This window comes from Mycobacterium sp. SM3041, from assembly GCF_039668335.1.
GTDB lineage: Bacteria > Actinomycetota > Actinomycetes > Mycobacteriales > Mycobacteriaceae > Mycobacterium.
Genome location: NZ_JAYXBQ010000055.1, coordinates 1 through 112,400, shown reverse-complemented (window position 1 = coordinate 112,400; position 112,400 = coordinate 1). Strand labels below are relative to the sequence as shown.

The following is a 112,400-nucleotide window of genomic DNA, read 5'->3' as shown; positions in this document are numbered from 1 at the left end:
CGACAGCGACTCGGTGAGCATCTCGGACAGCTCGACCGACGAGACCGTGACGTCCAGTTCGTCCTTTGGCTCCACTCCGAGCAGCCGCAGCGTGCTGTTGGCGCACCAGTTGTAGAAGATCACGAACGGCCGGGCGATGCTCATGTAGACCAGATACGGCGGGATCAGCAGCATCGCGGCCTTCTCGGGCCCGGCGATGGCGATGTTCTTGGGCACCATCTCGCCCAGCAGTACGTGCACTGTCACCACGATCGCCAGGGAGACGCCGAACGACACCGTGTGCAGCACCGTGTCGGGCACGCCGACCGCGTCGAAGGGCCCCTCGAGCAGGTGCGCGACGGCCGGTTCACCGACGCGGCCCAGCAGGATCGAGCAGATCGTGATGCCGAGCTGAGCGCCGGCCAGCATCATCGACAGTCGCTCACCGGCCCGGAGCACGGTGACCGCGCTGCGCTTGCCCTGTTCGGCCAGCGCCTGCAACCGGTCGCGCCGCGCCGAGATGAGCGCGAACTCGGCGCCCACGAAGAACGCGTTGGCGCCCAACAGCACCATGGTCAGCAGGATGCCGAGGACGTCATTCATGGTCGGCTCCCGACTCGTCGGCGCCCAGCTCGGTCAGTTCGAGCTGGTCGATGCGCCGGCCGTCCATCCGGATCACGGTGGCCTTCCAGTGCACCGGGTCCAGTTCGGGGTTGTCCGGGTCGAATTCGGTCAGGACGACGGTGTCGCCGACGTCCGGGATGTGGCCGAGCTCCTTGAGCACCAGGCCGCCGATGGTCTCGTAGTCGCCTTCGGGCGCGCGGAACGGGGTCTCGGTGTCGACCTCGTCGATGCGCATCAGACCGGACACCAGCCAGCCGTCGCGCACCTCGACGACGTCGGGGGTGGCGTCGTCGTGTTCGTCGCGGACGTCGCCGACGATCTCCTCGATGAGGTCCTCGACGGTGACCATGCCGGCGGTGCCGCCGTATTCGTCGACCACCAGCGCGGTCTGGACGCCGTTGGCCCGGATCTGGGTCATGACCGCATCACCGTCGAGGGTCGACGGCACCGTCGGGACGGGCCGGGCCAGCTGCGCCAGCCGGGTGCCGGCCCGCAGCTCGACGGGTATCGCGAAGACCTGTTTGACGTGCACGATGCCGACGGTCTCGTCGAGGTCGCCGGCGACGATCGGGAAGCGCGAGAACCCGGTGCGAATGGCCGTCTCGATCAGGTCGGCGACGGTGTCGGTGACCTCCAGCGACTCGATCATGGACCGGGGCGTCATCAGTTCCTCGGCGGTGCGGCCGCCGAATTGCAGTGAGCGGTCGATCAATTCGGCCGTCTGCGGGTCCAGTGATCCGCTCTCGGCGGAGTTGCGCACGAGTGCCAGCAGTTCCTGCGCGGAGCGCGCCGAGCGGAGTTCCTCGGCGGGCTCGACCCCGAGGCGGCGCAGCACCCAGTTGGCGGTGCCGTTGGTCAGCTTGATCACGGGGGAGAAGACGAGGGAGAAGAACCACTGCAGCGGCACGGTGGCGCGTGCGGTCGGTACCGGCCGGGCCACGGCGAGGTTCTTGGGCACCAGTTCGCCGAACACCATCGACACCGACGTGGCGATCAGCAACGCGAGCGTCAGGGCCACCGCGTCGGTGAACTTCTCGGGCAGTCCGACGGCGCGCAGCGGACCGTGCAGCAGCCGGGCCACCACGGGCTCGGCGAGATAACCGGTGATCAGCGTCGTGATCGAGATGCCGATCTGGGCACCCGACAATTGGAAGGACAGGTTGCGGTGCGCGGTGCGGACGATGCCGTCGCGGCGACCGCCGTCGCGGGCGTTGGCCTCGACGGTGCTGCGCTCCAGCGCGGTCAGGGAGAACTCGGCGGCGACGAAGATCGCCGTCCCGAGGGTCAGCAGGATGAACGCGGCGAGGCTCGCGATGGTCAGCGCGGTGGTCACCGTGCACCACCGCTCGGGGCGCCGGGCTGACGGCCCGGCCGGCTACTGGGAGGTTCGGAGTCGATGGACTCGGGACCCGGCTCGGGGAGTGCCTGATCGGCCTGGCACGCTCCCGCCTGGCTCGGGACGGTCAACGCCCCAACGGGTGCCTGCGGCACGTGCTCCCTTTCGCTGAATCGGTATCGACGGCCGACCGACGCCTGCTGCGTTCGGCGGCCGTACGGCAATGGTAGCTGGTCGGCCCTTTCGGACCTGCTCACCAACCCGTCGGCAGCGGGTGCCCTTCGGCGAATCCCGCGGCCGACTGCACCCCGAGCACCACCTTCTCGTGCAGTTCGGCCAGGTTTGCCGCGCCGACGTAGGTACACGTGCTGCGGACGCCGGAGGTGATGTGGTCGAGCAGGTCCTCGACGCCGCCGCGGACCGGGTCCAGCGCCATCTTGGACGACGAGATGCCCTCTTCGAACAGGGCCTTGCGGGCGCGGTCGAACGCACCGTCACCGGCCGTGCGCGCTGCCACCGCGCGCTTGGAGGCCATGCCGAAGCTCTCCTTGTAGACGCGGCCCTCGCGGTCCATCAACAGGTCGCCGGGCGACTCGTACGTGCCGGCGAACCACGAGCCGATCATGACATTAGAGGCACCTGCGGCCAGCGCCAGTGCCACGTCGCGCGGGTGCCGGACGCCGCCGTCGGCCCACACATGGCCGCCGAGTTCCTTTGCCGCCGCGGCACATTCGACGACGGCGGAGAACTGCGGACGGCCCACGCCGGTCATCATGCGGGTGGTGCACATGGCACCCGGGCCGACGCCCACCTTGACGATGGACGCGCCCGCGTTGATCAGGTCGCGGGTGCCGGCTGCCGACACCACGTTGCCGGCCGCCAGCGGCAGGCCGAGATCCAGCGCGGCCACCGCCGACAGGGCGTCGAGCATCTTGGCCTGGTGCCCGTGCGCGGTGTCGACGACCAGGACGTCCACACCGGCTTCGGCCAGCGCCCGCGCCTTGGCGGCGACGTCACCGTTGATGCCGACGGCCGCCGCGATCCGGAGCCGGCCCTGGGCGTCGACGGCGGGGGTGTAGATACCGGTGCGGATGGCCCCCGTGCGGGTGAGTACACCGGCCAGCGAACCGTCGGCGTTGGTGAGCACCGCGACACCGGTCTGCGAGTGCTCCAGCAGGTCGAACACCTTGCGTGGTTCAGTGCCCGCCGGCGCGGACACGAAATCGGTGCTCGCCACGTCGCGGACCCGCGCGAACCGGTCCACTCCGGCGCAGCCCGCCTCGGTGACCAGGCCGAGCGGCCGGCCGCCGTCGAGGACCACCGCCGCGCCGTGCGCCCGCTTGTGGATCAGGGCCAGCGCATCCGAGACCGCGTCGTCGGGGGCGAGCACGACCGGGGTGTCGACCACCAGGTCGCGGCTCTTGACGAAGTCGACGGTGCCCCGGACCGCATCGATGGGCAAGTCCTGCGGCAGCACGACGATGCCGCCGCGGCGGGCCACGGTCTCGGCCATCCGGCGACCGGCGACCGCCGTCATGTTGGCGACGACGATCGGGATGGTGGTGCCCGTACCGTCGGTGGTGGCGAGGTCGACGTCGAAGCGGGACGTCAGTTCCGAGCGCCCAGGGACCACGAAGACGTCGTTGTAGGTCAGGTCATACGGGGGCCGGTGGCCGTCGAGAAACTGCACACCTCCAGCCTAGGCCTCGACCTCGGTACGGTCGCCGCTCCACAGGGTGTGGAACTTCTTGCCCTGGGGCGCGTCGGTGCGGCCGTAGGTGTGGGCGCCGAAGAAGTCGCGCAGGCCCTGTGTCAGCGCGGCGGGCAGCCGTTCGGTGCGCAGCGCGTCGTAGTACGACAGCGACGACGCGAAGCCCGGGACCGGGATGCCCAGCTCGGTGGCGGTCACGACGACGCGGCGCCAGCTGTCGATGCCCGACTCGACCGCGCTGCGGAAGTACGGCGCGGCCAGCAGGGTGGCGAGTTCCGGTTCGGCGTCGAACGCGTCCTTGATGCGGTTCAGGAACTTGGCGCGGATGATGCAGCCGCCACGCCAGATGGTGGCGAGGTCGCCGGGCTTGACGTTCCAGCCGTATTCGGCGCTGCCGGCCTCGATCTGGTTGAAGCCCTGCGCATACGCGACGATCTTGGAGGCGTACAGCGCCTGCCGCACGTCCTCGATGAATTTCGTGGCGTCGCTGGGCTTTTCGCCGAGGTGGCCCGAGGCCAGGCCGACCGTCGCGCGCCGCTGCGGCACCGAGCCCGACAGGGCGCGGGCGAACACGGCCTCGGCGATGCCGGTGATGGGGATGCCGAGGTCCAGCGCGGACTTGACGGTCCAGCGGCCGGTGCCCTTCTGCTCGGCCTCGTCGACGATCACGTCGACGAGCGGCTTGCCGGTCTTGGCGTCGACCTGCTTGAGCACCTCGGCGGTGATCTCGATCAGGTAGCTGTCCAGGTCGCCCTTGTTCCACTCGCCGAACACGTCGGCGATCTCGCCGGCCGCCATGCCGAGGCCGTCGCGCAGCAGCTGGTAGGCCTCGCCGATGAGCTGCATGTCGGAGTACTCGATGCCGTTGTGGACCATCTTGACGAAGTGGCCGGCGCCGTCGGGACCGATGTGCGTGCAGCACGGGACGCCGTCGACGTGCGCGGAGATCTCCTCGAGCAGCGGCCCGAGCGAGACGTACGACTCGGCGGGCCCGCCCGGCATGATCGACGGGCCGTTGAGTGCGCCCTCCTCGCCACCGGAGATGCCGGCGCCGACGAAGTGCAGGCCGCGCTCGCGGATGGCCTTTTCGCGGCGGATGGTGTCGGTGTACAGCGCATTGCCACCGTCGATGATGATGTCGCCGGGCTCCATGGCGTCGGCGAGCTCGTTGATGACGGCGTCGGTCGGATCGCCGGCCTTGACCATGATGATCACGCGGCGCGGCTTCTCCAGCGCGTCCAGGAACTCGGCGATGGTCTCGCTGCGGACGAACTTGCCCTCCGCGCCGTGCTCGGCCAGCAGCGCGTCGGTCTTGGCGACGGAGCGGTTGTGCAGCGCGACGGTGTAGCCGTGGCGGGCGAAGTTACGGGCGAGATTGGAGCCCATGACGGCCAGGCCGGTGACCCCGATCTGGGCAGTAGCGGTGGTTGATTCCGGGTTTCCCGACGAGCTCACGGCTGGCCCTTTCGTTGTTTGGTTGTGGCGCACAGCATTTCGGACCGGCCGGGGCCGGCGCGGCGTCATCCGCCACCGAAGGGAGATGCTGCCAGTCGCAAAGTCTACGAGAAGAACAACCGGTGCAATTCAGTGAGCCAGGGCACTGCCACGGCGACGGTCGGTACGACGAGGACGGCGGCGGCCGCCAGGTACGCGGCGGCGGCCACCCACGAGCTGTTGGGTTCGCCGGCCAGGCGCTGCACCCGCAGGACGGTGGTCGGCCCGCCGGCGGCGAGGGCGCCCTTGGGCGCCCGCCCGGACGCGCAGGCCACGAGGGCACGGGCCAGCGGCGTGGGGCCGGTGGCCCGGACGGCGGCGTCGTCGGCGAGCAGTTCGATGAGGAAGCGGACCGCGTCGAGGGCGCTGGCGCTTCGGACGAAGCGGGGGAAGGCGGCGTGCACGGCGATGAACATCTCGAGCACCAGGTCGTGCCGGGCACGCAGGTGTGCGTGTTCGTGGCTGAGGATGGCGGCGATCTCGCTGTCATCGAGGTGCTTGAGCGCACCTTCACTGAGCACGACCCGGCTGCGAACGCCGGGCAGGCAGTAGGCGAGGGGCTGCTGGACGTCGAGGATGCGCAGGCCGTGGCCGATCAGATGCCGGGCCTGGGGTGCGGGTGCGGTGTCCCGCGAACAGTCGAGGAGGTCGACGATCATCCGGTGGTGGGCGCGTCGCCGCCGCGTCGCGATGGCGACCTGGACGAAGGCGATGGCCAGGCGCGCGCCGACGACGAGGGTCAGCGCGAAGACTGCGACGTGCGTGATCCACAGCGGCCAGCCCATGACGCTGATCTCGCTGGTCGCGGTGGTTGTCGGCTTGCCGTCAGGGCCGGGCGCGAAAAGCCTGCTGGCGACGGCGATACCGGCGCTGAAGGCGGAGAGCACGGCGGCGATGGCGACGGACTGCCACAACACGATCGCGGCCCGGGGGGCCCGCTGTGGCCACGATGCGCGCGCCAGCAGGGCGGGTACCGGCCCGACCAGCAGTAGCGCGACGATGGTGAAGGCCAGGGCGGACACGCGCTTAGTGTCTCTCAGTCGGTGCCGGAATTGCCAGTCGCCGGTGGGATTCGGTGCTTGGCTTCCAGCTCATCGAGGGCGCGCCGGAGCGCATCGGCCTCGTCGACGCCGACGCGTTCGACGAAATGCACCAGCGCCGCGACGCGGCTGCCGGAGTCCGCGGCCTGGTCGAGGGCGTCGACCATCAGGCCCGCGACCAGCTCGTCGCGGCCGTGGGTCGGTGCATAGCGGTGCGCGCGGTCGTCACGATGCTGGACGACCAGGTTCTTCTTCGCCAGGCGCTGCAGCACCGTCATGATCGTGGTGTAGGCCAGGTCCCGGCGCGTCGCGAGTGCTTCATGCACCTGACGCACGGTTTGCGGCTCGCGGGAGGACCACAGGTGGTCCATCACCTCGCGCTCCAGCTCGCCCAGTCGCGTCAATTTCGCCATGTCCTATTTCACTCTTTCGGCAGTGTTCTCAGGGTACTACGCATTTACTACCGTGCGTCGTATCCATTTCGGATGTTCTCCCCAACGCCCCGGTGGCGCGTCGTGGTTCCCGGTCAGGGCTGTTTTTCGATCGCTTGTGAGTCCCGTCACAGCGGTTTACATCTCGCGGGTCGTCACTATAGTAAGGCTAACCTAACTTAAGGATGTGTTCATGCCCTCCGCTGTGACTGACCCGTTGATCGCCACGATGGACATCCGCCGGATGCTGCCGCTGCACGAGTCGAGTCGTCGTCTGCGCGAGTTGTGCCCCAGTGATCCCCGGGTCTATGGCGTCGCGGTGATGGACGACATCTCCCGACGTCGATGGTGGCCGCTCGCCGAAGCGGTGACGGGCGACCGAATGCAGATGATGTTCGACACGGCGACCGGCGACACCGGCAGCGAGGCGGTGGCCGCACAGCAGGTGGCCGCGATGCTGGCGCACGTCGTGGTCGGCCGGGTCGTGCCGCTGCTGGTGCTCGAGGGCCGCGCCTGGGACCCCGGCTTGGAGAACCTGTGGGTCCACGTCGACTCGGAGGGCGGCATCGACTGGGTCGGCGTCGCCGACCCGACATTGCGGGTGCTGCCCGGGGATCCGGTGTTCGGAGGGCTGGGAGTGCCGGCGACCCGCCGGATCGGGGAGGGTGTCGTCGCGTTCCCGGGTGAGGAAGCGCTCGCGACCTGGCTCGCCCATCGTTGCCACCGCGCGCTGAACCCGCTGTTCGCGAAGCTCTTCGACGTCAGCGGCGGCATCCTCGCGGTGTCGGCGATGTGGCACATCGTCGGTGCGTCCGTGGTCAGCACGGCGACCCAGGTGCCGCTGCTGGCCGGGGTGGGCGAGGCCGACGGTATGCGCCGTGCGCAGGCGGTGCTGGACACCCTTGTCGGGTTCGGTGCGCCGGTGCGTGGCCGCGACCGGATGCAACTGGCAAGGGCTTGCTAATTAGGCAAGCCTTGCCTACTATTCAGGAGTCGAAAGACCAACGGACCGCGCCGGAATCCTGAGGGCTGCAGTGATTCCCGGTCCATTCGAAGAGCAGGCCCCGCACCATCGGTGCGGGGCCTGCTCGCTTTGGTGGCGCGTGGGTGCCGAACTCGCCGCCACCGGCGCTCGTGTAGACAGCTATTCGTGACGACATCTGTGCCCGAGGGCCTCGGCAAGGGCTTCGACAACGAAATCGGACTGACCTATCTCGAGGTCACCCCGGACGGCGGCCGCGCCCAGCTGACCATCACCGACAAGATCCTGCAGCCGTGGGGCATCGTGCACGGTGGCGTCTACTGCGCCATCGTCGAGGGTCTGGCGAGCGTGTCCGGCCACGTCTGGCTCGCCGAGCACGGCGGCGGCACCGTCGTCGGCGTCAACAACAACACCGACTTCCTCCGCGCGCTCAAGGCCGGCACCGTCACCGCCACCTCGACGCCGATCCACCGGGGCCGGCGGCAGCAGCTGTGGCTGGTCACCATCACCGACGAGAACGATCGCCCGGTGGCGCGGGGCCAGGTGCGGCTGCAGAACCTCGAGGGCTGAGCGCCCGCCTGTGGTGAGGGGCTGAAAACCACCGCCCGACATGCCATTCCCGGCGTGCCGTGGCAATATCGCCCCTTATGCGTTTGACGCCGCATGAGCAAGAACGCCTGCTGATTTCGTACGCCGCCGAACTGGCGCGCCGACGGCAGGCCCGAGGGTTGCGCCTCAATCATCCCGAGGCGGTCGCGGTGATCACCGATCACCTGATGGAAGGCGCCCGCGACGGGCGGACCGTCGCGGAGCTCATGGTCAGCGGCCGCGAGGTGCTCAGCCGCGACGACGTCATGGAGGGGGTCCCGGAGATGCTGTCCGACGTCCAGGTCGAGGCCACCTTCCCGGATGGCACTAAACTCGTCACCGTCCACTATCCGATCGCCTGAGGCCCGACGATGACCGAGCGCGCGACCGTCGAGGGGGCGGGGCTGATTCCGGGCGAAATCCTCTACGGCGACGGCGATATCGCCATCAACGCCGGTGCCGAGCGGCTGACCCTCGACGTGGTCAACGCCGGTGACCGGCCGGTGCAGGTCGGCAGCCACGTGCATTTCCCGCAGGCCAATTCCGCGTTGGAGTTCGACCGCGCCGCCGCACACGGGTACCGGCTCGACGTGCCGGCGGGCACCGCGATCAGGTTCGAACCCGGTGTCGCGCAGCGGGTTGCCCTCGTTCCGTTGGGCGGAACCCGCGAGGTGTACGGGCTGTCGCTGAATCCGCCCGGAAAGCTGGATGGCTGATGAGCGCTCGCGCGAAGAACGGACGGCACGAATGAGTTCCCTTTCCCGCTCCCGGTACGCGGCGCTCTTCGGCCCGACGACGGGTGACCGCATCCGCCTGGCGGACACCGATCTGCTGATCGAGATCACCGAGGACCTCAGCGGCGGCCCGGGCCTGTCGGGCGACGAGGCGGTCTTCGGCGGCGGCAAGGTGCTGCGTGAGTCGATGGGGCAGGCGCGTACGACCCGGGCCGACGGTGCGCCGGACACCGTGATCACCGGGGCGATCATCATCGACTACTGGGGAATCATCAAGGCCGACATCGGGATTCGGGACGGCCGCATCGTCGCCATCGGCAAGGCCGGCAACCCCGACATCATGTCCGGGGTGCACCCCGATCTCGTGGTGGGACCGTCCACCGAGATCATCGCCGGCAACGGGCGCATCCTCACCGCCGGCGGCATCGACTGTCACGTGCACTTCATCTGTCCCCAGCTGCTGGAGGAGGCGATCGGCGGCGGCATCACCACCATGATCGGTGGCGGCACCGGACCGGCCGAGGGCAGCAAGGCCACCACTGTCACGCCCGGCGCCTGGCATCTCGGGCGCATGCTGCAGGCGCTCGACGGCTGGCCGATGAACATCCTGCTGCTCGGCAAGGGCAACACCATCAACCCCGACTCGATGTGGGAGCAGTTGCGCGGCGGCGCTGCCGGTTTCAAATTGCACGAGGACTGGGGCACGACCCCGGCCACCATCGACGCGTGTCTGCGGGTGGCCGAGGAGGCCGACGTCCAGGTGGCCCTGCACTCGGACACGCTCAACGAGATGGGGTTCGTCGAGGACACGCTGGCGGCCATCGCCGGCCGGGCCATCCACGCGTACCACACCGAGGGCGCCGGCGGCGGTCATGCGCCCGACATCATCACGGTCGCCAGCCACCCGAACGTGATGCCCAGTTCGACCAACCCGACGCGCCCGCACACCGTCAACACCCTCGACGAACACCTCGACATGCTGATGGTGTGCCACCACCTCAACGCTGCCGTGCCCGAGGATTTGGCGTTCGCGGAGAGCCGGATTCGGCCGTCCACCATCGCCGCAGAGGACCTGCTGCACGACATCGGCGCCATCTCGATGATCGGCAGTGACAGCCAGGCCATGGGCCGCATCGGCGAGGTGGTGATGCGGACGTGGCAGACGGCGCACGTGATGAAGAAGCGCCGCGGGCCGCTCGAAGGTGACCCCGGCGGCTCGAAAGGCAACGACAACAACCGGGTCCGCCGCTACGTGGCGAAGTACACCATCTGCCCGGCGGTGACGCACGGTATCGACCACGAGCTGGGCTCGGTGGAAGTCGGCAAGCTGGCCGACCTGGTGCTCTGGGAGCCCGCGTTCTTCGGCGTCCGTCCGCACCTGGTGCTCAAAGGCGGCGCGATCGCCTGGGCGGCGATGGGCGACGCCAATGCCTCGATCCCGACGCCGCAACCCGTCCTGCCGCGGCCGATGTTCGGCGCCCACCCGACGGTGGCGGCCGGCCTGGCGGTGCATTTCGTCTCGCCCACCGCCATCGAGGACGACCTCGCGGCGCGACTCGGCTTGCGGCGCAGGCTCGTTCCGGTCAAGAACGTCCGTGGCCGGGGCAAGGCCGACCTGCCGCTCAACGACGCCATGCCCGACATCCGGGTCGATCCCGACACGTTCACGGTCCGCATCGACGGCGAGGTCTGGCAGGAACAACCCGCCGCCGAGCTGCCGATGGCACAGAGATACTTCCTGTTCTGATGGACAGCGGCTGTTCTGATGGATAGTGGCCTGGCCACCCTGCTGGCACTGGCGGATTCGCGGCTGCCGACCGGCGGGCACGTGCACTCCGGCGGTGTCGAGGAGGCGGTCACCAGCGGTCTGGTGACCAACGTGGTGACGCTGCGGGCATACCTGCGCCGGCGCATCCGGACCCAGGGGCTCGTCACCGCCTCCATCGCCGCGGCGGTCCACAGCGGGCTCGACCCGGTGGCAGCCGACCGCGAAACCGACGCGCGCACAACGGCTCCCGCGGCCCGGCAGGCCTCCCGGGCGCAGGGCCGTGGGCTGGTGCGGCTGGCGCGCCGGGTCTGGCCCGAAACCGACTGGAGCATCGTGGGCACCCGGCCACACCTGGCGGTGGCCTCGGGTGTGGTGGGTCGCGTCAGCGGCCTCGACCCCGAACAGACCTGCGCCACAGTCGTTTACACCACCATGACCGGCTCGGCGACGGCGGCGCAACGTCTGCTCGCGCTCGATCCGGCCGACGTCGCCGCGCTGACCTTCGAGCTGTCGGACCTGTGCGACGCCACCGCGGCCGAAGCGGCGAAAGGCATCGCGGACCTGTCCGATCCACTGCTCGACGTCCTGGCGCAACGACACGCCGGCCGCGACCGCCCCCTGTTCGCCTCCTGAACCGAAAGATCCTACATGCCACCACATTTCATCGACGGCCAGCCGCACCATCACCATGACCGGCCCAAGCGGGAGCGGCAGCCGGGTGAGCCGCTGCGCATCGGCGTCGGCGGCCCCGTCGGCTCCGGTAAGACGGCGCTCGTCGCGGCGCTGTGCCGGCAGCTGCGCGACGAGCTGTCCCTGGCCGTGCTGACCAACGACATCTACACCACCGAGGACGCCGACTTCCTGCGCCGGCACGCCGTGCTGCCCGACGAGCGCATCGCCGCGGTGCAGACCGGCGGCTGCCCGCACACCGCGATCCGCGACGACATCACCGCGAACCTGGACGCCATCGACGATCTCATCGAGACCAACGACAAGCTCGACCTCATCCTGGTGGAGTCCGGGGGAGACAACCTGACCGCGACGTTCTCGTCGGGTCTGGTGGATGTCCAGATCTTCGTCGTCGACGTGGCCGGTGGTGACAAGGTGCCACGCAAGGGCGGGCCCGGCGTCACGTATTCGGACCTGCTGGTCGTCAACAAGACCGATCTCGCGCCCATGGTCGGCGCCGACCTCGACGTCATGCGGCGCGACGCCGGCCAAGTGCGCGGTGACCGCCCGACGGTGCTGATCTCGCTCACCGAGGATCCGGCCGCGTCGCTGGTGCAGGCCTGGGTGCGCGAACAGCTCGCCGGCGCCGGGGTGACGAACGCCTGAGTGATGCACACCCAGGTTCTGATCGTCGCGACCCCCGGCCGGGGCCCGCGCATCGAATGCGTCGGCGGTGTGGCCGCGCGCCGCACTGCCCCCGACGCCGTCCACCTGGTGTCCACGGCCGCAACACCATTGGGCGGTGACACCATCGACGTGCGCGTCATCGTCGAGGCCGGTGCCCGGCTGCGGGTGCGCAGCGTCGCCGCCATGGTGGTGCTGCCCGGTGCGATGACGGCGCAGTCACGCTCGGCCTGGGATCTCGAGGTGGCCGGGGAACTCGACCTGGATCCGGAGCCGACCGTCGTCGCGGGCGGCAGCAGCCACCGGGCCGCGACGCGACTGCAGATCGCCGAGACGGGTCGGGTGCGGCTGCGCGAACGGGTACAGGTCGGACGGACCGGCGAGCAGCACGGCTTCTGGGAGGGCACACTGCACGTCGACCACGAGGCGCTGCCGGTGGTACGGCACCGCGTCGAACTCGGCGCCGGCGCCGTCAGTGACGACGAGATCGCCGCCCCGCGCGCCTACGTCAGCGAATTCTGTTATCCCGAAAGCGATCTCGGCGTGATCCGTACCGCCGATGGGTACGAATCACGCCGAGATCAGGTGGTCATGGCCCTGGCCGACGGGGGTTGCCTGTCGGCGTGGCAGGGCCCGAGGCTCTAGCTCAGGAAGCCACCGGGTCGGGTGTGGCTTGAACAGACGATGCGATCTCCTCGAGTTCGCCGATGCGGGTGCGGGCGTAGGCCTGCTGCTCGGTGATGGTCAGCTGACCGCGCTGGCGGCTCATGAACGTCACCGTCCACGACAGCAGCGTGGCGATCTTCGTCTTGAAGCCCACCAGGTAGATCAGGTGCAGCCCCAGCCACGCCAGCCAGGCGATGAAGCCGCCGAATTCCAGCTTGGCCTTCTCACCGAGCGGAATCTGGGCGACGGCGTTCCACTTGGAGACCGTGGCCATCGAGCCCTTGTCGAAGTACGAGAACGGTTCGCGCGGCTTGGGTTTGGTGCCGTGCGCGCGGGCCTTGGCCTCGTTCTTCAGGATCGCGGCGACGTGCTTGCCGCCCTGGATCGCGCCCTGCGCCATGCCCGGGACGCCGTCGACGAAGGCCATGTCACCGACGACGAAAACGTTCGGGTGGCCCGGGATCGACAGGTCCGGATTCACCTTGACGCGGCCGGCCCGGTCGATCTCGGTGTCCGACTGGTTGGCCAGGTCGCGACCGAGCGGGCTGGCCTGCACACCGGCGGACCACACCTTGCAGGCCGACTCGATGCGCCGGATGGTGCCGTCCTTGTCCTTGACGGTGATGCCGTTGCGGTCGACGTCGGTGACCATCGCGTTGAGCTGAATCTCGACGCCCATCTTCTCGAGCCGGTTCTTGGCCTTCAGACCCAGCTTCTCGCCCATGGGCGGCAGCACCGCGGGGGCGGCGTCGAGCAGGATGACCTTGGCCTCGGTCGGGTCGATGTGCCGGAAACTGCCCTTGAGGGTCTGGTCCGACAGCTCCTGGATCTGCCCGGCCATCTCCACACCGGTCGGGCCGGCGCCGACGACCACGAAGGTCAGCAGCTTCTTGCGGCGCTCGGGGTCGCTGGACCGCTCGGCCTGCTCGAACGCACCGAGGATGCGGCCGCGCAGTTCGAGCGCGTCGTCGATGGTCTTCATGCCCGGCGCCCACTCGGCGAAGTGGTCGTTGCCGAAGTAGGACTGACCGGCACCGGCGGCGATGATCAGGCTGTCGTACGGCGTGCTGTAGGTGTGCCCCAGCAGGATCGAGTCGACGGTCTGGTTCTCCAGGTCGATGTGCGTCACGTCGCCGAGCAGCACCTGGGCGTTCTTCTGCTTGCGCAGGATCAGCCGGGTGGGCGGGGCGATCTCACCTTCGGAGATGATGCCCGTGGCCACCTGGTACAGCAGCGGCTGGAACAGGTGGTGCGTGGTACGGGCGATCAGCTTGATGTCGACATCAGCGTGCTTGAGGGCTTTCGCACTGGACAGGCCACCGAAGCCCGAACCGATGATGACGACCTTGTGGCGATCCGTTGCCGTAGCTCCGGGGTGGACCATGTTGAGGGGCTCCTCGACGTACTACTACAAGACTGTTTACACACACAGGCTAGTCGCAGCTGAATCGATCAATGCAGTGAGATGCCCCACCGGGCCCGGCTAGGCGCCGATCACCGAATGCAGGGCAGCTCCGAGTGCGGCGATGACGCCGGGTACGTAGCCCGTGACCTGCGTCGGGATGTTGATGATGACGCCGTCGACGCCGACGTCGAACACCTTGGCCTTCAATTGTTCGGCGACGCTTTCGGCGCTGCCGGCGACCATGTTCTGGCGGTTGGCCTCGGGGACCGCGTCGGGAGTCGCCCGATCGTCGACGAGCGCGGTGAGCAGCATGCTGGTTTCGAGGGTGGCCGGGTCGCGGTCGATCTTCTCGCACGCGTCGCGGACGACGCCCAGCTTGTGGGGCAGCTCTTCGAAGCCGCCGATGATGTTCAGGTGGTCGAAGTGCCGTGCCGCCAGCGGGATGGTCTTCTTCTCGCCGCGGCCGCCGATCAGCAGGGGGATGTGGTCGCGGTAGCGGGGGTTGGCCATGGCTTCGACGGTGCGGTAGTACTGGCCGCTGAAGGTCGGGCGCTCGCCCTTGAGCATCGGCAGCACGATCTGCAGTGACTCGTTCAGGCGGTTGAACCGGTCGGTGAAGGTGCCGAAGTCGAATCCGAGCTGCTCGTGCTCGAGCTCGAACCAGCCGGTGCCGATGCCGAGGATCGCACGGCCCTGGCTCATGACGTCGAGTGTGGTGATGGCCTTGGCCAGCAGCGTCGGATTGCGGTAGGTGTTGCCGGTGACCATGGTGCCCAGCTGCACCTTCTGGGTCGCGGCCGCGAGGCCGCCGAGCGCGGTGTACGCCTCGAGCATCGGCTGATCGGGGGTGCCGATCATCGGCAGCTGATAAAAGTGGTCCATCACGAAGACGGAGTCGAAGCCGGCCGCCTCGGCCTCCCGCGCCTGGGCGACGACGGTCGGGTACAGCTCGCTGACACCGGTGCCGTAGGAGAAGTTGGGAATCTGGAGAGCGAATCGAATCGTCACGATTCGACCCTAGTCACCAACCACCTTGTCGCGTCCTGCGTTTCGCCGGGCGCGAAGCCCGGGCGAAACGGGAATAAATCCGGATCAGGCGAAGGTGGCGAGCGCACCGGCGCTCACGTGCAGCGTCTCGCCGGTGATGTGGCGGGCTGCGGGCGTGGTCAGGAAGAGCGCGAGCTTGGTCAGCTCGGACCCGACGGTCGCACCGCCGGTCTCGACGCCGTCGTAGCCCGCTTCCCAGCCGCGGCCGGCGGCGACCACGTTGATCGTGATGCCGCGGACGCCGAAGTGCTCGGCCTGGCCGGCGGTCCAGTTCGACACGGCCGCCTTGATCGCGGCGTCGGCGGTGCCGTCCTTGGGGCACTCCGGCACGACGGTCACGATGGCACCGCCCGAACGCATCTGGTCGCCGAGGATCTGGACGGTCAGGACGGCCGACAGCAGCGAGGAGTCGAGCGTGTTGCGCCATACGGCGGCGCGCTCGGCCAGGGTGTAGGTGCGCGGGTCGCCGGCGGACCAGGCGGGAGCCGGGACGTTCACGATGGTGTCGAGGTGCTGCGGCAGCTTGTCGCGCATCTGCTCCAGCGCGGCGCCGTCGGTGTTGTCCAGCACGATCGACTCGACTTCGAGTTCCTTGGCGGCTACTTCGAGCTCGTCGCGGCGGGCGCCGGCGATGGTGACGTTGTGCCCGGCGTCGCGGAATCCCGCGGCGATGACGCGGCCGAGATCGGTATCGCCTCCGGTGACCAGAACGTCCATGAACAGGGCCTCCTCGTGTGCAACGCTGAACGCGGTTGCCGCCATGTTACTGGACAGTAGCTAGCTGACGAAACTCGCCACGCGGAGGAATGACCCCTAGGGTTTTGCGCATGTGGCTCATGCGCAAGTTGATGCGCGCTGTGGCGGTATCGGTCCTGCTCGGCGGAGTCGGAGCGTTGTCCGGATGCGGTTCGGAGCACAAGACGTCGGGCCCCGTCGTCAACGTGTACGCGGCGGCGTCCCTGAAGCAGGCATTCACCGCGCTCGCCGACCGCTACAAGAAGGAGAACCCGGGCGCGGACGTGCAGTTCAACTTCGCGGGCTCGTCGTCGTTGGTCGAACAGCTGACGCAGGGCGCGAAGGCCGATGTGTTCGCCTCGGCCGACGCCAACAACATGACCAAGGCGGCCAAGGCCGGGTTGCTCGCGGGCACACCGGTGAACTTCGCCGCCAACACGCTCGTCATCGTGACCCCGCCGGGAAACCCCAAGCATGTGGACAACTTCGGTGATCTGGCCCGGCCCGGGCTGAACGTCGTGGTGTGTGCCCGTCAGGTGCCGTGCGGCACGGCGACGCGGAAGGTCGAGAAGATCGTCGGCGTCGAACTCAAGCCGGTCAGTGAAGAGACGTCGGTGACCGACGTGCTGAACAAGGTCACCAGCGGCCAGGCCGACGCCGGGCTCGTTTATCAGACCGACGCCAAGTCGGCGGGCGACAAGGTGGCCAAGGTCGAGTTCCCGCAGGCGGTGTCGGCGGTGAACATCTACCCGATCGGGGTGCTGAAGTCGGCGGCCGACGCCTCGGCTGCCCAGCGGTTCGTCGACCTGGTCACGAGTGACACGGGCCGCCAGACCCTGGCGCAGTTCGGGTTCGCACAGCCTTGAACCCCGGGCTGCCGCGCTGGATCTACGTCCCGGCGGCTCTGGGTGCGTTGTTCGTCGTCCTCCCGCTGATCGCGGTCGCGGCGAAGGTCGACTGGTCGCGATTCCTGGAGCTCATCAGCAGCGACTCGTCGGTGACCGCGCTGGTCCTGAGCCTCAAGACCGCCGCGGCCAGCACCGTGCTCTGCGTGGTGCTGGGTGTGCCGATGGCGCTGGTCCTGGCACGCAGCGGCTCCCGGGTGGTGCGCTGGACCCGCCCACTGATCCTGCTGCCGTTGGTGTTGCCGCCGGTCGTCGGCGGTATCGCGCTGTTGTACGCCTTCGGCCGGCTGGGGCTGATCGGCAGGTACCTGGACGCGGCGGGTGTGCACATCGCCTTCTCGACGACGGCGGTCGTGCTGGCGCAGACGTTCGTCTCCCTACCGTTTCTCGTGATCGCGCTGGAAGGCGCGGCCCGTACGGCCGGGTCACAGTACGAGGCGGTCGCCGCCACGCTGGGCGCCCGACCGACCACGGTGTGGCGCCGGGTCACGCTGCCGATGCTGGCCCCGGGTCTGGTGTCGGGCTCGGTCCTGGCGTTCGCGCGGTCGCTGGGCGAGTTCGGCGCCACGCTGACGTTCGCCGGTTCCCGCGAGGGCGTGACGCGGACGCTGCCGCTGGAGATCTATCTGCAGCGCGAGGCCGACGCCGACGCCGCGGTGGCACTGTCGCTGGTGCTGGTGGTGGTTGCGGCCGTCGTGGTGCTCGTGACGGGCGGTGCGCGGTTCGGTCGCGGGCCGTTCGAGGCGGAGGCCCGGCCGTGACGGGCGGTCTCGCGGTACGCGCGGTCGTCGAAGACCGGGGCATCGACGTGGAGTTCGATGTCGCGGCCGGCGAGGTGCTGGCCGTCGTCGGGCCCAATGGCGCGGGGAAATCCAGTGTGCTGCACGTGATCGCGGGCCTGCTGCGGCCCGACGCGGGGTCCGTCACAGTGGGCGGGCGCCGACTGACGGACACGGCGGCCGGCCGGCATGTCGCGGTGCACAACCGGCGGGTCGGCCTGCTGCTGCAGGACCCGGCGCTGTTTCCCCATCTGACGGTCGCGGGCAACGTGGCCTTCGGGCCCCGGGCCCGTCAGCACCGTCGTCGAGGTGTACATGCCGAGGCGCGGCGGACGGCCGGACGCTGGCTCGGTGAGGTGGGTGCCACCGAACTGGCCGATCGCCGGCCGGGACAACTGTCGGGTGGTCAGGCGCAACGGGTCGCGCTGGCGCGGGCGCTGGCCGCGGAACCCGACGTGCTGCTGCTCGACGAACCGCTGTCCGGCCTCGACGTCGCGGCGGCATCGGCGATGCGCCGGCTGCTGCGCGGTGTCCTGGCGACGGACGGACGCAGCTCGGTCCTGGTCAGCCACGACGTGCTGGACGTCGTCACGTTGGCGGACCGGGTGGCGGTCATCGAGGGCGGCCGCATCGTCGAATCGGGCGCCGTCGCCGACGTGCTGACCGCGCCGCGGACGGCCTTCGGGGCGCGGTTCGCGGGCGTGAATCTGGTCAGCGGACACGCGGGCGCGGACGGCGGTTCCCTGCTGGCCGCGGGGCAGACGTGGCGCGGTGTATGGGGGCCAGAGGTGACGCCGGGCGATCCGGCGATCGCGGTGTTCGCTCCGGCGGCGGTATCGGTGTCCCGTGAACTGCCGGCGGCCGACGTCAACGTCGTCGCGGTCGGCGTCGCGGAACTGGATCACCGCGGCCCCGTCATCCGCGTCCGGGCCGAGGCGACGGACGACGGCGGTGGAGGTCTGGCGGCCGATATCAGTGCGGAGGCGGCGGCAGGTCTCCGGCTGATTCCGGGGGAGCAGGTGTACTTCGGCGTCGATCCGCGGGACGTGGCGATTCGGCCCGCCTGACGGCACGCCCGGCCCGTCCTGGGCCGCATCGGGGCAGCGCGACGCCTCAGCAACGGACCGATATCGCCGTGGTCTGTCCGGATGCCGGAAGCGAGCTAACCGACTCGCCGGAGAATTAGCCGCAACTCGCACTTGCGTCACGCCGGTAACACTGTATTTTCGTCCCCATGCGACACCCGGATGCGCGGACAAGTGCCCGCAAACGCCTTCCGAAATCCCTGACTGCTGCTGTGGCAGGCGCGGCGGCCGCGGCCATTGCGCTGCCGAGCGCGATCTCGTATGCCGACCCGGTGCCGCCAGCTCCTGCGCCCGCCCCGGCTCCAGCTCCGGCACCCGCCCCGGCTGGGGAACCGGCGCCTGCGGTCGACGCGCCGGCACCGCCGCCGTGGGCCCCGCCGCCGCCCGCGCCGGACCCGGCCGCACCTCCGGCTGATCCCAACGCCGCCCCACCACCAGCGGCCGCACCGGGTGCGCCGGCGGCTCCCGCCGCACCGGGAGCCGCGCCCGCCGCACCTGCGGCAGCTCCGGCGCCCGCGCCCGAGCCCGGACGCGTCAACAACGACGCCGGTGGCTTCAGTTACGTTGTGCCGCAAGGCTGGAAGATCGCCGATGCCACGCAGCTGTCCTACGGCCAGGCGCTGCTGACCAAGGCCCCGGCCGCGGGTTCGGAGCAGGCCCCGAGTGACACCAGCGTGCTGCTGGGTCGTCTGGACCTGAAGCTGTTCGCCGGTGCCGAATCCGACAACGGCAAGGCCGCCAACCGGTTGGCCTCGGACATGGGCGAGTTCTTCATGCCCTTCCCGGGTACCCGCGTCGGCCAGGAGACCACGGCGCTCACCGCCGGGACGCTGCCGGGCGCGGCGTCGTTCTACGAGGTCAAGTTTACCGATACGGGCAAGCCCAACGGTCAGATCTGGGCGGGCGTCGTCGGCAACCCGCCGCCGGACGCCACCATTCGCAGCCAGCGCAACCCGCAGCGGTGGTTCGTCGTGTGGCTGGGTTCGGGCAACCACCCGGTCGACAAGGCCGCAGCGGTGACGCTGGCCCAGTCGATCCGCCCGTGGAACCCGCCGCCGCCACCTCCGGTCGACCCGAACGCCCCGCCCAAGCCCGCCGATCCGGCCCACCCGATGGTCGGCGTGCCGGTGCCGGTGACGAACGCGCCGCCGGAGATGGCCCCCGCCGGATAGTCGCTCAAAAGAATGAGGACCGTGCCCAACCGGGCGCGGTCCTCATTCTTTGTGTCGAGTTCTACGTAGAACTCTTCGACTTCACGAAGCGGTAGAGCAGGACGAGGATCACCGCACCGACCAGTGCACCCCAGAACGAGTGCTCGATCGGCGGGCGGAAATCGAGCTTGTGCGGTGCGTAGACGACACTGCTCAGCGTGCCGCCGACATAACCACCTGCGATACCCAGCACGCACGTGAGGATCCACCCCATGTCGTCCTTACCGGGTACGACGAACCGGGCGATGGCTCCGACGACGAGGCCGAGAAGAATCAACCAGACGATGTGCATCATTGTCATGACCTTTCGATTGACTGATACATCTCGAGGCTAGCCCGGTTCGGCGCACGACAAACACGTCTGAAACGCAGCAATCTGGTGACGGTTCGGGGGCCACTCGCGGGGCGGGGAGGCCTAGCTGAAGTGCCAGACCGCGGCCGCGGCGAGTGCGCCCATGCCGTTGAGCGACCAGTGCAGCGCGATCGGCGCGAGCAGGCTTCCGGACCGGCGCCGCAGCCAGGTGAAGACGAATCCCGCGGCTGCGGTGGCGACGACGGCCATGGCGACGCCGGCGATCATGCCGGCCACCCCGCCGCCGAGCACGCGGGTGAACCCGACGTTGCTGCTGGTCAGGCCCAACGAGGTGGCGATGTGCCAGAGGCCGAACAGCAGTGAGCCGGCGGCGGCGACGCCGCGGAATCCCCAGGCCCGGTCGAGCGTGCCGTGCAGTACGCCGCGGAAGGCCAGTTCCTCGGGGATGACGGTCTGCAGCGGGATGACGATCATCGACGCGAGCAGGGCGCCGGAGATGGTCGCGTAGTGGTTGTTGAGGAACATCGGGCGGGTCCAGGGCAGCAGGACGCCGACGGCGATCACCGACCCGACAAGCAGAATGGCGCCGAGCGCGTAGCGCATGCCAGTCCGCCAGTGCGCGCGGCCGAGTCCCAGCTCGGTCCACCCGAGGCCCCGTTTACGGACCAGGGCCACCAGCCCGAGCGCCGCGAGGGGCACGACGACGATGTTCGCCCAGGGGGTCGTGAAGTGGGCCAGCAGGTTGGTCGCGACCAGAACCGCCACCACCACGGCCACGTCGATGTAGACGCGCGGGTGCCGCACGGCTGGTGAGCCGGTCGGTAGGCATGGTGCAGCGGCGGCTGCCGAGGCGTCGATCATCTTTGGCGAGTGTACCGACGGGCGCCAAGGACCCAGGTCACATCGGTTGGCGGCGACCACTGCCGGATCGATGTGTCACGCGAGGATCAATGACGGTCCTTCCACCGCCGGTACATCTCGGGGAGGCACACCGCGCAGGGGCGGTATCCGGCAGCGACGGCGGCGGTCTCGTCGGCGAAGAACACCCGATGGGTCACGTAGCCGCCCTTGGCAATGGCCCGCAGCGCCGACGGGCAGTCCAGCCTGCCGTAGAGCTTGTTGCGCCGATGGCCGCCCAGGCGCCCCGGCGTCGCGCTGACGTAGGTGCGGCCCTGCGCATCGATGAGCGTGTACATGCTCAGGCGGCGTCGTGGAAGATCAGGCCGAGGGTCATCCGGCTTCCCGAGCGCAGCGTCGAAACACCATGGCGCACAGGGCCGACGGCCCACCCGCGTTTCGATGCCACCGGCCGTTCGCGCGTGGTGATGACCAGTCCGTGTCCGAACGGGATGGAGATCGCCGAGCCACGCGACTGCGCGCGGGGCCGCTGCTCGTACAGCAGGAATTCGCCGCCGGTGTAGTCGACCTCCGGCCGGGTCAGATTGATGACGACCTGCAGCGGAAAGACCAAGTCCCCGTACAGATCCTGGTGCAGGGCGCACCAGCCGCCGGCGCCGTACTTGAGCAACAGCGCGGTGGTGCGCGTCTGCCCGGCCCGGTGGCAGGTGTCCAGCCAGTCGTCGAAACTGTCTGGCCACGGCGGGTCGCGGCGCAGCCGCGTCCACCAGTCGCGGGCGATCGGCAGCAGCCGCGGGTACAGCGCGTACTTGAGCTCGGTGACGATCTCCGGGTAGGGCCGGTGGAAGTAGCGGTACTGGCCTTCGCCGAACCGGTAGCGGGCCATGTCGATGGTCGAGCGGAATCGGCTCGCGTCGGGGTAGATCGCCGCCAGCTCGGCGGCCTCGGCCGGCGTGACGAGAGGTCCGGTCAGCGCGCCGCCGACGGTCTCGAGCTCGGTACGGACGGCTCCCCAGTCGGTGGCGGCGACACGCTGCTGCCAGACGCTCATGCCGCGGCCTCCAGGTCCAGTAGGAGGCGCTTGGCTTCCGGACCACCGAGGTAGCCGCCCATCGCACCGTCGCTGCGGACCACGCGGTGGCACGGAACCACAACGGGCAGTGGGTTTTTCGCGCAGGCGGTCCCGACGGCGCGGACCGCCCTGGGGCTGCCGGCCAGCGCGGCGACAGCGGCATAGCTGGCCGTCTGCCCGTAGCCGATCTCCGGAAGGTGGTGCAGCACGGCGGCACGGAATCCGGCGGCCAGCCGCCAATCCAGCGGTACGTCGAAGGTTCGACGGGTCCGGGTGAAGTACTCGTCGAGTTCACGGGCGACCGTGTCGAGCCGGGCCGGTGCTCGCAGGATGCGCGGGCTCACCTTGTCGGCAAGCTGCTGCAGGACGGTGTCATGGTCTTCGATGGCGTAGGCGACACGGATGAGGCCCTGGTCGGTCGCCGCCAGCAGCAGCGGACCGACGGGACTGTCGACGACGCGGTAGGCGACGTCGAGGACGCCGTCGCGCCGGGCGGCGGCGGCCAGCCGGTCGTGCAATTCGGTCAACCGGTCCGGGCCGATGTCGGTCATGCGTGCCAGGTCGCCGGAGATGATTTCGCCGTTATTCATGGGTGTCTCTTTTCCCGGGCGCCGTCACTCCGATGAGTTCGGCGCGGTAAGTGCGTCGTAGCGTGGCGATGCCGTCGCTGGCGGCGCGGCGTGCGGCCGCGGCGGTGCCGCCGAGAATCTCGGCGACCTCGTTGTAGGGCAGTCCCGCGAGGTAGTGGTACGCGACGGCGTGCTTCTGTTTGGGTGGGAGTGCATCGACGGCGACCGCGAGATCGACTTCGATGGCCGCACTGTCGCGGACTTCGCCGGGACGTGCCGGCTCGGGTACGACGTCAGTGGGAATCGGCTGGCGTGTCCGGCTTCTGGTGATGTCGATGGCCTTGTGGTGCGCGATGGTCACCAGCCAGGCCTCGAGATTCGCATCCGCCGGCAGCTCGGGGTAGGCCTTGAGGGCCGCCAGGAACGTCTCTGACCAGGCGTCGTCGGCGTCGTGTGCGCCGACGATGGCGGCACAGACCCGGAAGACCGTAAGACCATGGTTGCGCACCACGGCCTCGAATGGCGGTTTGGCTTTCACACCCAGTAGACGCTCCGTCGCCGGTATTTGTGAGGTCGCGTTCCTCACCGATTTACCGATGCTAGGTGGCGCGGGTGGCGCGTCTAGTTGGTCGACGGTGTGGGTGGTGGTTCGAAGGGTTGGTACCACCACCATTGGGCGTGCTCCCCGGTCGGGCCGGGGCAGGGCGGCACAGCAGGGCGAGCTGAGGTGGGTGTCCGCGCAAGGGATCCGCCGTCGAGTTGTCGACCCGCGGCATCGGTGACGACCAGCCGATCGGCCGGCCCGGTGATCGTGATGACCCGCTCGTGATGCAGCCGGTGGTGCTACGGGCACACCAGCACCAGGTTATGCAGCTCGGTCTCCCCGCCGTTCTCCCAATGAATGATGTGATGGGCATGCAAACCCCGGGTCGCCCCGCACCCCGGTACCCGGCAGCACCGGTCCCGGTGTTCCAGCGCACGGCGCAGCCGCCGACTGATGGTGCGGGTACTGCGCCCGGCGCCAATCGGCTGACCATGGCGCTCCAGCCACACCTCGCACGTCGCATCGCACAACAGCAGTTGGCGTTCCTCCTCGGTGAGCACCGAACCCAGATGCAAGGCAGCCGTACGCTGTTCGAGGTCCGCATGCACGACGACGGTGGTGCGCTGCCCATGCGGCCGCCGTTCCACATCGCTGTCCCAGCCGGCCTCGACCACGCTCATGAACGCATCCACCTGGTTCGGGAACGGCGGTGCCTGCTCCGACACTTGCCCTTCGGTGTCCTCGTGGTCGCGCTTCCAGTCCGCCACCAGCGCATCCTGATGCGACGCCAGCGCCGCATCGAACTTCGCCGCCTCCAGCTTCGGTAGCCGGATCTTGTACGTCGTGGATCCGTCGTCATGGGTGGTCCTGGAGATCGACCGCTCCGGTTCCGGCTTCGGCTCAGGCTCCGGCCGCGGTTCCAGTTTCACCGCAGTGCGCAACTGCGTGACCGTGGCGCTCTCGGCGAACTGCGCGTAGTGCTCATCAGAACCGTCGGCCGCGTGTTCGGCGACCACCCCAACCTGATCCAGCGACAACCGCCCCGCACGCATCGCTTCGGCGCAGCGCGGGAACTCCTCGAGCCGGTGCGCCACCGCCACCATCACTTCCGCATTGCGCGGTGAGACACCGGTTTTCCATGCCATCAACGACGCCATCGACCGGGCGCCGGTGGCACCCCAGAGCCCGTCCCGGTCGATCTCGGCGGCAATCTGCACCAGTCGCGCGTCGATGGCGTTGCGCTGACCTGTCAGCTCACCGATCTCCGCGAGGTACGCATCCATGCGCTCGCACGGCGACGACTCAACATCGAAAGCCGTTGCGGCGCTGGACATAACATCATCAAACCAGAGGGGTCCGACAAAAACGGCGACGTGCTAACCGGCCAACGTCGACAACGAAACAGACGGATCGGCGAGTGCCCCGACATCCACCGGCCGCCGCGAGCGGATGAGCTTCTTGATGTCGTCGAGCCCTTCCCAGATGTTGACGTTCATGCCGGCCAGCACGCGGTGTCCACCGTCGAGCCAGAACATGGTGAACTCACGCGTGCCGAGATCACCGCGCGTGATGGCCATCTGGTACTGCGGCGCGTATCCGACGTACTCCATGCCGAGATCGAACTGGTCGGTGAAGAAGTAGGGCAGTTCGTCGTAAGTGGTTGCCGTGCCGAGCATTCCGTCGACGGCGACGGCCGGCTGCTTGAGGGCGTTGGCCCAGTGCTCGGTCCGGATCGGCACGCCGAACAGCGGATGCTCGGCGGCCGCGATGTCGCCGACTGCGTAGATATCGTCGTCGCTGGTCTTGAGGGACTCGTCGACGGCGACGCCGCCGTCGGCGATGACCAGTCCGGAGCGTTCCGCGAACTCGACATTCGGCTTGGCGCCGACCGCGACCAGTACCGCATCCGCCTCGACGGTGGAGCCGTCGCCGAGTCGCAGCCCCGTCGCCTTGTGATCAGCGGTGGTGATCTCGTCGACCGTGGTGCCCAACCGCAGATCGACGCCGTGGTCCCGGTGCAGCCCGACGAACACCTCGCCGGCTTCCTTGCCCAGGGAGGCCTGCAGCGGCAGCGCGGCGGTCTCCACCACCGTGACGTCGGCGCCCAGCCCCCGGGCACTGGCCGCCACTTCGAGCCCGATCCAGCCGCCTCCGACTATCGCGAGCCGCCGGCCTTCGGTGAGTTGGGCCAGCAGTGCGGTGGCGTCGTCGATGGTGCGCAGGTAGTACACGCCGTCGGCGTCGGATCCTGGGATCGGAGGCTTGCGGGGGCGGGATCCCGTGGCCAGCAACAACTTGTCGTAGTGCTCGTGATCGCCGTCGTTGAACGCCACCATGTGCGCGGTGCGATCGAGCGTGGTGACCTCGGTGCCGAGTTTCAAGTCGACGTCGTGCTCGGCGTACCAGCTCTTGGGCTGCACCGTGAATTCTTCGATGGTCTTCTTACCGGCCATGAATTCCTTCGACAGCGGGGGACGTTCGTAGGGCAGCCGGTCCTCGGCGCCGAACAGCACCACCTGCCCGTCAAAATCCTTGCTGCGCAAGGCCTCCGCGGCTTTGGCGCCCGCCAGCCCGCCGCCGATGATCACAAAAGTGGGTGAGCCGGCCATTCGGGAATCCCTTCATCGATCTGAGTTGGTCTACGCTTCGATGCGTTCGCGGACGGTGTCGTCGAGCGACGCCCGCACGAGTGCGGCAGCCAGCCGCGCGTTCCGGTTCGGGGCCAGGCTGCTGAGCTTGCCGGCGTCCGTCGGCAGGCCCAGATCTTTCGCCGCGGCGAGTGCCCGATCGTCGAAATACGGTTGCACCCAGGTCCAGACGTCCTGGATCTCACGCAGGAAGATGTCGGCGCCCGTGCGGCCGATACCGTCGAACCCCTGCAGGGCCTTGGCTGCGGCTTTCACGTCGTGGTGCGCCCTGATCCGCAGGTTGCGCAGATCGCCGCCGTACTCGTCGTTGACCCGGGTCGCGATGTGGGTCATGCGGGTCGCCGAGCTCTCGTCGTATCTGGCGTAGCCGGCGCGTCCGAATGCCCTTATCATCTGGCTGCGGTCGGCATCGAGTACCGCGGTGGGCGTGCGCAACCCGGCGCGGAACAGTTCTCGCGCCGCGGCGACCGCGGTTTCCGCGGCGATGGGCTTGCTCGCGAGCATGCACAGCGACAGCAGTTTGAACAGTGGCATCGGCTTGTCGCGGAGCGTTATCCCGGCTTCCTCGGCATACGTCGTACCGGCTGCGTCGAGCAGCCGCGCGACGATCTGTCGATCCCGTGCCATAACCCCCGGCATACCCAATGGCGCGGTGCGCAAACGCTACTTGGGTGGCAGCGTGCCCGCGTAGCCGACGCCCCGGTCGACCCAGGTCTGCAGTTGGCGTTTGGTTTTCAGGCCGTCGGCCGCCACCCGCAGCCAGCCCCGCATCTCGCGGCCGCCCATCACCATCAGTTCGCAGTGCGCACGTCCCAGCAACTTCTCTGTCTCATCGGGCGCAACCCGCACCAACAGGCCACCGTCGTGACTCGCGGCCACGGACATGTGGCCGTTCAGCAGGAACGCCAGCCCGCCGAACATTCGCTTTTCCTCGATGCCGCCGATCGGGCCGAGCAGCTCACGGATCCGGTTGGCCAGATCCTCGTCATAGGCCATGTGGTCAGTCTGCCCCAATCAGCCCTCGGCTTTGGCTATCTTGCCGCTGCGCAGTCAGCGAACACGTTAGATTCCACACGTGCTGATCGCGGCGTTACGTGACCTGCAGTGGCGGCGCCGCCGATTTCTCATCGCGGTCGTCGGCACTTCATTCGTGTTCGCCATGACGCTGGTGCTCACGGGACTGGCCAACGGATTCCGGGTGGAGGCCAGTAACACCGTCAATTCGCTTGGCATCGACTACTTCATGATCCAGAACGGGGCGGCCGGACCGTTCCTGGGTTCGTCGCCGTTCGCGCAGACCGAAGTCGAACGCGCGCAACGGCTTCCGGGCGTGCAGGCCGCTGCCGCAGTGGTCTATGCGGGCACGACGGCACTGGACAACGGGACACCGCGGACCATGAACCTGTTCGGCGCCCCGACCGCCGGGCCCGGTATGCCGGCGATGTCGCAAGGTCGGCCGCCCGCCACGCCCGACGAGATCGCGGTGTCGTCGACGCTGGGCCGCAAGATCGGCGACCAGATGCACATTGCCTCGCACACGTTGCAGGTCGTGGGGATCGTCGACAACTCCACCGTGCTGGCCCAGCAGCCCAATCTGTTCCTCACGACGGTGGGTGCGCAGCGCCTGGTGTATGGCGGGCAGCCCGTCATCGCGTCGGTCGGTATCCGGGGCAACCCGACCAGGGCGCTCGACGGCTACCGGCTGGTGGACCGTCGCGGTGCCATCGACGACATGATGCGGCCGTTGAAAGTCGCCGTCGATGCCATCAGCATCATGGCCGTCCTGCTGTGGGTGGTGGCCGCGACGATCATCGGCATGTTCATCTACATGTCCGCCATGGAGCGCACCCGCGACTTCGCGGTGTTCAAAGCCGTTGGGGTCAAGACGAAATCGATGATGGGTGGGCTGGCGTTGCAGGCCGTGTTCATCGCCGTGTGCTCGGCGGCGATCGGCGTGCTGCTGGCGATGGTGCTCGGGCCGATGTTCCCCATGCGGGTGGATGTCCCGGCCGGGGCGTACCTGTTGCTGCCGGTGGTGGCCATCACTATCGGGCTGATCGCGAGCCTGGCGGGCATGCGTAGAGCGGTGACGATAGATCCAGCGATGGCATTCGGGGGGCCATAGACCATGAGCGGCTTACAGATTCGCGACCTCGTGGTGGAATACGGCAAGGGCGCCGACAAGGTCAGGCCCATCGACAATTTCCAGTTGGAGCTGTCGGCGGGATCGCTCGCGATCCTGTTGGGTCCCAGTGGTTGTGGGAAGACGACGCTGTTGTCGTGTATGGGTGGAATCCTCAAGCCGACGTCGGGCCAGATCCTGTTCGACGGCATCGACGTCACCACGCTCGGGCCCAAGGCGCTGACCGACTACCGCCGCAATACCGTCGGCATCGTGTTCCAGGCGTTCAACCTGGTGCCCAGCCTCACGGCCGCCGAGAACGTCATGGTGCCGATGCGGGCCGCGGGCATGAGCCGCGGCGCGGCCCGGCAGCGTGCCGCGGAACTGCTCGACCGGGTCGGTCTGGCCCACCGGATGACACACCGCCCCGGTGACATGTCGGGCGGACAGCAGCAGCGCGTCGCAGTGGCACGGGCCATCGCGCTGGACCCGCCGTTGATCCTGGCCGACGAGCCCACGGCGCACCTGGACTTCATCCAGGTCGAGGAGGTGCTGCGGCTCATCCGGGAGCTCGCCGACGACCGCGTGGTGGTGGTCGCCACTCATGACAGCCGCATGCTGCCGCTGGCGGACCGGGTGATCGAGCTGGTCCCCACCGTCTCCAGCACCGAGCGGGAGCCCGAGGTCTTCGAACTCGACGCCGGGGATCTGGTGTTCGAGCAGACGACGATCGGCGACCTGATCTACGTCGTGCGGGAGGGCCGGTTCGAGATCACCCGCGAGATGCCCGACGGCGAGACGATGCTGCTGTTCACCGCGGGCCCTGGCGAGTACTTCGGCGAGATCGGGCCGCTGTTCGGGATTCCGCGCACCGCGACAGTGCGTGCCCTCACCGACGGGGTCGTCGTCGGCTACACCGTCAAGGATTTCCGGGCCCGGCTCGGGCCCGACCGCATCCACGAGCTCATCGAGCACCGCGCCATCCACCTGGCCGACGAACCGCCGTCGGCCGACATCGCCTGAGGGTTCTGTTCTATCCGCGAGCAGACACAAAACTGTCGAATCTCGGTCGAACATGACAGTTTTGCGTCTGCTCGCGGTATTCGGTTGTCAGGCGGCGTTGGTCACGGCCTCCGCCGCCGGCTCCAATGCCTGGGCGATAATGTCGGCGACGTCGGTCATGGGCCGCACGTCGAGTGCGTCCAGGACCTCGGCCGGGACGTCGTCCAGATCCGGTTCGTTGCGCGACGGGATGAAAACCGTTGTCAGCCCGGCACGTTGGGCCGCCATCAGCTTCTGCTTGACCCCGCCGATGGGCAGCACCCGCCCGTTCAGCGTGACCTCGCCCGTCATCCCGACGTCGGAACGCACCTGCCGCCCGGTGGCCATGGAGACCAGCGCGGTCACCATCGTCACACCCGCGGACGGACCGTCCTTGGGCACCGCACCCGCGGGCACGTGCACGTGGATGCGACGGTCCAGAGCCTTCGGATCGACACCCAGCTCCGCGGCGTGCGACCGCACGTAGGACAGCGCGATCTGCGCCGACTCCTTCATCACGTCGCCCAGCTGACCGGTCAACTGCAGACCCGGGTCGCCGTCGTTCGATCCGGCCTCGATGTAGAGCACATCGCCGCCCATGCCCGTGACGGCCAGGCCGGTCGCCACGCCCGGGACCGCGGTGCGCTCCGCCGACTCCGGCATGAAGCGCGGACGGCCCAGGTACTCGACCAGATCCGGTTCATCCACCGTGACCGCGTCGGCACCCGACGCCAGCCGCGTGGTCACCTTCCGCAGCGCCTTGGCCAGCAGCCGCTCGAACTGCCGCACGCCCGGCTCACGGGTGTAGTCCGCGGCGATCTTGCGCAGCGCCGCGTCCGTCACCGTCACCTCGTCGGTGGTCAGCGCCGCCCGTTCGGCCTGCCGGGGCAGCAGGTAGTCGCGGGCGATGGCGACCTTGTCGTCCTCGGTGTAGCCGTCGATCTGCACCAACTCCATGCGGTCCAGGAGCGCCGACGGGATGTTCTCGATGACGTTGGCCGTCGCCAGGAACACCACATCGGACAGGTCCAGATCCAGGTCCAGGTAGTGGTCGCGGAACGTGTGGTTCTGCGCGGGGTCCAGCACCTCCAGCAGCGCCGCCGCGGGATCGCCGCGGTAGTCCGAGCCCACCTTGTCGATCTCGTCCAGCAGCACAACGGGATTCATGGAACCGGCCTCGCCGATGGCCCGCACGATGCGGCCCGGCAGCGCACCGACGTAGGTGCGCCGGTGCCCGCGGATCTCGGCCTCGTCGCGCACGCCGCCCAGGGCGACGCGGACGAACTTGCGGCCCAGCGCGCGTGCCACCGACTCGCCCAGCGACGTCTTGCCGACGCCGGGAGGCCCGGCCAGCACCATGACGGCGCCCGAGCCGCGGCCGCCGACGACGGCCATGCCGCGCTGGGCGCGGCGGGCCCGCACCGCCAGGTACTCGACGATGCGATCTTTCACGTCGTCCAAACCGTGGTGGTCGGCGTCCAGGATCTCCCTGGCGGCCTTCAGATCCGTCGAATCCTCGGTGCGCTCGTTCCACGGGAGCTCGAGCACGGTGTCCAGCCAGGTCCGGATCCAGCCGCCCTCGGGGGTCTGCTCGCTGGACCGTTCCAGCTTGCCGACCTCGCGCAGCGCCGCCTCCCGCACCTTCTCGGGCAGATCGGCCGCCTCGATGCGGGTCCGGTAGTCCGCGGGCTCCTCGGCCCCGGCGCTACCGTCCAGCTCGCCCAGCTCCTTGCGGATGGCATCCAGTTGCTGGCGCAGCAGGAATTCCTTCTGCCGCTTGTCCATGCCGGCGCGGACGTCCTCGGCGATCTTGTCGTTCACCTCGACCTCGGCCAGGTGCTCACCGGTCCACTCGATCAGCAGGTGGAGGCGACGACTCACATCTGAGGTCTCCAGCAGCTCGCGCTTCTGCACGTCCGTCAGGTACGACGCGTAGCCCGCGGTGTCGGCCAGTGCCGACGGCTGGCTGATCTGATTGACGGCATCGACGATCTGCCACGCCTCGCGGCGCTGCAGGATGGCCAGCAACAGCTTCTTGTACTCGGCTGCCAGGGTGCGGGTTTCCTCGGTCGCCTCGGTCTCGGCGATCTCGTCGACCAGAACCCACAGCGCACTGCCCGGGCCGGATGTGCCGGACCCGATGTGTGCGCGCCGTTCACCGCGGACAACGGCGGCGGTTCCGCCACTGGGCACGCGGCCGACCTGGACGATCGACGCCAGGACGCCGTGGGTGGGGTAGCGGTCGTCGAGGCGGGGAGCGATGAGCAGCTTCCCGGCCTCGCCGGCGGCTGCGGCGGCCTGGGCCGCGTCGACCGCGGCGCGTGCGGCCTCATCGAGTTCGATGGGCACGACCATGCCCGGCAGGACGATCGGCTCGGTGACAAACAGGACGGGAACAGCGATGGGCGCTGTTGTGGCGTCAGACATCCGTACCTCCAAAGTTGAATCTCCTGCGCTCAACCTTTGGGGGTGTCGATTTGTTCCAGGGTCATCGGCTCGCCCTGTTGGCGTTCTTCCCAGCGGTTCGCGGCCCGTTTGCCGACCACGAACGTCGCAGTCATCAGCAAGCCGGTGGTGACGAGCGACAACGCCGAGGTCAGGGCGTTGGCGACGTCCACCGGGGTGGAGAAGATGACCGCCAGATGCAGTGCGGTGCCGACGAGCAGACCGACGCCCCACATCGCTGAGAGCAGAATGTGCACGCGCCGCCGGTAAGCGACCGCGGCCGGGCCGGTGTCGTGTTCTCCGGTCTGAACTCGTTCCGACACGACCTGGGTGAGCGGTGTGCCGACCACGCAGCTGCCGAGGAAGACCAGGCCGCCGAGGCCGCCCACCAACGTGTTGCCCGCCAGCAGCATTCGCGGATCCGACGTGCTGACCCCGACGGCCAGGCTCAGGCCGAAATTGAGCATGAGGTAACCCGCGAACGGGTCCAGACGGCGCGCGCTGATCGCGTCGTAGGCGACCTTGCCGCCGGCCAGCACCGTGGCGGTGAGCAGCGCCACATATTCGGACACGCCGGCGGCCCGCAGTCCGTAGTACGCGATCAGTGGCGGAGCGATGTCGAGCAGGACGCCGCGGACGATCGGTCGCATGGACTGTGCCTGGCTCACGGCGACGACAGTATGCGGCGATCCTGAGTGGTAGCCAAAAGCGGGAGCCTGCCGTCTCGGGGGTAACGGCAGGCTCCCGTACTGAATAGTGAAGCACCCGGGACGTCCGGTTCCTCGTGTCGATGCCGAAGAGTGACGTCGCAGTTGGCTAACGGTTGGGACTCGGAACAGGGCTCACGGCCGGAAGCAGGCCGCGTACAGCTCCTTCATGGTGTCGGCGAATTCATCGACGGGGCCGTCGACGGGCACGCCGGGCGCCACGGCCGAAATGGGCAGCGCCGCAACGGGGGAGGGTGCCACGCCCCATTCGCCGAGCCAGCCGCCGAGTTGCGCCGACGACGTGGCGTAGACGATGCGGCCCAGCCCCACCCAGGCGTGCGCGGCCGAACACATGGGGCAATGCTCACCGGAGGTGTAGGTCACCGCGGCGGCGCGCTGCGCGGGATCGAGATTGGTTGCCGCCCAACGGGCGATGGCGAATTCGGGGTGCTGGGTCTGGTCTCCGCCGGAAACCCGGTTGCGGTCCTCGAAGACGACGACGCCGTCGGCATCCACCAGCAGCGAGCCGAAAGGTTGGTCGCCGTCCTCCAGCGCCTCACGGGCCAGCTCGACGCAGCGGTTCAGGTGGCGCAGATCATCGGCGGTGACGGTCATGGCGTGGAGTTTACGGAGTCACAGATCGTCGATACTGATGATCCGATCCTGGATGGCGCGTGCCACCAGCGCGGCTTTCGTGCCGGCCGGGCGGCCGGCGGCGATGTATTTGGCCCGGATGCGCTGCAGGTGGGTGCGCACGGTACTGGGCGCCAGGAACAGTTGCTGCGCGACGAGTTCCTTGCTGTCCGTCCGGAACCACGCCAGGAGCACCTCCTGCTCGCGTGGCGCCAGGATCGGGCGCAGACAGAAATCCCGGTCGTCGAGAGCGGCGGCCACGTTCGGCCCGACATAGGGGAACGGGGTCACGGCTGCCCGGATGGCCTTGAGCAGGTGCTCCCGGCCTTCGGTCTGGATGAGGTAGGTCCGGGCGCCCGAATCGATCGCGGTGCGGATGACGTCGCGGTCGGTGAGATGCGAATACACCACGACGTGGTAACCGCGGTTGTCGAGATCACGCACGGCGGCGAGACTGTTGGCTTCGTCCGCCTTGAGTCCCAGGACGACCACCTGGGCGTCGTCTTCGGGCACGGGCCGTCGCCGCAGGAACTCCTCGGTGTCGGCGAAGTAGGACGTGGCCGTCGCGCAGAGTGCGTGGTCGTCACGGAGCCAGGCCGCGATGCCGGCATGGACGACTTCGTACGAGTCGACGACGGTCACGCGTGAGACCTGACATCCAGCGAACGGATCGATCCGCATCGGCCTGAACTCCTTCACAACCGGATCCCGCCGGCTCGCCGGCAGTATCCGGGATCGCATTGCCGTGTTGTCCGTCGAAGTTTGCTGCGTGCACGCCGGCGGCACCTGTGCCGAACTCTAGTGCGCGGGTGTGACGATGTACAGCATTCCGGACAAAGGTGCGAATGTTTGGCAATTGCGCGGCACATCGACGTGGCGATGTGCTACCACGGCGCGTGATGGGCGCGGGATCGCGGAACGACGGTCTCGGTAAATCGGCTTTCCGGCATCCTGTATCGCATTTGCTGCATCCATGTTTCATGGTTGCTACGGCCAGTGCGATCCGCGGCGGTGGTTCGCCTGCCGATAGTCGCCGTGGCCACGGCGAAAACTGTTGGCGCGCAGGCAGTGGGACCCCACCCTCGACAGCCTGATTAGAACGTGTTCTAGTTCAAGGGTGCTCGAGGACACCATGCAGAAGCTGAGCGCCGACGAGGTGGCGCGGATGCGAGCCGTCTACGAACCGCTCACGCAGTCCGTACGCGAGCTCATCGATGCCACCATCCGGACAGAGGTCGGAGCCGCGGCCATCGCCGCCGTGCAGGCCGAGATCGACGCCGCCACCGCCCAGCTCCGCGCGCAGCAGCTCGAGGGTTCGTTCGGCATCAGGTTCGGCGCGCAGGGCAGTGAAATGCCCTGGGGCAATGCGGTGATCGGGGTTCGAAACCCGATCGCGCCGCCCGTCGTCCTCATCCGGGCTGCCGACGGCAGCGTGTCGGCCGACTTCCATCTGGGCGCCGCCTACGAGGGCCCGCCGGGCCACGTTCATGGCGGGGTGTCGGCGATGGTCCTCGACCACGTCCTCGGCGAGGGGGCGAGCCTGCCGGGACAGCCGCGGCTCACCGGCACCCTCACCATGCGCTACCGGCGCATGACGCGGCTCGGCGATCTGCACGCCGAGGCCCGCATCGTGCGGACCGAGGGCATCAAGACCTACGCCGTCGGGCACATCGCCGATGCCGAGGGCATCACGGTGGAGGCCGAGGGCGTGTTCATCACGCCGCGCTGGGCGCGGGACTGACGGGGAGATTCGATGGAGAAGGTCATGGTCACGCTGCGGCGTGACACCGCCGACGACGCCTGGTGCGAGCGGCTGCGCACCGAGGTTGCCGGGGAATTGCTGGCGCTGGGGTTGCCCGGATTGGCGGTCAACGTCAAAGACGGCGCCGTCCGGGACTCGCTGATGCTGCTGACGACGCTCGACCCGCCGGTGGTCGCGGTGATCAGCATCTGGACGCAGCAGTACTACGGCGCGCAGATGACGGCCGCGCTGGAGCGACTGCGGGCCGAATGCACCGAACTGGCCGCATATCTGGTCACCGAGTCGGTCCCGCTGGCCGGCCCGGCAATCGTCCTCGGGGAGCGCACCACCGGCCTGGCGAACATCGCGCTGCTGCGCCGTCCCGAAGACATCGACGAGCGAGAGTGGTTCCGCCGCTGGCACATCGACCACACCCAGATCGCGATCGACACCCAGTCCACGTTCGGCTACACGCAGAACGCCGTGGTCCGTTCGCTGACGCCCGACGCCCCGGAGCTCGGCGCGATCGTCGAGGAGCTGTTCCCCATCGAGGCGACGACGAGTCTGCACGCCTTCTTCGGCGCCGCCGACGATGCCGATCTGGCCGACCGCGCCGGAAAGATGGCCGCGAGTACGTCGGCCTTCGGCGCCAACGTCAACATCGACACCGTGCCCACCAGCCGCTACATCATGCGCAACCCGTTTGGAGACAACCTGTGACCGACCCCGCCGCGCTCGTTCAGATCGACGACACCAACCGGGTCCGGACCCTGACCCTCAACCGGCCCGACGCACTCAACGCGTTCAGCGAAGCGCTCTACGACGCCACGACGATCGCGCTGAAGGAGGCCGCGGCCGATCCGGAGGTCTCGGTCGTCCTGCTCACCGGCGCCGGCCGGGCCTTCAGCGCCGGCAACGATCTGGTCGAGATGCAGGAGATGGTCAACAATCCCGAATATCAGATGGGGGAGTACGGCTTCCCGGGCCTGATCGAGGCGCTGACGGCGTTTCCGAAGCCGCTGATCTGTGCGGTGAACGGCGTCGGCCTGGGTATCGGAACCACCATCCTCGGCTATGCCGATCTGGCGTTCATGTCGACGACGGCGCGGCTCAAATGCCCGTTCACCAGCCTGGGCGTGGCGTCGGAGGCGGCATCGTCGTATCTGCTGCCGCGGTTGATGGGCCGGCAGAACGCGGCCTGGCTGCTGTTGTCATCGGAATGGGTGAGCGCCGAGGAAGCGCTGCGCATGGGCCTGGTGTGGCGGGTGTGTGAGCCCGACGATCTGCTGCCGGAGGCCCGTCGTCATGCGGAAATCATTGCCTCGCGTCCGCTTTCGAGTCTCATGGCCGTCAAGCACGCGATGGTCGAGCCGACGCGCGACGCGATCGTCGCGGCAACGCAGCGCGAGTCCGGTCAGTTCGCCGAGTTGCTCGGTGGGGCCGCCAATGCCGATGCGCTGAGCGCATTCGTGGGGCGCAAGGGGTAGCGCTAACCCGCTTTGTGCACCGGACAGTCGGTGCGGGCCGCTTCGATGATGGCCCGCACGGTACGGCGGCAGCGGCCGCAGTCCAGGCCGGCGCCGCATTTCTCGGCGATCTGCTTCGACGTGGTCGCGCCACCCTCGACGAGTTCGGTGACGACCTGGCTCGTCACTCCGGTACACAGGCAGACGAACATCAGCCGGCCGCCTCGATCGACGTGATGTGCGCCAGGGTCCCGACGAAAACCGTTGGATAGACGCCGAATCCGGCGGCCGACATCCATTCGGCGGCGGCATCGGGGTGATCGATCCAGCGCCGGGCGGCAGTCTCGTTCACGATCTGCTGCAGGATCAGCACCTCGTGGCCGTCGTCGAAGGCCCGGTACACCCAGACCTTGCACACGCCGGCGTCGCGGAACCGGGCGGCGGCGTCGTGCACCTTGTCCATGAGGGCGGGGACGTCCTCGACCGCGGTCACGACGCCGACGACGACGGACGCGACGGCATGCTGGCCCGGCGGGGGCTCGGCGATATCGACCTTCTCGACCACTTCACCGGCGAAGATCGCGGGGATGTCGTCCACGCCCGAGGCATCGAAGAATTCGAATATCGCCGGCGAACGCAGAACTTCGCGGACGGAATTTGCATTACGAATTCCGACGGTGGCCAATACCCGGCCCGGTTCCCACAGTGATGAATAGACGACGACGTGGTGTGCGGAAAGCTCGGTGAGAATCGACCGATGCGATTTCACCCGCTCCCACATGGATTCCACATCGTCGACACGAAAATCAGCGGCAAGAATGAGCGAGTGCAACGGTTGCTCGCTCATCGGCTCCTGCCATTCCGGGTCGCTCGGGTCCGCGGACGGGCGCCGCGGGGGTTAGTGCAGTCTAACCTTACTTAGGGCAGCCAGTCCATAGCTGCTGGCCAGCAGTGGAGTCGTGGATCTGGATACCGGGGATTCGGGATCGAATCGGGGGGCGAAACACCCGCCGAACCGGTCGCCGACAAAGGGTCACTCGACTAGGTTTGGAACAGGCACGTTGTTGTTCCGCGCCAGTGACACTTGACCCAGCCCGATGGTGTTTTAAAGGAGCCGAAATGCAAGGCGACCCCGAGATCCTCAAACTGCTCAACGAGCAATTGACGAGTGAACTCACTGCGATCAATCAATACTTCTTGCATTCGAAGATGCAGGACAACTGGGGCTTCACGGAATTGGCGAAGCACACGCGTGAAGAATCGTTCGAGGAAATGCGCCATGCGGAAACCCTCACCGATCGCATCCTGTTGCTGGACGGCCTCCCCAATTACCAGCGGCTGTTCTCGCTGCGGATCGGGCAGACCTTGCGCGAGCAGTTCGAGGCCGACCTGGCCATCGAGTACGAGGTGGTCACCCGCCTGAAGCCGGGCATCATCATGTGCCGCGAGAAGGGTGATGCCACGAGCGCGAACATCTTCGAGGCCATCCTCGCCGACGAGGAAGGTCACATCGACTATCTGGAGACGCAGCTGGAGCTCATGGACAAGCTCGGCGAGCAGCTCTACGCGGCACAGTGCGTGTCGCGCCCGCCGTCATAGGCGGTCCCGGTCGAACACGGCCTCGCCCTTCGGGGCGGGGCCGTTGTCGTTCGCCGGGAATTTGTCCGCCGAAAAACTAGAACTTGTTTCAGTTTTGGCGTAGCGTGCGAAAAGTGAGCCGAATCGGAGATTTCACCGACGAAGACGTAACCGCCTGGGTGGTCAAGTCGCCCGACATCGGCACGGCCATGGCCGGTTTCACCAACGCCGTCTACACCAAGGGCCGCCTGCCGCTGCGTGTGCGCGAACTGGCCCGCGTGGTGATCGCCCTAGATAACGAGTGCGTGGTGTGCCAGAACACCCGCGATTCGGCGGCCGAGGCGGAGGGCGTCGACGAAGACCTCTACAACCACGCCGGCGTGTGGCAGACCTGGCCCGGCTACTCCGAACAGGAGCGCATCGCCGCCGAGTTCGCCCACCGTTTCGCTTCCGACCACACCGGGCTGCGCGACGACGAGGACTTCTGGGCCCGTGCCGCAGAGCATTTCAGCGACGAGCTGATGACCGACCTGGCGCTCTCGTGCGCCATGTGGCTCGGCATGGGCCGCATGCTGCGGACCCTCGACATCGGTCAGGCCTGCAAGATCACCCTCTGAGAGGGGTCTAGACCAGACCGGTCGCGTCGAAGATCCACGACATGTCAGCGGTCGCGAAATTCTCCAGCCAGGACGGCGGCGCGAAGTTCGACAGCGCACCCATGTCCCAGTAGTCCTTCCACAGCGTCACCTTGCCGTTCTCGACGCGGTGCACGGTGACGAACTTGAGGATCGCGGATTCGCCGGTCTCCCAATGCCATTCCTCGTGATGCTCGTACATGGCGTCGGCGCCGTTGGTCAGCAGCAGGCCGTCGAAGTTCTCGTACGAGGCCAGCGGCTCCAGGCCGATCTTGAGCCGCTTGACGATGTCTTCGGGCCCGCGTGCGGCCGCGGCCGGGCCGACCGGCATGTCCAGGTAGATGCAGTCGTCGGACACGAAATCCTTCAGTCGCTCCCAGTCCCGCGCCGACAGCGCCTGCCACAATCCGTGGACCGTATCCTCAACCGACACTGGCGAACTCACCTTCCTTGGCGACGGGCAGGGCGGGGGTCTGACGGGCGAACCGCAGGAAGCGGCCGGTGCGGGTGGTGCCGACCAGGTCGGTCGGCACCCCGTCGCGGACGACCTGCTGGCCACCGACGAACACCGCGGCGACGGTGGCGTCGTTGCGGTTGACCATGCGGGACAGTCCGCCGTACTGCGCGACGGGCTCCTCGGCGTAGGCATCGAGCGAATCGTCCAGCCGCTCCGGGTCGATGACGACGAGGTCGGCGCGGTCACCGACGCGCAGATGTCCGGCGTCCAGGCGGTACCAGTCGGCGAGTTCGCCGGTCAGCCGGTGCACTGCCTGCTCGACGGTCAGGAAGGGCGTACCGGCGCGCTCGGCGTCGCGCACGTGCCGCAGCAGGCGCAGGCCCATGTTGTAGAAAGCCATGTTCCGCAGGTGCGCACCGGCGTCGGAGAAACCGAGCTGGATGCCGGGGTCGCGCGCGAGCTTCTTGAGCACCTCGGGACGGTGGTTGGAAATCGTTGTGCGCCAACGGACATCGCGGCCGTATTCGAGTACCAGGTCGAGGAAGGCGTCCACTGGATGCAGCCCGCGGTCGACGCCGACCTGACCGAAGGTCTTGCCGATGAGGGACTCGTCGGGGCAGCCGACGATCTCGGCGTCGAAGAAGTCGCGGTGCCACACCCGTACGCCGAACTTGTTCTCGTAGTCCTTGCGGAACTGGCGGCGGTACTCGTCATCGCGTATGAGGTCGTTGCGCTCGACCTCGTCGCGCAGGTGCAGAGCCGCTGCGCCCGAACCGAATTCCTCGAACACCACGAGGTCGATACCGTCGGCGTACACCTCGAACGGTACGGGCAGGTGCTGCCACCGGAAGTTGCCGCCGAGCTTGTTCACCAGCCTCGCGACCGGCCCCATGATGGTGATGGCGTACGGGTTGGCCTTGATGTCGGCGGCCGACAGCAGGCTCGTCTTGAGGTTCTCGCGGAACAGGCCGAGCGACTGGGCCAACTGCGACACCAGGTTCAGCGGGTTCTGCAGGTCCGGGCCTGACTGCAGGATGCGGCCCGAGCGGCGCAGCTGCGTCTTGAGCCGGCGGAGCTCGCGGGCCTTGGCGTAGGTGGACGGCAGCGTGCGTGACCGGCAGGTGTCGCCGTCGATCTTGTCGAAAAGCAGTTGCTGAGAAGACATTCCGACGAACCCGGCCTGCAGCGCAGCCGCGAGCATCTGTTCCATCTCGGCCTGCTCGCCTCGGGTCGGCCGGACGTCCTTGCGGGTGGCGCGGTCCAGGCCCATGACGGCGGTGCGCATGTCGGAGTGGCCGATGAACGCGGCCACGTTCGGCCCCAGCGGCCGGTCCTCGAGTGCGTTGATGTAACCCTCTGCGGTGTCCCAGGTCTTGTTGTCGTCGACGGCGGTGATGACGTGGTCGCGCGGGATGGCCTCCACCCGGCCGAACAGGTCACCGGCGTCTTCACCGCCGACATGCACCGTGGACAGCGAGCAGGAGCCGAGCATCACGGTGGTCACGCCGTGCCGCAGCGACTCGGCCAGGCCGGGGCCGGCCAGTACCTCGACGTCGTAGTGCGTGTGGATGTCCAGCAGGCCCGGCGTCACCCATTTGCCGGTGGCATCGACGACGTTCGGGCATCCGGTGTCGTCGAGGTCCACGCCGATCGCCACGACGTGTCCAGCGCGGATTCCGATGTCCCGGACCGCGGAAGGCGCGCCGGTTCCGTCGAACCAACGGCCATTGCGGATGATCGTGTCGAACGTCGTTGCAGAGGTCACCTAACTATAGAAGCGTGCCGGTCAGGCCCATGTCAATGAAAAAGTGAACACTTTCTAGAAAATGTCTACTCGTCCTGGGGAAACCTTGTGACGTCGCTCAGGATCAGGGCGGATACTGGCTCGGGTGACCCCCTTTCAGCGGTACATCGCCGAGGAAATCGCCACCGACCACGTCGACGGATTGCTGTCCCGTCGAGAGGCGCTGCGCAGGCTCGCGCTGCTGGGCGTGGGTACTGCGGCCGCCGGTGCGCTGATCGCGGCATGCGGTGAGAATCGGGGCACCACTGCGGCCACCACGTCGAGCCCGACGTCGGGCAAGCCGTCGACCGAGCCCGGCCCACCGCCCGGTATGGAGAACGCCATTCAGCCCGCGCCCATCACCTGGGCCGACGGCAAGCTGCAGGGATCGTGGGCCGCGGCCGCCCAGCCACGCGGCGGCGTCCTGGTGATCCACGAGAACAAAGGCCTGAACGATTGGGTGCGGTCGGTCGTCGGCCGCCTCGGCGGTATCGGGTACTCGGCGCTGGGCATCGACCTGTTGTCGGCGCAGGGCGGCACCGCGGCCTTCGCCGATCCGGCCGAGGCCACCGCGGCGCTGGGCAAGATTCCGCCCGACCAGTTCGTCGCCGACCTGCGGTCCGGGCTCGACGAACTGCAGCGGCGGACGCCCGGCGGGAAACTCGCGGTGCTCGGATTCTGCTTCGGCGGTGGGCTCACGTGGCAGCTCCTGGCCGCCGGCGAGCCGAGGCTCTCGGCGGCGTTGCCGTTCTACGGTCCGCTGCCCGACCCGCACGACTTCGCCGGCTCGAAACAGGCTGCGGTGCTGGCCTTTTACGGCGCCAAGGACGCGCGCGTGACGGCGAGCAAGGACGCGGCGGCAGCCGCGCTCGAGCAGGCCGGCATGGTTCATCAGATCGTCGTGGAGCCCGACGCCGATCATGCGTTCTTCAACGACTCGGGCCAGCGGTACAACCCCACCGCGGCCGCCGACGCCTGGGCGCAGACGCAGTCCTGGCTGCAGAGGTACCTGGCATGACGACGAGACGCGTCCCGGCGGCGCTCGTGGCGGCCGCTGCACTCGCCACCGCGGTGACCGCCGCGTGTTCGGCTCCGGCCCCGGCGCCGAACAGCACGCCGACGACCAGCGCGGTGCCGGTGACCGGCCCGGTGCAGGGGCCGGCCATCACGATCACCGCGCTCAACTTCGGCGACCCGCTCACCGTGCCTCCCGGCGCAAAGATCACCGTCGTCAACAGTGACGACGTCGCGCATACCGTGACGTCAAAGGTCAAGGGGCAGTTCGACGTCAAGGTCGGCGGCAACGCGCAGGCGACGTTCACCGCACCCACCACGCCGGGCCGCTACCCGTACTTCTGCGTGTACCACCCGGGGATGGTCGGTGTCCTGATCGTCCAGTAACCGGTCAGCGCGGGGGCGTCCAGCTGACCGGCAGGCGCTTGATGCCGTGGATGAACTGCGACCACAACCGGTCGGGCTCGTCGGTGGCCGTCAGATCGGGGACGCGGCGGTGAATCTCCTCGAACGCCACGGCGATCTCGCGACGGGCGAGATTCGCGCCCAGGCAGAAGTGTGCGCCACCGCCGCCGAAGCCCAGGTGCGGATTGGGGTTGCGGTGTACGTCGAACAGCCACGGGCGGTCGAATTTCGCCTCGTCCCGGTTGGCCGAGCCGTACCACAGCGTAACCTTCTGCCCGGCTTGCATTTTCACGCCGCTCAGCTCGAAGTCCTGCGTCAGGGTCCGGCGCATGTACACGACGGGGGAGGCCCAGCGGATGATCTCCTCGACCGCCGTGGGTGCCACCGCGTCGTAATCGGACCACCACTGGTCCCGCTGCTCGGGGAACCGGCTGAGCGTCAGTACCCCGTGGCTGATCGCATTGCGTGTGGTCTCGTTCCCCGCGACCACCAGCAGGATGAAGAACGACGCCACCTCGCTCGAGGTGAGTCGTTCTCCGTCGACCTCGGCCTGCACCAGGGCGGTGGTGAGGTCGTCGTGGGGGTTGACGCGCCGGTCATCGGCCAAGGCGGTGGCATAGCCGCCGATGTCCATCGCGCAGCGGAAGAACTCCTCGTAATCGGTGGTCAGATCGGGATCGCCGAAGCCGAGAATGATGTTGGTCCAGTGGAAGATCCGTTCGTGATCCGGCTCCGGGATGCCCATCATGTCGCAGATGATCTGCAGCGGCAGGGGACCGGCCAGGTCGGCCACGATGTCGCCGTGGCCGTCGGGATGGCGCTCGATCATCGACTCGACCAGGCTCCGCGCCCGGTTGCGCACCGAGGCCTCCATCCGCGCCACCACTTTCGGGGTGAACGCGCTGCGCACGATGTTGCGCAGCCGCGTGTGCCGCGGGTCGTCCATCACGATCATCGAGCCGAAATACTCGGCCAGTTCCGGCGTCTGCTCGGGGATCGTGATGCCGTCGGCGGAGCTGAAGATGTGTGGGTGGCGACTGGCGAAGTACACGTCGTCGTAGCGCGTGAGGGCCCAGTGGCCGGGGCCCGTTTCAAATCCCTCCTGGGCCAGTTCGCCGTGGAAGGCGATGGGTGCCTCGCGCCGCAGCGTGGCGAACGCACCGTCCCGGAACCCGTCGTTCCGGCCCCAGAACCGGACCGAACCGAGGTCGATGTCGGACAGTGCGAGGTCCGCCGGCGGTGCGCCGTTGTCGAGTAACGCGATGGCCATCTTCGGAGCGTAAAGCCCGGTCGTACCGCACCGCGGGAGAATCGGCTGCGAACTGTCCACCGGACGTGATAGTTCCTTGTGGTGCGCAACCCACATGCAGGACAACCGTTTACGACCTCCGATGAGGACATCGCCCGCGCTCTGCTGGACGTCAGCATCCCCACGCTGATGCTGTCGCTGGTGCACATGTCCGGTGATCCGGAGCTGATCCGCGGTGCCCTGCGCCCTGCCGGGCTGTTCCTCAACGAGGTCCAGGGCTACATGTCCGAGGACGACAAAGCGGCGGTGCGCACCCTGGCGCTGAAGGTGATCACCGACTACCGCGACCGCGGCTGCCCCGAGCCGGCACCGATCGGCGCCGAGCTGGTCAAGGAGATGATGGAGTGGCTGGTCTGCGAACCGGTCCCCGACGAATACGTGCCGATGGTGCTGGAGGAGATGGAGCTCGACGGTACGGACGTCCGCGCCGGCGCCGCAGGACGTGACGCCGAATCGGCCGCGGACTTTCCGGTCGTCGTCATCGGCTGCGGCGAATCGGGACTGCTCGCCGGTATCCGCTTGAAAGAGGCCGGAATTCCGTTCACCATCATCGAACGCGCCGCCGGTGTCGGTGGCACCTGGTGGCACAACAGCTATCCCGGCGCCCGTGTCGATGTCGGAAACCACTTCTACTGCTACAGCTTCGAACCCAGCGACCACTGGACGCAGTTCTTCGCCGAACAGCCCGAACTGCAGGCGTATTTCGAACGCATCCTGGACAAGTACGGCATCCGCCCGCACGTCCGGTTCGAAACCGAGGTCACCGGCGCACGATGTGATGAGGCGACCGCGCTGTGGCAGGTCACCGTCCGCAACGCGGACGGCACGTCGGACACGGTCTCGGCGCGCGCCGTGATCAGCGCCGTCGGGCAACTCAATCGGCCTTATCTGCCGCCCATCTCGGGGCGCGCCGACTTCGCGGGCCCGTCATTCCATTCGGCGCAGTGGGATCACGACGTCGACCTCACCGGCAAGCATGTCGCGATGGTCGGCGCCGGTGCCAGCGGCTTTCAGATAGCGCCGTCGATCGCCGGAAAAGTGGCTTCGCTCAATATCTTTCAGCGAACCGCGCAATGGATGTTCCCCAACCCCAACTACCACGCCATGGTCGGCGACGGCGTCAAGTGGGCACTGAAGCACCTGCCGTTCTACGGACGCTGGTACCGCTTCCTGCTGTTCTGGCCCGGCTGCGACAAGGGCCTGGCCGCGGCCCGCGTCGACCCGGACTACCCGGACCAGGGGCGCGCGGTCAGTGAGATCAACGACGTCACCCGAATCATGTTCACCGAGTGGATCAAAGGCCAGATCGGTGACGATCCGGACCTGCTGGCGAAGGTCATCCCGGACTATCCGGCGACCGGTAAGCGGACATTGCAGGACAACGGCAGCTGGCTCCAGACGCTGACTCAGGACCACGTCGAACTCATCCGCACGCCCATCGCGCGCATCGAGCACGACGCCGTCGTGACGGCCGACGGGCAGCGACATCCCGCCGATGTGATCGTGTACGCCACCGGATTTCACGCCGGAAAGGTGCTGTGGCCCATGACCATCGTCGGCCGCGACGGCCGGGTCCTGGCCGAGCAGTGGGGTGAACGGCCCACGGCATATCTCGGCATCACGGTCCCGGGCTTCCCGAACTTCTTCTGCATGTACGGTCCCGGCACCAACCTCGCCAGTGGCGGCAGCCTGATCTTCCATTCGGAATGCCAGATGCGTTACATCTCAGAGTGTTTGGACCTACTGCTGGCCGGTCACGGTCGGTGGATGGAACCGCGGCCCGAGAAGCTCGACGACTGGGTGCAGCGCAGCCAGGCCGAGATGCGCACCATGGTGTGGTCGCAGCCGTCCATCAAGCACTCGTTCTACAAGAACGCCGACGGCGACGTCTACACGCTCAGCCCGTGGCGGCTGGTCGACTACTGGACCTGGACGCGGAACGCCGACCCGGAGGACTACACCTTCGGGTGAGCGGCCCGCGCGGTCAGGTGTTGACGGCCTCGTCGTCCGGCAGATCGTGCCGGACGACCCGCACCCGCCCGTGGGGCAGGCACGCGGCGTAGCCGTGGTGCTTGCCGTAGAGCTCCCACGAGGTGTGCTCCTGGTCGGTGGGCACGTCGATGCGGTGTCCGTCGGCGAACGCCAGATGCAGGCTGCCGTTGTCGTCCCACTCGGCGTGCGTGCACTTCTGGCCGGCGAAATCGAACAACGGCCGCTCTTGCTTGCGCACGTCGGCCGGGTTGATCGCGACGACTTCCTGCGGGTCGGTCTCGGTGGCAGGCAGGGTCAGGGCCAGCGGTGCCGAGATGACGAGCTCGTTGTAGTCCTCCAGGTCCAGCACCAGTCCGTCGCGGAAGGAGATCCGCTGCACTGCGCATCCTTTAATCCACTGTTCGGTCATAATCCACTGTGTTACGACCTGGCCCGGTGCGCAACATCGTGCGGTGAACTCGTCCGGTACGGGGTACGTGTACCTGATACCGGTCGGCTGAACTGGAGGTACTGACCATGGTCACCATCGCATCGCCGTCGACATACCGACTGCCGCACACCGCGGTCTGGCGCCTGGCCGTCACGATCGTCGCGGCGCTCATGTTGCTGGTCCTGACGAGCGTGAGCGTCCCGAAAGCCCGCGCCGACGACCGGCTGCAATTCACCGGCGCCCTGCTCAGCGGTGGGACGTTCAACGGCGCGAGCCTGGCCGGGCGTCCGGCGGTGCTGTGGTTCTGGACGCCGTGGTGCCCGTTCTGCAACGCCGAGGCCCCCGGCGTGCATGCGGTGGCAGCGGCCAATCCGAACGTCGCGTTCGTCGGGATCGCGGCGCACGCCGACCCGGGCGCGATGAGCGCCTTCGCCGGCAAGTACGGACTGAACTTCCCGACCATCAACGACGCCGACGGGTCCATCTGGGCGCGCTACCAGGTGCCCTGGCAGCCGGCCTATGTCTTCTACCGGGCCGACGGCACCTCGACGTTCGTCAACAATCCGACGTCGGCGATGCCGGAATCGGAACTGGCCGAACGGGTTTCGGCATTGACCAGGTGAACGGGCTGTCGCTGGCCTTCGTGGCGGGCGTCGTCGCCGCGCTGAACCCGTGCGGTTTCGCGATGCTGCCCGGCTATCTGGCGCTGGTCACGCAGGGCGGCCGCACCGGCCCCGCGCCGGCGCTGATCCGTGCGGTCACCGCCACCATCGTGATGGCGCTCGGTTTCGCGACGGTCTTCGCCGCGTTCGGGGTGCTGGCCGTGTCGGTCGCCGACCTGGTGCAGCGATACCTGCCGGTGGCGACGCTGCTGATCGGCGTCGTCCTGGTGATAGTCGGGGTGGGTCAGGTGCTGGGCCGGCCCCTGTTGTCGTTGCGGTTGGCGGGGGCGGCGGCGGCCGGCGCACCCGACGCCCGGCTCGGGTCGATGTTCGGTTACGGCATCGCGTACGCGCTGGTATCGGTGTCCTGCACCATCGCCCCGTTTCTGGCGGTGACCGGGATCGGCTTGCGGGACAAGAACATCGGTGCGTCGGCCGGCTATCTGGGCGCCTACGTCGCCGGCTTCGCGGCCCTCGTCGGGGTGCTGGCGGTGACCGCGGCGGTGTCCGGGTCGGCGGTTGCGGACCGGTTGCGGGGCTGGACGCGCTGGGCACCGATGATCGGCGGTGTCCTGCTGGTGATTTCGGGTCTCTACGTCGCCTACTACGGCGGCTACGAGTTGAGATTGCGGGGGAGTGTCGGGACCGATCCGGTGATCGCGGTCGCCGGCCGGATCCAGCAGCAACTCGCCGGCTGGGCGTACCGCCTGCCGTGGCCACTGGCCGCCGCGGCAGTTATCGCAGCCGGCGTGGCCGTCATCCTGGGTATCCGGAACCGGCGACGACGCAACGTCGCCCGCGGCCGCGACAGCTGAGCGCTACCGGTTGACGAGCGGGAAGGCCAGCGCGCAGCCGGATTCGATGGAGTGTGCCCAGGCGTCTTGCTCGGCAGAGGCCCGCAGGTGCCGGGGTCGTGCGGTCCAGCCGCAGGTGCAGGTGGCGTAGGAGCAGCCGAGGCCGCGGACATGAACGCCCACCTCGCCGTGGGACACCGAAGTCGGTGTGGTGAGTGGCGGTGCCGTCATGATGCTGACCTCCTGGCTGGTCTTGTCGACGATTCTCCCGCCGCCCCATCACGGGAAGCAGTAGCGACAGGTCACAACTAGGCCACTGCATACCTCCGCCGGCCGGCCTTCAACGTGCGGCGCACAATCGGGCCACGCCGTGCAGCATCGGCGAAGATGGCAAATACTGATAACGGTTTGAACACAGCGCCGTGGCCAACTGGCAAATCACCGCAGGTCGGTGGCTTATGGACGGGTGCATTGTGGCGCAGGTTACGGGTAAAGTCACCGGTCAAAGGGTGGCTTGTCTCACCGCGATTCCGGATAGTTCCCGCACGCCGAAGCGCGCGTCATCGCCGGTCGTGCGCCGCCGTTATGCGTTTTTCTGAAGGGGTTGTTTGCGTGGACGCGGTGCTCGGGTTGGCCATGACTCCGTCGTCCATCGGCCTGGTCCTGGTCGAGGGCAATGACGTGGACGGTTTCACCATGGACCACGACGCCGTGGAGATCATGAACTCCGACGACGCCACCGCGGCCGTGCTGCGCAGCGAGGCCCTGGCGGCGACGCGGGGGCTGCGGCTCAAGTCGATCGGGCTGACGTGGAGCGACGACGCCGACGCCGAAGCCTCGATGCTCATGCAGTCGCTGTCGGAGTCCGGTTTCGACAATGTGGTGCCGGTGCGCTTCCCGGAGGCGAACGAGGCGGTGGTCCGCGGAATCGCCGACGCGCTGGGCTGTGGCACCACCGCCGTGTGCACGATCGAGCCGGAATTTGCGATCACCATGATCGTGCACGCGGCCAGCGGCGCCGTCCACACGGCCGTGAACCACTCCATCGGCTCGCGAGCGGGGCTCACCAGCTGGCTCAGCGCGGTGTTCGCCCGCGCGGACTGGCAGCCGGAGGCCCTGGTGGTGATCGGCTCCGCCGGTAACTTCGAGGCCATCCTGCCGGGGCTGCAGGACGCGCTGTCGGTGCCGGTGTTCACGCCGGAGGAAGCTGATCTGGCCCTCGCCCGTGGTGCGGCGCTGGTGTCGGTGCGGTCGGGCGACTCGGACCTGTCGGAGCCGTACTACTTCGGCGACGTGCCGCGTCCCGACGAATGGGCCGGACAGGATTTCGGCTGGGACCCGACGTTCGATGCTTTCGAGGAGGAGTTCGAGCGACCCGCGTTCGCGCCCGCCGGTCGGCACCGGTCGAGCGGTTCGTCGCGGTGGGAGAAGGTGCCGAGCTCGCCCGCGCTGCCCCTGACCATGCTGGCCGTCGGGTCGACGGCGTTCGTGGCATCGGTGTCGATGGCTGTCACGCTGCAGTTCCTGCCCTCGCGCGGCGCTCCGTCGACGTCGGTCACCAAGAGCCCGCGGCCCGCGGCCGCCGAGCAGGCCGTCGCGCCGGTCGAGCCGCCGACGGTGCACGTGGCGCCCGCCGCCGAGCCGTCGGCCGAGCTGTCGGCACCCGTCGAAGCGCCACTGTCCGATGCGCCGGTGGTCGAGCCGCAAGCGGCTCCCGTCGTCGAACCCGAACCGGCAGCGCACCCCGACGGCCTGCCGCCTGCCGAGGTGCCACCTTCCGCCACGGACATCCCGCCGGTGGAGATGCCGTCCAACGCGGTCGCGGTCGCCGTACCGGCGGACGGCCCGGCACCGGCCGTTCCGGCGCCTGCCGATGCCGCGGCGCCGGCCGAGCCCGCCGCCCCGCCGCAGTAAATCCTCAGGTCGTTCCACATTCGCCGGGCCGGGCGCGTGCGGCTGACCGAAGTAACGTCCGGAGCCGAACTACGATATGTAGTGAACGTATCCCGGACCGGAGGATGGACCCCTTGCCCAAAACTGTGCGTTATGCGCTGGCCGTCGCCGCATCTGCGGTGATGATGCTGAGCGGCTCCGTGGGTGCTGCTGTCGCGGCGTTGCCCGAGTCCCTTCCGGTCGCCACGATCAGCCCGAGTGGCGGCCCCGCCGTCGGTGTCGGGATGCCCGTCACGGTGACGTTCAGCCGGCCGGTCGCAGACCGGGGACGCGCCGAGCGGACCATCGAGTTCTCGTCGCCGAAGATGACGAAGGCGCCCGCCGGGACGTTCTCGTGGCCCGCGGACAACAAGATGCAGTTCACGCCCAGCACGTACTGGCCGGCGCACTCGTCCATCATGGTGTCGGTCGGCGGGGTCAAGCAGTCGTTCGAGACCGCCACGGCCACCCTCGGTGTCGCGAGCATCAGCGGGCACACCTTCACGGTGAGCATCGACGGGCAGGTCGTGAAGACGATGCCGGCGTCCATGGGCAAGCCCAAGCATCCGACACCGGTGGGGTCGTTCACCGCGATGTCGAAGGAGAATCCTGTCGTCATGGATTCGCGGACCATCGGCATCCCGCTCAACGACCCCGAGGGCTACAAGCTGACGGTCTACTACGCCGTGCGGGTGACCTCGGGCGGCGTCTACGTGCACGCGGCGCCGTGGTCCGTTGCGCAGCAAGGCAGTTCGAACGTGAGTCACGGCTGCATCAACCTGAGCACCGACAACGCGCAGTGGTACTACAACCAGGTCAACATCGGCGACCCGATCATCATCAACTCCTGAGCGCCTGCGCCGTCACCTCGTCGGCGGGCAGGAACGCTTCGATGCTCAACTCCACCGCCGTGAGGTCCAGCGCGGTGCCGAAAGTGGTGACGGTGCTGATGAAGGTCAGTACCCGGCCGTCCGGGCCGTCGACCTCCAGCGGCACCGCGACCCCGCCGAGATCGGACGAGTCGACGTCGCCACCGGGGTAGGCCTCGATCTCGGTCAGCAGGTCGTGGAGCTCCTCCGACGCGCTGGCGGAAACCTCGCGGCGCAGCCTGCCGAGCACGTGGTGCCGCCACTGGCCGAGATTGCGAATCCGGGGCGCCAGGCCGTCTGGGTGCAGTGAGATGCGAAGCGCGTTGGGCGATTCGAGCAACCGCGGAGCGACGTCCTGGAGCAGTACGGCGATGCCGGCGTTGGCGGCGACGATGTTCCACAGGTGGTCGACGGCCAGGCACGGAAACGGTTCGTATGCGGCGAGGACGCGATCGATCCCGGTGCGTACCGCGCTCATCTCCGGATCGTCGAGTGACCGCTCGGCGAACACGGGCGCATGACCCGCCGCCAGCAGTAGCCGGTTCTGTTCTCGCGCAGGGACATCGAGCACGCTGCCGAGCTTGAGCACCATGGCGCGGCTCGGCGTCGATCGGCCGGTCTCGATGAAACTGAGATGGCGCGCCGAGACGTCGGCCTCGATCGCCAGGTCGAGCTGGCTGATGCGCCGCCGCTGGCGCCACTGCCGCATCAGCGTTCCGAAAGGTTGCGGCGATCGTGTCGGGGCAGCGCTGGCGGCGGTCACGATCCCAGTGTCGCGGTTGGCCGTCCCGGTGGCGACTACCTGTCAGGTAATTGCGGCAATTACCTGATGCGGACAGCCTCGAATCATGCGCACGAACCACACAACCCAACCACCGCCGCAGTCCCCGCCAGTGTGGCTGCGTGCCGTCATGGCGGCCGACCGAACCGGATCGGCGTGGTACGTCGGTACCGGATTCTTCTTCGCGCCGGTGTTGATGCTGGTGTCGCCCTGGCCCGTGCTGACGACCGTGCTGTGGGTGGTCATCGCCGTCACCGGCTTGTGGCTGGGCCTGCTCGGTGTCGCGATGGCGACGGGCCTCGCCATGGTGCTGCGCTCCGGCGAGGAGCTGTCCGACGACTACTGGCAGTCCCTGCTCGACTATCCGGGCGGGCCCAAGATCACTGCGCGACAGCTGGTTTCGCGTTAGCGCCGGTGTAGTCGACCTGCCAGTGCTTGATGCCGTTCAGCCAGCCGGACCGCAGCCGCTCCGGCTCGCTGAGCGGACGCAGGTCCGGCAGGTGGTCGGCGATCGCGTTGAACATCAGGTCGATCGTCATGCGGGCCAGGTTCGCCCCGATGCAGTAGTGGGCGCCGGTCCCGCCGAAGCCGACGTGCGGGTTCGGATCACGCATGATGTTGAACGTGTACGGGTCGTCGAACACCTCTTCATCGAAGTTGGCCGACCGGTAGAACATCACCACCCGCTGGCCCTTCTTGATCGGCACTCCGCTGAGTTCGGTGTCCTGCGTCGCGGTGCGCTGGAACGAGGTGACCGGCGTCGCCCAGCGGACGATCTCGTCGGCTGCCGTCGCCGGGCGTTCGCGCTTGAACAGTTCCCACTGGTCCGGGTGCTCGGCGAAGGCCATCATGCCCTGCGTGATGGTGTTGCGGGTCGTCTCATTGCCCGCCACCGCCAGCAGGATGACGAAGAATCCGAACTCGTCGTCCGAGAGCTTGTGTCCCTCGACGTCGGCCTGCACCAGCCGGGTCACCAGATCGTCGCGCGGGTTGGCGCCCCGGTCGGCGGCCATGGCCATGCCATACATGATCAGTTCGACCGACGCCGTGATGGCGTCATTGCCGGCGAATTCGGGGTCCATGTCGCCGACCATCTGATTGGACCAGTGGAACAGCTTCTTCCGGTCTTCCTGCGGCACGCCCATCAGTCCGGCGATGGCCTGCAGCGGCAGCTCACACGACACCTGCTCGACGAAATCGCCGTAGCCCTGCGTGGCTGCCTCCTGCACGATCTGTTGTGCGCGCCGGCTCAGTTCGTCGCGCAGTAGTTCGATGGCCCGCGGCGTGAACATGCGGGAGATGATCTTGCGCAGGTGGGTGTGGTGTGGCGCGTCCATGTTGAGCAGCACGAATTTGCCGCGCTCGATCTGCTCGGTGACAGTGCCGTCCTGGTACCGCGGGATGGCCGTCTTCACCTGGCTGGAGAACACGTCGCTGCGGCGCGACACCTCCTTGACGTCTTTGTGCCGCGTCACCACCCAGTAGCCACCGTCGTCGAAGCCACCCTTGCCCATGGGCTGTTCGTTCCACCAGATCGGCGCGACGTGGCGCAGTTCGGCCAGCTCCGTGACCGGCAGCCGCTGCGCGTAGATGTCGGGGTCGGTGAAGTCGAATCCCGCTGGGATGTTGGGTGCCGCCATGTGACGCTCCTCACTCTGCAACGTGTTCCAATTTAGTACCGCGTGCCGGTCGGAGCCGCAAGGTTATGCCGATAATTCGGCCCGGATTCTGGGCGAATGGCGATGCCCGCCGAACGTACGGGCACTATTCGTCGTAGCCGATCCGGCTGTTGCAGGTCCGCCGCGGCGCGGGACGCCAGCCGGGATTCGTACGGCCGCACCACATTGATCCGGCAAATTCCCAGCAATACCGCAGTCACCTGTAGCACCATTGGTTACCGGAGACGGACGGGAGGGCAACACATGAGAATCCTGGACAGCGTCAAATTCCGCGCCGTAGGTCTGGCCTGCGCAGCGTTGCTGCTGCCGGTCACGCCGGCCGCCGCCGCGTGGGCCGACGACACCGCGCCGGTCGACCTCTCGGCCGCGCCGATCGATCCGCCGCCGCCCGTGGATCCCAAGCCGGCTCCGGTCGGGAAGCCGGTCCCGGTGGCGAACGCCGCACCGGTGCCGCACCTGTCCAGTCCCGAGAATCTGCCGCCGTACACCACGACCACTGCGGAAGGTTCGCAGGACACCGACCAGCTGTCGTATCTGCGCGATGTGTGGCACGCCGTCCAGGAACGCGAGATCAGCCCGAAGCAGGCCCTCGTGCTGCTGGCGCAGCGCCCGATGGACGCCGACGCGGCACCGCCCGCGGGGATGCCCGCCGGTCCGCAGGCACCGGTCGCAGCTCCGGCGCCCGCGCCGGAGGACCCGGTCGGCTAGTTCGGCCGGCCCGCGTCGCGCACGGCCGTGAGTGCCTGGTCGACAATCCGATAGCACTCGCACGCGATCTGCCGGAGTCCGACGCGGTCGACGATCTCGATGTTGCCGCGCCGGTAGGTGATCAAACCCTCGCGCTGCATCCGCGCCGCCGTGTCCGAGATGGTCGGACGCTGCACACCCAGCATCTGCGACAGGCTTTCCTGGGTGCTCGAGAATTGTTGGCAGTCGTATCGGTCATGGGCGGCCAGGAGCCAGCGCGCCAGCCGTGCCCGCACCGAGTGCTGGCTGATGCACAGCACGTTCTGGGCCGTCTGGATGAGCAGATAGTCGGTGAACCTGTCGATCGCGTCGTGCCACGGACCCCCTTCTGTGGTCGCCCGGAGAAATTCGGCAACCGGTACGTAGGCGGTGTCGCCGGCACACCAGCAGATGACGGTCTGGCGGCTGTTGCGGGCACCCAGGTGACCGGCGATGCCGACCAGGCCTTCTGATCCGACGGTTCCCACTTCGATACCGGTGCCGTGTTCGGATTCGGCCAGCACCGAATAGACCGAGTCGAGGGGAAAGTGGATGTGGCTCAACGGGGTTCCGGCCCGTTGCGCGACGTGGCCGATGGGGCTGAAGTCGACCTGGATGTGCGGCAGCAATCGATCGAGGCGGTCGCTGTCGAAGGTTGCAAGCACCGCGTTGCGGTGCAGATCGCTCACCGAACCCCCAAGCCCACTCATGCAAGCTACTCGACAGGTGTGCCGTGCCGATATGAACTCGCCACTTTGGCGTTTGCTATGTCAGAGAGCTGACATAGCGGCTAGTATTTGCGGGCCGACCGTCAGCGCGGCCCGGCTTAGCCCTCATAGAGATCGACGATTGGTTCTGTATGCCTGATGCACTGGCCGATGCCGCCGATGCCGCCGATGCCGACAACGCGTCCGAGCACTGGGAGGTCGCCGCGGTACTGGCCGGCGGGGATTCGCCGAAGGCCGGGGGATTCAAGTTCTTCGTCGCCGATCAGCGGTGGGTGTGGTCCGCAGAGGTGGCCCGCATGCACGGCTACGCGCCAGGACAGGTGGAGCCCACGACCGAGTTGCTGCTGAGCCACAAGCACCCTGACGACCGGGCCCGGGTGGCAGAAATCCTGGACCGCGTGCGGTCGGGAGGCCTGTTCAGCAGTCGGCACCGGATCATCGACGTCGATGGCAAGACCCACTGGATGGTGGTGGTCGGTGACCACGTGACCGACGAGTCGGGTCGGGTGATCGGGACGCAGGGCTACTACGTCGATGTCACCGAGACCATGCAAGCCGACCTCACCTCGGAGATCAAAGAGGTCGTGAAGTCCCGCGCCATCATCGAGCAGGCCAAGGGCATCCTGATGGCGGCATACGGCATCGATGCCGACCGCGCGTTCGACATCCTGACGTGGCGCTCGCAGCTGACGCACGTCAAGGTCAAGGCCGTCGCGACACAGTTTCTCGAGGCCGTCATGCGGGAGGGGTTGTCGCCCGAGAGCGTCAGCACGATCGACCGGCTGCTCCTGCCGACCGACCCGGTTGCTACCTAGGTGTGATGTCCGGCGAGGTCTGCGCACAGGCCTGGTACAAATAGATCTACGTAGTAAGTACGTAGATCTATTTGTCGGAGGAGGCACAGGTGCGCATTGAGGCAAGGGTGATGGTGGCGGGAGCGGCATTGGCGGGTCTGGCTGCTCTCGGGGCGCCGCCGGCAGGTGCGGCTGCCGAAAAATGCCCGCATGAAGTGGGCTCACATCAACGGCTGACCGATGCAGGCGGCGCAGTGGTGCAGGATTGGACGCTGACCGGGCTGCACGCCAGCGCCGACGCCGCTCCCGGGTACCCCCTGGCAGGGCGGCTGTGGGAGGCGACGGTGACGGTCCGGGCGGTCAGCGGCGCGGTGACCCCGGTGATTCCGAACTTCTCGGCCATGGGGACCGACCACCGGAGCTACCCTGTGTTGTGGCAACTGGCCAGCCCGGCAGGGGTGTCCGGCGCAACACTGGCCGAAGGTCAAACTGCCACCGGCAAAGTGTATTTCGACGTCACCGGCGCCGATCCGGCGATGGTGTCCTACTCGTCCGGTGGCCCCAAACCTGCGATGATGTGGTGTGACATGGCCGCAATGGGACCGATGATGAACATGCCGATGGACGACTGCCCGTGCTGTGGCCCCGACTGCGCATGCTGTGGTCCTGGCCGCAATGGCATGGGCGGATAACCGGACTCAATCCTGACCTGTTGCCGAATTGCCGGCGGTGATCCGCAGTACCGCGCCGTGGCGCGGCACGGTGGTGATGTTGCGGACGCGCTCGGGCTCCTCGGGCCTGGTGGTGCGCAGTTCCCAGCGGGTCAGAATTTCGGTGAGGATGACGGTGGCCTCGGTGGTGGCGAACCCGGCGCCCAGACAGCGGCGGACGCCGCCTCCGAACGGCAACCAGGTGTTCGGCGGCGGGTTCGTCCCGAGGAAGCGCTCGGGACGGAATCGGTCCGGTTGCGCGTGGTTTCGAGGATCCTTGTGGGCCAACAGAATTGACGTATTGACTACCGTTCCGCGGGGGAGCGATTCACCACCGATCGTCATTGGCTCCGTGAGCTTACGGGCAGTGGAGACGATGACGCTGTGGCGGCGCAGACCTTCCCGGAACACCGCGTCGAGGTACTTGTCGTCGCCGCGGTACGCGGCGGCCCGTGCTGTGGACTGAATTTCGGGGTGCGAGGCCAGTTCCCACAGTGTCCAGGCCAGTGCGGCGGCGGTCGTCTCATGACCGGCGAGCAGCAGCGACACCAGCTGGTCGCGCAACTCGGCGTCGGTCAGCGGGTCGCCGATCGCTTCACCATCGGCTCGGATCAGCCGTGACAGGACATCGCTGCGACTGGCGAGATCAACAGCCGTACGGCGCGACTGAATCTCGCGGTAGAAGATGGCATCGATGCGTTGCTGATTGGCTGCGAAACCCTTCCAGGGCGAAAACTGTTGCAGAAGAGGGAATCTGAATCCTGCGAAGATGGCCGGTGAAATGTTGATGATGGTGCGCAGCCGGTCGACGAGTTCGGCCTTGACCGTCGGATCGGTGACCCCGAACACGACCGTGATGATGATCTCCAGGGTCAGCCGGTTCATCGCCGTGAGCATGGCGACGTCGGTGTTCGGCGCCCATGCCGTCACTTCGGTCCGAGCCTGATCGGTGATCATCGCGCGGTATTCACGCAAGGCTGCGCCGTTGAACGCGGGCATCAGAAGTCCGCGCACCCGGCGATGCGCCTCCTCGTCGACGAGCAGCACCGAATGCTCGCCCAGCACTGCCCCGAGAATCTGGTTGCCTTCGCCGGCGTGCAGCTGGCGCGGGCCGGCCCGGAAGATGTCACCGATGGCCGCAGGCGTGGAGAAGACGACGAGGTCGTCGGCATAAGGCGGTACGTGCAGGCTGAAGACATCGCCGAATCGCTTCCGCAACAGCGGAAGAAACCACTCCCGGTACCTCAGGTACAGCATGCTCTGGAGGTACTTCGGAAGCCGGGGGCCGGGCGGCAACGTCCGCTGGCGTGGCGTCGTCCTCGTCACGCCCATGCCAGCCCCGCCTCGGATACCCGCTCGCGCAGCACGCGGACAAACGTGGCCGCGTCCGTTCCTGTGCCGGCGAAATCGTTCGGGCCCATGACGAGTCGGTGTCCGTCATCGGTGACCGCGACGACAGCGGGGGTGGCATCGCCGGTCAGCTGTGCGACTTCGGCTGTGCGTTCGTTGCGGTGTACCAGGTCGAACGGCACTGCGAGATTGCAGACGACGTCCTTCCACTCCGGGTTGGACCGGAGACCGCGGTGGGTGATTTCGCAGAGCGCGCATTCGGTCGTGCCGCGCAGCTTGCCCAGGACGTAAGCCAGCTCGCCTCGAACTCCGCCATCGCCGTTGTATACGCCGACCAATCCACGAACGACAGTCATCGCCGCCCTCCCCTTTGGTAAACAAATGTTTATGTCAACAAACGTATGTTTACCTGCTAAGGTCCGAACATGCAAGCGGTGGGTAATCGGGACAAACTTCTCGGCGGTGCGCTGGAGTGCATCCGCACCCTCGGGTACGGGGCCACGTCATCCCGCGACATCGCCCGTGCCGCCGGCGCCAATGTCGCATCGATCAACTACCACTTCGGCGGCAAGGACCAGCTTCTCGAACAGGCCCTGACCGCGTGCTTCGAGGGCTGGACCGAACGTCTCGAAGCGGCGCTCGCCGCAGGTGGCGAGGGCGGCAGTTTGCGCGAGCAATTGGTCGGCATCTTCCGCGCCACCGTTGACAGCTTCGCCGAAACGCGCCCCGCGGTCGTTTCCTGCATTGAATCCTGGGCGCCGGCATTGCGATCGGACACCATCCGCGCCGCGCTTGCCGACGGATACGCGCGGGTGCGGGATCGCGCCGAAGAACTAACCCGCCAGGCCCTTTCGCCGCGTGACGGTGATACGTCACTGAACCTCAAGGTGATCACATCGGTCACCCTCGCGGTCATCGACGGGCTCATGGTCCAGTGGATCGCGGACCCCGCCGCAACCCCGAACGCCGAGGAGATCGTGGACGCACTGGCAGCACTTGGTGCCATTGCCGCGTCGTAGCCGGCGGCGCCCGCTGGTCGTGGTGGCGACTCCGATCGCTCGCGACTACTGTCGAACTGCGTAAATCGGGCGGTTCGGCCGGGCCACGTGCGTGGCGAGTCGCGGACGCCTGCGCCTCGCAGTCACGGTGGGAAAGGGATTCAGTGGCACGCGGATTCGGTGATCTGGAGAAGGTCGTGATGGATCGGCTGTGGACCCGCGCGGGCGCCACGTCCGTGCGGGAGGTCTTCGAGGAACTGCTTACGGACCGTGAGATCGCCTATACAACCGTGATGTCGACCATGGACAACCTGCACGGCAAGGGCTGGCTGACGCGCGAGCGCAGCGGCAAAGCGTACCTCTACGCCCCAGCCATGACGCGCGAGCAATACAGCGCCCAACTGATGCGCGAAGCTCTCGACGCCGGCGGCAGCACCGAACTCGTTCTCACGCATTTCCTCGACCACATCTCCGACGACGAATCCACACAACTGCGTAAAGTGCTGCAGCGTTCGCGAACCCGAAAGACCAAACCGTGAGTGTCGCGGCCTGCCTACTGCTCTATGCGGTACTGGCGGCCACTGTCGCGCCGCCCCTGCTGTCGTGGCCGGCGCGGACGGGTTGGGCCCCGCGCGCCGCCGTCGCGGCGTGGCTCGCAGTCGTGGGCAGCGTTGTGACGAGTTGGACGGCCGGCGCGGTCGGCATGACCGTCGACGTCGTGGACAACTGGCGCCAACCCGACCCGATGGGCCTGTCGGTGTGTCTGGCGCGGCTCTTTTCCGTCAGTACCGGCACCGGACTGCTCATCGAAGCCGTGCTGGCCACCCTCTCGCTTACCGTCGCTGTCGTTGCGGCGGTCCGCGTCATCCGGGTGATGCACGGCGGGCGCGTGCGCGGTCGCCGTCACGCCGAGTCGGCACGCATGGTGGGCCGACAGCTCGCCGGCCTCGACGGCATCCTCGTCGAGGCGCCCAACAAACTGGTCTACTGCGTCGGTGGCAAGGCCGGTGTGGTCGTGGTGACCAGTGCGGCGCTGGACGCATTGTCCCGTCCCCAATTGCTGGCAGTCCTGGACCATGAACGCGCCCACGTCTCGGGCGGGCATCACGGACTGATCGCGGTCACCAAAGCTCTTGCCGCGGCGATGCCCAGAATGAAGCTGTTCACTGTCGCACACGCCGACATCGCCCAATTGGTGGAAATGTGCGCAGATGATGCCGCCGCCCGGCGCCACGGAACCCCGGTGCTGTTGGCGGCGATGCTCGCCCTGGCCGGCGGGGGTCCGATGCCGGTTGGGGCGTTGGGCGCCAACGGAATCGGGATCGTGGGCCGCATCAACCGGCTTCACCGACCGGGTACCGCCACGCAACGCTGGGGCAGCCGCATCACTCTCGCCGCGTCGTCGTGCGCCTTCATCGCCGCACCGTTGTGGGTTGCCGTGGGCCTGGGGACCTGCGTCCTGATGGTCGCGTGATGGTGCCGCGCGCAAAGCCACCCAGGCATCCGGCTAGACCGTCAGCGCCTCGATCCGGGCCGGCACGTGCTTGTGCCACGGGGTCCCTGCGAACGCATCGCGCCAGTCCGCCGAGGTGAGGTTGTTGGGTGCCACACCGGGCACCCGCTTCTCGCCGTCGGCCTCGGTGAAGTCGACGCCGAACCCGTTGGGCAGCGACGCATGGCCGGGCAGCATGACGTCGGTGACCTCCACCGAGGCTTCCGCGGTACCGGCGGCCGTCGTGATCCGGGCCCGCCCGCCGTCGACCAGGCCCAGCGCCGCGGCGTCTTCCACGCTGACCCGCAGCGCGCCGTCGGCGTCGCGCTTGCGCCAGCCCGGATCGCGGATGATGTCGTTGGCGGTGAACGCCCGGCGCTCACCGGCCGACAGCACGATCGGGTACTCGTCGGAGATCAGCGGCGGCCGGTCGGTGGCGAGCGCCGCGAGTTCGGTGAGCATCTCGGGTATCTCGAGGACGAACCGGCGGTCGGCATGGGTGACCAGACTCCAGTCGTCCGCGTACTCGTGCTCCGTGAACGTCACCCCGGAGCGGCCTTCGAGGATCGCGGTGAACAGCGCGTTGCCGTCGGCATGGCCGGCCCGCCGGACCGCATCGGGATACGTCATCGCCGTCTTCTGCGCCAGCCCCCACAACGCGGCCGCACCGGCCAATCCATCCGGCAGCGTCGGGCCCAGGGTTTCGTAAAGTACGTACGGCAACACCCGGCCGAGCGACGGATTGGCGCCGACCGCCCCGAAGAACGCTCCGAGGTACGCGTCGAGGCCCTCGCGGGCGGCCCGGCGCAGCGGGTCGAGTTCAGCGTCGTCGACGACGCCGAGCGCGCGCACCAGCCGCGCCCAGATCTCGGGTTCGGGCAGGGTGCCGGGCAGCGGCGTCATCAGGGGGTGGCGCAGATGAAAGGTGTTGTGCGGGAACTCGAGATTGAAGAACGTGGCCTCGGGCTTCTCGAACTGGCTCGCCGCCGGCAGCACGTAGTGGGCGAGTCGGGCGGTCTCGGTCATCGCGACGTCGATGACCACCACCAGTTCCAGCGCGCCGAGTGCGTCGCGCACGGCGTTCGAGTCCGCGATGGAGTGCGCCGGATTGCTGCTCTCGACGATCATGGCGCGGAAGCGGTCCGGATGGTCGGTCAGGATCTCCTGCGGCACGACGTTGGACGGCAGCAGCCCGGCGATGATGGGTGCGCCTGTCACCGGCGAGCGGCCCACGCCGCCCGCCGCGAACAGCGGCGCGAACGACGAATGCAGATGCTGCGCACCGCGTTTGGCGAAGTTGCCGGTCAGGATCCACAGCATCTTGTTCAGGTAGGAGCACAAGGTGCTGTTGGGCGCCTGCTGAACGCCGAGGTCCTCGAACACCGAAACGCTTGCCGCCCCGGCAATCCGGCGCGCCGCGGCGCGCAGCAGCTCGGCGTCGACGCCGCAGCGCCGGGCGAACTCGTCGACGTCCACGGCGCGCAGGGCGTCCCGCACCGGTTCGACGCCGGTGACGTGTTCGGCGAGAAACGCCTCATCGCAGAGGTCTTCCTGGACCAGTACCGCAGCCAGGGCCGACAGGCACCACGCGTCCGTCCCGGGTCGGACCCGCAGGTGGAAGTCGGCCATCTTGGCGGTGTCGGTGAGTACGGGATCGATGACGATCATCGACCGCTGCGGGTCTTTCGCGATGTCCTGCAGCACGGTACGGGCGCGCGGGAAGCTCTGCGACATCCACGGGTTCTTCCCGATGAACACCGATACCTCGGCGTGCTCGAACTCGCCGCGGGTGTGTCCGCCGTAGAGCTGTGCGTCGACCCAGAATTCACCGGTCTTCTCCTGCGCCAACGCATTTGACCGGTATCGGCTGCCGAGTGCCTTGAGGAACGCGCCGCTGTAGGCGCCGCCCAGGTGGTTACCCTGGCCACCGCCACCGTAGTAGAAGATTTTGTCGCCACCGTACTCGTCGCGGATCCGCGAGAAGCCCTCGGCGATCTCGGAAATGGCTGTGTCCCAGTCGATTTCCTCGTAGGTGCCGTCGGGCCGCCGGCGCATCGGCGAGGTCAGGCGGTCGCGGTTGTTCTGATAGTGGTCCAGCCTCAGTGCCTTGTTGCAGGTATAGCCCTGCGAGGCCGGATGTGCCTTGTCCCCACGGATTTTCGACAGCGTCCGGCCCTCCAGCTGGACGACGATGCCGCAGTTGCACTCGCACAGGATGCATGCGGTGGACTGCCACTCCTGGGTTTCGGTCATGACAACGCCTTCCGTTCCGGGTCGGTTGCGGCAGTCACGAGGGCGCGCAGCTGCCGATGCACGAGGTCCAATGGGGTGGTGGTGCCGGTGGTGCGCGCCACCAGCACGGCGCCTTCGATGGCGGTGGTGGCGAGCATGGCCAGTTCGGCGGCTTGTTCGGCGGACACGCCTTCGGTCCGCAGCTGCGCTTCGAGCCGGCCGAGCCAGCGGGTGAAGGCGGCGGCGGCGCGTTCGATGACGGGCGGGTTGTCGGCCTCGACGGCGACCGCGACCACGGGGCAGCCGGCCCGAAACCCGGTCTCGGTGAGTTGGGTCCGGAAGCCGTCGACCAGCACGTCGAGTGCCTCGAGTGCGGTGCCGGCCTTGTCGATCCGGCGGGCGATGTACTCGCCGGCGAAATCGATTGCCTCGCAGAGCAGTTGGGTACGCCCGCCGGGAAAGTGGTGGTATGCCGAGCCGCGGGGTGCCCCACTGTGGGCGAGCACGTCCGCGATGGCCGTCGATTGCGCGCCGCGCTCACGGATGAGCAGTGCCGCAGACACGATCATGCGTTCACGTGGACCAGCCATCCGCGCCCTTCCGTCGGATTATGTATGTAACCATACATAATCCGTGGGCACGGGTCTATGCTCACGTTGAAGCGTTACGCCGCGGATTGCAGCCACATGTTGGCTGCGATCCGCGGCGTAAGCGGCGTTGTGCCCGGAAAAGCCCGGCCTCGATCACACGGACGCGGCCGCGTTCAGTTCCTCGAGCCGACCGGTGGCCTCCAGGTACTCCCGCACCCAGCGCTCGATCACCGCGGCGGTCTTCTCGACCTTCGTGAACTGACCGACCACCTGGCCGACGGGGTTGAACGCGACGTCGACGCTCTCGTTGGGGTACTTGTGCGTGGCCGCCACCGCCATGCCGGAAACCATGTACTGCAAGGGCATTCCGAGCGGCTTCGGGTTGCCTTCCTTCTCCCAGGCCTCGGTCCAGTCGTTGCGCAGCATCCGCGCCGGCTTGCCGGTGAACGACCGGCTGCGCACGGTGTCCTTGCTGCTGGCCTTGGCGTAGGCGGCGTGCTGCTGCTCGGAGTGTTCGCTCTCCTCGACCATCACCCACTGCGAACCGGTCCACGCGCCCTGTGCGCCGAGCGCCAGCGCCGCGGCGATCTGCTGGCCGCTGCCGATGCCACCGGCGGCCAGCACGGGGACGGGCGCGACCTCCTTGACCACCTGCGGCCACAGCACGATCGAGCCGATCTCGCCGCTGTGCCCGCCGGCCTCGCCGCCCTGGGCGATGATGATGTCGACGCCCGCGTCGGCGTGCTTACGGGCCTGCGACGGCGAGCCGCACAACGCGGCGACCTTGCGGCCCTCGGCGTGGATGTGGTCGATCATGTCCTTCGGCGGGGTGCCCAGCGCGTTGGCGATCAGCGTGCACTTGGGGTGCTGCAGTGCGACCTCGACCTGCGGGGTCGCGGTGGCCTCGGTCCAGCCGAGCAGCTGCAGGGCGTCGTCGTCGCTGTGGTCGACCGGCACGCCGTGGTCGGCGAGGAGTTTCTTCGCGAAGTCCAGGTGCTCCTGGGGCACCAGCGCGTTGAGCTGCTTCTTGAGCACGTCGGGATCCAGGTCGACCTGGTCCATGCCCTCGTATTTGTTGGGGATGACGATGTCGACGCCGTAGGGGTGGTCGCCGATGTTCTCGTCGATCCACTTCAGCTCGATCTCGAGCTGTTCGGGGGAGAAGCCGACCGCGCCCAGGACGCCGAAGCCGCCGGCTTTGCTGACTGCCACGACCACGTCGCGGCAGTGGGTGAAGGCGAAGATCGGGTATTCGATGCCGAGTTGGTCGCAGATAGCGGTACGCATTGGGGTTCCTTGTGCTGGGGCCGAGGCGAAAGCGGCAAAACTGAAACGTGTTCTAATTTAGTACCGCGTGACAGTCCGGCGCGCAAGGCTACGCGCGGATTCGGGCCCAGATTGCGGGCGACGGCCGTTCCAGAAGGTCAGCGTCGCACGAGTCGTCGTAGCCAGCCCGGCCGATCACGGGGCGCCGCCGCCGCCCGAACCACCGTCCAGCCGAGCCGCTCCGCTTCGGCCGCCAGCCCGGGACGGGGGTTGACCGGAATCGGGTGCCCCACGACGTGCATCAGCGGCAGGTCCTCGTCGCCGTCGGCGTAGAAGTAACTCTGTTGCAGGTCAACCTGATTCGCCTGGCTGAACGCCTCGACCGCGGCGGCCTTGCGGTGCCCCCAGACGATGGGCCGCACGATGTCACCGGTGAGAGTGCCGTCGGCGTCGACGGTGAAGTGGTTGCAGATGACGTGCTCGACCCCGAGATAGCGGGCCAGCGGCATGACATGCATGGTCAGGGCCGACGAACTCAGCACCACCGTGTGGCCGGACCGCTGGTGGGCGCGCACGACCTCGCGCATGGTCGGGAAAATCCTGGCCTGCACGTGGCTGTGGAACAGCTGCTCGCCGAGTGCCTCCTGCTCGGCGAGGGACTCGCCGCGCAGGTAGCCGGCGGCGCGCACCAGCAAGCGCTCGAACTCCATGCGGCGCAACTTGTATCGCACCGTCGCCTCGAGAATTCCGGTGAGCTCACCGAAAGCCGCCTGCCGCTGCCGGAACCGGTGGGCGGCATGCACGGTCGCGATGAAACCGGACACCAGCGTGCCGTCGACGTCGAAGAAAGCACCGACGCGCGAGCTTGTCTCGCCGAGGTCATCGGCGTCGACCGCTGTGATGGGCCCGGTGATCGGCTCTGCGTTCAGCGCAGACATGCTGACCAGTATGCCGGGATTTTCTTCATCCGCCGGACGGTAGCGTGACCCGTCATGGGACGCGTGGACGGAAAAGTTGCACTGATCACTGGCGGCGCTCGGGGGATGGGCGCGGCACATGCCCGGATGCTGGTCGGCGAGGGCGCCAAGGTCGTCATCGGCGACATCCTCGATGAGCCCGGCGAGGCACTGGCCGCCGAACTCGGGGACGCTGCCCGCTATGTCCACCTCGACGTCACCGACGCCGACCAGTGGGCAGCGGCAGTGGCCACGGCCACCGAACAGTTCGGCCTGCTCAACGTCCTGGTCAACAACGCCGGAATCAGTGCCCTCGGCAAGATCGGCGAGTTCGACATGGCCAAGTGGCAGAAGTGCATCGACGTCAACCTCACCGGCACCTTCCTGGGCATGCAGGCCGTGGTCGCGCCGATGCGGGAGGCCGGCAGCGGCTCGATCATCAACATCTCATCCATCGAGGGCATGCGCGGTGCGACGCTGCTGCATGCATACGTCGCGTCCAAGTGGGCGGTGCGCGGCCTGACCAAATCGGCGGCCATCGACCTGGGCAAGGACAAGATCCGCGTCAACACGATCCTGCCGGGCTTCATCCGCACGCCGATGACCAAATACTTTCCCGACGACATGATGATCGCGCCGCTCGGCCGGCCCGGCCAGTCCGATGAGGTAGCGACCTTCGTGGTCTTCCTGGCCAGTGACGAATCGTCGTTTGCCACCGGCAGCGAGTTCGTCGTCGACGGCGGCCTGACGACCGACGTGCCACACAAGTTCTGACCTCAGCGATTCCGGAACTGCCGGTCTGACGGGGCACAATGAGGTGCCCCCACATCGCGCGTTCGGTTGTAGAAGCGCGTTCAGATGCTGTCGTTTCGGAGGGAGCAGGGCTATCTCGACCGAGTTGCGCCGCGGTGCAGTGCTGGGTGCCGTCATGTCTCTGGTGCTGCTGTTCGCGTGCACCGGCGATCTGCCGCGCCTGCTGAGGCCCATGAGCGCGGCCGCCGAAGTAGAACTCGCACAAGGCTGGCAGCTGTCCTCCGCGCAGGGCATGGTGGCCACCGGCGCGCAGCTCAGCCTCGACGGATTCCCCGCTGCCGGGCCCGGCTGGCACCAGGTGCGGCACATGCCGGCGACGGTGCTCGAGGCACTGCAGGACGACGGCACGTACCCGGACCTCTACTACGGCGACAACCTGCTGACCAAGGTGCCGCAGGACCTGTACAAGCAGGACTGGTGGTACCGCACCACTTTCGTCGCGCCGGCGGGGCACTCGACGTACCGCCTCAACTTTCCCGGCATCAACTACCGGGCCGAGATCTGGCTGAACGGGCATCAGATCGCCGACAGCCGGCAGATCGCGGGCATGTACGTCGACCACACCCTCGACGTGTCGAGGTGGATCGACCGCGGCCGCACCAACACACTCGCCGTCAAGGTGACCCCGGAGCGCGCGCTGCAGGACGTCGACGGCGTGGAGCTGGCCGACAGCTGGTTCGACTGGATTAACTGGAACTATCTCGGCTATCAAGGGCCTGGCAAGAACCCGGCCAACGGCAACTCGTTCGTGGCGGACCGCAACGCCGGCATCCTCAAGCCCGTCACCCTGAAGATGTCCGGCGACGTGGCGATCACCGACGCGACCGTGAACAGCCAGCTGCCGTTGCCGCGCACCGACAGCGCCCAGCTGAGCGTCCGGTCGGGCCTGACCAATTACTCCGACCAGCGCGTCAACGGTGTCGTGCGGGCGACCATCACTCGCGCCGGCAAGGCGGACATCCACATCGAGAAGCCGGTGTCGCTCGGGCCGGGGGAGAGCCGCGACGTCACGTTCAGTCCCGGCGACTACGAGGCATTGCGCCTCTCCCATCCGGACTTGTGGTGGCCGTACACCATGGGCCGGCCCGACCTGTACGACCTCCGTATCCAGTTCCTGCAGTACGGCCAGGCCACCGACGAGTTCAAGCAGCGCTTCGGCATCCGGTCCATCGAGCAGGGCCGCGACGGCAGCGAGGAATTCCCGCAACTGGGCTCCGGCGGCAACTTCTTCCTCAAGGTCAACGGTCGCGATTTCCTGGCGCGCGGGGCCACATACACTCCCGACCTGCTGTACCGCGATGACCCCGACCGAGACAACGCGATCCTGCGCTACGTCAAGGATCTGGGCCTGAACATGATCCGGATGGAATCGAAGATTCCCGGCGCGCGCTTCATCGAGCGGGCCGACGAACTGGGTATCCCACTCATGGTGGGCTGGATGTGCTGTAACCAGTGGGAGAAGTGGCCGCAGTGGGGCCAGGAGGACCACCGGGTCGCGCAGGACAGCCTCCGCTCGCAGATCATGATGCTGCGATCGCACGCGTCGGCATTCGTCTGGGCCAATGCCAGTGACGGGCACCCGCCCGCCGACATCCTCGAGCAGTACCACGAGATTCTGCGAAAGCTGCACTGGCAGAACGCCGTTGTCGACACGGTGTCGTCGTACACGACCGATTCGTCGGGCAACCGCCTGTGGGACGGCATCCAGATGGCCGGCCCCTACACGTGGCGGCCCCCTGCGTACTGGTTCGACGGCGACTACGCCGCCGCGCGCGGCGCGTCGGCCGAACAGGGCGACAACGAACACATCCCGCCGTTCGCGAGCCTGCGCAAGTTCATCCCGCCGGACAAGCTCTGGCCGATCAACGACATGTGGTACTTCCACGCCGGTTCCAATCCCGGCAACGAGGCTCTGGCCAGCATCCGCGACGCCGTCGTGCAGCGTTACGGATCGTCCAGCGGCGCCGAGGAATTCACGCGCAAGGCCCAGCTCGCCCATTACGAGGCGACACGGGCCCAGTTCGAGTCGTTCGCCGCGCTGGGCTGGGCGGACCACAAGATGACGATCTACTGGATGCTCAACAACCACTGGCCGTCGTTCTTCGGCAACATCTTCGACTACTACCTGCGGCCCGGCGGTGCGTACTACGGCGCGAAGAAGGGCCTGCAGCCGCTGTCGGTGACGTTCGATTCGTACGCGACGGGCGACCACAGCACCGCCAAGGTCAGCATCACCAACCAGAGCCCGGAGAACGCCGTCGGCCTCCGGGTGCGAACCCGCATCTACGACATCAACGGGAACGTGCGTGACGACCGCACCAGCGACCCGTACGACGTCGTCTCCGGTGCCGCCGCCGTGGCGATGACGCTGCCGCGCGAAGTGCCGGACTCCCGCGTGTTCTTCGTGCGGTGCGAGCTGCTGAACCCGGTCGGTGAGGTCATCGCCGACAACGACTACTGGCAGTCGCAGCAGGACGACATCGGAGACCCCCGCAAGGACGTCGCCTTCGAGCTGCACCAGACCGCGTGGGCGGACATGACGCCGCTCAACTACATGACGAAGGCCCGCTTGGACGTCAGCGCGGTCGGTTCGGTGAACGGCGACGGTCAGCAGGTCGTCGACATCACGCTGCGCAACCCGACCAAGCAGGTCGCGTTCTTCGAGCGGGCCGAGCTGACCACCGCGCCGGACGCCGACGAGATCCTGCCCATCGAGTACAGCGACAACTACGTCACGGTGTATCCGGGGGAGACCGCGCATGTCCGGGGGCTGGTGCCGAAACCGGGCGTGAATGCCGGCTGGGTGCGGGTCGGCGGCTACAACACACCGCCCGTGACGGTCCCGGTGACCGGTGGCCGGCCACCTCAGGACGCGGCGGAGGCGGCCGCGCGGGCCTCGGTGACCGACCCTGGTCTGGCCGAGCCGGACGTCCGGCCTGCGGCGCCCGACGCGGTACCGCGGGTCCCGAGACCGGGCGCATAGGACATGATGGTGAGTTGACGTGAAGGAGAAACACATGGCTGACGAACGCTCCGCACTGGCCGAGCGCACCGCCGCAAGCGGGTGGCAGCGGCACACGGACGACCGCGTCGACGTCTACCTGCGTGGCGCGTCCCGGGTCCGCGTGATCTGGCGCGGTGACGACGCGATCAGCGGCGGCACGCGGTTCCAGGACGACATCATGGAGCAGTACACGCGCGAGCTCGACACCGTGCGCGCCTGGCTGGCGGTCTGACCGAGCCCGCAGCGCCGTACCCTGATCGCCATGGGCGTGCGTGCGGGCATCGTGGTGACCGGGACCGAAGTTCTCACCGGCCGGGTCCAGGACCTCAACGGGCCGTGGCTGGCCGACCGGCTGCTCGAACTCGGCGTCGAGCTGGCGCACATCACCATCTGCGGTGACCGGCCCGAGGACATCGAAGCGCAACTGAATTTCCTTGCCGCACAAGGTGTCGACCTGATCGTCACCAGCGGCGGCCTGGGGCCGACGGCGGACGACATGACCGTCGCCGTGGTGTCGAAGTTCTGTGGCCGCGAGCTGGTGCTCGACGAAGCGCTCGAGGAGCGCATCGCCGAGATCCTGCGGTCCTTCATGGGCCGGTTCCCGGGCGCCGATTTCGAGGCGGTCCGCGCAGCCAACCGCAAGCAGGCCCTGGTGCCGGCGGGCGACGGCGTCGAGATCCTCGACCCCGTCGGCACGGCACCGGGTGTCGTGGTGACCCGGGCCGGCGGCGCACCGACGGTGATCGTGCTCCCCGGACCGCCCCGCGAGCTGCGGCCGATGTGGAGCCGGGCCATCGAGACGGCGACGGCGCAACGTGCGATCGCCGGCCGCACCGTCTACCGCCAGGAGACCATCCGGATGTTCGGGCTGCCCGAGTCCGGGCTGGCCGAGACGCTGCGGGAAGCCGAGACCCTGGTGCCCGGTTTCGCGGGGCTGGAGATCACGACGTGCCTGCGTCGCGGTGAGTTGGAGATCGTCACCCGCTACGAACCCGACGCCGCCGACAGCTACCGGCAACTGGCCGCGCTGCTGCGTGAGCGGCATCCGCACGATGTCTTCTCCGAGGACGGTGCGCTGGTCGATGACCAAGTGGCGCAACTGCTTTCGGGCCGCACCATCGCGACGGCCGAGTCGTGCACGGCGGGCCTGCTGGCGGCCCGGCTGGCCGACCGGCCCGGTTCCTCGGCCTACCTGACCGGCGGCGTGGTGTCGTACTCGAACGAAGCCAAGGCGGACCTGCTCGGCGTCGACCCCGCGTTGATCGCGGCTCACGGTGCGGTGTCCGAACCGGTCGCCGAGGCCATGGCGGCGGGTGCACTGCAGCGGTTCGGCGCCGACGTCGCCGTCGGCATCACCGGCATCGCCGGCCCCGGTGGCGGCAGCGACGAAAAGCCGGTCGGCACAGTGTGTTTCAGTGTCGGGCTGGCCGACGGTGCGACGCACACGCGCACGATCCACCTGCCCGGCAACCGGGCCGACATCCGGGAACGGTCGACGACCGTCGCCATGCACATGCTGCGCCGCGTACTCAGCGGTCAGCCGGTGACGGTCTGAGCGGCCTTACTGGTCCGCGAGGTCGGCGTCGTCCCAGACCTCGAGAATCTTGGTCAGGATGTCCTCGGGGACACCGAGACCCGCGAGATGGCTCTCGCCCGGCAGCGTGAACATCTCCGCGTCGGCGATGCGCGCCACCGCGTGCTGACCGTGAGCGTAGGGCACGATGTGGTCGGCGTCGCCGTGCCACCAGCGCACCGGCACCTTGATGTCCTCGAGCCGGAAGCCCCAGTCGCGGGCGAACACGACGATGTCGGCGAACGGCGCAGCCAGCTGCTTGCGGCTGCCGTTGAGCAGGTCGTCGAGGAACATCGCCTTGAACTCGGGGCGGCTCAGCAGGTTCCGGTCGCCGTGGGGGGAGATGCGTGCGTACAGGTCGAGCGCGGGGGAGCCGAACGGCGCGATCACCTTCATGAGTGACCCCGCCACCCAGCGGATCGGGGTGTCGGCGACCTCGATGATCGGCCGCACGATCTTGGCCAGCTCCATCAGGCCGCTGCTGATGCCGTCCTCGCCGATCAGCGGCGCGACGCCGCCGAGCACCGCGGCCATCACCACCCGGTCGGGCATGGCGGCCGCGGTGGCCAGCGTGTAGGGACCGCCGCCGGACAGCCCGATCACCGCGAACCGGTTGATGCCCAGGGTGTCGGCGATGGTCCGCAGATCCACGGTGAACCCGAGCACGTTCTCGTACTGGTGCGGGGTCGAGGAACCGATGCCGGGGCGGTCGATGCCGATCAACCGGATGTTGTTGCGGGAGGCGAAGCTACGGGCCTCGGTCGGGATCTGCCGGCGCGCGCCGGGCGTCCCGTGCAGCCAGAACACGGCCCGTCCCTGCGGGTTCCCGAATTCGGCGAAACCGATCTGGCGGTCTTCTCCGACGGCGATGTTGCCTTCGAGTTTCGGGCGATCGATCGACATGACCATGGCCGAATTGTTGCACGCCGTGGTGGGCGGACTCAGGGGCGCGGGTAGCGGTCCGCCCAGGGCGCGGCCTGCTCCAGCTGCCGGGCCAGTTGCAGCAGGATGGTCTCGTCCGGCGCCATCAGCTGGACGCCGATGGGCAGTCCGTCCGCGGCGCGGCCCAGCGGCAGGGAAATGGCGGCCCAGCCCGTCACGTTGGCCAGCGACGTCCAGCCGGTGGTGGCGAATTCGACGTCGAAGAATTCGCGGGTGCCGGTGCGGGGCTGATCGAGCAGGCCGTACGGCGGCGGTCCGGACAGCAGCGTCGGCACCAGCAGGACGTCGTGGCCGGCCATCCCGGCGGCGAACCGCCGGGTCTGGGCGTGGACGGCCGCGATGGCTTCGGCGTAGGCCAGGCCGGTGGTGGCGAATCCCTCGCGGATCATCATCCAGGTGCTCGGTTCGAATTCGTCCTCGCGTGGGGGACGGCCCAGGTGCGCCGCGGCCAGTTCATGCAGTTGGACGTTGCTGACCCGGTGCAGCACCGCGATGGCGTCGGCGACAGCGTCTGGATCGATGCTCGGCGCCGACGGCTCGACGTGGTGGCCCAGGCCCGCCAGCAGCGCGCCGGTGGCCTCGACGGCGGCGGCGACCTGCGGGTCGGTGCCCGGCCCCGGGAACGGCGAATCCACCGCGATCGCGATGCGCTGCGCCGCCGGGGTCTGCGCGATGGCGTCGAGGAACGGCTGGTCGGGTAGGGGAGCAGAGTACGGGTCGCCCGGTGCGCCACCGGTGACGGCATCGAGCAGCGCCGCGCAGTCGCGGACGGTGCGGGTGAGGGCGTGCTCGTTGACCAACCCCTCCAGCCCGTGCCCGGCGCCGGGCGCGAACGAGGTCCGGGCGCGGCGCGGTTTGAGGCCCACGACGCCGCAGCATGACGCCGGCACCCGGATCGAGCCGGTGCCGTCGCCACCGGAGGCGGCGGGCACGATGCCGGCCGCGACCGCGGCGGCGGACCCGCCGCTCGAGCCGCCTGGGCTGACCTCCGGTGACCACGGGTTCACCGTCGGCCCGAACAGGGACGGCTCGGTGGTGCAGTGGTTGCCCCATTCCGGGGTGTTGGTCTTGCCGAAGATCACCAGCCCGGCGTCCAGATACCGCTGCACGATCCAGGCGGTCTGGTCGGCGACATGGCTGCGCAGCGCCCGTGACCCCATGGCCTCCGGGGCGCCGGCCAGCGACGCCCCGAGGTCCTTGAGCAGGAACGGCACCCCGGCCAGCGGTCCGGCCGTGCCGGTGCGCAGCACGCCCGACTCATCGAGCCGGCGGGCCTGTTCGCGGCCGCGGTCGAACAGATCGGTGACCACGGCGTTGAGCCGGCGCGCCGATTCGAGCCGGGTGATCGCGGCCTCCAGCAGTTCGGCGCTGCTCACCGCACCGCTGGCCACCAGTTGCGCCTGCCCGACGGCATCGTCCACGAGATCGGTCACCAGGGCATCCTGCTGGCGCGCAAGCGATCTGGCAACCGTGACCGGTTGCCGCGGTCAGGCGGCGCCGGCCTTGCTGTCGACGCGGGTCTTCCACAGGCTCGCCACCGTCGTCACGACGAGCGTGACGATGATGACCGCCAGCGACAGCAGCGTGGGAATCTGCGGCACGTGCACGGGCTCACCGCCGTTGATGAACGGCAGCGTGTTCTCGTGCAGCGCGTGCAGCACCAGCTTCACACCGATGAACGCGAGGATGAAGGCCAGGCCCTGCGACAGGTAGACCAGCCGCTTGAGCATGTCGCCGAGCAGGAAGTACAGCTGACGCAGACCCATCAGCGCGAACACGTTGGCGGTGAACACCAGGTACGGCTCCTGGGTGAGGCCGTAGATCGCCGGGATCGAGTCGAGCGCGAACAGCAGGTCGGTGGTCCCCAGCGCGATGATGACCAGGATCATCGGGGTCAGGACCCGCTTGCCGTTCACCACGGTGTGCAGCTTGCTGCCGTCCCACTGATCCGAGGCCTTGAGGTACTTGCGGGCGAACCGCACCATCGAGTTCTCGGCGTCGTCGTCGTGCTCGGTGTCGCGGGCCAGCTTGATCGCGGTGTACACCAGGAACGCGCCGAACAGGTAGAAGATCCACGAGAACTTCGAAATGGCTACGGCGCCAAGGGCAATGAAGATGCCACGGAAGATCAGCGCCAGGATGATGCCGATCAGCAGCACCTCCTGCTGCAGGATTCGCGGCACCTTGAAGCTGGCCATGATGATCAGGAAGATGAACAGGTTGTCGATCGAGAGGCTGTACTCGGTCAGCCAGCCCGCGAAGTACTCGATGCCGTATTGACCGCCGTGGAACTGCCATACCCAGATGCCGAAGGCGACGGCGAGGCCGATGTACAGCGCCAGGTATCCGGCGGTTTCCCGGGTGGTGGGTTCATGCGGGCGGCGGCCGATCACCACCACGTCGAAGAGAAGTACGGCGATTGTCACCCCGAGGGTGATGGACCATTCCAGCGTCGAAACATTCATATGAGGGTGCCTCCGGGCGTCAGTGAACGACCGAGGTCTCTACCACCGTCGCCGCGATTCAGGCGGCCGGCCCACAGCACCGGCTGCCCGACATTGGACAACGTGATGACGACACCGTGGCGAAGGAATACTCCCCTCACGAACCATTATCGCAGACCGTCGGCGTCACGCCGTGACCACCACCGTCAACTGCGCCCCGTCGCGTTCGACGCGCATCCCGGCACGACGGGCAACAGCGGCAACGGCGGCGGCGTCGGTCGGTTCGGCGCGGCTGCCGGCCAGCGCTCTGGCCAACCGGCCCTTGTGGGCCTTGTTGAAGTGGCTGACGACGGTGCGCCGCCCATCGGGGTGTTCGGTGTAGACGTCGACGGTCACCGCGCCGGGGATCTTGCCGAGGGCCTCGTATGAGCCGGAGCGCAGGTCGACGATGAGCTCCTGCTGTTGCAGCTGGGCCAGTACAGGTTCCAGGACCGGCTTCCACCGGCTGGCCAGTGTCCCGCCGGCGGGCAGTTTCGATGATGCCGACAGTCGGTACGCCGGGATCGGGTCGTCGGCGCGCAGCAGGCCGAAGAGCGCCGACCCGACGGCCAGCCGGGCGCGCGCCCGGGTTGCGGTGGCGCCGCGCAGTGAGCTGATGTCCAGGGCGTCGTACAAGACCCCGGTGTAGCGGTCGATGGCCGGCATCGTCGGGGCGCTGCGCAGTTCGGCGTTGCGCTGGATTTCGGCGTCCTGCGCGGCGGAGATGGCGAGGGCCTTGCGGCTGGCTTCGGGGTCGGCAGCGAGGGTGACGAGTTCGTCGATCAGCGCTGTGCGCAGCGGCGTGAGTTCCGGCACACCGAGCGTGCCGAGCTGCAGTGGCGGTCCGTCGCCACCTGGGCGCTTGGTCTCCGAGGGCGGCAGCAGCACGATCACGGCGAAGACGGTAGCCGACGCCCGTTGGTACGACACGTACCATCTACCTGTCAATCAGGGGTGTTTGCTTTGCCGCTGTGGTCACGGTGGCCTAAAGTTCGGTACCTACTGACGTCGGGGCAGAGGTCGGTGGGCCGAGGTTCCGTACCTGCGGTGGTTACCAGGGAATGCTGGGGTGGTTATGGGTAGGAACGCCAAGTTCGCCGTTGACATGCGGGTTCGCGTCAACCGTGGCGACGCCAAAGACGTGCGTGGTGTGATCGTGGAGGACTACGGCGATCATGCGGGCTATTCGGTCGATGTCGGCGACGACCATATTGTCGACGCGGCGCGCCGCTGGGCCGTCCTGCTGGACAGTGGCACCCTCGTTTTCGCCGACGACGCACATCTGAAGCCCGAATAGTCCCGGCTAACCGGAAGCGATGAGCAGCGGAACCAGCTGCTCGGCATCTGTCCACGATCCGTGCTGCCCGATGAGGGCAGATTCAAGAGGCTCGACCGTCCGACGTACCAATCCGGCGTTGTCCCGGGCCGCTGCCACGACATCGCCGATGCGGCTGCGCGCCGCGTCACCGACCCGCGCGCCGAACCACCCCTCGGCGATGGCCTGCTCCTTGGTGCGCACCCAGGCATTCGCGCCCAACGTTTCTCGCCACGCGTCGGCGACCGCACCCGCCGCGCCCTCGGCGACATAGACGTGCCGCGCCCGGGCCTCACCGGCGACGGCGACGACGCCGTCCAACAGGTCGGGACGCGCATCGATGTCGACGACGTCGGCGTCGTCGAGGTTGACCATGCCGTGGTCGGCGACGACGGCCAGCAGCCCGCCGGCCGGCAGGGCCTCGACGATCGATTCGACCAGCCGGTCCACCTGCCGCAGCTGCATCCGCCAGGCCGTCGAGCCGGCGCCGTACAGATGGCCGAGCATGTCCAGATCGGCGTGGTAGCCGTAGCAGAAGCCGCCGTCGGCGACGGCCTGCTGCACGCGGGCCGCGAGGTCGCCGAGTCGATGCACCCCGACGTACTGTCCGCCGCGGAGCACCGCGCGGGTCAGCCCCGAATCGGTGAATTCGGCGCCCGAGATGACGCTCACCGCGACGCCGGCGGCCGACGCCCGGCCGAACGTGGTCGGCAGCGGCTGCACGTCCTCGGGAACCAGCGCGTCGCGCAGGTCCGCGCCGAAGGGATGCGGCGTCCAGCGCAGCGCGTTGACGACGCCGTGGTCGGGAATCCGGAATGAGTAACCGACCATGCCGTGTTCGCCGGAGCGCCGTCCGGTTCCCACCGCCGCCAGTCCCGCAGCGGTGGTGGCGGGGTAGCCGACGCGCAGGTGCCGGCCGCGAAGCCCGGCCAGTACCGGAGCGTCGGCTGCGTAGGTGTCGAGGAGTTGGGCACCGAGGCCGTCGATCAGCAGCACGCACGCGCCACGAACACCGCCGGGCAGGTCGATGGGCCGGTGCACACCGTCGAGTTGGGCTCCGGGGACACCCATCGCGGCCAGCACGGCCGGTACCACGTCGGCCAGGTGCGGCGCGTCGGCTCGCGGGCTCGGGAGATCCATGGCCGCGAGCTTAGGGATTTCCCGGGTGATGTAAATGCAATTACCGCGCCGGGGACCCCATTGGCGCCGAGAGCAAATTCCTATTCGGCGCCATGAATAGGGAAAACGCAATTATCTCGCGACGCGAGCAAATGCGTTGTCAGCCGCCCCAGCCGCGGGTGCCGTCCCAGCCGCCACAGATGCCGTTGAAGCAGCCGTGTCCGAAGCCGCCGGTGACGGGGTTCCAGCCACCGCAGCCCCGCCAGTTCGCGCCGTCGCCGCAGCCACCGCCGCCACCCTGGCCATCGGGTCCGCCGTAGCCGTTGTCGGCAACCACGGTCCGATCCGTGCCGATGCTCCCCGAGAGGGTCATCGCCGCGGCCGGAGCGGCAACTATCGCTGCTGTGGCGGCCACCGCGGCGACCGCCGATGTCGTGAATTTCCGCCTAATTAGCATGTCTACAGAATGCTCCTGAGTGGCCGGATATTCCAGCCTCCCGCACTCCTCGATTGGATTCTGTGAGCAGAGTTACGGCCGGACACGCCATTCTGTGGGGAAATGCATTTCGGCCCGGAATCACGCGCTCGGGAGTGTCATCCAAGAAAAGTCACAGGTTTCCCATCAGGACCCGGGTCTTCGCCGCTGTTACCCTTTTCCCGTCATGAGTGTGGTGCCGAGCGGTGAAATCAAGGCACTGTCCGGCCTGCGCATCGTCGCCGCAGTGTGGGTGGTGCTGTTCCATTTCCGTCCGCTGTTGAAGCAGGCGTCACCGCCCCTGAGCGACGCCCTCGCCCCGATCCTCGACTGCGGCGCGCAGGGCGTCGATCTGTTCTTCATCCTCAGCGGATTCGTCCTCACCTGGAACTACCTCGAGCGCATGGGGCCGGCGTGGTCGACACGGGCGACGCTGCATTTCCTGTGGCTCCGCCTGGCCCGGGTCTGGCCCGTCTACCTGGTCACCATGCATCTCGCGGTGGCCTGGATCATCTTCACGCTCAACGTCGGCGACTTCCCGTCGCCGGAGGCGGCCACCCTCACCGGCCCCAACTACCTGCGTCAGCTGTTCCTGGTCCAGCTGTGGGTGGTGCCGTACTTCGACAACTCCAGCTGGGACGGCCCGGCCTGGTCGATCAGCGCGGAATGGCTGGCCTACCTGCTGTTCGGGTTGCTGGTCATCGTGCTGTTCCGGGTGGCCCGGGTGAGCCGGGCGCGGACCCTGCTGTGGCTGGCGTTCGCCGTGACGCTGCCGCCGCTGCTGTTCCTGGCCGCCACGGGCGAGTTCTACACGCCGTGGAGCTGGCTGCCGCGCATCGTCCTGCAGTTCACCGCGGGCGCCCTGGCGTGTGCCGCCGTCCGCAAGCTGAACCTGACCGACCGGGGCCGCACGGTCGCGGGGGTGCTGTCGGTGGTGCTGCTGGCCGTCATCGTGGGCCTCGTGTACTGGTTCGACGCACATCCGATCCCGACCATCCGTGACGACTTCGGCCTCGTCGACGTCTTCTTCCTGCCGTTGGTGGTGGCCCTTTCGGTCGGCACCGGCACCCTGCCCGCATTGTTGTCGACCCGCGTCATGGTCTACGGCGGCAAGGTGTCGTTCGGCCTGTACATGGTCCACGAACTCGTGCATCAGGGCTGGAACTGGGCCGCGGCGCAGTACCGCATCGAGATGTTGCCGAGTTGGGGCACCAAGTTCATCGTGCTGGCGCTGCTGGCCGGCTCGTTCGCCGGTGCCGTGCTGCTGTTCCACTACGTCGAAGAGCCGGCGCGGCACTGGATGCGGCGCATGGTCGGGCCGGCAGATGGCTCGAAAGCTGTTGTAACACAACGTAAACTCCAGGCGATATCTGACGACGAAGAGCCCGCCGAACGCGCAGGCTGACCGCACTACGCCGTAGTACCGACTCATCATGGGAGACCCGTGCGCCATCTGACCACCTTGTTGCTGACCGCTGCGCTGTGTGCGGTGTCCGTGGTGAGCGCGCCCGGTCCGGCACACGCGTACCGGAACGTGCGCCCGGGGATGCCCGAACGCGTCGCGGTGATCAGCGACTCGTACACCAACGGCACCAACTTCGGCGGCCAGGGCCCCCGGAGCTGGACGGCGCAGGCGGGTCGCAACCTCGATGCCTGGGGTGCCCCGATCACGGCCGACGTCGCCGCCGAGGGCCGGGCCGGTTACGTCGTGCGCGGCGACCACGGCAGCATCTTCCTGGACCTGACCAGGCGCGCCGTGCGGCCGGACGACGCCCTCGTGGTGTTCTTCGGCTCCCGTAATGACCAGGGCGCCGACCTCGTGCAGCTGTCGGGGATGGCGCACGACGCCTTCGCCCAGGCGCGGGCGACGGCGCCCGGTGCCAAGCTGCTGGTGATCGGGCCGCCCTGGCCGACGGCCGACGTACCGCCGGCGGTGCTGCAGATCCGCGACGTGCTCGGCATGCAGGCCGGGATGGCCGGTGCCACGTTCGTCGACCCGATCGCCGAGCGGTGGTTCGTCGACCGTCCGGACCTCATCGCGCCCGACGGCGTCCACCCGACCGACGCCGGACACGACTACCTGGCAGGCCTCATCGCACCGCGGATTCGCGCCGAGCTGCCTACTCGTTGATCGGCAGGTCGTCCCGCACGTCGTAGCGGACGTCGTTGCCGCCGTCCTCGCGGGCGCGTTCCATGGCTTCGGCGGCTGCCGCCAGCAGGGCGTCGATGACGATCTCGGGCGGGTGCACCGTCAGCGGCGCCAGCGGGGTGCACACCACGCCGATGCTCGCGGTCACCCGGGACGGCGTCGACTTCATGGCGCCCTGCACGCGGTCGATCAGCGGCGAGGCGTCGGGACTGGTGAAGGTGTCCGCGACGATGAAGTCGCTGTCGGAGATGTGCGCGGCGATGGCGTTGCGGCGCACCGTTTCCCGCAGGGCCTGGCTGACGTCGATACGGGCCCGGTTGGCGCGCCGCTGGCCGGACATCGAGGACAGCAGCGGAAAGCTGTCGATGCTGACGACCGCGAGCACCATGTGACGGTCGTCCTGCCGGTTGCGGGCGGCGAGCAGGTTCGCGGCGCGCGAGTACAGCCCGTCGGTGTTGAGCAGCCCGGTCAGCGGTTCGATCTCGCTGTGGTGGATGTCGGTCGAGCTGAGCCCGATCGCGACGCGGCACGTGAAGAACACGAAGACGTTGAGCAGCGCGATGATCAGGACGGCGCACGCCGCCAGCGCGGGGTCTTCGGACCCGACCCGGACGCCCAGGTATCCCAGCGTGAGCCCGCCGAGCACCCAGGGACCGGCGAGCACGCTGGGGCGGTGCAGGAAGGCCACATAACCGCTGGAGAAGATGAACGCGCTGGTGGCCAGCAGCCCGAGCATCGGGTCCGTCATGATCAGGCAGGCCGCGCTCATCGGGATCGCGCCGAGCGTCACCGAGATCGCCGAGAACCGCTGCGAGGGCCAGGAATGGCGCAGCCAGACGGCGCCGACGCCGAGCGCACAGGCGCCGACCGCGATGGCGATCGCCTGGCGTACCGGGCCATGGGGGCCCGCGGGGCTGAGCATCAGCACCACGGGAACCATGCCGAGCACCGCGTTGAGCGCGGCGATCACCCGGCAGGTTCGGGTCTGCAGGCCGCGGACGGCGAGCAGCGAGGTGAGCCAGTAATAGTGATTCTGTCCGGCAGCGGTCATGCGGGTACCCGGTGGTCTCCCGCGTCAGCCGGCCGGCGAACCGGGTGGCCTGTCACGCTGCGTCGCATATGCAGCAGATTAACAATCGCGCCGCGCGGATTCGGCGGCCGTCGGCAAACTCTGTGCATACGTTCAGCCTCGGATGCTGAATCGCCCCGCGAACTGAACGCGGCGATTCGCCGGTTCGGGCGAATTCCCTGCGGGCGCGCGGCGGGTCGCCTAAAGTGTCTGCGGAACAACGGCTTTGACCTCTGCGAATGGCATCGTCGCCGGTTTCCCTCAGTGAATTCGCGTGACACACATCACGCCAAAGTCTTGACTCAGTCCAAAAAAGCGCGTAGAAGTGAACACGTGACGACCGACTACACGGAGCAGCTGCGTTCCGCAGATCTCCGTGTGACACGGCCCCGCCTCGCAGTCCTGGAGGTGGTGGCGGGACGTCCGCATGCCGACACCGAAAGTGTCTTCGACGCGGTCCGCGCGATCCTGCCCGACGTCTCCCGTCAGGCGGTCTACGACGTGCTGGCCGCACTCACCACCGCGGGGCTCATCCGTCGCATCCAGCCTTCGGGTTCGGTGGCCCGGTACGAGACCCGCGTCGGCGACAACCACCACCACGTCGTGTGCCGTTCGTGCGGCGCCATCGCCGACATCGACTGCGCCACCGGCGAAGCGCCCTGCCTGACCCCGTCGGACACCCACGGCGTGCTCGACGGTTTCGTCGTCGACGAGGCCGAGGTCATCTACTGGGGTGTGTGCCCCGACTGCGCGGCAGCCACAACTTCGCGATCACATCCGTGATCGCAGCACAATTCACCACCCTCGAAAGGAAGTGCAGTGCCTGAGGAAACTCACCCTCCGATCGGAGAAGCACAGACCGAGCCTGCCGAAAGCGGTTGCCCGATGCGCATCAAGCCGCCTGTCGAGGGTGGTAGCAACCGGGACTGGTGGCCCAACGCCGTCAACCTCAAGATTTTGCAGAAGAACCCGCCGGCCATCGATCCCACGGACGAGGATTACGACTACCGCGAGGCCGTCAAGAACCTCGACTTCGAGGCCTTCCAACGCGACTTCGACGAGCTGCTGACCAACTCGCAGGAATGGTGGCCCGCCGACTTCGGCCACTACGGTCCGCTGTTCGTCCGCATGTCGTGGCACGCCGCCGGCACCTACCGCGTCGAGGACGGCCGCGGCGGCGGCGGCCGGGGCATGCAGCGCTTCGCCCCGCTGAACAGCTGGCCCGACAACGTCAGCCTGGACAAGGCCCGTCGTCTGCTGTGGCCGCTGAAGAAGAAGTACGGCAAGAACATCTCCTGGTCGGACCTCATCGTCTACGCGGGCAACCGCGCCATGGAGCACATGGGCTTCAAGACCGCCGGTTTCGCTTTCGGTCGCCCGGATTACTGGGAGCCCGAGGAGGACATCTACTGGGGTTCCGAGCACGAGTGGCTGGGTTCGCAGGACCGCTACGCCGGTACCGACCGCACCAAGCTGGAGAACCCGCTGGCCGCCAGCCACATGGGTCTGATCTACGTCAATCCCGAAGGCCCCGAAGGCAATCCGGATTACCTGGCCGCTGCCATCGACATCCGTGAGACCTTCGGCCGCATGGCGATGAACGACGTCGAGACCGCCGCCCTCATCGTCGGTGGCCACACCTTCGGCAAGACCCACGGTGCCACCGACATCGAGAACGGCGTGGAGCCCGAGGCCGCCCCGCTGGAGCAGATGGGTCTGGGCTGGGCCAACCCCGGCGTCGGCAACGAGGCCGTCAGCAGCGGTCTCGAGGTGACCTGGACCCACACCCCGACCAAGTGGGACAACTCGTTCCTGGAGATCCTTTACAGCAACGAGTGGGAGCTGACCAAGAGCCCGCAGGGTGCCAACCAGTGGAAGCCCAAGGACGGCGGCTGGGCCAACTCGGTGCCGATGGCACAGGGCACCGGCAAGACCCACCCGTCGATGCTGACCACCGACCTGTCGATGCGCTTCGATCCGATCTACGGCGAGATCACCCGCCGCTGGCTCGACCACCCGGAGGAGCTGGCCGAGGAGTTCGCCAAGGCGTGGTTCAAGCTGCTGCACCGCGACATGGGTCCGGTGGTGCGCTACCTCGGCCCGCTGGTGCCGAAGCAGACGTGGCTGTGGCAGGACATCACCCCGGCCGGCAAGACGCTGTCCGAGGCCGACGTCGCCTCGCTCAAGACCGCCATCGCCGAGTCGGGTCTGTCGGTGCAGCAGCTGGTCAACACCGCGTGGAAGGCGGCGGCCTCGTTCCGCTCCAGTGACATGCGCGGTGGCGCCAACGGTGGCCGCATCCGGCTGCAGCCGCAGCTCGGCTGGGAGGTCAACGAGCCCGATGAGCTGGCGCAGGTGATCCGCAAGCTGGAGGAAATCCAGCAGGCGTCGCCGACCGGTGTGTCGTTCGCCGACCTGGTGGTCCTCGGCGGTGTCGTCGGCCTCGAAAAGGCCATCAAGGACGCCGGTTTCGACGTCGCGGTGCCGTTCACCTCGGGTCGCGGCGACGCCAGCCAGGATCAGACCGACGTCGAGTCGTTCGCCTACCTGGAGCCGAAGGGCGACGGTTTCCGGAACTTCGTCGGCAAGGGCGACACCCTGCCGTCCGAGTACCGGCTGATCGACCGCGCCAACCTGCTGGGGCTGACGGCGCCGGAGCTGACCGTGCTCATCGGTGGTCTGCGCGCGCTGGGCGCCAACCACGGCGGTTCGGACCTCGGTGTGCTGACGGCCGACAAGGGCAAGCTGACGAACGACTTCTTCGTCAACCTGCTCGACATGTCCACCAAGTGGGCCCCGTCGCCGGCCGATGACGGCACCTACGTCGGCACCGACCGCAGCAGCGGCGCGCCGAAGTGGACCGCCAGCCGGGTCGACCTGCTGTTCGGCTCGAACTCGCAGCTGCGGGCACTGGCCGAGGTCTACGCGGAGGACGACAACAAGGAGAAGTTCGTCAAGGACTTCGTCGCGGCGTGGACCAAGGTGATGAACGCCGACCGGTTCGACATCTAGTCGGAACCCGACTCAGTACCCCGTGGGCCCTCGGGCGCACGGGGTACTGTGCTTTTCGTGCTCCTCGATGAACTCCGCTGGTTCGTCGTCCTGGCCGAGACCGAGCACGTCACCGCTGCCGCCGCCGAATTGGGTGTCGCACAGCCGACGCTGTCGCGGGCCCTGGCCCGGCTGGAAAACGAAGTGGGCACACCGCTTTTCGACCGCACCGGCCGGCGGCTGCGCCTGAACGGGTACGGGCGGATCATGCTCGAACATGCGCGCCGCGGCATTGCCGAGATGGATGCGGCACAGAGCCGGATCGCGGCGTTGCTGGATCCGGACAGCGGCCTGGTCCGGTTGGCTTTTCTGCATTCGACCGCGAATTGGTTTGTGCCGGAGGTGCTTCGGCAGTTCCGAGTACGGGCTCCGGCGGTGCGCTTCGAGCTGTTCCAGGGCGCGGCGCACGACATCGCGGAGCGGCTGCGCACCGGGCAGGCCGACGTCGCGATCACGTCCCCGCGGCCGACGCAGGTGCCGTGCGTCTGGCGGGTTCTGTATGTCGAACGGTTGTGCCTGGCGGTGCCCGCCGACCACCGGCTGGTGGGCCGCGCCCGCGTACGCCTGAGCGAGGTGGCCGACGAGACCTTCATCGCGCTCGGGGCGGATTTCGGGCTGCGCCAGCTGACGGATCAGGTGTGGGCCGAGAGCGGCATCACGCCGGAAATCGCGTTCGAAGCCATGGAGATTCCGACGATGGAAGGTTTGGTCGCGGCGGGATTCGGCGTCGCCGTGGTGCCGGTACCGCGGCCCGGCCGGGGTGATCCCTCGGTGATCTACATCCCATTGTCCGACACCAGGGTCAAGCGCGAGATCGGCATGGCGTGGGTCAAGGGTCGCGAATTGTCGCCTGCTGCAGCGCGATTCGCCGACCTGGTCAGCACCACCGCATCTGATGCACAAAACGTATGAAACAACTCAAACTAATGTATTGGACACATGAACGGGGCGGTTCCTAACCTGCGTTCGTGACTGTTGAAGCGCCCGTCTGGACCGGCCATGTGCGCGGTTCCACGGACTACCGCAGGCTGCTCGGCGCGCTGTTCTGCGCCGGCGTGGCGACGTTCGCGCAGCTGTATTCGCCGCAGGCGGTCCTGCCGCTGATCGCCCGCAGCCTGAACACCGGTGCCGCGGCCTCGGCGCTCATGGTGTCGGCGTCGACGATCGGTCTGGCGCTGGGGGTGATCGGCTGGTCGACGCTGGCCGACCGCATCGGCCGGGTGCGCGCGATGTCCTACTCGGTTTGTGTGGCAACGGGTTTGGCGCTGCTGGTGCCGTTCGCGCCGACATTCCAGCTGTTGCTGGCCGGACGATTCGCCGAAGGCCTGGCACTCGGGGGAGTGCCGGCCATCGCGGTGGCCTACCTGACCGAGGAGATCGAAGCCGGCCATGCCGCGCGGGCCGCGGGTACCTACGTCGCCGGCACCACCATCGGCGGATTGCTCGGCCGGCTGGTGGCCGCCCCGGTGGCCGAGTTCACCGACTGGCGGTGGGCCATGTTCGTCGTCGGATTGCTCTGCAGCGCAGCAGCTGTCGGCTTCATGCGACTGGCCCCCGAACCTCGGGGATTCGTCCCGGCCGACGAGGAGACCGAGGGCTCCCTGGCGCACCGATTGGCGGCCAACCTGCGCAACCCCAGGCAACTGGTGCTGTATCTGCAGGGCTTCCTGCTGATGGGCGGGTTCGTCGCGATGTACAACTTCCTCGGCTTCCGGTTGAGCGCGGCGCCGTTCGGCCTTCCGCAGACCGTCGTCAGCCTGGTGTTCGTGGCCTATCTGGCGGGCACCTGGGCGTCGGCCTGGGCCGGGGCCGCGGCCAGCCGGTACGGCCGGCGCCCGGTGCTGCTGGGCAGCGTCGCGGTGATGGGGCTGGGTGTGGTGATCACCCTGAGCCACAACGTGATCGCGGTCCTCGCCGGCCTGCTGGTCGCCACCGCGGGGTTCTTCGGCGCGCATGCCACCGCCTCGGGTTGGACCGGCCAGTTGGCCACCGTGGGCAAGGCGCAGGCCGGCTCACTGTACAACCTGGCGTACTACGCGGGTTCGAGCGTCATCGGTTGGGTCGGCGGGATCGCCTTCGATACCGCCGGGTGGTCGGCGGTGGCCGCCGTCATCGTGGGGCTGCAGGTCGTCGCCGGACTCGCGGCGGCCGTCGTGCTGCGCGATTAGTGCTGGTTCGCCCGCTGGTGGACGCGGTCCTTGATGGCCTCCGGCAACGCGTCGGCCGGAAGCAGGCGCGGCAGTAGCTCCGGCTCGAGGGTCAGGGCGCGGAACACCGTCGCGACGGTGACGTCGTGCGGCGGACGCGAGACCACCGTGATCGATGCCCCGGCCCGCAGCACCCCGGGCGTCACGACGCGCAGGTAGGCGCCGGGCAGGGCCTGGGCGGTGAAAGTCTTGACCCAGCCCCGGATTTCGAGCCACTCGGCGAAGGTGCGGCACGGGATGCGGGGCCGGCTCACTTCCAGGAGCGGGCCGCCGTCGCCGATCTGCCAGCGTTCGCCGATGACGGCGCCGTTCACCTCGAGCCCCGCGGTGGTGAGGTTCTCGCCGAACGAGCCGTTGGCCAGCTCGCGGTCGAGGCGGACCTGCCAGTCGTCGAGGTCTTCACGGGCGTAGGCGTACACCGCCTGGTCGTCACCGCCGTGGAACTGCTGGTCGCCGATGGTGTCGCCGACCAGACCGCTGCCGAGACCGCCGTGCATGGGGCCGGGGGCTCGCACGGGCACCGGCTCGGACGTCGGGCGCTTGTCGATTCCGGTGCTCAGCTGATCCTTGTCGGGGCTCGGTCGGGGGACCGCCAGATTCACCGTCAGGATCGCTGCCATGGCGCAAGCCTAGAGGTGCCGTCCGGCTCCTTCGACCGGGAGTGGCCCGGGTCACCGCCAGCGCTGAAATCGGTCGCCGTGGATCACCTTTCGATCACATTTTCGATAAAGATCGCGCGCTGACCTGCATTTATGTGGGGTAAGGCGCGCGTGTGGGGTAAAAGTGACGTTAGTGAAATTTGTGACGAGAGGGACCACCGGGGCCGCGACCCCTGCGTAGACCACGCAGCGTCGTGTGCCGGTGGCGCACGACGAGAGGTGGCCGAGATGCGGCGGATCATTGTGACGGTGGCGAGCGCGGCACTGCTGGCGGCGCCCATGGCGGTGGCGGCTCCGCTGGTGTCGGCGCCCCTCGCGTCGGCCGACACCACCTGGACCGGTGGTACCCACCGACAGGCCATCGACTTCGTCATCCAGCGCGCGCTGTCGCAGCGCGGTGTGCCGTTCGTCTACGGCGGTGGCAACGCCAACGGCCCCAGCCTGCCTCCGGCCAGCGTCACGACCGCGGCTGCGCCGGTGGCTCAGCCGGCTCCGCAGGTCGGCCTGCAGCCGATGGGTGTCGCGCAGCCGGCGGCGGCGCCGCAGACCAACACGCTCATCCCGGGCCTGTCGGGTCTGTTCGGCCAGTCGCCGACCGCGAGCGCCATCACGCCGGCGCCGACCACGCCGGGCTTCGATGCGTCCGGCCTCGTTCAGTACGCGTTCGCCGGCGTCGGGATCAAGCTGCCGCGGTCGTCGGGTGAGCAGTACAAGGTCGGCCGGAAGATCACCGCGGACCAGGCCCTGCCGGGCGACCTGCTGTTCTACGGCCCGGCCGGCTCGCAGAGCGTCGCCCTGTTCGTGGGCAACGGCCAGATGATCGAGGGCACCGAGCCCTCCGTCACTGTGGGCCCGGTGCGTACCAACGGCATGGACCCGTACCTGAGCCGCATCATCGAGTGGCAGTAGCGGCTGCGACCACCCGACAGCGCCTCGGATCGCAGTCACCTGCTGACTGTGATCCGAGGCGTAAGCGCACGGATTCGGGTCAAGCGGCGATATCGGCGGCGGGATATCCGCACCCGGGTCCGCACGGATGACCACGCACCGGGATCCCACGCCGACGCAGCACGTGTGCAATCTTCGTTGCGGTCTGACATGGCCGGTCGAATACCTGCTGATAACTGAGTCGGACCGTCCACCGGCCGTCGACCGCGGCATCCAGATCGCGTTCGATGTCGTTGTTCCGGGCGGTCGCCGAGTCGTGGAACAGCCGGCCATCGAGCTCTACCACCAGCCGCTTCCCGTACTCGACGTCGCGGTATCGAACACCGGACGACGACGAAGACCTGTTCTGACGACTGCCTCGGGGTAACCCGTGCGCCCGCTCCACGCGATCGAGGTAGCGCTGTTCGAGGACCGAACACGTGCCTTCGGAGATGTCGAGCAGAATCGCCCGTAGCCATCGTCGGCGAGGCACGCGCCGTCGGCTCTCGAGTACTGCCAGCAGCCGCTGTGCTGTGGTCCGTCGGGACTGGCAGGCGTCCGCCAGGATGGCGATCGCATCGAATTCTGCGGTCCGGCAGGCGACATCCAGTGCGGCCTCCTCGTAGCGCAGCCGCGGTGGTCCCACGTGCCACAGCACCCGCTGGTCCAAGTGGGCAACGTGATGGATGCGAACACCGTCGGGCTCGACCAGCGCGGTCCGGTTCCGCTCAACCGCGACGTGGACGACCGGGCCTTCGTGCTGCATCGCCGACTCCAGACACAGTGCCGCCGGCGCGGCGTAAAGCACTGCAGCCCAGGCGCGTTGCTGCCAACTCGGCGATCCGGTGTGGTCGACGTACACGCCGTCGTGCATACGAGCCCATTCGTTGCGCCGCGACATGCGCCGGATGTAGGCGTCGTGCCTGCCGGCGCCGAGCACCTGTCGCCGCGAAATGACACCTGCCTGACGGCCGAGAATCGCGACAATCTCCGCGTCGGCGGCTCGGCCTTTGTCATCCACGTCGTCGATCTTCGCGGCAGTGCGCGGGCCTGCACCAGACCCCGGGTTGCCCGGCTGTGGATAACCGTCTACGCCTCGGATCTCAGCCACATATTGACTGCGATCCGAGGCAGTAGCGGGCAAGCAGCACCCCAGCGCTGCGCGCGTGACGCAGTCTTGACAGACTGTCGGGTATGGCACAGATAACCCTGCGTGGAAACCCCATCAACACCGTCGGCGAGCTGCCCGCTGTCGGGTCCGCGGCCCCGGCGTTCGCCCTGACCGGCGCTGACCTGGCTCCGGTGACCAACGACCAGTTCAGCGGTAAGTCCGTGGTGTTCAACATCTTTCCGTCGGTCGACACCCCGGTGTGTGCCACCAGCGTGCGGACGTTCAACGAGCGGGCGGCCGCCGACGGCGCCACCGTCGTGAACGTGTCCAAGGACCTGCCGTTCGCCCAGAAGCGTTTCTGCGGTGCCGAGGGCATCGAGAACGTCACCACCGCGTCGGCGTTCCGGGACAGCTTCGGTGAGGACTACGGCGTCACCATCGCCGACGGCCCGATGGCCGGCCTGCTCGCCCGCGCCATCGTGGTGATCGGCGCCGACGGCAATGTCGTGTACACCGAACTGGTGCCCGAGATCGCCCAGGAACCGGACTACGACGCGGCGCTGGCCGCCGCCAAGTAACACCAGCTCTTCGAGGGACGGGGTGTGTGCCAGGGGCACGCGCCCCGTCCGCTTTTTCGTATCGGGCATGATGACTTGGTGCAGTTGCGATTACCGATACCGGCTTTGTCGTTGCGAGCCATCGTCGTCGTCGCGGCGTTGTCGGTGGTCGCGACGGTGCTGATCATCGGAACCTGGGTGTGGATCGGCGTCACCAACGACCAGTACAGCCAGCTCGATCGGCGGCTGGACTCGCTGAGCAGCCTGCCCGACGTCAACACCCTGCTGAGCATCGCCCGGCAGACGCCCACCGGCACGCCGCAATCCGAGGGCTCACTGGTGCAGACCGTCCGCATCGGCGCCGCCACGGTCTCGATGCCGCCGGAGATCGTGCTGCCGCAGTTCGAGGCCGGGTATGCCAACACCACGATCAACGGCGTCGAATACCGGGTCCGCACCGTCACCACGGGTTCGGCGTCGATCGCGCTCGGCGCACCGCTGGCCGAGGCGCAGCGTCAGATCCGCAACCTGCACATCCGCATCCTGGCCATCTGTAGCGGCGTCATTCTCGGCACGTTCGTGGTCGGCGGCTCGATGTGGTTCGTGATGATCAACCCGTTCCGCAAGCTCGCTCAGCAGGCCCGGCAGATCAACTCCCAGTCCAAGCCCGAAGAAGTCCACGTGCGGGGCGTCTCGGAAGCCGTGGAGATCGCCGAGGCGGTCGAGGGCATGTTGGCCCGCATCGGCGAGGAACAGGCACGCACCAAGGCCGCTCTGGAGTCGGCCCGCGACTTCGCCTCGGTGGCATCGCACGAACTGCGCACCCCGCTGACCGCGATGCGCACCAACCTCGAGGTACTGTCCACGCTCGATCTCGAGGCGGAGCAGCGTGCCGAGGTGATCGGCGACGTCATGCGCACACAGAGCCGGATCGAGGCGACGCTGACGGCGCTGGAACGGCTCGCCCAGGGCGAGCTCACCACGGCCGACGATCTCGTGCCCGTCGACATCACCGAGCTGCTCGACCGGGCCGCCCACGACGCGGTGCGCGTCTACCCCGACCTCAACGTCGCCCTCGTACCGTCCCCGACGGTGCTGATGCTGGGCCTGCCCGTCGGGCTCCGGCTGGTCGTCGACAACGCAATCGCCAACGCCGTCAAACACGGTGGTGCGACCCGGGTGCAGCTGTCGGCCGTCAGCTCGCACGACGGCGTGCAGATCGCCATCGACGACAATGGCACCGGCGTACCGGAACACGAACGTGACGCGGTGTTCCACCGGTTCGCGCGGGGGTCCACCGCGTCACATTCGGGTTCGGGTCTCGGTCTGGCACTGGTTGCCCAGCAGGCCGAACTGCATGGTGGCACAGCGTCTTTGACGCAGAGTCCGCTCGGCGGCGCGAGGCTCCTGCTGGAGCTGCCCGCGCCGCGTCCGCAAGCGGGCTGAGCTAGATGCAGGCGCCGAAGATGCAGAATCCGCCGTCAGGCTCCCAGCCGCCGTTCCACGTGCCCGGCGGGTTCCAGCCCCAGGCCGGCGGGGGCGGCGGACCCCAGCCGGGTCCGGGTCCCGGACCGTTCCAGCCCGGGCCGTGACCCCAGCGCGCCGGGACCGGCGCCATGCCGGTATCCGCACTCGCGGTACCCGCACCCAGCCCGACGGCTCCGGCGACAACGCCGCTCGCGACAGCCAAACCAACAATGAATTTTATCGATTTCATGATCTACTCCATTCCTCGACTCAATCGATTGCTGCAACAACGTTGCGGCGCTCGCTGTTTCTCGGTCTGTAGCCATTCTCGTTAGTCAAGCTATGTATGGCCTGTGCCCGCCTTAGGCGGTGGCTTTCGGTTTCCGGGTGCCCTGCTCAGATGCAGGCGCCGAACAGGCACACCCCGCCATCCGGTTCCCAGCCGCCGTTCCAGGTGCCCGGCGGGTTTCCGGGCGGCGGTGGCGGCCCCCAAGCAGGTGGTGGCGGCGGTCCCCATGCCGGTGGCGGCGGGCCCCAGTGGTGGTCCGGCGGCGGTGGACCCCAGCCGGGCCCGGGCGGGGGTGGCGGTGGACCCCAGTCGGCGCTGGCGACGCCGGTGCCCAGCGTCGCCAGGCCGGCGCCGAGGCTGCCGGCGATCGCCAGGCCGGCAATCATCTTGGTGTGTTTCATGATCGATCGTCTCCGTTCGTGGCGGACTGTCCGACCATGGAACGGCAGCAGGTTGTGGATCAGCTGTGCCTGACGTAAGTGGTAGGTCTCGGTTTGGCGTCACGCGGCCGGCGCAGGAAGACGACCACCCCGGCCCGCTTCCTACAATTGGCCGATGCCCGCCAATTCTCGGTTCGCCGGAGCCGGAGCCGCACCATGCTGATCGGCATCCTCGCCGCCCTCGTTGCCTGCTTCAGCTATGGCACGGCATCGGTGCTGCAGTCCCGCCCGGCTCGTCGCGACGGCGAAGCTGCCGACACCGCGCCGACGTTCCGGTCGACAGTGACGGCGATCCTGGCGCCGCTGTTCCTCGCCGGCATGCTGCTGGACGGGCTGGGCTTCCTCGGCAGCCTGGTGTCGGCGCGGCTGATCCCACTGTTCCTGTCGCAGACCATCATGAGCGCCAACCTCGCGGTGACCGCCGTCCTGAGCGTGCTGGTGCTCGGCGTGCGCCTGCGCCCGCGGGACTGGTCCGCGATCGCGACAGTCCTTGTGGCACTGTGCATTCTGGGCTTCAGCGCCGGTGAACTCGGCACCGAGGTACCGGGCCGCCACATGCACTGGAGCGTGCTGGCGGCATCGGCGCTCATCTTCGTCTTCGGGGTGGTGCTCGTTCGGGTGCTCGGCAAGAAGGCCGCGGTGCCGGCCGGGCTGATCGCCGGCATCCTGTACGGCGCCATGGCGGTCGCGGTCCGGATCACCCACGGGCTCGACCCGTTCGAATGGCATGCGTTGCTCTCCGACCCGGCGGCGTGGGCGGTGGTGGTCGCCGGCGGCGGTGGCTTCTACCTGTTCACCGTCGCACTGCAGATCGGTTCGGTGAACGGCGTGGCCGCCGCACTCGTCATGGGCGAGACGGTGATTCCCGGCGTGGTCGGCGTCCTGCTGCTGGGCGATGTGGCGAAGCCGGGACTCGGATGGCTGGTCGGGGTCGCTTTCGCCACCGCGGTCGCCGGGGCGGTCGCGATCGCGATTTTCGGCGCGGCAGAAGAGGAACCGGCGGTCGCCACGGCTCAGGCGTGAAACCGTGGCGACCCGACCGGCTAGTCCTCCTTGCGGATCAAGCGGCCGAGGGCCTCGCGGTCCGGCGCCAGCAGTTCGTCGATCCGCGCCTTGTTGACATCGGCGACGATGATCTCGCCGACCTCCTGATAGACGTTGCTGAACAGGCCGTGCGACTTCATCTTCTCGGTCTGGTAGATGTTGTCCTCCGTCGGCGTCACGTAGTAGACGATCTCCGACTTGAACCGGTGGATCAGCCACACGTGGATCAGATCCATCAGGCGCTTCTGCCGCAGCTTCTCGGCGAAGGTGTTCTGGTCGCGCACCGTGAGGATGTTGCGGCCGTAGCGGTCCTTGATCGGGTCGACGACGACGTTGGCCAGCGGCTCGTCGCCGCTGCCGTAGATGCCGAGATCCAGGACGTCGGAACCGGCGCGGCGGGGCCGCAGTTGTACGTGCAGCTGCTCGCCGATCTGGTAGTGATCGCTCCACATGGCCAGCCACTCTTCGAGGAGCTTCTTGGGCACCTCGGTCTGGACCAGGTGCTGGTGTTGCGTGGAGCCGGCACCCATCGCCTTGGTGGTCGCGGTCCGCCCCGACGACGCGGCCAGCGCGGCATCGCTGCGCGGACCGCCCACGAGCGTTTGCGGTGTGCGGTAGGGAGATTCGACGAGCCGCATCTTGCGTTGCAGGCGCGCCAGGGCCAGCATGCCCTCCTGCCGCAGGGATGTCGCGAACTCCTCGCACGCCACACCGTCCACCTGGTGGCCGCCGTAGGTGATGAAGTTGAAGACGAACCCCATCTTGCCGAGTTCCTCTGGGAACGCCCGCATCTCGTCATCGGTCATGCCGGTGGTGTCCCAGTTGAACGACGGCGACAGGTTGTACGCCAGCATCTGGTCCGGGAATTCGGCGTGGATGGCCTCCGCGAACTCCCGGGCGTCGGCCAGGTCCGCGGTTTTCGTCTCCATCCACAGGATGTCCGCGAACGGCGCGGCCGCAAGGGATTTCGCGATCGCGTACGGGATGCCGCCGCGCACCTGGTAGTAGCCCTCGGGGGTCTTGGCGAGCTCACAGTCCCACGCCACGTCGGCACCCAGCTCACGGGCCTTCTCCCGCGCCGCATACAGCGACGCGCGGGCCGCGAACTTGCGCCACTCCTCGGGGCTCACCGTGGTGGCCTCACCCTCCTTGGCCCGGAACTGCAGCACTTCGGCCACGGCTTCGCAGTAGGTGTTCAGGCCCGAATCCGCCTGCCACGCCTCGACGAACTTCGACTCGACCTTGTCGAATACCGCGTCGACCGACTGCCCGGAATTCTGGTCCCAGGCCGCGGCCGCCTCGTCGATGAGGCCCGCGATGCCGTGGCTGTCCAGCCAGGCGTCGGCGGCCGCGTACTGGCCCTCGGGCAACGCGTACAGCAGGTGCCCGCGCAGGTCGGTGACGCCCTTGTCGTGGAAGCGGCGCACCATCGCCAGGAAACAGGATTTGTAGGACGGGATGTTGAGGTTGGTGGCGCCCAGCAGGAACGGCTGGTCACGCTCATCGGCGGCGCTGTCGATGAGGTTCGCGGCCTCGGCGTCGGTGCGCGCGACGATGATTCCCGGCACACCCATCATGTCCAGCTGGAAGCGCGCGGTGTTGAGGCGCTTGAGCTGTTCATCCGACGGCACCAGCACCTTGCCACCCTGGTGACCGCATTTCTTGGTACCGGGCCGCTGGTCCTCGATGTGGTAACCAGGCACGCCCGACTCGACAAAACGGCGAATCAGGTTGCGTACGTGGGCATCTCCACCGTGACCGGTGTCGGCGTCGGCGATGATGAACGGCCGGTAGTCGATCGCGGGGGTGGCTGCGCGCTGTTCCTCGGTCATCTGCAGGCGCAGGTACTGCTGGTTGCGGTCCGCGGTCAGCAGCGCACGCACCAGCCCGGCGGCTTCGTCGGGCACCTGGCTCAGCGGGTAGCTGGCCAGGTCGGGCCCGGGGTCCTCGCTGATGGAGCCCTTGGCCGAGGTGGCCCAGCCACCGAGGTAGATGCCTTCGATGCCGATCCGCTTCATCACCACCGCCTGGCCGGGGGAATACGGCCCGAACGTGGTGATGCTCTTCTTCTGCGCGAACAGTTCGCGCAGCCGCGGATAGAACGCTTCGGCGGCCTGCCGGGCCACCGGATAGTCCGACGGGATGGTGCCGCGTTGTTCGACGACCTGACGCGCGGTGTAGAGCCGCGTGATGCCGTCGAAACGCGGGCTGTCGAAATACTCCTGCACGTCGGCGACGTTCTGCTCGAACGACGTCGCCACTGCTTCGAGAGTCATGGACTGCTCCTTGCTGAGCTGGTTTCCGATGAGCTCTCCGAGCCTATCGCCGCGGGGCTGCCGTGAATACGCGATCAGACATTCACATCGAAGCCGAGGTTGACGTCGCAGGCGGCCTGTCCGCCGCGGACGCCCCAGTTCTCGAGCGCACTCTCGCGGAGCAGGATCGTGATGTGGTCGGCGGGGATGTCGAAGGCGCCGAGGCGGCCCGTGATCTCGCGGTACAGCGCGCGCTTGGCGTCCACCGACCGGCCGGCGAAACAGTCGATGGTCACCAGTGTGTACCGCTCGGGATGCCTGAGATGCGGCGCGTGCGAAAACCGGTGCGGCTCATGGACCAGGAGCCGGACGTGCTTGTCGCCGACCGGGATCTGGAACGCGGCGACCAGTGCCGCGTGGACGGCATCGATGAGGGCGACCTCGTCGGGCTGGCTGTACTGACGTCGGACCTCGATCAGTGAACTCGGCATGGCGCTGATCGTCACATCCGGCAGTCGTCAGCGCACCTGAATTTCCGCCGCTGTCGCCGGTTCGAACCGCACCCGGTAGACCGCCGGCCAGTACTTGCCCGTGACCAGGAACTGCCCATTGCCGCCGGCGCCGCCGAGATGCGCGATGCCGTTGAGGACGCCGATGTCGCCCTGCCAGGCGGCGTCGCGCAGGCCGGTGGCATAGACGACGGCGGTGACGAGGCCGGTGGCGGCGTCGATCTCGATGATCTGGTCGGTCGGGAACACGTTGGCCCAGATCCGGTTTCCGGCGCAGTCGAGGCTGTTGAGCCCGGTGACCTGAATTCCGTTGTAGGTCACGGCGAGGGTGCCTGTTTCCCGCATGTCGTCGAGACGGTGGAAGCGCAGCACCGCGGATCCGTCGCTGCGGATCAGCCGGTCACCCGTGCGGCACAGGCCCCAGCCCTGACCGTCGAGCGGGACCTCGCGCAGCATCGTCAGCGTGGCCTTGTCCCATTCGATGGCGACGCCGTTCTCGTACGTCAGCTGCCACAGGTGCGGGCCGGCATCGGCGATGCCCTCGCCGAAATAGGCCGGCGGCAGCGGGACCGCGCGCCGCAGCTGTCCGGTGTCGGCGTCGAGTTCGCGCAGCTCGGACTTTCCTTCGAGGCCCGTGCTCTCGTACAGCGTCGGTCCGTCGACGAACATGCCCTCGGTGAACGCGACGGGGTCGTGGTCGAACCGTTCGAGCACGACGGGGCGGAGCCGGGCGACCTGATCGGCTGCGGCGGTGGGGATTCCGGCGACCACGACCAGCAGCGTGCCGACGGCCGTCAGTGTCACGGCGGTGATCGCGGCGGTGTGTTCCTGCACCCAGTGGCGCATCCGCTCCAGGCCCTTCTCGGCGTACCGCGCGGCCACCAGGTGCGCCAGGATCGGTGCGGCGGTAGTGGAGCCGGCCAGTACGACGAAAAAGCCGACGGCACCGGCCTTTTCGACGGGCGCGGTCAGCAGCGCGTCGATGGCCACGCCGCCGGCGACGCACGCCAGGATGAACTTCGGGTTCGCGACGGCGAAGACCAGCCCGGTGACGCCGGTGACCAGTGGCGACGCGGACTGCAGCCGCGTCAGCCAGCCGGTCGCCTGCGCGTAGTGCGCGCGCCGCAGCCACGTGACGACACCGAGCACGATCAGCGCGATGCCGATCCCGAGCTGCAACCGCGAACTGGTCGCGGCGGCGTGCGACCGGCCGACTGGCGATACCAGCACCACCGCGCTGATGACGCCTGCCATCCCGGCGAGCCACCCGCCCAGGTAGGTCAGGCCGGTGCTGCGGGGCCGGTCCGAGTACAGCAGGAGCAGCACCGGCGGCAGGACCGCCATGGGGGACAGCGCCACGATGAGCGCGTCGGGGATCAACCACGTCACACGAGCCATCTTGCCTGCGCGCAGCCTGCCCGCCGCTGACGCGCGTCCGGTGATCGGGCAGGCTGGTGTCCACGATGGCACCCCGTATATCCCTCCTGGACGACCCCGCCGACCTGTCCGCAGTGCGCGCGACGGGCGCTGACCCCGATGAACTGCTGGCATCTTTCGCCGAGTGGGCCGAGGCGGCGGGGACGGCGCTGTACCCGGCGCAGGAGGAGGCCCTCATCGAGTTGGTCAGCGGCGCCAACGTGGTCCTGGCGACGCCGACCGGTTCGGGCAAGTCGCTGGTGGCCACGGGTGGGGTGTACTTCGCGCTCGCGGCGAACCGGCGCAGCTACTACACCGCACCGATCAAGGCCTTGGTCAGCGAGAAGTTCTTCGCCTTGTGCGACGTGTTCGGCGCCGCGAACGTGGGCATGCTCACCGGCGACGCGGCGGTCAACGCGAGTGCGCCGATCATCGCGTGCACGGCCGAGATCCTTGCGAACATCGCGCTGCGGGAAGGTGCCGAGGCGGATATCGGGCTGGTGGTGATGGACGAGTTCCATTTCTACGGCGACCCCGACCGCGGCTGGGCGTGGCAGGTGCCGCTGCTCGAATTGCCCAGGGCGCAGTTCCTGTTGATGTCGGCGACGCTGGGCGACGTGACCGTGTTGCGCGAGGACCTCACCCGGCGTACCGGCCGCCCGACCGCGCTGGTGGCCGGCGCCGAACGCCCGGTGCCGCTGTTCTACAGCTATGCGACGACCGCGATGCACGAGACCATCGCCGACCTGTTGCAGACCAAACAGTCACCGATCTACGTCGTCCATTTCACGCAGGCGGCGGCGCTGGAGCGGGCGCAGGCGCTGATGAGCGTCAACGTGAGTACCAAGGAGGAGAAGGCCGCCATCGCCGACCACATCGGCGGCTTCCGTTTCACGACGGCGTTCGGCTCGACGCTGTCGCGGCTGGTGCGCCACGGCATCGGTGTGCACCACGCCGGCATGCTGCCCAAGTACCGGCGGCTGGTGGAACAGCTCGCGCAGGCCGGGCTGCTGAAGGTCATCTGCGGCACCGACACGCTCGGTGTGGGCATCAACGTGCCGATCCGCACCGTCGTCTTCTCGGCGTTGTCGAAGTACGACGGCACCCGTACTCGGCTGCTCAATGCCCGCGAGTTCCACCAGATCGCCGGCCGTGCCGGGCGGGCCGGCTACGACACCGCGGGCACCGTCGTCGTGCAGGCGCCCGAGCACGAGGTCGAGAACCTCAAGCAGTTCGCCAAGGTCGCCGACGACCCGAAAAAGCGCCGAAAGCTGGTGCGCCGCAAGGCACCCGAGGGCATGGTCCCCTGGGGTGAGAACACCATGACGCGCCTCGTCGAGGCGGCGCCGGAGGCGCTCACGAGCAACATGCGGGTGTCCACGGCGATGATCCTCGACGTCGTCGACCGTCCCGGTGATCCCTGCCTGGCCATGCGCCGGTTGCTCAGTGAGAACCATGAGCCGCGCAAGAGGCAGCTGCGACACATCCGCGAGGCGGTCGGCATCGCCCGTTCGCTGCTGCAGGCCGGGGTACTGGAACGCCTGGCCGAGCCGGAACTGGACGGGCGCCGGTACCGCCTCACGGTGGACCTGCCGCCGGATTTCGCGCTGAACCAGCCGTTGTCGACGTTCGCGCTCGCGGCCGTCGAGCTGCTCGACCCGGACTCGGAAACGTTTGCGCGCGATGTGGTTTCGGTGATCGAGGCGACGCTCGAGGACCCACGCCAAATCCTCGCGGCGCAGCTGAAGAAGGCCCGGGGTGAGGCCGTCGCGGCGATGAAGGCCGAAGGCATCGAGTACGACGAGCGCATCGAACTGCTCGACGACATCACTTACCCGCGTCCGCTCGATGAACTCCTGGCGCACTGTTTCGAGGTGTACTGCCGGAGCAACCCGTGGGCGGCCGACGGCCACCCGGCGCCGAAGTCCGTCGTGCGCGAGATGTGGGAACAGGGACTGACGTTCAAGGAGTACGTCAGTGCCTATGGCCTGACCCGCACCGAGGGCGCGGTGCTGCGCTACCTGTCGGATGCCGTCAAGGCGCTGCGCTCGGGAGTGCCGGCCGCCGCCCGGACCGATGAGCTCACCGACATCGTCGAATGGCTGGGTGAGCTTGTGCGCCAGGTCGATTCGAGCCTGCTCGACGAATGGGAACAGTTGACCAGCGCTGATCAGGTCGACGAGGTGGCGGTGATGGCGCCGGTGCGGCCACTGACCGGCAACGAGCGGGCATTCACCGCGATGGTCCGCAACGCGCTGTTCCGGCGCGTCGAGCTGTGGGCCCGCCGCCGCTGGGCGGAACTCGGGGACCTGGATTCCGGGTCGGGGTGGGCGGCGCAGCGCTGGGAAGCGGTGGGGGAGCAGTACTTCGCCGAGCACGACGACATCGGCACCGGGGCCGATGCGCGGGGACCCGCGATGCTGATCTTCGACCGGGCGCCCGACGTGTGGCGCGTCCGTCAGATCCTGGACGACCCGGCGCATGACCACGACTGGGGTATCGACGTGGAAGTCGACCTGGCCGCGTCCGACGCGGACGGCGCACCGGTCATCCGGGTCGTCGATGCGGGGCTTTTCGGTAGCTGAGTGCACTTCTCGGGCACACTGGGCGCATGACCACCCCGGCCCCCGAGCCCGTCAGCGGCACTCGCGGGTTCCTGCCTGCGGTCGAGGGCCTGCGGGCGGCCGCGGCACTGGGGGTCGTGCTCACGCACGTGGCGTTGCAGACGGGCTACACCGACGGTGTCGTCGGCCGGTTGCTGGCCCGCTTCGACCTGTCGGTGGCCGTGTTCTTCGCGTTGTCGGGCTTCCTGCTGTGGCGCCCGCACGCCGCCGCGGCGCACGGGCTGCGGGCCGAACCCGAGGTGGCGCCGTACTACCGCTCCCGGCTGGTCCGGATCATGCCGGCGTATCTGCTGACGGTGGTCGCGGTGCTGACCCTGTTGCCCGACGCGCACGGCGCGGACCGGGCGGTCTGGATCGCGAATCTGACCCTGACGCAGGTCTTCGTCCCCAAGACGCTGATCGCCGGGCTCACGCAGATGTGGAGCCTGTCGGTCGAGATGGCCTTCTATCTCGTGGTGCCCCTGTTGGCGCTCCTGGTCGCGAAACTGTCGCTGCGGCTGCGAATTCCGGTCATCACCGGAGTGGCGCTGCTGAGTTTCGGCTGGGGTTATCTGCCGATCCCGGCGTATCACGGCGCCAATCCGCTCAACTGGCTACCGGCCTACGCCTCGTGGTTCGCCGTGGGGATGTTGTTGGCGGAGTGGATGTTCCGGCCGTACGGCTGGGCGCACCGGTCGGCCCGGCAACGCTCGACCCTGATGGCGGTGGCGGTCGTCGCATTCGTGGTGGCGGCCTCACCGTTGGCGATGCCGGCCGGGCACCAGCACGCGACCCTCGGCCAGTTCATCGTGCGGACGGCACTGGGGGCGGTCATTGCCGGCGCGCTGCTGGCGCCGCTGGTCCTGGACACCCCGGACAGCCCGCACCGGGTGCTGGCCAGCGCCCCGATGGTGACGCTCGGCCGCTGGTCGTACGGTCTGTTTCTCTGGCACCTCGCCGCCCTCGACATGGTGCTCGCCATGATCGGGCAGACGACGTTCCCCGGTGCGCTGCCGGTCGTGATGGTCCTGACGACGACGTTCGGCTTCGCGGTGGCCGCGGTGAGTTACGCGCTGCTGGAGGAGCCGTGCCGGGTGGCGCTGCGGCGCTGGGAAGCCCGGCGACGGGCCGCGATGGCCGATCTCGACTTGCCGACCGCGACATAGAGTTGCAGGGTGCGATTCACGCGTCAGGGGCCGCTGGACCGGATGAACGCCGCGGTGGCAGAGCTCGAGTTGCCGGACGCGGTGTACAAGACGTGCCCTTGGCAGCCACGGGATCTCGTGACGGAGGGCCTGCGGCAGTGGTTGCGGTGTTGCGGGGTGGCCATGCGCGACGGTCAGGTGATCGGCATGCCGTCGCACGCCGTCGACGAGGCCTGGCACGGGCTGATCCTCTGTACCGCAAGGTATTCGGCCTTCTGTGACACGGCCTACGGCCGGTTCCTGCACCATCATCCCGAAGGCGGGGCGCCCGCCGGCGCCGTGTCGGAGCCGATGCACGAGCAACTCCGGCGGACGGTCATCGCGTGGGAAAAAGTCGCCGGACCGGATGAGGACTGTGTGCTGTGGGACCTCGACGAACGCGTCGGGGTCGACAAACCGTGGGGGATCGCTGCGGCGCGGGTCGCGGAAATCAGGTCGGCGTACCGGGCTTTTCAGGCCCGAACGAGATGACGGAGGCCGGTACACGCGATAGCCTGACCCGTTACGGACGCCGGTTGAAAGGACGGACGAGCATTTGAAGACCGAGCGACAGCGTTTCCACGCGCCGGTGATAGTCGGCGGTGTGCTGCTGGCCGGTGCGCTCGCGGCGGCCGGTCCGGCTGCGGCGGACCCGGCCACACCGACGACACCCGCACCCGGCCAGCCCGTCGTGGAGCCTGCGAGCGGTCCCAGCGGCCCGGTGGCCGCGCCTCCGATCGGCGCTCCGACGGTCCCCGAGATCGAGAACCCGCAGTACGGCGCCGGTAGTACGCCGGGTCAGCTCGGCTATCTCCGGGACATCTGGCACACGTTCCACAGCGGCAACCCGATCGAGGCGCTCACCATGCCGCCCGAGGAGGCACCCGGACCACCGCCCGGTGCGGGGCCGGCGCCCAAGCTGCCACCAGGGTTCATTTCACTGACCGATCCGGCGTCGTCGAACCCGATCGTCGACACCGGGCCCAAGACCGGTGGACCGGCGCTGCCTCCGGGCTACTACCCGCTGAACGGCCCACCGCCGCCCGGGTACTACGACGCCCCGGGAGCGGCTCCGGCCACGCCGGCGCCGGGTGGTCCCGGCGCGCCGCCGCCGGCTGCCGGATTCGCGCCGACCCCATCGCACTGACTCGACGGCGTAATGTGATTACATACGCTAAGTAATCGCAGTCTACGCAGGGGAGCGTGTGCATGACCTCGATCAAGAAGACCTTGTCCGCCGCCGCCGTCGCGGGTTCGCTCGCCGCGGCCGCGCTCGGCTTCGGTATGCCGCTGGCTGCTGCGCAGCCGCCGCCACCGGCGCCCGGGCTGGGCGAGGAGGTTCCGCCGTGGGCCCCGAAGAAGCCGGCTGAGGTGTGGGACGGTCAGCCCGTCGTGTGGACCTCGGCCTGGGGCGGCCGGTGGGGCGTCTGGATCAACGACGGCTTCATCCCGCTGACGTCGAACCCGGTCACCAACGGCGGGTAGGCACCGCCGTCACCATCGTGCCGCGACGTTGGTGCCGATCTGGGTGGCGATCTGGACCGCCGTGTCCGCCGGATTGGGACTGCACGTGTTGATGTCGATGATGACGTTGTTCTTGTGTGCCAAGGCGCGGCCGCATGCCCATCCGGGTGCGGCCGCGTCTTGTTCCGTCGCGACGACGCTAAGGGTGTCGTGCGCATTGGTGATCGGCCCGACCGACCACTGCGACTGACTCTGCGTGTGCGTGTACTGCTTGCACGCCAGCCATAGCTGCGCTTGCGTGTTGAAGAACTCCTGCGCCTTGTCCTGCGTCGGAAACAGGACGACAGCCTGCTTGAGGTAGTGGGTGAACTTGTCCCCGTCGTTCATGCTCTGCTCGCGTTCGGCCCAGAAGCCGCTGCCCGCGTACACCGCGGCTTCCGCGGCGCCGTCGATGACGAGGCACTCCGGCGGTGCCATCGTGGCGCTGTTGTCCGACATCGTGGACTGAGCGCTGAGCACCGTCATGGCGGCCGACCCCATGGTCGCGTTGACCTGGTCGGGGTTGAGCAGCAGACCGTCCAGTTCGCGTTCGACGAGGGGCCGGGCCACCATCGGCGGCGTGGTCACCGGCACGGGTGTACCGGCGGTGCTACCACATCCGGCGGTCAGAACCGCGACCATGACGACGGTGACGGTGCCGACAGAGCTGCGCATATATCCTCCCGTCGCGGCAGCGGCGACCTACTGACATGCTGCGCTGTCGTGCTGCGCTGTCCTCCCCAGCGCGGCACTCCAACACTTCTATTGTGGCGTCAGTTGAGGTCGGGGCCACCTTTGCTCGACGGTGTTTCGCGGTAACGATGAACCAAGTTCTTGATGACAGGTTCGCCGCACCGCCGCAGCATGACGGTCAGTTCGACACGTCGAGGATCTTGATCGCGAAGACCAGCGAGTCGCCCTTCTCGATGCCCGCGCTCGGCTGGCCGTCGGGGTAGCCGTCGGCCGACGTCATCGCGACGGCGACGGTGGAGCCGACCTTCTGTCCGGCGATGGCCTTCTGGAAACCGGGCACGACGCGCAGGAGGGAGAAGGTGGCCGGGGCGCCGCGGTCATAGGCGCTGTCGAACTTCGATCCGTCACGCCCGTTGAAGCCCGCGTAGCAGACCGAGACCGTCGCGGTTTCGGGGACGACGGGTCCGGTGCCGGCCTTGAGCGTCTGCACCTGGGTCTGGTTCACGCTGAACGGGCCCTTGACGCTGACGACCGGAGCCGCGGTATCGGTGGATCCGGTGACGGCGACGCTGCCGGTGGCGCCGCTCAGCGTCCACTCGGGTGCGCCGCCCTGTCCTTCTGCCGTCGGGCAGGTGCGGGCGGCGGCGGTCGAGGAGTTGTCGAGGGCGGTCGCCGCGCTCGGGGTCGTGGTCACCAGCGGCGCCTGCGTCGTGGTCGCCGCCGGTGGCTTCTCGTCCGAGCCACACGCGGTGAGGGCGACGGCGAGGGAGGCGGCGCAGGCGGTCAGGGCAACGGAGGAAGACACGCGAGAGAGGTTCACCGGTGTCACGCTACCCGGGCGGGATCGGGATGAGGACTGCGACCAGGAAGTCGGATTTGTCGGTGAACACCCGCAGATCCCAGGTGGAGAGCAGCAGATCCGGGGTGAGGCCGGCTCGGCTGGCGTCCTGGAAGAACTGATTGAATTCGTAATCGCGTCCGGCGCCGAACCCGATCACCACACGGCCGTTGTCGGCCAGGTGGGCGCGGAGCCGGGAGAGCACCTGCACGCGGGTGCTCGGGGCGACGAACGTCATCACGTTGCCGGCCGACACGATCAGGTCGAAGGGCTCCGGTATGCCGCGGGCCGGCAGGTCGAGTTCGGCGAGGTCGCCCACCAGCCAGCGCGGTCCGGGGTGATCCTCTTCGGCGGCCGCGATGAGAGCGGGGTCGACGTCCACCCCGACCACCTCGTGCCCGGCCGCGGCGAGGTAGCCGCCGATCCGGCCGGGGCCGCAGCCGGCGTCGAGGATTCGCGAGCCGCGGGCAGCCATCGCGTCGATCAGGCGGGCTTCGCCGACGAGATCCTCACCGGCGCGGGCGAGCGCCCGGAACCGTTCGATGTACCACTGCGAGTGGCCGGGATCGGCTTCGACTTTCTGCATCCACAGGCTCTGCTCGACCATGCGTCCATTGTCGCAAGCCCGAACTTCAGCGCGGCGTGCTGTCGACAACGCTCTTGGCGATCAACGTCGTCGCGGCTTCCCGGATGCGGTCCGCGTCGACGCCCGCCCAGGCGAGCAGCTCGCGTGTCGTGCCGGAACCGGGCATGCCGCGGACAGCCAGATGCGCGAGGCGGATATCGGCAAGATCGTGAGCGACGAGCGCATCGAGAACCGCCGACGCGAGACCGCCCTCGGGGTGGTGGTCCTCGGCGACGACGACGCGGCCACCGGTGGCGGCGACGGCCGCGGCGACGGTGGCCGCGTCGAGCGGCTTGATCGAGTAACAGTCGATGACCCGCGCGGTGATGCCTTCCCCGGCGAGTTCGTTTGCGGCGCTGAGGCATTCGTGCACCGTCACACCGGCACCGATCAAGGTGACGTCATCGTGATCGGATACGCGCAGGAGCTTGGCGCCGCCCACCGGAAACTCCTCGGTGGCGTCGTACAGCACCGGGTAGGCGCCGCGCGTGGTGCGCAGGTAACTGATTCCCGGTGTCTCGGCCATCGATTGCACCAGTGCGACGGTGCTGGTGGCGTCACTCGGGTACAGCACGACGGCGTCGTGGACGGCGCGCATCATCGCCAGATCTTCGAGTGCCATCTGCGATGGGCCGTCCGCGCCGATTTCGACGCCGGCGTGGGAGCCGACAAGTTTCACATTCGCGTTCGAGATCGCGCCCATACGGATGAAGTCGTAGGCGCGCGTCAGGAACGCGGCGAACGTGGAGGCGAACGGAACGTATCCGCGGACGCTCAGGCCCGTCGCCGCGGCCACCAGCTGCTGTTCGGCGATGAACATCTCGAAGTAGCGGTCGGGAAATGCCCGCGCGAATTCGCCTGCGTGGGTGGAATTTCCGACCTCGCCGTCGAGTGCGACCACGTGCCGGTTGCGACTGCCGACCGACACCAGCGCGTCACCGTAGGCCTTTCGCGTGGCGATGTCCGCACCGAGTTCGTAGGTGGGTAGGTCGACGGGCTCGGCCGCCCGCCATTCCTCTGCCGGAGCGGGCGTCGGTGGCTCGAGGCTGCGCACGATCAGTCGGCGCCGGCCACCGAGTTCGGCGATGGCCCGTTCGGCCATGTCTTCGGGCAACGGTTTGCCGTGCCAGTCCGGGCTGTCCTCCACCTCCGAGAACCCTTTGCCCTTGATGGTTTTGGCGATGATCACCGTCGGCCGGTCCACTGCTTCCGCAGTACCGACGCCGGCCATGGCTTCATCGATCGCGGTGAGGTCGTGGCCGTCGATGACGACCGTCCGGGCGCCGAACGCCTGGCAGCGCCGCTCGTAGGCCGCGACGTTCCAGCCGAGGTCCGTCGGGCCCCGCTGTCCCAGCCTGTTCACATCGATGAGGGCGACCAGGTTGTCCAGCTTGTAGTACGACGCCTTGTCGAGCGCTTCCCACATGGAGCCTTCGGCCATCTCGCTGTCACCGCACAGCACCCACACCCGGTACGGAAGGCCGTCGAGGTATTTCCCGGCCAGCGCGAGTCCGACGCCGTCGGGCAGTCCCTGACCGAGCGAGCCTGTCGCGACGTCCACCCACGGCAGTACCGGTGTGGGGTGACCTTGCAGGCGCTGCCCGAACCTGCGGTAGCCGTCGACCAGTTCTTCGTCGGTGATCGCGCCGACGGCCGCGAAGGCCGAATACAACAGCGGTGACGCGTGGCCCTTCGAGAAGATGAGATGGTCGTTGGTGACGGCGGCCGGATCGCGCCAGTCATAGCGCAGGTGACGGGTGATCAGCACGGCGACGAGATCCGCGGCTGACATGCTCGACGTGGGATGACCGGATCCGGCACTGGTGCTGGACCGGATCGAATCCACGCGCAGACGGGCCGCGACTTCGGCCACGGTGTCCATGGGGGTTATCGGTGGTGTCGTGTTCACACAGGGCGCATACCCGGTGTCACGGTCGGTACACGCGCGCCCGACGCGTCAGGGCAGACACCGCGTGGATTCGATGATCTCGGCGCCCATGTTGCGCCGCATCATCTTCAGCGCCGCGTCACCGAGTTGCGGGTCGATGTGCGCGACCGCGTCGGGTGGGACGATGACGTCGTAGTGCCGCAGGTACCCGTCGAGGGCGCTGTAGAGAATGCACTGTTCGGTGACCTGACCCGTCAGGATCAGCCTGGTGACGCCACGCTGCCGCAGCAGGTAGTCGAGAGCGGTGGCGTAGAAGACGCTGTGCCGCACCTTGGTCAGAAAGGTGCTGCCCTGTGTCGGCACCAGCGGCTTGACGAGCTCGGGGTGGCTCCCGGACAACGCGACGTCGACGATGCCTTCGCCGCCGACGCTGAAATCTTCATGGTTGTCGTTGACGTACAGGACGTCCACACCATGGTGTGATCGGGCCGCCGTCAGCAGCCGGTGCAACGGATCGAGAATCTCGGCGACATTCGCCGCAAGTTCCTCACCGTCTTCGTGCCGGTAGTCGTTGAACATGTCGATGATCAACAGAGCGGTGTCACTCATCGATGGTGCATACCCAGACGTCACCGCGGGCACACCTGCCGATGTCACCGTGCCGCGTCGCGCAGGATCTGTTGCAGCCCTTGCATCGGGTCGGCGCCGTCCGGCGGGGGCAGCGGTGGCGGAAGGGTCGACGTGGCATCCCCGGCCGCGGGCGGCGGCGCCGGGGGCGGTGCTGCCGGAGGGGGTGGGGGCGGCGCGGCCGGCGGCGGGCCGGCCTCGGCAAGCTTGGCGTCCAGCCGGGGCAGGGCCTCTGCGCGGATCCGGCGCCGCTGCGCATCGGGGTCGGCGTTGCCCGCGAAACAGTCGGCGGGCGCGTGCGTGACCACATCCCTGGCGGCGGTGTACTGCCGGACGGCCGCGTCGCGGTCGCCCGCTGCGGCGGCTTGATCGCCGAGGGTTTCGCGGATCAGCTCGAGGTTGACCCGGACCGGGCACGACCGGTCGGCCGGGGTCTGCGCCAGGGCGCGGCCGAATTCGCGGTCGGCATCGCCGAGCCGGTGCTGCAGTACCGCGAGGCTTCCGCCGGCGTACGACGTCCGGCCCGGTTCGATCACGTTGAACTGGCGCAGGATTGCGACGTCGTCGGACAGCGCGGCGGTGTCCCGGTTCGCATAGTCGGTGACCGCCGAGTCGCCGACGACAGCGACAGATGCCAGCTTCGCGGCGAGGATCAGCACCGCGGCGACGACGGGCGCCGAGCCCAGGAGCAGTCGGCGACGCAGCTTTCGTCGGTCGGTGTTCACAGTCGTACCCGGTCCAGTCGGGTGCGGGCCGCTTCCCGCAACGTCAGGAACAGTTCGATGAGAAGCAGCATGGCGGCGAGCCCTGAGAGCGCCCAGTAGAGTTCCGTTCCACTGTGACCCGAGCCGATGGGCGTTGGACGGGGCGGGCGACGTCGGTGAGCGCCTCGGGCGGCAGCCCGGCCGCGGGCCGCGGCACATACGGCACCCCGATCTGCTCGGCAACGGCCCGTAGCGAGGGGACCGCGTCGTCGCCGTAACCGATCACGGCCCCGCCGGCGACCACACCTTCCGGTAGATCGAATTCCCTTTGCGGAGTGGCGGATTCCGGTGTCCCCGCGCCGAGGTAATACACGAGGTTCTTGGCGTCCGGGTATTGCTGGGCTGCGCTGAGCAGCTGGTAGCGCAGCACCGTACTTGCCGCGCCGGCGTCGGTATGTGCCGGTTCCGGTGTGGGGTAGGTGATGGGAGCCGTCACGACCGGCTTCAGACTCCACGCGTCGGCCGAGAGCGGCCATTCCACTGCTGGGCCGGACGCGAATCCGACGACGGCGAACCGCGCGGTCGGATAGCGGTCGATCAGTTGCGCGATGTCGGCACTCGCCTCGGCCGCGCGTGAGCGGCCGTCGGGTCCCGGTGCCGCCATGTCCGCCGAGCGGTCGACGACCAGGAAGACATTCGGTTCGAGCGCGCCTGCGGTCTGGGGCGGCGGGGGTGTCGCCCCGATCGCCGGGCGCGTGCCGGCGGCGATCAACAGCACCACGGTCAGGCCGAATCCGGCCCAGCGCCACGTCCGCCAACCGGTGTGTTCGGTGCTTCGCCGTCGCCACCATGCGGCACCGCAGGCGGCGAGCAGGGCGACCACGAGTGCGATGTCCGGAGTCTCTGTCGGTGTGGCGGCGACGTTCGTCCGATCGGCCGGGGGCGGATGGCGGGTGATGTCGCGCAACGACGCACCGATATCAGTGGCAGGGTGCGACCTGCCGCCGGTGTCGTGCACGAGGCCGGAAACGGTGCCCCCATCGGCGCCGACGATGAGTGCGTTCACCTGGATCTTGCTGGTGGCAGCCAGGTCTCGAAGCGCGGCGCCGTCGAACAGCCGGCCGGCCTCTCCGCTCGAAGCGTCTGGCCCGACGTAAATGAGTGACCTGCGCGTCGCCGTGCCCTTGGCGGCCGGCGGGAACCCGGTCATGCACAGCGCGAGGAGGTCTTCGATGTTCGGGGTGTAGCCGGTGTAGCGGACGGGCGCGACGAACGGTCTGGCGTCGCTGCGCTTGATCTGCCGACCATAGGCGGTGAACTCCGCGGCCACGTACTGGTAGTCCCGAGTCAACGGGACGACACGGCGATTGGCAGACGTCAGCCCGATCCGCTCGGTGCGGTACTCCCGGGCCGCATCGGCGAAGAACTGCAGCGTCGCGTTGACGGGGGAATCGGAGACCGGGGCGCCGACGCAGATCATGATGTCCTGCGGCGCAGCGGCTTCGGACCGGCGATCGAGCGTGGGCAGACCCGTGGGTCGTGCCGTGGCCACGACGGCGGCACCGAAACCCACCACGAGGAGCACGACGGCGGACCACACCGAGATCGTGTTCCGGCGTTGTGCCCGGCGGTATTCGGGCAGCCGCGTCAGGCGGCCGGTGTTGGCGAGCGGTTTGAGATCGCCGGGACGCTGGCGGTGTGGCCAGAGCACGGCCACCGCCACGCACGCCGCCAGCGCGACGAACCCGATGATCGCCGCAATCCGCCAGGTCAGCTCCATCGCCTGACCAGCCCTTCGGCGGTCGCGCAGGCATCGTCGACATCGACGTCCGATCGCGGATTGAATTGCACGTCGACGAGTTCGGACAGCAGCGGTGCGGCGGCGCCGGCCGGGCCGGCTGCGATGGCGCCGACGTGCATGTACTGCACGCGGAGCCCGGTCGCGGCGTGCAGGAACCGGCGGACTTCTCGGCTCAGCGCCGCCCCGGCAGCCGGCGCCGAGAGGTCGCCCGATCGATGGCGCCTGGCGATGCCGCGAATGTCCCGGACCGCGCGCAGCTTGATCATCTCGTCCCGCACGACTCGGATCAACCGCACGTCGCCGATCCGGCGGGACGCTGACGTCGCCTTGAAAAGCCAGGCATACCAGGCGATTACACAGACGATCAGCGCAGCCGAAAGCCACGGCCACCACCCGGAATAGGGCTCGGGGCCGACCACGTAGCGCAGCAGATCGTCATCTGGCACGTGCGTAGACCCCCGTCATCGCCGTCAGGGCGGGTTTGATCTGGGTGCTCGCGCCGATTCGCGCATGCGGTACGCCGGACACGGTCAGAAACTCCGAAAGATTCTGGCGCCGTTCGTCTTCCGATCGCCGGTAGGCTTCGGTGACGGCGCGGTCGAGTGCGGACGGCGGTAGCAGGAACTGTCCATCGGCGGCGTCGTAGCTGCGGCCGGCTCCGGATCCCACCGGTGGCATGTCGGTCACCAGCGCCCACAGGACGTCGTGCCGGGCGGTCAGTGAGCGCAGCACGTTCTGCAACGCGTCACTGATCTCGGGTTCGTCGGACACGATGAAGACCAGGAGCCGGTGGCGGTAATGCGTGGCGAGCCATTGCAGTTGGACCAGCAGAGCGCTGCGGGCGGGGGATTCGCCGGCGAGCTGCAGGTAGTGGTGCAGCATGCGCTCGATATGCGTCTCGCCACGCCGCAGGCGGGTGTCGATACAACCACGGCGGTCTCCCGCCACCAGGCCTATCTCGTCGGAGCGGCGCAGCGTCATGAGTCCGATCGCGCCGATGACGTGCATGATGATGTCCTTCTTGAGCTCTCCCGACGGCGCGAGCGCCGACGCGTTTCGGCCGGCGTCGGCGACCACCACGATCTTGTGGTGCTTCTCGGACACGAACTGCTTGATGAGGGTGTGGCCGGACCGGGAACTCGCCTTCCAATCGATGTCCCGGACGTCGTCGCCCGGGACGTAGGGGCGTAGTTCGTCGAACTCGAGGCTCCGGGTGTGGATCAGCGCGTAGCGGCCGCCTTCCAGGAGGCTGCCCGGGTCACGGCCGATGTGGATTTTCGCGGCGTCGAGGTGTTTCCCCATGGCGGCCTCACGGCACCGGGACCGTCTGCAGTACCGCGTCGACCACTGCGTCAGGCGTGATCCGCGCGCTCGCGGCCTCGAAACCGAGGATCAGCCGATGCCGCAGCACGCGGTGTGCGAGCATCGAAATATCCTCGGGCACAACGTGTCCGCGGTCGTGGATGACGGCGAGCGCGCGTGCGGCGCGGCAGAAGGCGATGGTTGCGCGGGGGCTCGCGCCGTATTCGACGAGTCGGGCGAGGTGCGACGGTAGGTGTTGGGCGGGGCTGCGCGTGACGTCGACCAGTCGGCTCGCGTACGCGACGAGCGCGCGATCGAGGTGGACCGAGCGGACGATCTCCTGCACCCGCCGGACGTCGTCGAGCGAGACCACGGGAGCCGGATGACGAGCGCGGTCGTACCGCCCGGCGTCCATGCGGTCGATGATCTCGATCTCGTCCGTGATCGACGGATAGTGCACGAGCTCTTTGAGCATGAAGCGGTCGGTCTGGGCCTCCGACAGCGGATAGGTGCCTTCCTGGTCGACGGGGTTCTGGGTCGCGATGACGAGAAACGGCTCGGGTATCGGGTATTCGACGCCGGCGATCGTGGTCTGACGTTCCTCCATCGCTTCGAGCATGGCGCTCTGTGTCTTGGCGCTCGAGCGGTTGACCTCGTCGAGCAACACGATGTTGGCGTGCACCGGGCCCAGTTGGGTGGTGAACGTGTTGGTGTCGGCCTCGAAGATCTGCGTGCCGATGATGTCGCTGGGCAACAGATCCGGCGTGCACTGGATGCGGCGGAAGCTGCCACCGACAGACGCGGCAAGGACGCGCGCCGCGGTGGTCTTGGCGAGACCGGGAACGCTCTCGATCAGCAGGTGGCCGCCACCGAGCAGCGCGACGAGCATCGTCTCACGCAGGTGCTCCTGGCCCACGACCTGATGGGAGAACGCCGACGCCACGGCGCCGACGATGTCTCTGGCCTCGGCGATGGCGCCCGGGTCGGGTTGCATTCGGGGTAGTGTCATCGGTCCTTCCGCTCACGGCTTGAGCATCACCTTCACGGCACCGTCCGTTTTCTTCTGGAAGATGTCGTAGGCATGTGGTGCATCATCAAGGGGCAGAACGTGACTGGCGAAGGTGTCGACGCCCAGCGGATCGTCGTCGCCGAGCAGCGGCAGGATGTCGTCGACCCATCTCTTGACGTTGGCCTGGCCCATGCGCAGCTGGATCTGCTTGTCGAACAGCGTCATCATCGGCAGCGGGTCCGACATGCCGCCGTACACGCCGATCAACGAGATGGTCCCGCCGCGGCGGACGATGTCGATGGCCGAGTAGAGCGCATGAAGTCGATCGACCCCGAAGTTCTGCATCATCGGCTTTGCCACCATGTCGGGCAGCGTCGCCGTCATGCGCTGAAGTGCCTGGGCCACAGGCGATCCGTGGGCCTCCATGCCCACCGCATCGATCACCGAGTCGGTGCCGCGGCCGTCGGTCAGCGCCCGGATGGTGTCGCCGATGCTGCCGTCGACGGTGTCGAGGTCGACGGTGTGGATACCGCGCACCGATGCCCGCGCCAACCGTTCGGGAACCCGGTCGACGGCGATCACCCGATAGCCGAGATGCTGGGCGATGCGCGCACACATGTCGCCGATCGGCCCCAGCCCGAGCACCGTGACGCTACCGCCGTCGGGTATGTCGGCGTAGGCGACAGCCTGCCACGCCGTGGGCAGTACGTCCGACAGGTAGACGAATCGCGAATCCGGTGGTCCCTCAGGCACTTTGATGTGGGTGAACTGGGCCTGCGGCACTCGGAGATACTCGGCCTGGCCGCCCGGTATCTGCCCGTACAGTTCCGAATAGCCGAACAGCGCGGCACCTTTGCCGTGGTCGCGAACCTGCGTGGTCTCGCACTGGGTGTAGAGCTGCTGGCCGCACATGTAGCAGTGCCCGCAGGAAATCTGGAACGGCACGACGACCCGGTCACCGACGGACAACCCGTCGACGTCGCTGCCGACCTCGCGAACGATGCCCATGGGTTCGTGCCCCAGAATGTCGCCCTCGTGCATGAACGCCCCGAGCACCTCGTACAGGTGCAGATCCGATCCGCAGATGTTGGTCGAGGTGACTTCGATGATGGCGTCGGTGGGCGCTTCGATCTCCGGGTCGGGCACGGTGTCGACTCGGACGTCTCGTCGGCCATGCCAGGTAACTGCCTTCACGCAGGACTCCCATCTCCGGTATCGACCATCGACGGCACCCGTTGACGGTTTGCAAGAATGAGCAGTGGCTACCCCAACTCCGGTATCCCAAAACCCGAGGCCAGGACCGGTGATGAAACCAGAGACCGCATTTGATGATTTCGTCGACCTGCTCGACTACCCGATGTTCGTGGTTACGGTGCAGGCCGACGGTCAGACCGCCGGATGCCTGGTGGGCTTCGCCACGCAGGCCAGCATCGACCCGCCGAGATTCCTCGTCGGGCTGTCCACGGCGAATCACACGACCTCGATCGCGCGGACGGCCACTCACCTTGCGGTGCACCTGCTGCCGCGCGACGAGTTGAAGGTGGCCGAGCTGTTCGGCGGTGAGACGGGCGATGCCGTCGACAAATTCGAGCGCTGCGACTGGCATGTCGGGCCGGAAGGCTCTGCGGTCCTCGATTCCGCGCTGGCCTGGTTCGTCGGCGAGATCATCGCGAGATTCGACATGGGCGACCACGTGGGTCATCTGCTGGCACCTGTCGCGGGCGGTGATTCCGGCACCGGGGGCAAGCCGGTGTTCTTCGACGATGTGAAGGATCTCAGCCCGGGGCACGGCGCGTAGACAGGGCTGAGATGACCGGTATCGCAGGCAAAGTCGTCGCCATCACGGGCGCCAGCAGTGGCATCGGCGAAGCAACAGCCCGGCTGCTCGCCGAACGGGGCGCGGTGGTGGTTCTCGGCGCCCGCCGGGGTGCCCGGCTCGACGAGTTGGGCGGTGCGATCCGCGCCGCCGGCGGGCAGGTCGTCACGTGCCCGACCGATGTGACACACCGGGCCGACGTCGACGCACTGGTGGCCGCCGCGGTGGACGCGTTCGGTCGGCTGGATGTGCTGGTGAGTAATGCCGGGATCGGAAAGATCGGTCCGGTCGCCGACCTGGACACCGACGGCTGGTCGCAGATGATCGACGTCAACCTGCGCGGCGTGCTCCACGGCATCGCCGCGGCGCTACCGGTGTTCCAGCGACAGGGTGCCGGGCACTTCATCACGACGGTGTACACGGCAGGGCTGAAAATCGTTCCGGGGCAGGCGGTTTACGCGGCCACGAAGAACGCGGTGCGAACCCTGATGGAAGGTCTGCGGCAGGAGTCGACGGACGGCGTCGTACGAACGACGTCGATATCGCCGGGCTTCGTCCGCACCGAGCTCGACGCCGCGATCGACGATCCCGCCCTTCGCGACCAGATTCGTCGCAACATGGATGACTTCGGGCTGCCGCCGGACGCGGTCGCCCGCGCGATCGCGTTCGCCATGGAGCAGCCGCACGACGTCGAGATCGGGGACATCACCATCCGCCCGACCGTGCAGGGTTAGTCGGC

118 protein-coding genes and 1 pseudogene (1 of these 119 running past the window's edge) are annotated in these 112,400 nt (G+C 68.1%); 55 read left to right on the top strand and 64 right to left on the bottom strand.

All coding sequences use genetic code 11. The features are described 5' to 3' along the window. From VXD91_RS20360 to VXD91_RS20335, 6 genes are all read right to left on the bottom strand, one after another. A protein-coding gene (locus VXD91_RS20360; protein WP_346416232.1) for a hemolysin family protein crosses the window boundary here: on the bottom strand, positions 1-582 show its 5' portion. It extends 468 nt beyond the left edge of the window; the window shows 582 of its 1,050 coding nt (coding positions 1-582); its start codon is at positions 580-582; the stop codon falls past the left edge of the window. Next, on the bottom strand, positions 575-1,936 hold the full coding sequence (locus VXD91_RS20355) for a hemolysin family protein (RefSeq protein WP_346416231.1): 1,362 nt from the start codon (positions 1,934-1,936) through the stop codon (positions 575-577). Before VXD91_RS20355 ends, VXD91_RS20360 begins: the two co-directional genes overlap by 8 nt. A gap of 256 nt (positions 1,937-2,192) precedes the next feature. Beyond that, positions 2,193-3,629 (bottom strand): GuaB1 family IMP dehydrogenase-related protein, encoded by a 1,437-nt coding sequence (locus tag VXD91_RS20350; RefSeq protein WP_133427527.1) that lies wholly within the window; start codon positions 3,627-3,629, stop codon positions 2,193-2,195. 9 nt (positions 3,630-3,638) lie between these two features. Continuing rightward, a complete protein-coding gene (gene gndA / locus VXD91_RS20345; RefSeq protein WP_346416230.1) occupies positions 3,639-5,105 on the bottom strand; it encodes an NADP-dependent phosphogluconate dehydrogenase in 1,467 nt (488 codons plus the stop codon). A 104-nt stretch (positions 5,106-5,209) separates the two neighbouring features. Further along, positions 5,210-6,166 carry a M56 family metallopeptidase gene (locus tag VXD91_RS20340; protein WP_346416229.1) on the bottom strand — a complete coding sequence of 319 codons (957 nt, stop codon included), beginning with the start codon at positions 6,164-6,166 and terminating at the stop codon, positions 5,210-5,212. A gap of 14 nt (positions 6,167-6,180) precedes the next feature. After that, positions 6,181-6,597 (bottom strand): BlaI/MecI/CopY family transcriptional regulator, encoded by a 417-nt coding sequence (locus tag VXD91_RS20335; protein WP_029104910.1) that lies wholly within the window; start codon positions 6,595-6,597, stop codon positions 6,181-6,183. 211 nt (positions 6,598-6,808) lie between these two features. Here VXD91_RS20335 and VXD91_RS20330 point away from each other — a divergent pair, with 211 nt between their 5' ends. The 8 genes from VXD91_RS20330 to VXD91_RS20295 all read left to right on the top strand — a co-directional run bounded on the left by VXD91_RS20330 (position 6,809) and on the right by VXD91_RS20295 (position 12,685). Then, positions 6,809-7,579, top strand: coding sequence for an iron reductase (locus VXD91_RS20330; RefSeq protein WP_212814407.1), 771 nt, complete (start codon positions 6,809-6,811; stop codon positions 7,577-7,579). Positions 7,580-7,765: 186 nt separating this feature from the next. Continuing rightward, the gene (locus VXD91_RS20325) at positions 7,766-8,167 is read left to right on the top strand and encodes a PaaI family thioesterase (RefSeq protein ID WP_318984965.1); all 402 of its coding nucleotides are present in this window, start codon (positions 7,766-7,768) and stop codon (positions 8,165-8,167) included. Positions 8,168-8,244: 77 nt separating this feature from the next. Beyond that, a complete protein-coding gene (locus tag VXD91_RS20320; protein WP_212814411.1) occupies positions 8,245-8,547 on the top strand; it encodes an urease subunit gamma in 303 nt (100 codons plus the stop codon). Positions 8,548-8,589: 42 nt separating this feature from the next. Then, the gene (locus tag VXD91_RS20315) at positions 8,590-8,901 is read left to right on the top strand and encodes an urease subunit beta (RefSeq protein WP_212814790.1); all 312 of its coding nucleotides are present in this window, start codon (positions 8,590-8,592) and stop codon (positions 8,899-8,901) included. Positions 8,902-8,932: 31 nt separating this feature from the next. Then, on the top strand, positions 8,933-10,666 hold the full coding sequence (locus tag VXD91_RS20310) for an urease subunit alpha (RefSeq protein ID WP_318984966.1): 1,734 nt from the start codon (positions 8,933-8,935) through the stop codon (positions 10,664-10,666). Between the two features lie 18 nt (positions 10,667-10,684). Further along, positions 10,685-11,320 (top strand): urease accessory UreF family protein, encoded by a 636-nt coding sequence (locus VXD91_RS20305; RefSeq protein ID WP_346416228.1) that lies wholly within the window; start codon positions 10,685-10,687, stop codon positions 11,318-11,320. 15 nt (positions 11,321-11,335) lie between these two features. Beyond that, positions 11,336-12,022 (top strand): urease accessory protein UreG, encoded by a 687-nt coding sequence (gene ureG, locus VXD91_RS20300; protein WP_346416227.1) that lies wholly within the window; start codon positions 11,336-11,338, stop codon positions 12,020-12,022. Positions 12,023-12,025: 3 nt separating this feature from the next. Then, positions 12,026-12,685 carry an urease accessory protein UreD gene (locus VXD91_RS20295; protein ID WP_346416226.1) on the top strand — a complete coding sequence of 220 codons (660 nt, stop codon included), beginning with the start codon at positions 12,026-12,028 and terminating at the stop codon, positions 12,683-12,685. A gap of 1 nt (position 12,686) precedes the next feature. Here VXD91_RS20295 and VXD91_RS20290 read toward each other — a convergent pair whose 3' ends face one another. From VXD91_RS20290 to VXD91_RS20280, 3 genes are all read right to left on the bottom strand, one after another. Further along, on the bottom strand, positions 12,687-14,090 hold the full coding sequence (locus VXD91_RS20290) for an NAD(P)/FAD-dependent oxidoreductase (RefSeq protein WP_346416225.1): 1,404 nt from the start codon (positions 14,088-14,090) through the stop codon (positions 12,687-12,689). A gap of 99 nt (positions 14,091-14,189) precedes the next feature. After that, complete coding sequence (locus tag VXD91_RS20285) at positions 14,190-15,119, bottom strand: LLM class F420-dependent oxidoreductase (RefSeq protein ID WP_346416224.1); 930 nt, start codon at positions 15,117-15,119, stop codon at positions 14,190-14,192. 84 nt (positions 15,120-15,203) lie between these two features. Continuing rightward, positions 15,204-15,875: an SDR family oxidoreductase gene (locus tag VXD91_RS20280; protein ID WP_346416262.1), complete on the bottom strand. Its 672-nt coding sequence runs from the start codon at positions 15,873-15,875 to the stop codon at positions 15,204-15,206. A 119-nt stretch (positions 15,876-15,994) separates the two neighbouring features. Here VXD91_RS20280 and modA point away from each other — a divergent pair, with 119 nt between their 5' ends. From modA to VXD91_RS20260, 4 genes are all read left to right on the top strand, one after another. Continuing rightward, positions 15,995-16,759, top strand: coding sequence for a molybdate ABC transporter substrate-binding protein (modA, locus tag VXD91_RS20275; protein ID WP_346416261.1), 765 nt, complete (start codon positions 15,995-15,997; stop codon positions 16,757-16,759). Then, positions 16,756-17,559, top strand: a complete 804-nt coding sequence (locus VXD91_RS20270; RefSeq protein WP_346416223.1) for an ABC transporter permease — start codon at positions 16,756-16,758, stop codon at positions 17,557-17,559. Before modA ends, VXD91_RS20270 begins: the two co-directional genes overlap by 4 nt. Continuing rightward, a complete protein-coding gene (locus tag VXD91_RS20265; protein ID WP_346416222.1) occupies positions 17,556-18,644 on the top strand; it encodes an ATP-binding cassette domain-containing protein in 1,089 nt (362 codons plus the stop codon). Before VXD91_RS20270 ends, VXD91_RS20265 begins: the two co-directional genes overlap by 4 nt. A gap of 167 nt (positions 18,645-18,811) precedes the next feature. Continuing rightward, the gene (locus VXD91_RS20260) at positions 18,812-19,834 is read left to right on the top strand and encodes an APA family fibronectin-binding glycoprotein (protein WP_346416221.1); all 1,023 of its coding nucleotides are present in this window, start codon (positions 18,812-18,814) and stop codon (positions 19,832-19,834) included. 61 nt (positions 19,835-19,895) lie between these two features. Here VXD91_RS20260 and VXD91_RS20255 read toward each other — a convergent pair whose 3' ends face one another. From VXD91_RS20255 to VXD91_RS20210, 10 genes and pseudogenes are all read right to left on the bottom strand, one after another. Next, entirely contained in the window at positions 19,896-20,168 is a 273-nt protein-coding gene (locus VXD91_RS20255; RefSeq protein ID WP_020100188.1) for a GlsB/YeaQ/YmgE family stress response membrane protein, read from the bottom strand. A 120-nt stretch (positions 20,169-20,288) separates the two neighbouring features. Beyond that, positions 20,289-21,047 (bottom strand): CPBP family intramembrane glutamic endopeptidase, encoded by a 759-nt coding sequence (locus tag VXD91_RS20250; protein ID WP_212814427.1) that lies wholly within the window; start codon positions 21,045-21,047, stop codon positions 20,289-20,291. 86 nt (positions 21,048-21,133) lie between these two features. Beyond that, on the bottom strand, positions 21,134-21,382 hold the full coding sequence (locus VXD91_RS20245) for an Ada metal-binding domain-containing protein (RefSeq protein WP_318984968.1): 249 nt from the start codon (positions 21,380-21,382) through the stop codon (positions 21,134-21,136). A gap of 2 nt (positions 21,383-21,384) precedes the next feature. Beyond that, the gene (locus tag VXD91_RS20240; protein ID WP_318984969.1) at positions 21,385-22,095 is read right to left on the bottom strand and encodes a 2OG-Fe(II) oxygenase; all 711 of its coding nucleotides are present in this window, start codon (positions 22,093-22,095) and stop codon (positions 21,385-21,387) included. Beyond that, the gene (locus tag VXD91_RS20235) at positions 22,092-22,667 is read right to left on the bottom strand and encodes a methylated-DNA--[protein]-cysteine S-methyltransferase (RefSeq protein WP_318985113.1); all 576 of its coding nucleotides are present in this window, start codon (positions 22,665-22,667) and stop codon (positions 22,092-22,094) included. Before VXD91_RS20235 ends, VXD91_RS20240 begins: the two co-directional genes overlap by 4 nt. A 31-nt stretch (positions 22,668-22,698) precedes the next feature. Further along, entirely contained in the window at positions 22,699-23,223 is a 525-nt protein-coding gene (locus VXD91_RS20230; protein ID WP_318984970.1) for an RNA polymerase sigma factor, read from the bottom strand. Positions 23,224-23,306: 83 nt separating this feature from the next. Beyond that, a pseudogene (locus tag VXD91_RS20225) lies at positions 23,307-24,563 on the bottom strand (HNH endonuclease signature motif containing protein). Between the two features lie 42 nt (positions 24,564-24,605). Further along, positions 24,606-25,838: an FAD-dependent oxidoreductase gene (locus tag VXD91_RS20220; RefSeq protein WP_318984971.1), complete on the bottom strand. Its 1,233-nt coding sequence runs from the start codon at positions 25,836-25,838 to the stop codon at positions 24,606-24,608. A gap of 30 nt (positions 25,839-25,868) precedes the next feature. Then, on the bottom strand, positions 25,869-26,504 hold the full coding sequence (locus VXD91_RS20215) for an endonuclease (RefSeq protein WP_212811315.1): 636 nt from the start codon (positions 26,502-26,504) through the stop codon (positions 25,869-25,871). A 36-nt stretch (positions 26,505-26,540) separates the two neighbouring features. After that, positions 26,541-26,873 carry a TfoX/Sxy family protein gene (locus tag VXD91_RS20210; protein ID WP_346416220.1) on the bottom strand — a complete coding sequence of 111 codons (333 nt, stop codon included), beginning with the start codon at positions 26,871-26,873 and terminating at the stop codon, positions 26,541-26,543. Positions 26,874-26,952: 79 nt separating this feature from the next. Here VXD91_RS20210 and VXD91_RS20205 point away from each other — a divergent pair, with 79 nt between their 5' ends. After that, entirely contained in the window at positions 26,953-28,002 is a 1,050-nt protein-coding gene (locus VXD91_RS20205) for an ABC transporter permease (RefSeq protein WP_346416219.1), read from the top strand. Positions 28,003-28,005: 3 nt separating this feature from the next. Then, positions 28,006-29,022 carry an ATP-binding cassette domain-containing protein gene (locus VXD91_RS20200; protein WP_346416218.1) on the top strand — a complete coding sequence of 339 codons (1,017 nt, stop codon included), beginning with the start codon at positions 28,006-28,008 and terminating at the stop codon, positions 29,020-29,022. Between the two features lie 87 nt (positions 29,023-29,109). On the opposite strand, the gene lon is transcribed toward VXD91_RS20200, so the two are convergent. The 4 genes from lon to VXD91_RS20180 all read right to left on the bottom strand — a co-directional run bounded on the left by lon (position 29,110) and on the right by VXD91_RS20180 (position 33,506). Then, positions 29,110-31,467: an endopeptidase La gene (gene lon / locus VXD91_RS20195; RefSeq protein ID WP_318984973.1), complete on the bottom strand. Its 2,358-nt coding sequence runs from the start codon at positions 31,465-31,467 to the stop codon at positions 29,110-29,112. 29 nt (positions 31,468-31,496) lie between these two features. Next, on the bottom strand, positions 31,497-32,153 hold the full coding sequence (locus VXD91_RS20190) for a VC0807 family protein (RefSeq protein ID WP_346416217.1): 657 nt from the start codon (positions 32,151-32,153) through the stop codon (positions 31,497-31,499). 174 nt (positions 32,154-32,327) lie between these two features. Continuing rightward, the gene (locus VXD91_RS20185) at positions 32,328-32,807 is read right to left on the bottom strand and encodes a nucleoside deaminase (RefSeq protein WP_212811320.1); all 480 of its coding nucleotides are present in this window, start codon (positions 32,805-32,807) and stop codon (positions 32,328-32,330) included. Positions 32,808-32,825: 18 nt separating this feature from the next. Beyond that, the gene (locus VXD91_RS20180; RefSeq protein WP_346416216.1) at positions 32,826-33,506 is read right to left on the bottom strand and encodes a LuxR C-terminal-related transcriptional regulator; all 681 of its coding nucleotides are present in this window, start codon (positions 33,504-33,506) and stop codon (positions 32,826-32,828) included. A 436-nt stretch (positions 33,507-33,942) separates the two neighbouring features. On the opposite strand from VXD91_RS20180, the gene VXD91_RS20175 reads away from it, so the two are divergent. Genes VXD91_RS20175 through VXD91_RS20165 form a run of 3 tightly spaced genes read left to right on the top strand, consistent with a single transcriptional unit; the run spans position 33,943 to position 36,053 of the window. Beyond that, positions 33,943-34,566, top strand: a complete 624-nt coding sequence (locus tag VXD91_RS20175; RefSeq protein ID WP_212811322.1) for a PaaI family thioesterase — start codon at positions 33,943-33,945, stop codon at positions 34,564-34,566. Between the two features lie 12 nt (positions 34,567-34,578). Continuing rightward, a complete protein-coding gene (locus VXD91_RS20170; RefSeq protein ID WP_212811323.1) occupies positions 34,579-35,286 on the top strand; it encodes an EthD domain-containing protein in 708 nt (235 codons plus the stop codon). Further along, positions 35,283-36,053: an enoyl-CoA hydratase-related protein gene (locus tag VXD91_RS20165; RefSeq protein ID WP_212811324.1), complete on the top strand. Its 771-nt coding sequence runs from the start codon at positions 35,283-35,285 to the stop codon at positions 36,051-36,053. The genes VXD91_RS20170 and VXD91_RS20165 overlap by 4 nt, the downstream gene beginning before the upstream one ends. A gap of 2 nt (positions 36,054-36,055) precedes the next feature. On the opposite strand, the gene VXD91_RS20160 is transcribed toward VXD91_RS20165, so the two are convergent. Together VXD91_RS20160 and VXD91_RS20155 are read right to left on the bottom strand one after the other, a co-directional pair. After that, the gene (locus VXD91_RS20160; RefSeq protein WP_020100208.1) at positions 36,056-36,244 is read right to left on the bottom strand and encodes a (2Fe-2S)-binding protein; all 189 of its coding nucleotides are present in this window, start codon (positions 36,242-36,244) and stop codon (positions 36,056-36,058) included. Next, on the bottom strand, positions 36,244-36,879 hold the full coding sequence (locus VXD91_RS20155) for a fatty-acid--CoA ligase (protein ID WP_212811325.1): 636 nt from the start codon (positions 36,877-36,879) through the stop codon (positions 36,244-36,246). The genes VXD91_RS20160 and VXD91_RS20155 overlap by 1 nt, the downstream gene beginning before the upstream one ends. 272 nt (positions 36,880-37,151) lie before the next feature. On the opposite strand from VXD91_RS20155, the gene bfr reads away from it, so the two are divergent. Together bfr and VXD91_RS20145 are read left to right on the top strand one after the other, a co-directional pair. Next, positions 37,152-37,631, top strand: a complete 480-nt coding sequence (gene bfr / locus VXD91_RS20150; RefSeq protein WP_346416215.1) for a bacterioferritin — start codon at positions 37,152-37,154, stop codon at positions 37,629-37,631. Positions 37,632-37,744: 113 nt separating this feature from the next. Next, positions 37,745-38,227 (top strand): carboxymuconolactone decarboxylase family protein, encoded by a 483-nt coding sequence (locus VXD91_RS20145; protein ID WP_346416214.1) that lies wholly within the window; start codon positions 37,745-37,747, stop codon positions 38,225-38,227. Between the two features lie 7 nt (positions 38,228-38,234). Here VXD91_RS20145 and VXD91_RS20140 read toward each other — a convergent pair whose 3' ends face one another. Continuing rightward, positions 38,235-38,678, bottom strand: coding sequence for a nuclear transport factor 2 family protein (locus VXD91_RS20140; RefSeq protein WP_020100212.1), 444 nt, complete (start codon positions 38,676-38,678; stop codon positions 38,235-38,237). After that, positions 38,668-40,467: an amidohydrolase family protein gene (locus tag VXD91_RS20135; protein WP_346416213.1), complete on the bottom strand. Its 1,800-nt coding sequence runs from the start codon at positions 40,465-40,467 to the stop codon at positions 38,668-38,670. Before VXD91_RS20135 ends, VXD91_RS20140 begins: the two co-directional genes overlap by 11 nt. Before the next feature lie 124 nt (positions 40,468-40,591). Here VXD91_RS20135 and VXD91_RS20130 point away from each other — a divergent pair, with 124 nt between their 5' ends. Beyond that, positions 40,592-41,503: a dienelactone hydrolase family protein gene (locus VXD91_RS20130; protein WP_346416212.1), complete on the top strand. Its 912-nt coding sequence runs from the start codon at positions 40,592-40,594 to the stop codon at positions 41,501-41,503. Next, positions 41,500-41,886, top strand: a complete 387-nt coding sequence (locus tag VXD91_RS20125) for a cupredoxin domain-containing protein (protein WP_346416211.1) — start codon at positions 41,500-41,502, stop codon at positions 41,884-41,886. Before VXD91_RS20130 ends, VXD91_RS20125 begins: the two co-directional genes overlap by 4 nt. Positions 41,887-41,890: 4 nt before the next feature. Here VXD91_RS20125 and VXD91_RS20120 read toward each other — a convergent pair whose 3' ends face one another. Beyond that, on the bottom strand, positions 41,891-43,174 hold the full coding sequence (locus tag VXD91_RS20120) for a cytochrome P450 (RefSeq protein ID WP_346416210.1): 1,284 nt from the start codon (positions 43,172-43,174) through the stop codon (positions 41,891-41,893). Positions 43,175-43,255: 81 nt separating this feature from the next. On the opposite strand from VXD91_RS20120, the gene VXD91_RS20115 reads away from it, so the two are divergent. After that, the gene (locus tag VXD91_RS20115; protein ID WP_346416209.1) at positions 43,256-45,184 is read left to right on the top strand and encodes an NAD(P)/FAD-dependent oxidoreductase; all 1,929 of its coding nucleotides are present in this window, start codon (positions 43,256-43,258) and stop codon (positions 45,182-45,184) included. A 13-nt stretch (positions 45,185-45,197) separates the two neighbouring features. On the opposite strand, the gene VXD91_RS20110 is transcribed toward VXD91_RS20115, so the two are convergent. After that, positions 45,198-45,614, bottom strand: a complete 417-nt coding sequence (locus VXD91_RS20110; RefSeq protein WP_346416208.1) for a DUF6188 family protein — start codon at positions 45,612-45,614, stop codon at positions 45,198-45,200. A gap of 191 nt (positions 45,615-45,805) precedes the next feature. Between VXD91_RS20110 and VXD91_RS20105 the strand changes: the two genes are divergently transcribed. After that, complete coding sequence (locus VXD91_RS20105; protein ID WP_064859373.1) at positions 45,806-46,258, top strand: redoxin domain-containing protein; 453 nt, start codon at positions 45,806-45,808, stop codon at positions 46,256-46,258. Further along, complete coding sequence (locus VXD91_RS20100) at positions 46,255-47,112, top strand: cytochrome c biogenesis CcdA family protein (protein WP_226518499.1); 858 nt, start codon at positions 46,255-46,257, stop codon at positions 47,110-47,112. The genes VXD91_RS20105 and VXD91_RS20100 overlap by 4 nt, the downstream gene beginning before the upstream one ends. Before the next feature lie 3 nt (positions 47,113-47,115). Here the strand turns inward: VXD91_RS20100 and VXD91_RS20095 are convergent, their stop codons facing one another. Then, positions 47,116-47,322, bottom strand: a complete 207-nt coding sequence (locus VXD91_RS20095) for a hypothetical protein (RefSeq protein ID WP_226518498.1) — start codon at positions 47,320-47,322, stop codon at positions 47,116-47,118. Positions 47,323-47,703: 381 nt separating this feature from the next. On the opposite strand from VXD91_RS20095, the gene VXD91_RS20090 reads away from it, so the two are divergent. Together VXD91_RS20090 and VXD91_RS20085 are read left to right on the top strand one after the other, a co-directional pair. Then, positions 47,704-49,005, top strand: a complete 1,302-nt coding sequence (locus VXD91_RS20090) for a hypothetical protein (RefSeq protein ID WP_226518497.1) — start codon at positions 47,704-47,706, stop codon at positions 49,003-49,005. 161 nt (positions 49,006-49,166) lie between these two features. After that, a complete protein-coding gene (locus VXD91_RS20085) occupies positions 49,167-49,874 on the top strand; it encodes a L,D-transpeptidase (protein WP_226522172.1) in 708 nt (235 codons plus the stop codon). Here VXD91_RS20085 and VXD91_RS20080 read toward each other — a convergent pair. Next, positions 49,864-50,601 carry a helix-turn-helix transcriptional regulator gene (locus tag VXD91_RS20080; protein ID WP_226522171.1) on the bottom strand — a complete coding sequence of 246 codons (738 nt, stop codon included), beginning with the start codon at positions 50,599-50,601 and terminating at the stop codon, positions 49,864-49,866. The genes VXD91_RS20085 and VXD91_RS20080 overlap by 11 nt on opposite strands. 139 nt (positions 50,602-50,740) lie before the next feature. Here VXD91_RS20080 and VXD91_RS20075 point away from each other — a divergent pair, with 139 nt between their 5' ends. Then, positions 50,741-51,082, top strand: a complete 342-nt coding sequence (locus VXD91_RS20075; protein ID WP_226518496.1) for a hypothetical protein — start codon at positions 50,741-50,743, stop codon at positions 51,080-51,082. On the opposite strand, the gene VXD91_RS20070 is transcribed toward VXD91_RS20075, so the two are convergent. Next, a complete protein-coding gene (locus tag VXD91_RS20070) occupies positions 51,054-52,313 on the bottom strand; it encodes a cytochrome P450 (RefSeq protein ID WP_226518495.1) in 1,260 nt (419 codons plus the stop codon). The two genes, VXD91_RS20075 and VXD91_RS20070, sit on opposite strands and share 29 nt — an antisense overlap. A gap of 282 nt (positions 52,314-52,595) precedes the next feature. Here VXD91_RS20070 and VXD91_RS20065 point away from each other — a divergent pair, with 282 nt between their 5' ends. Then, positions 52,596-53,060 (top strand): hypothetical protein, encoded by a 465-nt coding sequence (locus tag VXD91_RS20065; RefSeq protein WP_226518494.1) that lies wholly within the window; start codon positions 52,596-52,598, stop codon positions 53,058-53,060. Here the strand turns inward: VXD91_RS20065 and VXD91_RS20060 are convergent. Beyond that, positions 53,057-53,788 (bottom strand): Crp/Fnr family transcriptional regulator, encoded by a 732-nt coding sequence (locus tag VXD91_RS20060; protein WP_226518493.1) that lies wholly within the window; start codon positions 53,786-53,788, stop codon positions 53,057-53,059. The two genes, VXD91_RS20065 and VXD91_RS20060, sit on opposite strands and share 4 nt — an antisense overlap. 149 nt (positions 53,789-53,937) lie before the next feature. Between VXD91_RS20060 and VXD91_RS20055 the strand changes: the two genes are divergently transcribed. Together VXD91_RS20055 and VXD91_RS20050 are read left to right on the top strand one after the other, a co-directional pair. Then, positions 53,938-54,621: a PAS and ANTAR domain-containing protein gene (locus VXD91_RS20055; RefSeq protein WP_226518492.1), complete on the top strand. Its 684-nt coding sequence runs from the start codon at positions 53,938-53,940 to the stop codon at positions 54,619-54,621. Positions 54,622-54,731: 110 nt separating this feature from the next. After that, a complete protein-coding gene (locus VXD91_RS20050; RefSeq protein ID WP_226522170.1) occupies positions 54,732-55,292 on the top strand; it encodes a DUF1942 domain-containing protein in 561 nt (186 codons plus the stop codon). Between the two features lie 6 nt (positions 55,293-55,298). On the opposite strand, the gene VXD91_RS20045 is transcribed toward VXD91_RS20050, so the two are convergent. Both VXD91_RS20045 and VXD91_RS20040 read right to left on the bottom strand, forming a co-directional pair. Continuing rightward, the gene (locus VXD91_RS20045) at positions 55,299-56,642 is read right to left on the bottom strand and encodes a cytochrome P450 (protein WP_226518491.1); all 1,344 of its coding nucleotides are present in this window, start codon (positions 56,640-56,642) and stop codon (positions 55,299-55,301) included. Next, a complete protein-coding gene (locus VXD91_RS20040; protein ID WP_293019888.1) occupies positions 56,633-57,016 on the bottom strand; it encodes a hypothetical protein in 384 nt (127 codons plus the stop codon). Before VXD91_RS20040 ends, VXD91_RS20045 begins: the two co-directional genes overlap by 10 nt. Before the next feature lie 69 nt (positions 57,017-57,085). Between VXD91_RS20040 and VXD91_RS20035 the strand changes: the two genes are divergently transcribed. The 3 genes from VXD91_RS20035 (at position 57,086) to VXD91_RS20025 (ending at position 59,132) form a co-directional block, all read left to right on the top strand. Then, on the top strand, positions 57,086-57,679 hold the full coding sequence (locus VXD91_RS20035; protein WP_226518489.1) for a TetR family transcriptional regulator: 594 nt from the start codon (positions 57,086-57,088) through the stop codon (positions 57,677-57,679). 143 nt (positions 57,680-57,822) lie between these two features. Continuing rightward, positions 57,823-58,197 carry a BlaI/MecI/CopY family transcriptional regulator gene (locus VXD91_RS20030; protein WP_226518488.1) on the top strand — a complete coding sequence of 125 codons (375 nt, stop codon included), beginning with the start codon at positions 57,823-57,825 and terminating at the stop codon, positions 58,195-58,197. Then, a complete protein-coding gene (locus VXD91_RS20025) occupies positions 58,194-59,132 on the top strand; it encodes a M48 family metalloprotease (protein WP_226518487.1) in 939 nt (312 codons plus the stop codon). Before VXD91_RS20030 ends, VXD91_RS20025 begins: the two co-directional genes overlap by 4 nt. Before the next feature lie 33 nt (positions 59,133-59,165). On the opposite strand, the gene VXD91_RS20020 is transcribed toward VXD91_RS20025, so the two are convergent. From VXD91_RS20020 to VXD91_RS20005, 4 genes are all read right to left on the bottom strand, one after another. After that, positions 59,166-61,403: a molybdopterin-dependent oxidoreductase gene (locus tag VXD91_RS20020; protein ID WP_226518486.1), complete on the bottom strand. Its 2,238-nt coding sequence runs from the start codon at positions 61,401-61,403 to the stop codon at positions 59,166-59,168. Further along, positions 61,400-61,972 carry a TetR/AcrR family transcriptional regulator gene (locus tag VXD91_RS20015; RefSeq protein ID WP_226518485.1) on the bottom strand — a complete coding sequence of 191 codons (573 nt, stop codon included), beginning with the start codon at positions 61,970-61,972 and terminating at the stop codon, positions 61,400-61,402. The genes VXD91_RS20020 and VXD91_RS20015 overlap by 4 nt, the downstream gene beginning before the upstream one ends. A gap of 153 nt (positions 61,973-62,125) precedes the next feature. Then, positions 62,126-63,259 (bottom strand): nitronate monooxygenase family protein, encoded by a 1,134-nt coding sequence (locus VXD91_RS20010; RefSeq protein WP_346416207.1) that lies wholly within the window; start codon positions 63,257-63,259, stop codon positions 62,126-62,128. 137 nt (positions 63,260-63,396) lie between these two features. Further along, positions 63,397-64,176, bottom strand: coding sequence for an HAD-IB family hydrolase (locus VXD91_RS20005; protein ID WP_346416206.1), 780 nt, complete (start codon positions 64,174-64,176; stop codon positions 63,397-63,399). A gap of 54 nt (positions 64,177-64,230) precedes the next feature. Here VXD91_RS20005 and VXD91_RS20000 point away from each other — a divergent pair, with 54 nt between their 5' ends. The 4 genes from VXD91_RS20000 to VXD91_RS19985 all read left to right on the top strand — a co-directional run bounded on the left by VXD91_RS20000 (position 64,231) and on the right by VXD91_RS19985 (position 69,566). Continuing rightward, entirely contained in the window at positions 64,231-64,968 is a 738-nt protein-coding gene (locus VXD91_RS20000; RefSeq protein WP_226518482.1) for a glucose 1-dehydrogenase, read from the top strand. A 154-nt stretch (positions 64,969-65,122) separates the two neighbouring features. Then, the gene (locus VXD91_RS19995) at positions 65,123-67,990 is read left to right on the top strand and encodes a beta galactosidase jelly roll domain-containing protein (protein ID WP_346416205.1); all 2,868 of its coding nucleotides are present in this window, start codon (positions 65,123-65,125) and stop codon (positions 67,988-67,990) included. Positions 67,991-68,024: 34 nt separating this feature from the next. Then, positions 68,025-68,243, top strand: coding sequence for a hypothetical protein (locus tag VXD91_RS19990; RefSeq protein WP_036420352.1), 219 nt, complete (start codon positions 68,025-68,027; stop codon positions 68,241-68,243). A gap of 24 nt (positions 68,244-68,267) precedes the next feature. Further along, a complete protein-coding gene (locus VXD91_RS19985) occupies positions 68,268-69,566 on the top strand; it encodes a competence/damage-inducible protein A (protein ID WP_346416260.1) in 1,299 nt (432 codons plus the stop codon). A gap of 6 nt (positions 69,567-69,572) precedes the next feature. Here VXD91_RS19985 and VXD91_RS19980 read toward each other — a convergent pair whose 3' ends face one another. The 4 genes from VXD91_RS19980 to yaaA all read right to left on the bottom strand — a co-directional run bounded on the left by VXD91_RS19980 (position 69,573) and on the right by yaaA (position 73,903). Then, on the bottom strand, positions 69,573-70,493 hold the full coding sequence (locus VXD91_RS19980; RefSeq protein WP_346416204.1) for an alpha/beta hydrolase: 921 nt from the start codon (positions 70,491-70,493) through the stop codon (positions 69,573-69,575). 32 nt (positions 70,494-70,525) lie between these two features. Continuing rightward, a complete protein-coding gene (locus tag VXD91_RS19975) occupies positions 70,526-71,959 on the bottom strand; it encodes an amidase (protein ID WP_346416203.1) in 1,434 nt (477 codons plus the stop codon). Between the two features lie 54 nt (positions 71,960-72,013). Further along, a complete protein-coding gene (locus tag VXD91_RS19970) occupies positions 72,014-72,991 on the bottom strand; it encodes a TerC family protein (RefSeq protein ID WP_212811346.1) in 978 nt (325 codons plus the stop codon). A 165-nt stretch (positions 72,992-73,156) separates the two neighbouring features. Then, positions 73,157-73,903, bottom strand: coding sequence for a peroxide stress protein YaaA (gene yaaA / locus VXD91_RS19965; protein ID WP_346416202.1), 747 nt, complete (start codon positions 73,901-73,903; stop codon positions 73,157-73,159). 211 nt (positions 73,904-74,114) lie between these two features. Here yaaA and VXD91_RS19960 point away from each other — a divergent pair, with 211 nt between their 5' ends. Continuing rightward, positions 74,115-74,306 (top strand): hypothetical protein, encoded by a 192-nt coding sequence (locus tag VXD91_RS19960; protein WP_212814802.1) that lies wholly within the window; start codon positions 74,115-74,117, stop codon positions 74,304-74,306. Between the two features lie 6 nt (positions 74,307-74,312). Here the strand turns inward: VXD91_RS19960 and VXD91_RS19955 are convergent, their stop codons facing one another. Together VXD91_RS19955 and VXD91_RS19950 are read right to left on the bottom strand one after the other, a co-directional pair. Then, positions 74,313-75,464: an alkaline phosphatase family protein gene (locus VXD91_RS19955; protein WP_346416201.1), complete on the bottom strand. Its 1,152-nt coding sequence runs from the start codon at positions 75,462-75,464 to the stop codon at positions 74,313-74,315. Positions 75,465-75,603: 139 nt separating this feature from the next. Continuing rightward, entirely contained in the window at positions 75,604-75,816 is a 213-nt protein-coding gene (locus VXD91_RS19950) for a hypothetical protein (RefSeq protein ID WP_318985114.1), read from the bottom strand. A 289-nt stretch (positions 75,817-76,105) separates the two neighbouring features. Between VXD91_RS19950 and VXD91_RS19945 the strand changes: the two genes are divergently transcribed. Further along, entirely contained in the window at positions 76,106-77,323 is a 1,218-nt protein-coding gene (locus VXD91_RS19945; RefSeq protein ID WP_318984984.1) for an acyltransferase, read from the top strand. A 39-nt stretch (positions 77,324-77,362) separates the two neighbouring features. Then, the gene (locus tag VXD91_RS19940) at positions 77,363-78,049 is read left to right on the top strand and encodes a GDSL lipase (protein WP_212811351.1); all 687 of its coding nucleotides are present in this window, start codon (positions 77,363-77,365) and stop codon (positions 78,047-78,049) included. On the opposite strand, the gene VXD91_RS19935 is transcribed toward VXD91_RS19940, so the two are convergent. Then, positions 78,039-79,118: a GGDEF domain-containing protein gene (locus VXD91_RS19935; protein WP_212811352.1), complete on the bottom strand. Its 1,080-nt coding sequence runs from the start codon at positions 79,116-79,118 to the stop codon at positions 78,039-78,041. The two genes, VXD91_RS19940 and VXD91_RS19935, sit on opposite strands and share 11 nt — an antisense overlap. 351 nt (positions 79,119-79,469) lie before the next feature. On the opposite strand from VXD91_RS19935, the gene VXD91_RS19930 reads away from it, so the two are divergent. From VXD91_RS19930 to VXD91_RS19915, 4 genes are all read left to right on the top strand, one after another. After that, positions 79,470-79,919 carry a Fur family transcriptional regulator gene (locus VXD91_RS19930; RefSeq protein ID WP_212811353.1) on the top strand — a complete coding sequence of 150 codons (450 nt, stop codon included), beginning with the start codon at positions 79,470-79,472 and terminating at the stop codon, positions 79,917-79,919. Positions 79,920-80,021: 102 nt separating this feature from the next. Then, the gene (gene katG, locus VXD91_RS19925; protein WP_346416200.1) at positions 80,022-82,148 is read left to right on the top strand and encodes a catalase/peroxidase HPI; all 2,127 of its coding nucleotides are present in this window, start codon (positions 80,022-80,024) and stop codon (positions 82,146-82,148) included. 57 nt (positions 82,149-82,205) lie between these two features. After that, on the top strand, positions 82,206-83,099 hold the full coding sequence (locus tag VXD91_RS19920; RefSeq protein WP_346416199.1) for a LysR family transcriptional regulator: 894 nt from the start codon (positions 82,206-82,208) through the stop codon (positions 83,097-83,099). A gap of 56 nt (positions 83,100-83,155) precedes the next feature. After that, the gene (locus VXD91_RS19915) at positions 83,156-84,355 is read left to right on the top strand and encodes an MFS transporter (RefSeq protein ID WP_346416198.1); all 1,200 of its coding nucleotides are present in this window, start codon (positions 83,156-83,158) and stop codon (positions 84,353-84,355) included. Here VXD91_RS19915 and VXD91_RS19910 read toward each other — a convergent pair. Next, positions 84,352-85,014, bottom strand: a complete 663-nt coding sequence (locus VXD91_RS19910) for an MOSC domain-containing protein (RefSeq protein ID WP_346416197.1) — start codon at positions 85,012-85,014, stop codon at positions 84,352-84,354. The genes VXD91_RS19915 and VXD91_RS19910 overlap by 4 nt on opposite strands. A 267-nt stretch (positions 85,015-85,281) precedes the next feature. Between VXD91_RS19910 and ripD the strand changes: the two genes are divergently transcribed. Next, positions 85,282-85,962, top strand: coding sequence for an NlpC/P60 family peptidoglycan-binding protein RipD (gene ripD, locus VXD91_RS19905; RefSeq protein WP_212811358.1), 681 nt, complete (start codon positions 85,282-85,284; stop codon positions 85,960-85,962). A gap of 79 nt (positions 85,963-86,041) precedes the next feature. Here ripD and VXD91_RS19900 read toward each other — a convergent pair whose 3' ends face one another. Beyond that, positions 86,042-87,001, bottom strand: a complete 960-nt coding sequence (locus VXD91_RS19900; RefSeq protein WP_346416196.1) for a type IV toxin-antitoxin system AbiEi family antitoxin domain-containing protein — start codon at positions 86,999-87,001, stop codon at positions 86,042-86,044. A gap of 173 nt (positions 87,002-87,174) precedes the next feature. Between VXD91_RS19900 and tpx the strand changes: the two genes are divergently transcribed. Both tpx and VXD91_RS19890 read left to right on the top strand, forming a co-directional pair. Beyond that, entirely contained in the window at positions 87,175-87,669 is a 495-nt protein-coding gene (tpx, locus tag VXD91_RS19895) for a thiol peroxidase (protein WP_212811359.1), read from the top strand. 78 nt (positions 87,670-87,747) lie between these two features. After that, positions 87,748-89,094, top strand: a complete 1,347-nt coding sequence (locus VXD91_RS19890) for a HAMP domain-containing sensor histidine kinase (RefSeq protein WP_318984991.1) — start codon at positions 87,748-87,750, stop codon at positions 89,092-89,094. A 1-nt stretch (position 89,095) separates the two neighbouring features. Here VXD91_RS19890 and VXD91_RS19885 read toward each other — a convergent pair whose 3' ends face one another. Further along, positions 89,096-89,338 (bottom strand): hypothetical protein, encoded by a 243-nt coding sequence (locus tag VXD91_RS19885; protein WP_318984992.1) that lies wholly within the window; start codon positions 89,336-89,338, stop codon positions 89,096-89,098. A 173-nt stretch (positions 89,339-89,511) separates the two neighbouring features. Next, positions 89,512-89,805: a hypothetical protein gene (locus VXD91_RS19880; protein WP_346416195.1), complete on the bottom strand. Its 294-nt coding sequence runs from the start codon at positions 89,803-89,805 to the stop codon at positions 89,512-89,514. 195 nt (positions 89,806-90,000) lie between these two features. Between VXD91_RS19880 and VXD91_RS19875 the strand changes: the two genes are divergently transcribed. Next, the gene (locus tag VXD91_RS19875; RefSeq protein ID WP_346416194.1) at positions 90,001-90,867 is read left to right on the top strand and encodes a hypothetical protein; all 867 of its coding nucleotides are present in this window, start codon (positions 90,001-90,003) and stop codon (positions 90,865-90,867) included. Positions 90,868-90,887: 20 nt separating this feature from the next. Here VXD91_RS19875 and aceA read toward each other — a convergent pair whose 3' ends face one another. The 3 genes from aceA to VXD91_RS19860 form a co-directional block, all read right to left on the bottom strand. Continuing rightward, on the bottom strand, positions 90,888-93,164 hold the full coding sequence (gene aceA / locus VXD91_RS19870; protein WP_212811364.1) for an isocitrate lyase family protein: 2,277 nt from the start codon (positions 93,162-93,164) through the stop codon (positions 90,888-90,890). A gap of 74 nt (positions 93,165-93,238) precedes the next feature. Beyond that, entirely contained in the window at positions 93,239-93,634 is a 396-nt protein-coding gene (locus VXD91_RS19865; RefSeq protein ID WP_346416193.1) for a tautomerase family protein, read from the bottom strand. A 27-nt stretch (positions 93,635-93,661) separates the two neighbouring features. Further along, positions 93,662-95,041, bottom strand: a complete 1,380-nt coding sequence (locus VXD91_RS19860) for a glutaminyl-peptide cyclotransferase (RefSeq protein ID WP_346416192.1) — start codon at positions 95,039-95,041, stop codon at positions 93,662-93,664. A 74-nt stretch (positions 95,042-95,115) separates the two neighbouring features. On the opposite strand from VXD91_RS19860, the gene VXD91_RS19855 reads away from it, so the two are divergent. The 5 genes from VXD91_RS19855 (at position 95,116) to VXD91_RS19835 (ending at position 100,340) form a co-directional block, all read left to right on the top strand. Further along, the gene (locus VXD91_RS19855) at positions 95,116-97,653 is read left to right on the top strand and encodes a DUF3516 domain-containing protein (RefSeq protein WP_346416191.1); all 2,538 of its coding nucleotides are present in this window, start codon (positions 95,116-95,118) and stop codon (positions 97,651-97,653) included. Positions 97,654-97,679: 26 nt separating this feature from the next. Continuing rightward, the gene (locus VXD91_RS19850) at positions 97,680-98,837 is read left to right on the top strand and encodes an acyltransferase (RefSeq protein WP_318984998.1); all 1,158 of its coding nucleotides are present in this window, start codon (positions 97,680-97,682) and stop codon (positions 98,835-98,837) included. Between the two features lie 42 nt (positions 98,838-98,879). Further along, a complete protein-coding gene (locus VXD91_RS19845; RefSeq protein WP_212814804.1) occupies positions 98,880-99,347 on the top strand; it encodes a hypothetical protein in 468 nt (155 codons plus the stop codon). A gap of 64 nt (positions 99,348-99,411) precedes the next feature. Next, positions 99,412-100,002, top strand: coding sequence for a hypothetical protein (locus VXD91_RS19840; protein ID WP_244872535.1), 591 nt, complete (start codon positions 99,412-99,414; stop codon positions 100,000-100,002). 62 nt (positions 100,003-100,064) lie between these two features. After that, positions 100,065-100,340 (top strand): hypothetical protein, encoded by a 276-nt coding sequence (locus tag VXD91_RS19835; protein ID WP_174557662.1) that lies wholly within the window; start codon positions 100,065-100,067, stop codon positions 100,338-100,340. 9 nt (positions 100,341-100,349) lie between these two features. Here the strand turns inward: VXD91_RS19835 and VXD91_RS19830 are convergent, their stop codons facing one another. The 11 genes from VXD91_RS19830 to VXD91_RS19780 all read right to left on the bottom strand — a co-directional run bounded on the left by VXD91_RS19830 (position 100,350) and on the right by VXD91_RS19780 (position 111,039). Continuing rightward, a complete protein-coding gene (locus VXD91_RS19830; protein ID WP_346416190.1) occupies positions 100,350-101,033 on the bottom strand; it encodes a sensor domain-containing protein in 684 nt (227 codons plus the stop codon). Positions 101,034-101,229: 196 nt separating this feature from the next. Then, complete coding sequence (locus VXD91_RS19825) at positions 101,230-101,871, bottom strand: FKBP-type peptidyl-prolyl cis-trans isomerase (protein WP_318984999.1); 642 nt, start codon at positions 101,869-101,871, stop codon at positions 101,230-101,232. A 10-nt stretch (positions 101,872-101,881) separates the two neighbouring features. Then, positions 101,882-102,496 carry a class I SAM-dependent methyltransferase gene (locus VXD91_RS19820; RefSeq protein WP_212811371.1) on the bottom strand — a complete coding sequence of 205 codons (615 nt, stop codon included), beginning with the start codon at positions 102,494-102,496 and terminating at the stop codon, positions 101,882-101,884. Positions 102,497-102,521: 25 nt separating this feature from the next. Next, positions 102,522-104,423 (bottom strand): transketolase, encoded by a 1,902-nt coding sequence (locus VXD91_RS19815; RefSeq protein WP_318985000.1) that lies wholly within the window; start codon positions 104,421-104,423, stop codon positions 102,522-102,524. A gap of 48 nt (positions 104,424-104,471) precedes the next feature. Further along, positions 104,472-105,011, bottom strand: coding sequence for an isochorismatase family cysteine hydrolase (locus VXD91_RS19810; protein ID WP_318985001.1), 540 nt, complete (start codon positions 105,009-105,011; stop codon positions 104,472-104,474). Positions 105,012-105,055: 44 nt separating this feature from the next. Further along, positions 105,056-105,754, bottom strand: coding sequence for a hypothetical protein (locus tag VXD91_RS19805; protein ID WP_346416189.1), 699 nt, complete (start codon positions 105,752-105,754; stop codon positions 105,056-105,058). Between the two features lie 43 nt (positions 105,755-105,797). After that, on the bottom strand, positions 105,798-107,513 hold the full coding sequence (locus tag VXD91_RS19800) for a hypothetical protein (RefSeq protein WP_346416188.1): 1,716 nt from the start codon (positions 107,511-107,513) through the stop codon (positions 105,798-105,800). Beyond that, the gene (locus VXD91_RS19795; RefSeq protein WP_318985003.1) at positions 107,504-107,980 is read right to left on the bottom strand and encodes a hypothetical protein; all 477 of its coding nucleotides are present in this window, start codon (positions 107,978-107,980) and stop codon (positions 107,504-107,506) included. The genes VXD91_RS19800 and VXD91_RS19795 overlap by 10 nt, the downstream gene beginning before the upstream one ends. Next, positions 107,970-108,836: a DUF58 domain-containing protein gene (locus VXD91_RS19790; protein WP_346416187.1), complete on the bottom strand. Its 867-nt coding sequence runs from the start codon at positions 108,834-108,836 to the stop codon at positions 107,970-107,972. The genes VXD91_RS19795 and VXD91_RS19790 overlap by 11 nt, the downstream gene beginning before the upstream one ends. A gap of 7 nt (positions 108,837-108,843) precedes the next feature. Further along, entirely contained in the window at positions 108,844-109,845 is a 1,002-nt protein-coding gene (locus tag VXD91_RS19785) for an AAA family ATPase (protein ID WP_346416186.1), read from the bottom strand. A gap of 12 nt (positions 109,846-109,857) precedes the next feature. Continuing rightward, positions 109,858-111,039, bottom strand: a complete 1,182-nt coding sequence (locus VXD91_RS19780) for a zinc-dependent alcohol dehydrogenase (protein WP_318985006.1) — start codon at positions 111,037-111,039, stop codon at positions 109,858-109,860. Between the two features lie 112 nt (positions 111,040-111,151). On the opposite strand from VXD91_RS19780, the gene VXD91_RS19775 reads away from it, so the two are divergent. Together VXD91_RS19775 and VXD91_RS19770 are read left to right on the top strand one after the other, a co-directional pair. Beyond that, entirely contained in the window at positions 111,152-111,643 is a 492-nt protein-coding gene (locus VXD91_RS19775; RefSeq protein ID WP_346416185.1) for a flavin reductase family protein, read from the top strand. An 11-nt stretch (positions 111,644-111,654) separates the two neighbouring features. After that, positions 111,655-112,395, top strand: coding sequence for an SDR family oxidoreductase (locus VXD91_RS19770; RefSeq protein WP_346416184.1), 741 nt, complete (start codon positions 111,655-111,657; stop codon positions 112,393-112,395). Positions 112,396-112,400 lie beyond the last annotated feature (5 nt).

Bases quoted from the DNA above. Each gene is read 5' to 3' on its own strand.
- VXD91_RS20060 (WP_226518493.1), bottom strand. From the start codon at position 53,788: ATGAGTGGGCTTGGGGGTTCGGTGAGCGATCTGCACCGCAACGCGGTG.
- VXD91_RS19770 (WP_346416184.1), top strand. From the start codon at position 111,655: ATGACCGGTATCGCAGGCAAAGTCGTCGCCATCACGGGCGCCAGCAGT.
- VXD91_RS20305 (WP_346416228.1), top strand. From the start codon at position 10,685: ATGGATAGTGGCCTGGCCACCCTGCTGGCACTGGCGGATTCGCGGCTG.
- modA (WP_346416261.1), top strand. From the start codon at position 15,995: ATGCGCAAGTTGATGCGCGCTGTGGCGGTATCGGTCCTGCTCGGCGGA.
- VXD91_RS19800 (WP_346416188.1), bottom strand. From the start codon at position 107,513: ATGGAGCTGACCTGGCGGATTGCGGCGATCATCGGGTTCGTCGCGCTG.
- ureG (WP_346416227.1), top strand. From the start codon at position 11,336: ATGCCACCACATTTCATCGACGGCCAGCCGCACCATCACCATGACCGG.
- VXD91_RS20085 (WP_226522172.1), top strand. From the start codon at position 49,167: ATGATGCTGAGCGGCTCCGTGGGTGCTGCTGTCGCGGCGTTGCCCGAG.
- VXD91_RS20245 (WP_318984968.1), bottom strand. From the start codon at position 21,382: ATGTACACGCTCATCGATGCGCAGGGCCGCACCTACGTCAGCGCGACG.
- VXD91_RS20220 (WP_318984971.1), bottom strand. From the start codon at position 25,838: ATGGCCGGCTCACCCACTTTTGTGATCATCGGCGGCGGGCTGGCGGGC.
- VXD91_RS19845 (WP_212814804.1), top strand. From the start codon at position 98,880: ATGAACGCCGCGGTGGCAGAGCTCGAGTTGCCGGACGCGGTGTACAAG.
- VXD91_RS20080 (WP_226522171.1), bottom strand. From the start codon at position 50,601: ATGCGGCAGTGGCGCCAGCGGCGGCGCATCAGCCAGCTCGACCTGGCG.
- aceA (WP_212811364.1), bottom strand. From the start codon at position 93,164: ATGACTCTCGAAGCAGTGGCGACGTCGTTCGAGCAGAACGTCGCCGAC.
- VXD91_RS20235 (WP_318985113.1), bottom strand. From the start codon at position 22,667: ATGACCGACATCGGCCCGGACCGGTTGACCGAATTGCACGACCGGCTG.
- VXD91_RS20110 (WP_346416208.1), bottom strand. From the start codon at position 45,614: ATGACCGAACAGTGGATTAAAGGATGCGCAGTGCAGCGGATCTCCTTC.
- VXD91_RS20120 (WP_346416210.1), bottom strand. From the start codon at position 43,174: ATGGCCATCGCGTTACTCGACAACGGCGCACCGCCGGCGGACCTCGCA.
- VXD91_RS20200 (WP_346416218.1), top strand. From the start codon at position 28,006: ATGAGCGGCTTACAGATTCGCGACCTCGTGGTGGAATACGGCAAGGGC.
- VXD91_RS20095 (WP_226518498.1), bottom strand. From the start codon at position 47,322: ATGACGGCACCGCCACTCACCACACCGACTTCGGTGTCCCACGGCGAG.
- VXD91_RS20240 (WP_318984969.1), bottom strand. From the start codon at position 22,095: ATGAGCGTCTGGCAGCAGCGTGTCGCCGCCACCGACTGGGGAGCCGTC.
- VXD91_RS20185 (WP_212811320.1), bottom strand. From the start codon at position 32,807: ATGACCGTCACCGCCGATGATCTGCGCCACCTGAACCGCTGCGTCGAG.
- VXD91_RS20035 (WP_226518489.1), top strand. From the start codon at position 57,086: ATGCAAGCGGTGGGTAATCGGGACAAACTTCTCGGCGGTGCGCTGGAG.
- VXD91_RS20295 (WP_346416226.1), top strand. From the start codon at position 12,026: ATGCACACCCAGGTTCTGATCGTCGCGACCCCCGGCCGGGGCCCGCGC.
- VXD91_RS20000 (WP_226518482.1), top strand. From the start codon at position 64,231: ATGGGACGCGTGGACGGAAAAGTTGCACTGATCACTGGCGGCGCTCGG.
- VXD91_RS19950 (WP_318985114.1), bottom strand. From the start codon at position 75,816: ATGACCCTCTCGGGGAGCATCGGCACGGATCGGACCGTGGTTGCCGAC.
- VXD91_RS20170 (WP_212811323.1), top strand. From the start codon at position 34,579: ATGGAGAAGGTCATGGTCACGCTGCGGCGTGACACCGCCGACGACGCC.
- bfr (WP_346416215.1), top strand. From the start codon at position 37,152: ATGCAAGGCGACCCCGAGATCCTCAAACTGCTCAACGAGCAATTGACG.
- VXD91_RS20045 (WP_226518491.1), bottom strand. From the start codon at position 56,642: ATGGGCGTGACGAGGACGACGCCACGCCAGCGGACGTTGCCGCCCGGC.
- VXD91_RS19910 (WP_346416197.1), bottom strand. From the start codon at position 85,014: ATGGCAGCGATCCTGACGGTGAATCTGGCGGTCCCCCGACCGAGCCCC.
- VXD91_RS20210 (WP_346416220.1), bottom strand. From the start codon at position 26,873: ATGGCCTATGACGAGGATCTGGCCAACCGGATCCGTGAGCTGCTCGGC.
- VXD91_RS19980 (WP_346416204.1), bottom strand. From the start codon at position 70,493: ATGGTCATGTCGATCGATCGCCCGAAACTCGAAGGCAACATCGCCGTC.
- VXD91_RS19830 (WP_346416190.1), bottom strand. From the start codon at position 101,033: ATGCGCAGCTCTGTCGGCACCGTCACCGTCGTCATGGTCGCGGTTCTG.
- VXD91_RS19835 (WP_174557662.1), top strand. From the start codon at position 100,065: ATGACCTCGATCAAGAAGACCTTGTCCGCCGCCGCCGTCGCGGGTTCG.
- VXD91_RS20310 (WP_318984966.1), top strand. From the start codon at position 8,933: ATGAGTTCCCTTTCCCGCTCCCGGTACGCGGCGCTCTTCGGCCCGACG.
- VXD91_RS19855 (WP_346416191.1), top strand. From the start codon at position 95,116: ATGGCACCCCGTATATCCCTCCTGGACGACCCCGCCGACCTGTCCGCA.
- VXD91_RS20215 (WP_212811315.1), bottom strand. From the start codon at position 26,504: ATGGCACGGGATCGACAGATCGTCGCGCGGCTGCTCGACGCAGCCGGT.
- VXD91_RS19820 (WP_212811371.1), bottom strand. From the start codon at position 102,496: ATGGTCGAGCAGAGCCTGTGGATGCAGAAAGTCGAAGCCGATCCCGGC.
- VXD91_RS20290 (WP_346416225.1), bottom strand. From the start codon at position 14,090: ATGGTCCACCCCGGAGCTACGGCAACGGATCGCCACAAGGTCGTCATC.
- VXD91_RS19790 (WP_346416187.1), bottom strand. From the start codon at position 108,836: ATGGGGAAACACCTCGACGCCGCGAAAATCCACATCGGCCGTGACCCG.
- katG (WP_346416200.1), top strand. From the start codon at position 80,022: ATGCGCATCAAGCCGCCTGTCGAGGGTGGTAGCAACCGGGACTGGTGG.
- VXD91_RS19785 (WP_346416186.1), bottom strand. From the start codon at position 109,845: ATGACACTACCCCGAATGCAACCCGACCCGGGCGCCATCGCCGAGGCC.
- VXD91_RS20020 (WP_226518486.1), bottom strand. From the start codon at position 61,403: ATGACCGAAACCCAGGAGTGGCAGTCCACCGCATGCATCCTGTGCGAG.
- VXD91_RS19865 (WP_346416193.1), bottom strand. From the start codon at position 93,634: ATGCCGAGTTCACTGATCGAGGTCCGACGTCAGTACAGCCAGCCCGAC.
- VXD91_RS20065 (WP_226518494.1), top strand. From the start codon at position 52,596: ATGAGAATCCTGGACAGCGTCAAATTCCGCGCCGTAGGTCTGGCCTGC.
- VXD91_RS19810 (WP_318985001.1), bottom strand. From the start codon at position 105,011: ATGAGTGACACCGCTCTGTTGATCATCGACATGTTCAACGACTACCGG.
- VXD91_RS20040 (WP_293019888.1), bottom strand. From the start codon at position 57,016: ATGACTGTCGTTCGTGGATTGGTCGGCGTATACAACGGCGATGGCGGA.
- VXD91_RS20050 (WP_226522170.1), top strand. From the start codon at position 54,732: ATGGTGGCGGGAGCGGCATTGGCGGGTCTGGCTGCTCTCGGGGCGCCG.
- VXD91_RS20105 (WP_064859373.1), top strand. From the start codon at position 45,806: ATGTTGCTGGTCCTGACGAGCGTGAGCGTCCCGAAAGCCCGCGCCGAC.
- VXD91_RS20330 (WP_212814407.1), top strand. From the start codon at position 6,809: ATGCCCTCCGCTGTGACTGACCCGTTGATCGCCACGATGGACATCCGC.
- VXD91_RS19945 (WP_318984984.1), top strand. From the start codon at position 76,106: ATGAGTGTGGTGCCGAGCGGTGAAATCAAGGCACTGTCCGGCCTGCGC.
- VXD91_RS20280 (WP_346416262.1), bottom strand. From the start codon at position 15,875: ATGGACGTTCTGGTCACCGGAGGCGATACCGATCTCGGCCGCGTCATC.
- VXD91_RS20320 (WP_212814411.1), top strand. From the start codon at position 8,245: ATGCGTTTGACGCCGCATGAGCAAGAACGCCTGCTGATTTCGTACGCC.
- VXD91_RS19775 (WP_346416185.1), top strand. From the start codon at position 111,152: ATGAAACCAGAGACCGCATTTGATGATTTCGTCGACCTGCTCGACTAC.
- VXD91_RS19880 (WP_346416195.1), bottom strand. From the start codon at position 89,805: ATGAAACACACCAAGATGATTGCCGGCCTGGCGATCGCCGGCAGCCTC.
- VXD91_RS19875 (WP_346416194.1), top strand. From the start codon at position 90,001: ATGCTGATCGGCATCCTCGCCGCCCTCGTTGCCTGCTTCAGCTATGGC.
- VXD91_RS20070 (WP_226518495.1), bottom strand. From the start codon at position 52,313: ATGGCGGCACCCAACATCCCAGCGGGATTCGACTTCACCGACCCCGAC.
- VXD91_RS20180 (WP_346416216.1), bottom strand. From the start codon at position 33,506: ATGCGGATCGATCCGTTCGCTGGATGTCAGGTCTCACGCGTGACCGTC.
- VXD91_RS19995 (WP_346416205.1), top strand. From the start codon at position 65,123: ATGTCTCTGGTGCTGCTGTTCGCGTGCACCGGCGATCTGCCGCGCCTG.
- VXD91_RS20250 (WP_212814427.1), bottom strand. From the start codon at position 21,047: ATGATCGACGCCTCGGCAGCCGCCGCTGCACCATGCCTACCGACCGGC.
- VXD91_RS20055 (WP_226518492.1), top strand. From the start codon at position 53,938: ATGCCTGATGCACTGGCCGATGCCGCCGATGCCGCCGATGCCGACAAC.
- VXD91_RS20010 (WP_346416207.1), bottom strand. From the start codon at position 63,259: ATGCGTACCGCTATCTGCGACCAACTCGGCATCGAATACCCGATCTTC.
- VXD91_RS19850 (WP_318984998.1), top strand. From the start codon at position 97,680: ATGACCACCCCGGCCCCCGAGCCCGTCAGCGGCACTCGCGGGTTCCTG.
- tpx (WP_212811359.1), top strand. From the start codon at position 87,175: ATGGCACAGATAACCCTGCGTGGAAACCCCATCAACACCGTCGGCGAG.
- VXD91_RS20075 (WP_226518496.1), top strand. From the start codon at position 50,741: ATGCGCACGAACCACACAACCCAACCACCGCCGCAGTCCCCGCCAGTG.
- VXD91_RS20015 (WP_226518485.1), bottom strand. From the start codon at position 61,972: ATGGCTGGTCCACGTGAACGCATGATCGTGTCTGCGGCACTGCTCATC.
- lon (WP_318984973.1), bottom strand. From the start codon at position 31,467: ATGTCTGACGCCACAACAGCGCCCATCGCTGTTCCCGTCCTGTTTGTC.
- VXD91_RS20255 (WP_020100188.1), bottom strand. From the start codon at position 20,168: ATGATGCACATCGTCTGGTTGATTCTTCTCGGCCTCGTCGTCGGAGCC.
- VXD91_RS20125 (WP_346416211.1), top strand. From the start codon at position 41,500: ATGACGACGAGACGCGTCCCGGCGGCGCTCGTGGCGGCCGCTGCACTC.
- VXD91_RS19990 (WP_036420352.1), top strand. From the start codon at position 68,025: ATGGCTGACGAACGCTCCGCACTGGCCGAGCGCACCGCCGCAAGCGGG.
- VXD91_RS20155 (WP_212811325.1), bottom strand. From the start codon at position 36,879: ATGAGCGAGCAACCGTTGCACTCGCTCATTCTTGCCGCTGATTTTCGT.
- VXD91_RS19955 (WP_346416201.1), bottom strand. From the start codon at position 75,464: ATGGATCTCCCGAGCCCGCGAGCCGACGCGCCGCACCTGGCCGACGTG.
- VXD91_RS20005 (WP_346416206.1), bottom strand. From the start codon at position 64,176: ATGTCTGCGCTGAACGCAGAGCCGATCACCGGGCCCATCACAGCGGTC.
- VXD91_RS20260 (WP_346416221.1), top strand. From the start codon at position 18,812: ATGCGACACCCGGATGCGCGGACAAGTGCCCGCAAACGCCTTCCGAAA.
- VXD91_RS19935 (WP_212811352.1), bottom strand. From the start codon at position 79,118: ATGACCGCTGCCGGACAGAATCACTATTACTGGCTCACCTCGCTGCTC.
- VXD91_RS19960 (WP_212814802.1), top strand. From the start codon at position 74,115: ATGCGGGTTCGCGTCAACCGTGGCGACGCCAAAGACGTGCGTGGTGTG.
- ripD (WP_212811358.1), top strand. From the start codon at position 85,282: ATGCGGCGGATCATTGTGACGGTGGCGAGCGCGGCACTGCTGGCGGCG.
- VXD91_RS20335 (WP_029104910.1), bottom strand. From the start codon at position 6,597: ATGGCGAAATTGACGCGACTGGGCGAGCTGGAGCGCGAGGTGATGGAC.
- VXD91_RS19970 (WP_212811346.1), bottom strand. From the start codon at position 72,991: ATGAATGTTTCGACGCTGGAATGGTCCATCACCCTCGGGGTGACAATC.
- VXD91_RS20160 (WP_020100208.1), bottom strand. From the start codon at position 36,244: ATGTTCGTCTGCCTGTGTACCGGAGTGACGAGCCAGGTCGTCACCGAA.